General features: G+C 41.9%; 120 protein-coding genes, 3 pseudogenes and 4 riboswitches (2 of these 127 running past the window's edge). Of the genes and pseudogenes, 80 read left to right on the top strand and 43 right to left on the bottom strand.

All coding sequences use genetic code 11. The features are described from left to right. Together MKY17_RS26235 and MKY17_RS26230 are read left to right on the top strand one after the other, a co-directional pair. Window positions 1–456: the 3' portion of a PepSY domain-containing protein gene (locus MKY17_RS26235; RefSeq protein ID WP_098371517.1), read on the top strand. The gene continues 93 nt to the left of window position 1, outside the view; 456 of the gene's 549 nt are visible here — the last part of the coding sequence; the start codon falls outside the window, past its left edge; the stop codon is at window positions 454–456. Window positions 457–722: 266 nt separating this feature from the next. Continuing rightward, entirely contained in the window at window positions 723–1,205 is a 483-nt protein-coding gene (locus tag MKY17_RS26230; RefSeq protein WP_098371516.1) for a tetratricopeptide repeat protein, read from the top strand. A gap of 226 nt (window positions 1,206–1,431) precedes the next feature. On the opposite strand, the gene shc is transcribed toward MKY17_RS26230, so the two are convergent. From shc to MKY17_RS26215, 3 genes are all read right to left on the bottom strand, one after another. Then, entirely contained in the window at window positions 1,432–3,327 is a 1,896-nt protein-coding gene (gene shc, locus MKY17_RS26225; protein ID WP_286177035.1) for a squalene--hopene cyclase, read from the bottom strand. 167 nt (window positions 3,328–3,494) lie between these two features. Then, a complete protein-coding gene (locus MKY17_RS26220; protein ID WP_098371514.1) occupies window positions 3,495–5,144 on the bottom strand; it encodes a M14 family metallocarboxypeptidase in 1,650 nt (549 codons plus the stop codon). Window positions 5,145–5,363: 219 nt separating this feature from the next. Then, on the bottom strand, window positions 5,364–5,705 hold the full coding sequence (locus tag MKY17_RS26215; protein WP_098371513.1) for a DUF1450 domain-containing protein: 342 nt from the start codon (window positions 5,703–5,705) through the stop codon (window positions 5,364–5,366). A 264-nt stretch (window positions 5,706–5,969) separates the two neighbouring features. On the opposite strand from MKY17_RS26215, the gene MKY17_RS26210 reads away from it, so the two are divergent. From MKY17_RS26210 to MKY17_RS26190, 5 genes are all read left to right on the top strand, one after another. Then, window positions 5,970–6,920, top strand: a complete 951-nt coding sequence (locus tag MKY17_RS26210) for an ABC transporter permease (protein ID WP_098371512.1) — start codon at window positions 5,970–5,972, stop codon at window positions 6,918–6,920. After that, window positions 6,913–7,860, top strand: coding sequence for an iron chelate uptake ABC transporter family permease subunit (locus MKY17_RS26205; protein ID WP_098371511.1), 948 nt, complete (start codon window positions 6,913–6,915; stop codon window positions 7,858–7,860). The genes MKY17_RS26210 and MKY17_RS26205 overlap by 8 nt, the downstream gene beginning before the upstream one ends. After that, window positions 7,854–8,612: an ABC transporter ATP-binding protein gene (locus MKY17_RS26200; protein WP_098371510.1), complete on the top strand. Its 759-nt coding sequence runs from the start codon at window positions 7,854–7,856 to the stop codon at window positions 8,610–8,612. The genes MKY17_RS26205 and MKY17_RS26200 overlap by 7 nt, the downstream gene beginning before the upstream one ends. A gap of 207 nt (window positions 8,613–8,819) precedes the next feature. Next, window positions 8,820–9,767, top strand: coding sequence for a siderophore ABC transporter substrate-binding protein (locus MKY17_RS26195; protein ID WP_098371509.1), 948 nt, complete (start codon window positions 8,820–8,822; stop codon window positions 9,765–9,767). Between the two features lie 1,068 nt (window positions 9,768–10,835). After that, a complete protein-coding gene (locus tag MKY17_RS26190) occupies window positions 10,836–12,803 on the top strand; it encodes an LTA synthase family protein (RefSeq protein ID WP_098371508.1) in 1,968 nt (655 codons plus the stop codon). Window positions 12,804–12,863: 60 nt separating this feature from the next. Here MKY17_RS26190 and MKY17_RS26185 read toward each other — a convergent pair whose 3' ends face one another. Next, window positions 12,864–13,484: an RraA family protein gene (locus MKY17_RS26185; protein ID WP_098371507.1), complete on the bottom strand. Its 621-nt coding sequence runs from the start codon at window positions 13,482–13,484 to the stop codon at window positions 12,864–12,866. Between the two features lie 486 nt (window positions 13,485–13,970). Further along, window positions 13,971–14,150 carry a hypothetical protein gene (locus MKY17_RS26180; protein WP_034310080.1) on the bottom strand — a complete coding sequence of 60 codons (180 nt, stop codon included), beginning with the start codon at window positions 14,148–14,150 and terminating at the stop codon, window positions 13,971–13,973. Between the two features lie 118 nt (window positions 14,151–14,268). On the opposite strand from MKY17_RS26180, the gene MKY17_RS26175 reads away from it, so the two are divergent. The 7 genes from MKY17_RS26175 to MKY17_RS26145 all read left to right on the top strand — a co-directional run bounded on the left by MKY17_RS26175 (window position 14,269) and on the right by MKY17_RS26145 (window position 21,367). Then, complete coding sequence (locus tag MKY17_RS26175) at window positions 14,269–14,598, top strand: DUF948 domain-containing protein (RefSeq protein ID WP_098371506.1); 330 nt, start codon at window positions 14,269–14,271, stop codon at window positions 14,596–14,598. Window positions 14,599–14,637: 39 nt separating this feature from the next. Further along, window positions 14,638–14,736, top strand: a riboswitch (guanidine-I (ykkC/yxkD leader). Between the two features lie 47 nt (window positions 14,737–14,783). Beyond that, a complete protein-coding gene (gene sugE / locus MKY17_RS26170; RefSeq protein ID WP_098371657.1) occupies window positions 14,784–15,104 on the top strand; it encodes a quaternary ammonium compound efflux SMR transporter SugE in 321 nt (106 codons plus the stop codon). Between the two features lie 54 nt (window positions 15,105–15,158). Then, window positions 15,159–15,731 carry a YhcN/YlaJ family sporulation lipoprotein gene (locus MKY17_RS26165; protein ID WP_098371505.1) on the top strand — a complete coding sequence of 191 codons (573 nt, stop codon included), beginning with the start codon at window positions 15,159–15,161 and terminating at the stop codon, window positions 15,729–15,731. A 162-nt stretch (window positions 15,732–15,893) separates the two neighbouring features. Next, complete coding sequence (locus MKY17_RS26160) at window positions 15,894–17,402, top strand: spore germination protein (RefSeq protein WP_339201090.1); 1,509 nt, start codon at window positions 15,894–15,896, stop codon at window positions 17,400–17,402. Between the two features lie 23 nt (window positions 17,403–17,425). Further along, entirely contained in the window at window positions 17,426–18,526 is a 1,101-nt protein-coding gene (locus tag MKY17_RS26155; protein ID WP_339201089.1) for a GerAB/ArcD/ProY family transporter, read from the top strand. Then, a complete protein-coding gene (locus MKY17_RS26150) occupies window positions 18,523–19,602 on the top strand; it encodes a Ger(x)C family spore germination protein (RefSeq protein ID WP_098371502.1) in 1,080 nt (359 codons plus the stop codon). Before MKY17_RS26155 ends, MKY17_RS26150 begins: the two co-directional genes overlap by 4 nt. An 85-nt stretch (window positions 19,603–19,687) precedes the next feature. Next, window positions 19,688–21,367, top strand: coding sequence for an alpha-glucosidase (locus tag MKY17_RS26145; RefSeq protein ID WP_098371501.1), 1,680 nt, complete (start codon window positions 19,688–19,690; stop codon window positions 21,365–21,367). Between the two features lie 39 nt (window positions 21,368–21,406). Here the strand turns inward: MKY17_RS26145 and MKY17_RS26140 are convergent, their stop codons facing one another. Beyond that, window positions 21,407–22,858 (bottom strand): amino acid permease, encoded by a 1,452-nt coding sequence (locus MKY17_RS26140; protein WP_260397948.1) that lies wholly within the window; start codon window positions 22,856–22,858, stop codon window positions 21,407–21,409. A 96-nt stretch (window positions 22,859–22,954) separates the two neighbouring features. Next, a riboswitch (Lysine riboswitch) is annotated at window positions 22,955–23,140 on the bottom strand. Window positions 23,141–23,392: 252 nt separating this feature from the next. After that, on the bottom strand, window positions 23,393–24,355 hold the full coding sequence (locus MKY17_RS26135) for a LacI family DNA-binding transcriptional regulator (RefSeq protein WP_098371500.1): 963 nt from the start codon (window positions 24,353–24,355) through the stop codon (window positions 23,393–23,395). Between the two features lie 709 nt (window positions 24,356–25,064). Between MKY17_RS26135 and MKY17_RS26130 the strand changes: the two genes are divergently transcribed. From MKY17_RS26130 to MKY17_RS26110, 5 genes are all read left to right on the top strand, one after another. Further along, window positions 25,065–25,988 carry a zinc ABC transporter substrate-binding protein gene (locus MKY17_RS26130; RefSeq protein WP_098371499.1) on the top strand — a complete coding sequence of 308 codons (924 nt, stop codon included), beginning with the start codon at window positions 25,065–25,067 and terminating at the stop codon, window positions 25,986–25,988. A gap of 12 nt (window positions 25,989–26,000) precedes the next feature. Continuing rightward, window positions 26,001–26,756, top strand: coding sequence for a metal ABC transporter ATP-binding protein (locus MKY17_RS26125; RefSeq protein ID WP_076368189.1), 756 nt, complete (start codon window positions 26,001–26,003; stop codon window positions 26,754–26,756). Between the two features lie 7 nt (window positions 26,757–26,763). Continuing rightward, window positions 26,764–27,690, top strand: coding sequence for a metal ABC transporter permease (locus MKY17_RS26120; protein WP_098371498.1), 927 nt, complete (start codon window positions 26,764–26,766; stop codon window positions 27,688–27,690). Further along, on the top strand, window positions 27,687–28,568 hold the full coding sequence (locus MKY17_RS26115) for a metal ABC transporter permease (RefSeq protein ID WP_098371497.1): 882 nt from the start codon (window positions 27,687–27,689) through the stop codon (window positions 28,566–28,568). The genes MKY17_RS26120 and MKY17_RS26115 overlap by 4 nt, the downstream gene beginning before the upstream one ends. 147 nt (window positions 28,569–28,715) lie before the next feature. After that, window positions 28,716–29,888 carry an FtsW/RodA/SpoVE family cell cycle protein gene (locus MKY17_RS26110; protein ID WP_098371496.1) on the top strand — a complete coding sequence of 391 codons (1,173 nt, stop codon included), beginning with the start codon at window positions 28,716–28,718 and terminating at the stop codon, window positions 29,886–29,888. Window positions 29,889–29,970: 82 nt separating this feature from the next. Here the strand turns inward: MKY17_RS26110 and MKY17_RS26105 are convergent, their stop codons facing one another. Next, the gene (locus tag MKY17_RS26105; RefSeq protein ID WP_095394034.1) at window positions 29,971–30,306 is read right to left on the bottom strand and encodes a spore coat protein; all 336 of its coding nucleotides are present in this window, start codon (window positions 30,304–30,306) and stop codon (window positions 29,971–29,973) included. A 13-nt stretch (window positions 30,307–30,319) separates the two neighbouring features. Beyond that, window positions 30,320–30,598 (bottom strand): hypothetical protein, encoded by a 279-nt coding sequence (locus tag MKY17_RS26100; RefSeq protein WP_098371495.1) that lies wholly within the window; start codon window positions 30,596–30,598, stop codon window positions 30,320–30,322. Between the two features lie 149 nt (window positions 30,599–30,747). Here MKY17_RS26100 and MKY17_RS26095 point away from each other — a divergent pair, with 149 nt between their 5' ends. Beyond that, entirely contained in the window at window positions 30,748–31,665 is a 918-nt protein-coding gene (locus MKY17_RS26095; protein WP_098371494.1) for a proline dehydrogenase, read from the top strand. 49 nt (window positions 31,666–31,714) lie between these two features. Here MKY17_RS26095 and MKY17_RS26090 read toward each other — a convergent pair whose 3' ends face one another. Further along, window positions 31,715–31,849: a YuzL family protein gene (locus MKY17_RS26090; RefSeq protein WP_072273724.1), complete on the bottom strand. Its 135-nt coding sequence runs from the start codon at window positions 31,847–31,849 to the stop codon at window positions 31,715–31,717. Window positions 31,850–32,057: 208 nt separating this feature from the next. Between MKY17_RS26090 and MKY17_RS26085 the strand changes: the two genes are divergently transcribed. The 11 genes from MKY17_RS26085 to MKY17_RS26035 all read left to right on the top strand — a co-directional run bounded on the left by MKY17_RS26085 (window position 32,058) and on the right by MKY17_RS26035 (window position 43,892). Then, window positions 32,058–34,442 (top strand): 3-hydroxyacyl-CoA dehydrogenase/enoyl-CoA hydratase family protein, encoded by a 2,385-nt coding sequence (locus MKY17_RS26085; RefSeq protein WP_098371493.1) that lies wholly within the window; start codon window positions 32,058–32,060, stop codon window positions 34,440–34,442. A gap of 73 nt (window positions 34,443–34,515) precedes the next feature. Continuing rightward, complete coding sequence (locus tag MKY17_RS26080; RefSeq protein WP_098371492.1) at window positions 34,516–35,694, top strand: acetyl-CoA C-acetyltransferase; 1,179 nt, start codon at window positions 34,516–34,518, stop codon at window positions 35,692–35,694. A 69-nt stretch (window positions 35,695–35,763) separates the two neighbouring features. Beyond that, complete coding sequence (locus MKY17_RS26075; RefSeq protein WP_098371491.1) at window positions 35,764–37,551, top strand: acyl-CoA dehydrogenase family protein; 1,788 nt, start codon at window positions 35,764–35,766, stop codon at window positions 37,549–37,551. Between the two features lie 142 nt (window positions 37,552–37,693). Beyond that, window positions 37,694–38,050, top strand: a complete 357-nt coding sequence (locus tag MKY17_RS26070) for an arsenate reductase family protein (RefSeq protein ID WP_098371490.1) — start codon at window positions 37,694–37,696, stop codon at window positions 38,048–38,050. A 95-nt stretch (window positions 38,051–38,145) separates the two neighbouring features. Further along, window positions 38,146–38,529: a glycine cleavage system protein GcvH gene (gcvH, locus tag MKY17_RS26065; protein WP_034310122.1), complete on the top strand. Its 384-nt coding sequence runs from the start codon at window positions 38,146–38,148 to the stop codon at window positions 38,527–38,529. A gap of 92 nt (window positions 38,530–38,621) precedes the next feature. After that, complete coding sequence (locus MKY17_RS26060) at window positions 38,622–38,987, top strand: toprim domain-containing protein (protein WP_048688210.1); 366 nt, start codon at window positions 38,622–38,624, stop codon at window positions 38,985–38,987. A gap of 3 nt (window positions 38,988–38,990) precedes the next feature. Further along, complete coding sequence (locus MKY17_RS26055; protein ID WP_098371655.1) at window positions 38,991–39,299, top strand: thioredoxin family protein; 309 nt, start codon at window positions 38,991–38,993, stop codon at window positions 39,297–39,299. Between the two features lie 145 nt (window positions 39,300–39,444). Then, window positions 39,445–39,551: riboswitch (SAM riboswitch) on the top strand. A gap of 99 nt (window positions 39,552–39,650) precedes the next feature. Beyond that, window positions 39,651–40,961, top strand: a complete 1,311-nt coding sequence (locus MKY17_RS26050; RefSeq protein ID WP_339201086.1) for an O-acetylhomoserine aminocarboxypropyltransferase/cysteine synthase family protein — start codon at window positions 39,651–39,653, stop codon at window positions 40,959–40,961. A 117-nt stretch (window positions 40,962–41,078) separates the two neighbouring features. After that, window positions 41,079–41,191, top strand: a riboswitch (SAM riboswitch). A gap of 153 nt (window positions 41,192–41,344) precedes the next feature. Then, window positions 41,345–42,379 (top strand): methionine ABC transporter ATP-binding protein, encoded by a 1,035-nt coding sequence (locus tag MKY17_RS26045; protein WP_076368177.1) that lies wholly within the window; start codon window positions 41,345–41,347, stop codon window positions 42,377–42,379. Beyond that, the gene (locus MKY17_RS26040; RefSeq protein WP_076368176.1) at window positions 42,372–43,040 is read left to right on the top strand and encodes a methionine ABC transporter permease; all 669 of its coding nucleotides are present in this window, start codon (window positions 42,372–42,374) and stop codon (window positions 43,038–43,040) included. Before MKY17_RS26045 ends, MKY17_RS26040 begins: the two co-directional genes overlap by 8 nt. 15 nt (window positions 43,041–43,055) lie before the next feature. Continuing rightward, window positions 43,056–43,892 (top strand): MetQ/NlpA family ABC transporter substrate-binding protein, encoded by an 837-nt coding sequence (locus tag MKY17_RS26035; RefSeq protein WP_144549460.1) that lies wholly within the window; start codon window positions 43,056–43,058, stop codon window positions 43,890–43,892. A gap of 109 nt (window positions 43,893–44,001) precedes the next feature. On the opposite strand, the pseudogene MKY17_RS26030 reads toward MKY17_RS26035, so the two are convergent. Further along, window positions 44,002–44,351 (bottom strand): annotated as a pseudogene (locus tag MKY17_RS26030) (IS5/IS1182 family transposase); the annotation flags it as partial. A gap of 1,035 nt (window positions 44,352–45,386) precedes the next feature. Between MKY17_RS26030 and sufC the strand changes: the two are divergent. The 10 genes from sufC (at window position 45,387) to MKY17_RS25980 (ending at window position 55,582) form a co-directional block, all read left to right on the top strand. Further along, window positions 45,387–46,172 carry a Fe-S cluster assembly ATPase SufC gene (gene sufC, locus MKY17_RS26025; RefSeq protein ID WP_034310141.1) on the top strand — a complete coding sequence of 262 codons (786 nt, stop codon included), beginning with the start codon at window positions 45,387–45,389 and terminating at the stop codon, window positions 46,170–46,172. A 15-nt stretch (window positions 46,173–46,187) separates the two neighbouring features. Beyond that, on the top strand, window positions 46,188–47,489 hold the full coding sequence (gene sufD / locus MKY17_RS26020; RefSeq protein WP_098371487.1) for a Fe-S cluster assembly protein SufD: 1,302 nt from the start codon (window positions 46,188–46,190) through the stop codon (window positions 47,487–47,489). Then, the gene (locus MKY17_RS26015) at window positions 47,489–48,718 is read left to right on the top strand and encodes a cysteine desulfurase (RefSeq protein ID WP_098371486.1); all 1,230 of its coding nucleotides are present in this window, start codon (window positions 47,489–47,491) and stop codon (window positions 48,716–48,718) included. Before sufD ends, MKY17_RS26015 begins: the two co-directional genes overlap by 1 nt. Beyond that, entirely contained in the window at window positions 48,708–49,136 is a 429-nt protein-coding gene (sufU, locus tag MKY17_RS26010) for a Fe-S cluster assembly sulfur transfer protein SufU (RefSeq protein ID WP_098371485.1), read from the top strand. Before MKY17_RS26015 ends, sufU begins: the two co-directional genes overlap by 11 nt. 55 nt (window positions 49,137–49,191) lie before the next feature. Then, window positions 49,192–50,589 (top strand): Fe-S cluster assembly protein SufB, encoded by a 1,398-nt coding sequence (gene sufB, locus MKY17_RS26005; RefSeq protein WP_098371484.1) that lies wholly within the window; start codon window positions 49,192–49,194, stop codon window positions 50,587–50,589. A gap of 191 nt (window positions 50,590–50,780) precedes the next feature. Further along, window positions 50,781–51,629: a DUF72 domain-containing protein gene (locus tag MKY17_RS26000; RefSeq protein WP_098371483.1), complete on the top strand. Its 849-nt coding sequence runs from the start codon at window positions 50,781–50,783 to the stop codon at window positions 51,627–51,629. A gap of 83 nt (window positions 51,630–51,712) precedes the next feature. Further along, window positions 51,713–52,540: a sulfite exporter TauE/SafE family protein gene (locus tag MKY17_RS25995; protein WP_098371482.1), complete on the top strand. Its 828-nt coding sequence runs from the start codon at window positions 51,713–51,715 to the stop codon at window positions 52,538–52,540. A gap of 16 nt (window positions 52,541–52,556) precedes the next feature. Further along, window positions 52,557–53,948, top strand: a complete 1,392-nt coding sequence (locus MKY17_RS25990) for a bifunctional UDP-sugar hydrolase/5'-nucleotidase (protein ID WP_144549462.1) — start codon at window positions 52,557–52,559, stop codon at window positions 53,946–53,948. Window positions 53,949–54,003: 55 nt separating this feature from the next. Next, window positions 54,004–54,306 (top strand): DUF1805 domain-containing protein, encoded by a 303-nt coding sequence (locus MKY17_RS25985; protein WP_098371480.1) that lies wholly within the window; start codon window positions 54,004–54,006, stop codon window positions 54,304–54,306. 178 nt (window positions 54,307–54,484) lie between these two features. Further along, window positions 54,485–55,582 carry an HD-GYP domain-containing protein gene (locus tag MKY17_RS25980; protein ID WP_098371479.1) on the top strand — a complete coding sequence of 366 codons (1,098 nt, stop codon included), beginning with the start codon at window positions 54,485–54,487 and terminating at the stop codon, window positions 55,580–55,582. A gap of 22 nt (window positions 55,583–55,604) precedes the next feature. Here the strand turns inward: MKY17_RS25980 and yunB are convergent, their stop codons facing one another. Both yunB and MKY17_RS25970 read right to left on the bottom strand, forming a co-directional pair. Then, window positions 55,605–56,354, bottom strand: a complete 750-nt coding sequence (gene yunB / locus MKY17_RS25975; RefSeq protein WP_098371478.1) for a sporulation protein YunB — start codon at window positions 56,352–56,354, stop codon at window positions 55,605–55,607. 86 nt (window positions 56,355–56,440) lie between these two features. After that, on the bottom strand, window positions 56,441–57,391 hold the full coding sequence (locus MKY17_RS25970; protein ID WP_339202461.1) for a M23 family metallopeptidase: 951 nt from the start codon (window positions 57,389–57,391) through the stop codon (window positions 56,441–56,443). 226 nt (window positions 57,392–57,617) lie between these two features. On the opposite strand from MKY17_RS25970, the gene lipA reads away from it, so the two are divergent. Further along, window positions 57,618–58,532, top strand: a complete 915-nt coding sequence (gene lipA / locus MKY17_RS25965) for a lipoyl synthase (protein WP_063234033.1) — start codon at window positions 57,618–57,620, stop codon at window positions 58,530–58,532. Window positions 58,533–58,570: 38 nt separating this feature from the next. Here lipA and MKY17_RS25960 read toward each other — a convergent pair whose 3' ends face one another. Then, entirely contained in the window at window positions 58,571–59,233 is a 663-nt protein-coding gene (locus MKY17_RS25960) for a YhcN/YlaJ family sporulation lipoprotein (RefSeq protein ID WP_098371477.1), read from the bottom strand. Window positions 59,234–59,346: 113 nt separating this feature from the next. Here MKY17_RS25960 and MKY17_RS25955 point away from each other — a divergent pair, with 113 nt between their 5' ends. Continuing rightward, a complete protein-coding gene (locus MKY17_RS25955) occupies window positions 59,347–59,622 on the top strand; it encodes a YutD family protein (protein WP_076368161.1) in 276 nt (91 codons plus the stop codon). A gap of 30 nt (window positions 59,623–59,652) precedes the next feature. On the opposite strand, the gene MKY17_RS25950 is transcribed toward MKY17_RS25955, so the two are convergent. Together MKY17_RS25950 and MKY17_RS25945 are read right to left on the bottom strand one after the other, a co-directional pair. After that, on the bottom strand, window positions 59,653–59,943 hold the full coding sequence (locus MKY17_RS25950) for a cytosolic protein (RefSeq protein ID WP_098371476.1): 291 nt from the start codon (window positions 59,941–59,943) through the stop codon (window positions 59,653–59,655). Between the two features lie 67 nt (window positions 59,944–60,010). Then, complete coding sequence (locus tag MKY17_RS25945; protein WP_098371475.1) at window positions 60,011–60,277, bottom strand: DUF3055 domain-containing protein; 267 nt, start codon at window positions 60,275–60,277, stop codon at window positions 60,011–60,013. A gap of 247 nt (window positions 60,278–60,524) precedes the next feature. On the opposite strand from MKY17_RS25945, the gene MKY17_RS25940 reads away from it, so the two are divergent. Continuing rightward, window positions 60,525–61,109, top strand: a complete 585-nt coding sequence (locus MKY17_RS25940; RefSeq protein WP_339201082.1) for a HepT-like ribonuclease domain-containing protein — start codon at window positions 60,525–60,527, stop codon at window positions 61,107–61,109. Window positions 61,110–61,132: 23 nt separating this feature from the next. Further along, window positions 61,133–61,900 carry a TIGR01457 family HAD-type hydrolase gene (locus MKY17_RS25935; protein ID WP_098371474.1) on the top strand — a complete coding sequence of 256 codons (768 nt, stop codon included), beginning with the start codon at window positions 61,133–61,135 and terminating at the stop codon, window positions 61,898–61,900. A 61-nt stretch (window positions 61,901–61,961) separates the two neighbouring features. On the opposite strand, the gene MKY17_RS25930 is transcribed toward MKY17_RS25935, so the two are convergent. Next, window positions 61,962–62,459 (bottom strand): phosphatidylglycerophosphatase A, encoded by a 498-nt coding sequence (locus tag MKY17_RS25930; protein ID WP_098371473.1) that lies wholly within the window; start codon window positions 62,457–62,459, stop codon window positions 61,962–61,964. Window positions 62,460–62,656: 197 nt separating this feature from the next. Between MKY17_RS25930 and yutH the strand changes: the two genes are divergently transcribed. The 5 genes from yutH (at window position 62,657) to thrB (ending at window position 68,166) form a co-directional block, all read left to right on the top strand. Further along, window positions 62,657–63,658: a spore coat putative kinase YutH gene (yutH, locus tag MKY17_RS25925; RefSeq protein ID WP_098371472.1), complete on the top strand. Its 1,002-nt coding sequence runs from the start codon at window positions 62,657–62,659 to the stop codon at window positions 63,656–63,658. Between the two features lie 105 nt (window positions 63,659–63,763). Next, window positions 63,764–64,678, top strand: coding sequence for a L,D-transpeptidase family protein (locus tag MKY17_RS25920; RefSeq protein WP_286177033.1), 915 nt, complete (start codon window positions 63,764–63,766; stop codon window positions 64,676–64,678). 190 nt (window positions 64,679–64,868) lie between these two features. Beyond that, the gene (locus MKY17_RS25915; RefSeq protein ID WP_098371471.1) at window positions 64,869–66,167 is read left to right on the top strand and encodes a homoserine dehydrogenase; all 1,299 of its coding nucleotides are present in this window, start codon (window positions 64,869–64,871) and stop codon (window positions 66,165–66,167) included. Further along, entirely contained in the window at window positions 66,164–67,225 is a 1,062-nt protein-coding gene (gene thrC / locus MKY17_RS25910) for a threonine synthase (protein ID WP_098371470.1), read from the top strand. Before MKY17_RS25915 ends, thrC begins: the two co-directional genes overlap by 4 nt. Continuing rightward, the gene (gene thrB, locus MKY17_RS25905; protein WP_098371469.1) at window positions 67,222–68,166 is read left to right on the top strand and encodes a homoserine kinase; all 945 of its coding nucleotides are present in this window, start codon (window positions 67,222–67,224) and stop codon (window positions 68,164–68,166) included. Before thrC ends, thrB begins: the two co-directional genes overlap by 4 nt. A 192-nt stretch (window positions 68,167–68,358) precedes the next feature. Here thrB and MKY17_RS25900 read toward each other — a convergent pair whose 3' ends face one another. Next, on the bottom strand, window positions 68,359–68,595 hold the full coding sequence (locus MKY17_RS25900) for a NifU family protein (protein ID WP_034310199.1): 237 nt from the start codon (window positions 68,593–68,595) through the stop codon (window positions 68,359–68,361). Between the two features lie 166 nt (window positions 68,596–68,761). Here MKY17_RS25900 and MKY17_RS25895 point away from each other — a divergent pair, with 166 nt between their 5' ends. Next, window positions 68,762–69,091 (top strand): YuzD family protein, encoded by a 330-nt coding sequence (locus tag MKY17_RS25895; protein WP_098371468.1) that lies wholly within the window; start codon window positions 68,762–68,764, stop codon window positions 69,089–69,091. Window positions 69,092–69,175: 84 nt separating this feature from the next. Here MKY17_RS25895 and MKY17_RS25890 read toward each other — a convergent pair whose 3' ends face one another. Beyond that, window positions 69,176–70,243, bottom strand: coding sequence for an NAD(P)/FAD-dependent oxidoreductase (locus tag MKY17_RS25890; RefSeq protein WP_098371650.1), 1,068 nt, complete (start codon window positions 70,241–70,243; stop codon window positions 69,176–69,178). A 286-nt stretch (window positions 70,244–70,529) separates the two neighbouring features. Between MKY17_RS25890 and MKY17_RS25885 the strand changes: the two genes are divergently transcribed. The 3 genes from MKY17_RS25885 (at window position 70,530) to MKY17_RS25875 (ending at window position 71,653) form a co-directional block, all read left to right on the top strand. Further along, on the top strand, window positions 70,530–70,766 hold the full coding sequence (locus tag MKY17_RS25885; protein WP_098371467.1) for a YuzB family protein: 237 nt from the start codon (window positions 70,530–70,532) through the stop codon (window positions 70,764–70,766). Window positions 70,767–70,974: 208 nt separating this feature from the next. Continuing rightward, window positions 70,975–71,337 carry an iron-sulfur cluster assembly accessory protein gene (locus tag MKY17_RS25880; protein WP_098371466.1) on the top strand — a complete coding sequence of 121 codons (363 nt, stop codon included), beginning with the start codon at window positions 70,975–70,977 and terminating at the stop codon, window positions 71,335–71,337. Window positions 71,338–71,494: 157 nt separating this feature from the next. Beyond that, a complete protein-coding gene (locus MKY17_RS25875) occupies window positions 71,495–71,653 on the top strand; it encodes a hypothetical protein (protein ID WP_179891058.1) in 159 nt (52 codons plus the stop codon). 110 nt (window positions 71,654–71,763) lie between these two features. Here MKY17_RS25875 and MKY17_RS25870 read toward each other — a convergent pair. After that, a pseudogene (locus tag MKY17_RS25870) lies at window positions 71,764–71,916 on the bottom strand (hydrolase); the annotation flags it as partial. A gap of 67 nt (window positions 71,917–71,983) precedes the next feature. Here MKY17_RS25870 and MKY17_RS25865 point away from each other — a divergent pair. Beyond that, a complete protein-coding gene (locus tag MKY17_RS25865) occupies window positions 71,984–72,367 on the top strand; it encodes a YkvA family protein (RefSeq protein WP_098371465.1) in 384 nt (127 codons plus the stop codon). Between the two features lie 303 nt (window positions 72,368–72,670). Here MKY17_RS25865 and MKY17_RS25860 read toward each other — a convergent pair whose 3' ends face one another. Both MKY17_RS25860 and MKY17_RS25855 read right to left on the bottom strand, forming a co-directional pair. Next, window positions 72,671–73,315 carry an SDR family oxidoreductase gene (locus MKY17_RS25860; RefSeq protein WP_098371464.1) on the bottom strand — a complete coding sequence of 215 codons (645 nt, stop codon included), beginning with the start codon at window positions 73,313–73,315 and terminating at the stop codon, window positions 72,671–72,673. A gap of 154 nt (window positions 73,316–73,469) precedes the next feature. After that, window positions 73,470–74,462 (bottom strand): NAD(P)/FAD-dependent oxidoreductase, encoded by a 993-nt coding sequence (locus tag MKY17_RS25855; protein WP_098371463.1) that lies wholly within the window; start codon window positions 74,460–74,462, stop codon window positions 73,470–73,472. Between the two features lie 475 nt (window positions 74,463–74,937). On the opposite strand from MKY17_RS25855, the gene MKY17_RS25850 reads away from it, so the two are divergent. The 4 genes from MKY17_RS25850 to MKY17_RS25835 all read left to right on the top strand — a co-directional run bounded on the left by MKY17_RS25850 (window position 74,938) and on the right by MKY17_RS25835 (window position 78,096). Beyond that, a complete protein-coding gene (locus tag MKY17_RS25850; protein ID WP_098371462.1) occupies window positions 74,938–76,152 on the top strand; it encodes an NAD(P)/FAD-dependent oxidoreductase in 1,215 nt (404 codons plus the stop codon). A gap of 216 nt (window positions 76,153–76,368) precedes the next feature. Then, window positions 76,369–76,848, top strand: coding sequence for an NUDIX hydrolase (locus MKY17_RS25845; protein WP_076368524.1), 480 nt, complete (start codon window positions 76,369–76,371; stop codon window positions 76,846–76,848). A 107-nt stretch (window positions 76,849–76,955) separates the two neighbouring features. Next, window positions 76,956–77,273 (top strand): YuiB family protein, encoded by a 318-nt coding sequence (locus MKY17_RS25840; RefSeq protein ID WP_098371461.1) that lies wholly within the window; start codon window positions 76,956–76,958, stop codon window positions 77,271–77,273. A 130-nt stretch (window positions 77,274–77,403) separates the two neighbouring features. Then, on the top strand, window positions 77,404–78,096 hold the full coding sequence (locus MKY17_RS25835) for a 3D domain-containing protein (protein ID WP_098371460.1): 693 nt from the start codon (window positions 77,404–77,406) through the stop codon (window positions 78,094–78,096). 88 nt (window positions 78,097–78,184) lie between these two features. On the opposite strand, the gene MKY17_RS25830 is transcribed toward MKY17_RS25835, so the two are convergent. Then, window positions 78,185–78,973, bottom strand: a complete 789-nt coding sequence (locus MKY17_RS25830) for a cobalamin-binding protein (RefSeq protein WP_098371459.1) — start codon at window positions 78,971–78,973, stop codon at window positions 78,185–78,187. Window positions 78,974–78,982: 9 nt separating this feature from the next. Continuing rightward, window positions 78,983–79,465: a divergent PAP2 family protein gene (locus MKY17_RS25825; protein ID WP_098371458.1), complete on the bottom strand. Its 483-nt coding sequence runs from the start codon at window positions 79,463–79,465 to the stop codon at window positions 78,983–78,985. 269 nt (window positions 79,466–79,734) lie between these two features. On the opposite strand from MKY17_RS25825, the gene MKY17_RS25820 reads away from it, so the two are divergent. After that, on the top strand, window positions 79,735–81,240 hold the full coding sequence (locus tag MKY17_RS25820; protein ID WP_098371457.1) for a leucyl aminopeptidase: 1,506 nt from the start codon (window positions 79,735–79,737) through the stop codon (window positions 81,238–81,240). Window positions 81,241–81,301: 61 nt separating this feature from the next. Here MKY17_RS25820 and MKY17_RS25815 read toward each other — a convergent pair whose 3' ends face one another. Continuing rightward, entirely contained in the window at window positions 81,302–81,631 is a 330-nt protein-coding gene (locus MKY17_RS25815; protein ID WP_141992975.1) for a hypothetical protein, read from the bottom strand. A gap of 322 nt (window positions 81,632–81,953) precedes the next feature. Here MKY17_RS25815 and MKY17_RS25810 point away from each other — a divergent pair, with 322 nt between their 5' ends. The 6 genes from MKY17_RS25810 to MKY17_RS25785 all read left to right on the top strand — a co-directional run bounded on the left by MKY17_RS25810 (window position 81,954) and on the right by MKY17_RS25785 (window position 86,857). Continuing rightward, complete coding sequence (locus MKY17_RS25810) at window positions 81,954–82,703, top strand: GTP cyclohydrolase II (RefSeq protein WP_098371455.1); 750 nt, start codon at window positions 81,954–81,956, stop codon at window positions 82,701–82,703. A 13-nt stretch (window positions 82,704–82,716) separates the two neighbouring features. Continuing rightward, on the top strand, window positions 82,717–83,811 hold the full coding sequence (ribD, locus tag MKY17_RS25805; protein WP_098371454.1) for a bifunctional diaminohydroxyphosphoribosylaminopyrimidine deaminase/5-amino-6-(5-phosphoribosylamino)uracil reductase RibD: 1,095 nt from the start codon (window positions 82,717–82,719) through the stop codon (window positions 83,809–83,811). Window positions 83,812–83,834: 23 nt separating this feature from the next. Then, window positions 83,835–84,932: an FAD-dependent monooxygenase gene (locus tag MKY17_RS25800; protein WP_098371453.1), complete on the top strand. Its 1,098-nt coding sequence runs from the start codon at window positions 83,835–83,837 to the stop codon at window positions 84,930–84,932. 15 nt (window positions 84,933–84,947) lie between these two features. Continuing rightward, the gene (locus MKY17_RS25795; protein WP_098371452.1) at window positions 84,948–85,511 is read left to right on the top strand and encodes an HAD family acid phosphatase; all 564 of its coding nucleotides are present in this window, start codon (window positions 84,948–84,950) and stop codon (window positions 85,509–85,511) included. A gap of 129 nt (window positions 85,512–85,640) precedes the next feature. Then, window positions 85,641–86,039, top strand: coding sequence for a hotdog fold thioesterase (locus MKY17_RS25790; protein WP_098371451.1), 399 nt, complete (start codon window positions 85,641–85,643; stop codon window positions 86,037–86,039). Window positions 86,040–86,137: 98 nt separating this feature from the next. Beyond that, a complete protein-coding gene (locus tag MKY17_RS25785; RefSeq protein ID WP_098371450.1) occupies window positions 86,138–86,857 on the top strand; it encodes an MOSC N-terminal beta barrel domain-containing protein in 720 nt (239 codons plus the stop codon). Between the two features lie 53 nt (window positions 86,858–86,910). Here the strand turns inward: MKY17_RS25785 and mnhG are convergent, their stop codons facing one another. The 7 genes from mnhG to MKY17_RS25750 are packed head-to-tail and all read right to left on the bottom strand — an operon-like array spanning window position 86,911 to window position 92,639. Further along, a complete protein-coding gene (mnhG, locus tag MKY17_RS25780) occupies window positions 86,911–87,249 on the bottom strand; it encodes a monovalent cation/H(+) antiporter subunit G (protein ID WP_098371449.1) in 339 nt (112 codons plus the stop codon). Beyond that, window positions 87,233–87,517, bottom strand: coding sequence for a Na(+)/H(+) antiporter subunit F1 (locus MKY17_RS25775; RefSeq protein ID WP_098371448.1), 285 nt, complete (start codon window positions 87,515–87,517; stop codon window positions 87,233–87,235). The genes mnhG and MKY17_RS25775 overlap by 17 nt, the downstream gene beginning before the upstream one ends. Continuing rightward, the gene (locus tag MKY17_RS25770; protein ID WP_098371447.1) at window positions 87,517–87,993 is read right to left on the bottom strand and encodes a Na+/H+ antiporter subunit E; all 477 of its coding nucleotides are present in this window, start codon (window positions 87,991–87,993) and stop codon (window positions 87,517–87,519) included. The genes MKY17_RS25775 and MKY17_RS25770 overlap by 1 nt, the downstream gene beginning before the upstream one ends. Window positions 87,994–87,999: 6 nt before the next feature. After that, window positions 88,000–89,481: a Na+/H+ antiporter subunit D gene (locus MKY17_RS25765; protein ID WP_098371446.1), complete on the bottom strand. Its 1,482-nt coding sequence runs from the start codon at window positions 89,479–89,481 to the stop codon at window positions 88,000–88,002. Beyond that, window positions 89,474–89,815: a Na(+)/H(+) antiporter subunit C gene (locus MKY17_RS25760; RefSeq protein ID WP_076368129.1), complete on the bottom strand. Its 342-nt coding sequence runs from the start codon at window positions 89,813–89,815 to the stop codon at window positions 89,474–89,476. The genes MKY17_RS25765 and MKY17_RS25760 overlap by 8 nt, the downstream gene beginning before the upstream one ends. Continuing rightward, complete coding sequence (locus tag MKY17_RS25755) at window positions 89,815–90,237, bottom strand: Na(+)/H(+) antiporter subunit B (RefSeq protein WP_098371445.1); 423 nt, start codon at window positions 90,235–90,237, stop codon at window positions 89,815–89,817. The genes MKY17_RS25760 and MKY17_RS25755 overlap by 1 nt, the downstream gene beginning before the upstream one ends. Further along, window positions 90,234–92,639: a Na+/H+ antiporter subunit A gene (locus MKY17_RS25750; RefSeq protein ID WP_339201074.1), complete on the bottom strand. Its 2,406-nt coding sequence runs from the start codon at window positions 92,637–92,639 to the stop codon at window positions 90,234–90,236. Before MKY17_RS25750 ends, MKY17_RS25755 begins: the two co-directional genes overlap by 4 nt. A gap of 332 nt (window positions 92,640–92,971) precedes the next feature. On the opposite strand from MKY17_RS25750, the gene MKY17_RS25745 reads away from it, so the two are divergent. After that, complete coding sequence (locus MKY17_RS25745) at window positions 92,972–93,529, top strand: DUF5366 family protein (protein WP_098371649.1); 558 nt, start codon at window positions 92,972–92,974, stop codon at window positions 93,527–93,529. A gap of 54 nt (window positions 93,530–93,583) precedes the next feature. Here the strand turns inward: MKY17_RS25745 and MKY17_RS25740 are convergent, their stop codons facing one another. Both MKY17_RS25740 and MKY17_RS25735 read right to left on the bottom strand, forming a co-directional pair. Next, the gene (locus MKY17_RS25740; RefSeq protein ID WP_098371443.1) at window positions 93,584–93,814 is read right to left on the bottom strand and encodes a hypothetical protein; all 231 of its coding nucleotides are present in this window, start codon (window positions 93,812–93,814) and stop codon (window positions 93,584–93,586) included. A gap of 75 nt (window positions 93,815–93,889) precedes the next feature. Next, a complete protein-coding gene (locus MKY17_RS25735) occupies window positions 93,890–95,749 on the bottom strand; it encodes a transglycosylase domain-containing protein (protein WP_098371442.1) in 1,860 nt (619 codons plus the stop codon). A 261-nt stretch (window positions 95,750–96,010) separates the two neighbouring features. On the opposite strand from MKY17_RS25735, the gene kapD reads away from it, so the two are divergent. Next, entirely contained in the window at window positions 96,011–96,634 is a 624-nt protein-coding gene (kapD, locus tag MKY17_RS25730; RefSeq protein WP_098371441.1) for a 3'-5' exonuclease KapD, read from the top strand. Window positions 96,635–96,674: 40 nt separating this feature from the next. Here the strand turns inward: kapD and MKY17_RS25725 are convergent, their stop codons facing one another. Then, a complete protein-coding gene (locus MKY17_RS25725; RefSeq protein ID WP_098371440.1) occupies window positions 96,675–97,061 on the bottom strand; it encodes a kinase-associated lipoprotein B in 387 nt (128 codons plus the stop codon). 177 nt (window positions 97,062–97,238) lie between these two features. On the opposite strand from MKY17_RS25725, the gene MKY17_RS25720 reads away from it, so the two are divergent. The 4 genes from MKY17_RS25720 to MKY17_RS25705 all read left to right on the top strand — a co-directional run bounded on the left by MKY17_RS25720 (window position 97,239) and on the right by MKY17_RS25705 (window position 99,488). Beyond that, window positions 97,239–97,829, top strand: a complete 591-nt coding sequence (locus MKY17_RS25720; RefSeq protein ID WP_098371439.1) for a peptidylprolyl isomerase — start codon at window positions 97,239–97,241, stop codon at window positions 97,827–97,829. Between the two features lie 134 nt (window positions 97,830–97,963). After that, window positions 97,964–98,188, top strand: a complete 225-nt coding sequence (locus MKY17_RS25715) for a hypothetical protein (protein ID WP_063234074.1) — start codon at window positions 97,964–97,966, stop codon at window positions 98,186–98,188. 168 nt (window positions 98,189–98,356) lie between these two features. Further along, complete coding sequence (locus tag MKY17_RS25710; protein WP_098371438.1) at window positions 98,357–98,833, top strand: GNAT family N-acetyltransferase; 477 nt, start codon at window positions 98,357–98,359, stop codon at window positions 98,831–98,833. Window positions 98,834–98,873: 40 nt separating this feature from the next. After that, entirely contained in the window at window positions 98,874–99,488 is a 615-nt protein-coding gene (locus MKY17_RS25705) for a PH domain-containing protein (protein ID WP_098371437.1), read from the top strand. Between the two features lie 40 nt (window positions 99,489–99,528). Here MKY17_RS25705 and MKY17_RS25700 read toward each other — a convergent pair. Then, a pseudogene (locus MKY17_RS25700) lies at window positions 99,529–100,366 on the bottom strand (manganese catalase family protein). Between the two features lie 141 nt (window positions 100,367–100,507). On the opposite strand from MKY17_RS25700, the gene MKY17_RS25695 reads away from it, so the two are divergent. Next, window positions 100,508–101,263 (top strand): TraR/DksA C4-type zinc finger protein, encoded by a 756-nt coding sequence (locus MKY17_RS25695; RefSeq protein ID WP_098371436.1) that lies wholly within the window; start codon window positions 100,508–100,510, stop codon window positions 101,261–101,263. A gap of 41 nt (window positions 101,264–101,304) precedes the next feature. Here the strand turns inward: MKY17_RS25695 and MKY17_RS25690 are convergent, their stop codons facing one another. Next, window positions 101,305–102,489 carry a PatB family C-S lyase gene (locus tag MKY17_RS25690; protein WP_339202460.1) on the bottom strand — a complete coding sequence of 395 codons (1,185 nt, stop codon included), beginning with the start codon at window positions 102,487–102,489 and terminating at the stop codon, window positions 101,305–101,307. Window positions 102,490–102,580: 91 nt separating this feature from the next. On the opposite strand from MKY17_RS25690, the gene MKY17_RS25685 reads away from it, so the two are divergent. Next, window positions 102,581–102,841 carry a DUF1871 family protein gene (locus tag MKY17_RS25685; protein WP_098371434.1) on the top strand — a complete coding sequence of 87 codons (261 nt, stop codon included), beginning with the start codon at window positions 102,581–102,583 and terminating at the stop codon, window positions 102,839–102,841. A 523-nt stretch (window positions 102,842–103,364) separates the two neighbouring features. Here MKY17_RS25685 and MKY17_RS25680 read toward each other — a convergent pair. Continuing rightward, a complete protein-coding gene (locus MKY17_RS25680) occupies window positions 103,365–104,207 on the bottom strand; it encodes an alpha/beta hydrolase (protein WP_339201070.1) in 843 nt (280 codons plus the stop codon). Window positions 104,208–104,511: 304 nt separating this feature from the next. Here MKY17_RS25680 and MKY17_RS25675 point away from each other — a divergent pair, with 304 nt between their 5' ends. Together MKY17_RS25675 and MKY17_RS25670 are read left to right on the top strand one after the other, a co-directional pair. After that, window positions 104,512–105,012 (top strand): Lrp/AsnC family transcriptional regulator, encoded by a 501-nt coding sequence (locus tag MKY17_RS25675; RefSeq protein WP_098371432.1) that lies wholly within the window; start codon window positions 104,512–104,514, stop codon window positions 105,010–105,012. Continuing rightward, window positions 105,009–106,178, top strand: a complete 1,170-nt coding sequence (locus tag MKY17_RS25670) for an aminotransferase (RefSeq protein ID WP_098371431.1) — start codon at window positions 105,009–105,011, stop codon at window positions 106,176–106,178. The genes MKY17_RS25675 and MKY17_RS25670 overlap by 4 nt, the downstream gene beginning before the upstream one ends. 160 nt (window positions 106,179–106,338) lie before the next feature. Here MKY17_RS25670 and MKY17_RS25665 read toward each other — a convergent pair whose 3' ends face one another. Together MKY17_RS25665 and MKY17_RS25660 are read right to left on the bottom strand one after the other, a co-directional pair. Next, a complete protein-coding gene (locus MKY17_RS25665; protein WP_098371430.1) occupies window positions 106,339–106,692 on the bottom strand; it encodes a helix-turn-helix transcriptional regulator in 354 nt (117 codons plus the stop codon). Window positions 106,693–106,826: 134 nt separating this feature from the next. Continuing rightward, the gene (locus tag MKY17_RS25660) at window positions 106,827–108,170 is read right to left on the bottom strand and encodes a sodium-dependent transporter (protein WP_098371429.1); all 1,344 of its coding nucleotides are present in this window, start codon (window positions 108,168–108,170) and stop codon (window positions 106,827–106,829) included. Window positions 108,171–108,515: 345 nt separating this feature from the next. Here MKY17_RS25660 and yugI point away from each other — a divergent pair, with 345 nt between their 5' ends. Continuing rightward, window positions 108,516–108,920, top strand: coding sequence for a S1 domain-containing post-transcriptional regulator GSP13 (yugI, locus tag MKY17_RS25655; RefSeq protein ID WP_063234086.1), 405 nt, complete (start codon window positions 108,516–108,518; stop codon window positions 108,918–108,920). Window positions 108,921–109,066: 146 nt separating this feature from the next. On the opposite strand, the gene MKY17_RS25650 is transcribed toward yugI, so the two are convergent. Further along, window positions 109,067–109,300 (bottom strand): DUF378 domain-containing protein, encoded by a 234-nt coding sequence (locus tag MKY17_RS25650; protein ID WP_063234087.1) that lies wholly within the window; start codon window positions 109,298–109,300, stop codon window positions 109,067–109,069. A gap of 204 nt (window positions 109,301–109,504) precedes the next feature. On the opposite strand from MKY17_RS25650, the gene MKY17_RS25645 reads away from it, so the two are divergent. The 3 genes from MKY17_RS25645 (at window position 109,505) to MKY17_RS25635 (ending at window position 112,788) form a co-directional block, all read left to right on the top strand. Continuing rightward, the gene (locus tag MKY17_RS25645) at window positions 109,505–110,668 is read left to right on the top strand and encodes an iron-containing alcohol dehydrogenase (protein WP_098371428.1); all 1,164 of its coding nucleotides are present in this window, start codon (window positions 109,505–109,507) and stop codon (window positions 110,666–110,668) included. Window positions 110,669–110,815: 147 nt separating this feature from the next. Next, a complete protein-coding gene (locus MKY17_RS25640) occupies window positions 110,816–112,162 on the top strand; it encodes a glucose-6-phosphate isomerase (RefSeq protein WP_098371427.1) in 1,347 nt (448 codons plus the stop codon). 221 nt (window positions 112,163–112,383) lie between these two features. Then, window positions 112,384–112,788, top strand: a complete 405-nt coding sequence (locus MKY17_RS25635) for a YugN-like family protein (RefSeq protein ID WP_098371426.1) — start codon at window positions 112,384–112,386, stop codon at window positions 112,786–112,788. Here the strand turns inward: MKY17_RS25635 and MKY17_RS25630 are convergent. Both MKY17_RS25630 and MKY17_RS25625 read right to left on the bottom strand, forming a co-directional pair. After that, window positions 112,785–113,777 (bottom strand): potassium channel family protein, encoded by a 993-nt coding sequence (locus MKY17_RS25630; protein ID WP_179891056.1) that lies wholly within the window; start codon window positions 113,775–113,777, stop codon window positions 112,785–112,787. The genes MKY17_RS25635 and MKY17_RS25630 overlap by 4 nt on opposite strands. Window positions 113,778–114,021: 244 nt before the next feature. Continuing rightward, window positions 114,022–114,150, bottom strand: partial view of a glycoside hydrolase family 18 protein gene (locus MKY17_RS25625; protein WP_098371424.1) — the final stretch only. 1,158 nt of this gene lie beyond the right edge of the window; the window shows 129 of its 1,287 coding nt (coding positions 1,159–1,287); the start codon falls outside the window, past its right edge; it ends in the stop codon at window positions 114,022–114,024.

Here is a 114,150-nt window from a genome sequence, read left to right as displayed (position 1 = left end):
GGTGCTGCTGGAACGGCGGTATATGCAGTCAATAAGGGGAACCTATCCGAGGATGAGGCTGTCAAAATGATTTCAGAAAAACTAGGCGGGGAAGTTACTCAATTTGAAAAGGATTGGGACCAGCCGATGACCTATGAGATGACCGTTAAAACGAAAGAAGGCTATCAAGAAGTTGACGTTGATGCTGAAAAAGGAGAGATACTTTCTCAGGAAATGGAAGACGGAGACGATGACGATATGAGCACACAACAAGCGGCGGAAACTGCAAAAATCAGCAGTGATCAAGCCGAAAAGATTGCCTTGAAAGCGGTGGATGGTCAAGTAACGGACATGGAGCTTGATTCGGAGAATGGCACCCTTGTGTACGAGCTGGAATTAAAACAAGGACAAAAGGAATATGATGTAGTGGTAGATGCCACCACGGGAAAAGTATTGAAAAACCAATTGGATGATTAATCGATGGTAATCTGTGATCTAAGAATGATCATGAACTGAAGTGCATGAAAGGATTTGCCGAATGGCAGATCCTTTTTTTATGCCATTATGGTTCTCAAGCGAAATTAGGGGAAAAGAAGAAACTTCCCTTAGATGAAGAGGCGGATGGGTGGAAGAAACCACCATGTAGCTGATGACACTTTAAAAATATTTGCGGTTATAAAGGAATTAAAAAAAGGAATCGCGAATAGGGGCAATAAGGAATCTTATACAATGGAGGAATAGTAATGGGAGATTTGGAAATCGCACTGTCATTAAGAGGAAAAAAAGAATTCAAAAAATCCAATCGATTATTGATGGATTTGGCAAATCAAAATCCCGGTGATGCAGTCATACAGTATCAGTGTGCCTGGAGTTTGGATATTCTCGGACATGAGGTAAAGGCGGTGCCCTATTATGAAGCGGCTCTCAAATTAGGTTTGCCGGAGGAGGAGGCAAAAGGGGCATGCATAGGATTGGGGAGCACATATCGCACCATAGGGGAATATGAAAAATCAAGACAGACATTGGAATCGGGGCTGGCGAAGTTTCCTGAGGATAAGGCTTTATTGGTATTCAGGGCCATGGCTTTTTATAATTTGGGCCAACACGATCTTGCAATGGAGTCTTTATTGAAGATAATTGCCGAAACCTCTAAGGATCGAGACATACAATCTTATGCTAAGGCGATAGAATTTTATAGTGATAAACTGGATAAAGTTTTCACATAATAGTGATCATCCCCAAACTATCCACAAAGCCTGGATAAAACAAGTTATTATTACATGTCCGAAATGAATTAATCAACAAATATGACGGGAAATTTCTTGCTTTTAGCACATTTACGGATAAATGAATGTGGATAACCTCGGATTGTGGATAACTTTCCGGTGTTATTCACTACTTTTCCACAGGTAATCCACATATTCACCCTTATATGATAAAAAAAACTGGCAATTAAGTCTTCAGGAATTTTTTATTGTAATGACTTAAGGCTAAAAGGGGATAAATATAGCGATAGCTATGATAATGTATATACAAAAAATCGGCCATTCCCTGGCCTGCAGGATAATCATTGGTCCAACTGTCCTGCTGACCTGCACGGATGAGATAGGCAATGCCTTTTTCGATTTCGGCTGTCGGCTTTTCGGATGCCGATATTAACGCATCCACAGCCCAAGCTGTATGTGTCAGTGTACTTTCTCCGAGGGGGATATATCGTTGCTTAATATCACTGTAACAAGATTCACCCCAGCCACCATCTGCATTTTGAATTTTCTTCAACCAAGTTAAGGCTTTTTGGATGGATGGATGTCCAGTGGCTTGCCCTGCTGCCTTCATGCCGGTCAGTGCAGACCATGTGCCGTATAGATAGCAGATGCCCCAGCGCCCATACCAGGAGCCGTCACGCTTCTGGTCTTTCAATAGCCAATCCACCGCCCTTTTACTGACTTCTTCCGGCTTCTTCATATTTGTATAGTTCCCGAGGAATTCCAGCGTTCTTCCTGTCAAATCAGCGGTAGAAGGGTCAGTCAGGAGATATTTCGAACCCTCTATAGGAAGAAGCTGCAGCCATTTATTGTCGTTATTCCGTTCGAAGGCTGGAAATCCGCCATCATCATTTTGCATGGATATCGTGAAGGAGACACCGCGCTGCCAGCTGTCCCGATTATCCGGTTTTGCTTGCAGTTGCTTAGCCAGCGCCCGCAGTGAGGCGGTCGTATCATCGACATCCGGATTCATGGTATTGAAATCCGAGAACCCCCAGCCGCCTGGAATCGTGTTGGGATTATGGATCAGCCAATCTCCATACATATAATGCTGGCGTGACAGTAAGTACTGATTGGCGGCCTTGACCGTTGGGTCTTTGGGAGGTATGCCAGCTTCTTGAAGGGCGTAGCTTATTAAGGAGGTATTCCAAACATGGGGCGTCGTGAACTGGATTTGTGTGTGTCCCTCAATGGAGCAGGCCATCCCCTTCAGACCGGCAATGGCCTTTAGTATCACTGGATCCTTTTTCGAATATCCAATTGAAAGGAGGGCAAAGATCATGAAAAAGGTAGAACCGAAATAATTGTACAGTGTCCCGTCTGGTTCCAGCCTGTCGAGCATGAACCTTTTCGTTGAATCCAAGGCTAAGGAATGTAAATAATCGGGATAACCAATCAGAGTTTTGACGCCTGTTTGAAGTTTGGAAAAGAAGGAACGATATTCCTCGGTACGATACTCTTCCCATGCATGCTCTTCGGAAAGGTCCTCCCTTGTTTGAAATAATTCTTTTAAACTTGGCGTGTCCGGGGTTTTGATCTGAAACTTTTTATGGCCAAGCAATAGCAATGGAATCATGTTGACCCGCCAATATACGGAAAGATCATAAATGCTGACGAAAAAGGTCGGAGGAAGTAAGACCACTTCGAGAGGAATGGGGAATAGGCGCGGCCAGTGATATTGTCCGGTAACAGTAAGCATCATTTTCGTTAACATTTTGGCCTGTTTGATGCCACCCTTGGAAAGAATGAATTGTTTGGCTTTCCTCATATGGGGATCGTTCTTATTGCGGAGTCCGCTAAAAAGAAGGCCATAATAAGCCTCGATCGTAACCGTAACATTGCCGTCCTTCTCGTCTTGGAAAAGTTTCCATGAACCGTTTTCCGTTTGCTTGCTTTCGATTCTTTTTACTAAAGCCTCTATAAGAGGAGCATCTTCCATATCTAAAATTTTCAATAATATGATCATATAGGCATCTGCCGTTATCCCGGTGTCAAAGGGATAATTCCACGAACCATCAGCGGATTGGTCTTGTTTCAAGCGATGAACAAGGCGATTTATTTCCAATTGTACATGTTGGTTCAATGACTTTCCTCCTCTAAAAACACATTTTCCGTTTATATGTATATTCAAAACTTGTCGTCGCATTCAAGAAATCATGTCAGGCGCCTCGTCCCGCATGAATAAAGGAGGTGGAAACTAAAAACGCTTTGGCAATGAAAGCTGCCGAAGCGTCATTTAGATACTATGCATCATTTAACTGGTAAGGAAGATGGTTGCATATAGCGGTAAATCGGCAGTTCTTTTCCTTTATCAGCCGGGATGAAATTGAATGTCACATAGCTGTCAATGCCTTCAGGTTCGAGGGCAAGGGGGATGAAGTTGGCATCAGGCTGGGCCATGTCGAAAACATAGCTTCCTTTTGGGAAATCCCGAGTTGTTGAAGTAACGGTTGTCGTGACTTCCCTTGTGGAATGTCCGCTTTCCAGTTCAGCGGAAACTTTTAAATCCTTGACCCTATAGCTTTCAACAGCTATTTTCATAGGTTTTTTTAATTTTTTAACTTCTACTCCCAATAACTGAAGTTTCTTGGCGATATTTTTATATTCCGGTGGAAGGATATAGGCTGTCGGACGATCTCTAACAAGGGTAGGGTAGGCATCGGTAGAATCCAGCCAATCGATGGAGGCATCGGCCATTTTAGCTTTCGCTAAATCGACTACTGTCAATTTTTGATCCTTAACCATTTTATTTTCACTGGTGATGACAATTTTATCGTTATCATTTGCTTTTCGCCCTTTTTGCACGACTTCAGTTTCTGCCTGTTTAACGGCCTTTTTAACTTTAGTGGCCTGTTCAGCTGCCGTTTTGATGAAGGCTGCCTGGGCTGTAGCTTGTGCAAAAACACGTCGTTTAAAATCCGTACGGCCGATATTGATTCCCCTCGTTTCAATTAAATAGGTCATTGTATTTTTCAAACCGAGGGCGTTTCGGCCAATCCGGGCTTCTGTACTTCCTTCTGTGGCAGTAAGGACTCCATCATCAGAAGTAGCCAGTGTATAGTAATCGTGGTAGGAAAGCTTTTCTTTTTCCAATGCTTTAAAAACATTCGGTAAAAGCAGTTCATCGGAAGCTTTTCTAAGCTGTTTGGGAATATTTAAATTCTTGGCTGAGGAGATGAGTAAATCATAGGAAGCGATCGATCCATTTGCTCCCACTTTTTTCAGTGGGGCGGGATTCACTGTATATTCATGTACATCCAGAATGACTTCCGGTTCATAATCATCGATTGACTGATGAATCGCCTGCACTTCAGGATACTCCACTTTTAAGTAGTCCCTATTCGCATCCATGTCATTTGCGGTAAATCGTTTGAAATAATAAGAGCCATCAGGATTGACGCGTGGGACGATGGCAATATTCACTTTATCAAGGACATTACCAAGCTTGCCTTCAGCCAGCCATTGTGCAAGGACTAATGTTGATTCACCCGAAGCGGGTTCATTGCCATGAATCTGACCTTGAATCCAAATCAATGGTTTATGGGAATCCTTATTCAGTCTTTTTGAATCCTTGCTGAAAAGAAGCATTGGAATGTCGCGTCCTTCTGTGGATTTACCTATCGTCTTGACCTGGATGTTCTTGTTTTTTTGGGAGAGGGACTTGATATGATCCAACATTTCTTCCTGGCTCGTAAAGGCGATCTTGTTTTGTTTAAAGGCAGGGGTGTTGAAAGATACATTAGGGTCAGGGAAAAGGTGGGAGAGGTTATCTGGTTGAATGTAGCTTGGACCATTTCCATAATAAGGGGTGAATTCTTCTGCTTTGGCTATGGGGCCAGGCAATCCAGTGACAAGACTTAGTGTTACGGCTGATACGATGGTAGGAATGATTTTTTTCATGGACGTCCTCCTGTCTATCTTTTTCCATAAATTATCATAGATTAAGCTATTTATACAGTGAAAACGTAGGGGATAGTAAAAAACAGGAAGTAATGACTAGATTAATAATTCCATAGCATAATTCCCAATTCCTTTTAATATATGTTCATCACCTGTATTCTGTATAATTACAGGTGGAAAGTCAAAATGATACGGATCAAGCAATTTGCTTGGCCCGTATCATTTCAATTCATCATGTAACTTATTTAAAAGGTCCTGTGAATCTTCGCCACTCATTATCTGGCCGTTCACTTTCGCATAGGGGGTTTTCTTACAAAGTTTACACTCACTCAAACATTCATATTCCTTATATTGAATCCTTGGATTCGCTAAGAACTTACCATAATCAGCAACTGTTTGTTCATTAAGGAAGCGGTCAAGATTATTTTGGCAAAATTCAATCTGGATTTTCGCCTTTTTTAAGAACACTTTGGATAGCAAGTTTTTCATCATATCGCTTCTTTCATTGGAAGAGTAAATATTTGTTATTTTGATTTTATCATTTCCTGTAACGAAATGCATGATTGTTCACCCAAATTCATGACAATATGACTATTCGGAGAATATCAAAGTAATTCCCTTGTATATATTGACACATGTCTGAGAAATGATAGAATAAGAATTAATGATAATGAATCTCATTATCACGAATGGAAGAACTTTGTAACTATTGCAACTTCATGATTTCCGCTTCAATAGGTGACTTTGCGATAGTCTGTATTCAAATATCTTTAATTAAAAATATTATCGCTGTATTAACTGAGATAGGAAGAGTAGGAAATGTAGATGAAGATAAGATATTTAGTCATGGCATTAATTGTTTTATCATTTACGTCATTATTCATTGGTGTAAAGGATATTACCCCCCTGGATTTATTGGATCTAAGTGATGATAAAGTGCAAATCATGCTGCAAAGCCGTTTCCCCAGAATGGTGACCATAGTCATTTCCGGTATTGTGATGAGTATAAGCGGTCTGATCATGCAGCAATTGAGCCGCAATAAATTTGTATCCCCGACGACTGCCGGAACCATGGATTCTGCAAGGCTTGGACTTCTTCTTGCCATTATCATTTTTCCATCGGCAGCACTTATTGAGAAAATGGCATTCGCTTTCATATTCGCTTTGGCAGGTACATTCTTGTTCATGAAAATTCTTGATCGAGTGAAATATAAGGATACGATTTTCATTCCATTGGTTGGTTTGATGTTTGGTAATATCGTCGGATCCATCTCGACTTTCTTTGCCTATAAATATGATTTGATTCAAAGCCTCAACACTTGGATGAATGGGGATTTCTCGATGATCATGTCGGGAAGGTACGAACTTATATATGTAAGTATCCCTCTGGTCATTCTCGCATACTTCTTTGCCAATAAATTCACTGTGGCAGGGATGGGTGAGGAGTTTGCTATCAATCTAGGACTCAATTATAAGCTTATAGTCAATTTTGGGTTGATCATCGTGGCATTATCCTCCACTGTCGTTTTGTTAACGGTGGGAACGATTCCTTTCATAGGATTGATCGTACCAAATATTGTATCCCTTTACCTTGGTGACAATTTGAAAAAGAGTCTTTCTCATACAGCATTACTAGGGGCAGTATTCCTATTGATCTGCGATATTCTGGGCAGGATCCTCATATATCCATTTGAAATCCCGATCGGACTCGTGGTTGGTGTGATAGGAAGCGCCGTATTTATCTATCTGATACTGAGGAGAAAGGCATATGAATAATAAAAGTAGAATCATTATATTGGCTGTTCTTGCAGCAGCTTTAACGGCAGGTTATATCTTTTGGGACCTTGGCCCGAATTGGGATTATGCACTGCCGAGAAGGGTTATAAAAATCATCGCCATCATCGTGGTTGGTTGTGCAATAGCTTTTTCAACAGTGATTTTCCAGACGGTCACGAATAATAAAATCCTGACACCAAGCATTTTAGGGTTGGACTCCATGTATATGCTGATCCAAACGGGAGTGATTTTCCTCTTCGGTTCAACGCATATCATGATCGTGAATAAAAATCTCAATTTCCTGATTACACTTGCGGCCATGCTTATTTTTTCCAGCCTGCTGTTCAAGTTCATGTTCAAAAAAAACCGCAATATTTACTTCCTATTGCTGATCGGTATCATCTTCGGAACCTTATTCGGCAGCATGTCTTCATTCATGCAGGTATTGATTGACCCGAATGAATTTCAAATCATTCAAAATAAAATGTTCGCCAGCTTCAATAATGTCAACACGGACCTGTTAACTTTAGCTATTATCCTCATGATAGCGGCAATCATATATTTCATGAGATTTTTGAAGTATTTAGATGTCATGTCCCTAGGGAGGGACCAAGCCATAAACTTGGGTGTGGATTATGATTTTGTCACGAAGCGGGTTTTAATCGTCGTTACGGTTTTAATCTCCATTTCGACTGCCCTGATCGGTCCGATCACGTTCCTCGGATTGCTTGTTGCAAATGTGGCTTATCAATTCATTAAGTCCTATCAGCATAAACATATCATCCCGGGTGCAATGCTGATCAGTGTGATTGCCCTGGTCGGCGGCCAATTCATTGTGGAGAGGATCTTTACGTTCACTACCACATTGAGTGTCATCATCAACTTTGTCGGCGGTGTCTATTTCATCTATCTTCTATTAAAGGAGAATAAATCATGGTAGAAGTGAAAAATTTATTCAAAAAATATAATAGTAAAACGGTTGTCGAGGATGTTTCCATTGAAATAATGAAAGGCAAAATCACATCCTTCATCGGTCCCAATGGAGCGGGGAAAAGTACCGTCCTTTCGATGATCAGCCGTCTCATTACCCGGGATTCGGGAGAAGTCCTGATCGATGGTAAGGATATGGGGAAATTCAATAGCAATGAACTTGCGAAGAAGATTGCCATCTTAAAGCAGGCTAACCACATCAATATCCGTTTAACGATTCGTGAACTCGTCGCCTTTGGCCGTTTTCCTTATTCACAAGGAAAGCTGACCAAAGAGGATTGGAAATACGTCGATGAAGCGATTGAATATATGGAACTTGCCGACATGCAGGATAAGTTTCTTGACCAGCTTAGCGGCGGGCAGCAACAGAGGGCCTTCATTGCCATGGTTATTGCTCAGAACACGGAGTATGTACTACTTGATGAACCCCTGAACAATCTTGATATGAAGCATTCCGTCCAAATCATGAAGGTATTGAGGAGGTTGGCCGATGAATTAGGGAAAACGGTCATCATCGTCATTCATGACATTAATTTTGCATCCTGTTATTCCGACTATATTGTCGCATTGAAGGATGGCAAGGTTGTTCATAATGGACCTACCGAGCAAGTCATCAATTCCAATGTATTAAAGGAAATCTATGATATGGATATTGAAATCCAAAATATCAATGACAATAAGATCTGTGTGTACTTCACTTAAGACAATTCCATTTGGTTTTAAATTACTTCAGTATTCGTAGCCGTCCCAGAATATCTCAAACGCTCATTAGGCTGTTAAGAGTTGGCGGGCGCCCAAGACTTTAGCCGCCTCCTGTTCATATGGCAGGGAAAGTGATGAAGGTGAACTCTGTGAAGGTGAGGATTCAATATGTAATTTTAAATAAAAAAATTTTTCGAGGTGACCATAATGATTAAGAAATTATCTTTACTGCTTTTGGTTGCAATGCTGGCTGTAGTGGCTGTAGCTTGTGGATCAGATAAGGAAAAAGAAGAATCAAGCGCGAAAAAAGAAAATGCTAAAAGCGAAGAAATTACAGTTAAGCACCAACTAGGAGAAACGAAAGTAAAAACAAACCCTGAAAAAGTCGTTGTATTCGATATGGGTGCACTTGATACTCTTGATAAATTGGGTGTGGAAGTGGCAGCTGTTCCTCATGATGGCCTTCCAAAATACCTTTCTAAATATAAAGGTACAACTGAAAATGCAGGCGGATTAAAAGAGCCTGACTTCGAAAAAATCAACGAAATTGCTCCTGACTTAATCCTTATTTCTGGCCGTCAATCTGAAGCATATGAAGAATTAAGCAAAATTGCTCCTACTGTTTTTGTGGGTGTAGATACAACAAAGTATATGGAATCCTTTGAAGAAAACGTAACACTTTTGGGTAAAATCTTCGATAAAAAAGACGAAGCAGCTAAAGAATTGGCAAGTGTTGAAGAAAACATTAATGCTTTGAAAGAAAAAGCCCCAACTGACAAAACTGGTTTAATCGTTCTTTCAAGCGGTGGAAAAGTAAGTGCTTACGGACCGGATTCAAGATTTGGAATCATCCATGATGTATTCGGAGTACCTGCAGTAGATGATAAATTGGAAGTATCGACACATGGTCAAAGTATTTCTTTCGAATACATCGCTGAAAAGAATCCTGACTACCTATTCGTTGTAGATAGAGATGCGGTTGCCGGTGATGGAGTTGCAGCAAAAGATACTATTGAAAATGACATTGTAAAAAATACAAAAGCATTTAAAGAAGGTAACATCATTTATCTAGACCCTAACTACTGGTACTTATCAGGCGGCGGTTTAGAATCTGTTGACGCTATGGTTAAAGAAATTTCAGAAGGCATTAAGTAATATAAATAAGGAATCCTGTCCTCGATCGAGGGCAGGATTTTTATTTTTTATAATAAAGCTGGATGAAACAAATATACTAACAAAGGGGACGAAAAGATGACTTGCAAAACACAGGTAAGCTTATAAGGCGCCACAACCCCCATTAAGGCGAATGGAAAAGACAAGACCTAGGTTCAAACCTGTTACCGCTGCTATGATCATATGGGCTGCTATCGTAAGAAAATAACCCATCAGCCAATATGGAAAAATTCAGTTTCTTCCTATTATAATGTCATTTGCTCCTTTCCGGTTCAAGAAGGGGTTTTAAAATTGTAATTTAAGTGAACTTTGGTAAATTGAATCTTTTATGGATGATAAAAATAATCCTGGAAAGTAAAAATATAAATACAATATAATCATCACTTACAGGAAAATTATTTGAAAAAAGCTAATTAAATATGCCGGAGGGGAATGATGTCGATATTACGCGAAATCCATTTGTTAGTTTATGGGATTTTAGGGTGGCAGGACGCAATGATAAACGGGTCAAACTTTTGCAGGCACGGATTTTGGATGGGGTATCAAAAGTGAGGAGGAGAGATGCATCCATGTAACCGGCTATCCATTTTTAACTGTCGAATTATCGGGAAAGAAATCCTGGATATATCTATAGCTTTAAATAATTGAAGATTTATATCTTTACATATTTTGTAATGTACTGGTTTTTTTATAAAGCTTCGTTTATAATGGTAAAAGCCTGAAGGACGTGAAACTAATTAGTGACTGTCACCCGCAGTCACCCCAAAAAGTTACGGTGATATTTATTGGATTAAGACATGGAGTTCCTATATATTTGTTATAGGTGCGCTGAACATTCAAGACGGGCGAAACTCTGTTATTTTTTCAAAGGCTTGTTCATAAGCTAAAGAAGTGTTCTGGATATAAGAGTTATGGATGTGACAAAAGGTGGTTTTCACAATCTTGACTATCCAAGTGAAAGAATGCTATTATAGGGTTTCCGATTTTCCGTCTTTTGTAAGTTTGTAAAAATTTATATAAATAAACCACTAGATTAATAGAGGTGAAAGCATGAATAATTTTCTTAAAAAAAGCCGGCATTTATTTGCAGATAACATACTAGGCTTTTTCTTTATTGCGGTAGTCTTGTTTACGATAAAAACTTATATTGGATATCGAGTTGAATTTAACTTAGGTATTGAAAATGGCCTGCAACAGTTCTTACTGTTCATAAACCCGATTAGTTCAGCCATTTTATTCTTTGGCTTGGCACTATTGGCTAGAGGAAAAAAATCGTTTAAATGGATCATCAGGTTGAACCTATTGATGTCCTTATGGTTATTCTTCAATATTGTATACTATCGGTCATTTACCGATTTCATTACATTGCCAACCTTGACGCAAGTGCAAAATGCCGGGGATTTGGGGCCGAGTATTTTAGAATTATTTAAAGGCCATGATGTATTTTATTTCCTTGATACGGTTCTTTTGATCGTGTTGTACAGATTCAAAGGCTTTAAAGTGGAAGACTTCAAAGTCAAACGCCGTACAGTTGGAATGGTTTACCTAGCGGGACTTGCAATTTTCGCAATCAATTTGGGACTTGCTGAAAAGGATCGCCCGCAATTATTATCAAGAACATTCGACCGGAACTATATCGTCAAATATTTGGGCATGTTCAACTATACGGTTTATGATGCCGTTCAGAATACTAAAACATACGCTCAGCGTGCGACTGCAAACAGCACCGATATCGCTGAAGTCGTCAACTATACGAAGGCAACAAGCGCTGAACCGAACCCTGAATATTTTGGTGCAGCCAAAGGTAAGAATGTCATCTACCTGCATTTGGAATCCATGCAGAATTTCTTGATCGATTATAAATTGAATGGGGAAGAAGTAACTCCATTTCTAAACTCACTTGCACATGATAAATCAGATTTCATGCACTTTGATAATTTCTTCCATCAAGTAGGCCAAGGTAAAACGGCTGATGCAGAATTCATGCTTGAAAATTCCCTGTTCGGTTTACCACAGGGGGCAGCATTCACAAACAGATCCCAAAATACGTATCAAGCAGCACCAGCGATTTTAGGACAACAAGGATACACATCTGCTGTGTTCCATGGTAATTACAAATCTTTCTGGAACCGGGACAATATGTATAAGTCTCTTGGTTTTAATCAGTTCTTCGATGCAAACCATTATAATATGGAAAATAAAGAGGAAGTACTAAGTTATGGATTAATGGATAAGCCTTTCTTTAAAGAATCGATTCCTATGTTAGAAACGCTTAAACAGCCTTTCTATACAAAATTCATAACAGTATCTCATCATTTCCCATATGCGATGGACCAGGAAAAAGCAACAATCGGTAAACAAACGACAGGCGATGCTTCGGTTGATAATTACTTCCAGACTGCACGCTATGCCGATGAGGCGCTTAAAGAGTTTTTCGATTATCTGAAGGAATCTGGTCTATATGATAACTCGGTAATCGTTATGTATGGTGATCACTATGGTATTTCCGAAAACCATAAAGAAGCCATGTCAAAAGTGCTTGGCAAGGATGTTGGAGCATTTGAGAATGCCCAATTGCAACGTGTACCATTATTGATCCATGTTCCAGGTGTTGAAGGCGGGGAAATGCACCAATACGGAGGACAAATCGACCTTCTCCCGACTTTATTGCATCTGTTAGGAATCGAATCTAAAGATTATGTACAATTCGGTTCCGATTTATTGTCAAAAGATCATAATGAAGTAGTACCTTTCAGGAATGGTGATTTTGTCACACCAGATGTCACTTCCATTAAAGGTAAATACTACGATACTAAAACAGGGGAATTGGTCGAGGAAAATGATGACATCCTCAATTTTAAAAAGAGAGCTGAAACGATGCTCAATTTATCCGACCAAGTAGTGAACGGTGACTTACTCCGTTTCTATACTCCAAATGGTTTTAAACCGATAGACCCTACTGATTATGATTACACATATGATGAAGAAGGTTCAAAGGAAGACAAGACCGATAAATAAGGCTAATGAAAAGAACAGGCAGGAAGCCATCGCTTCCTGCCTGTTTTTTTATGCGTTAGATCATGCTTTATTGGTCATCATGGCAATATACTTTCTTATTTCATCAGGCTTCCCTGCATATTTTTCAGCACGCTGTTCATCTTTCATGATTTTATCCTTTGCTTTGGTAAGGATTTCTTCACCCATGGCTTGTGGCACGACCACGACTCCATCTATGTCCCCTATGATAATGTCCCCTGGAAAAACTGTGACGCCCCCACAGGAAATGGGGATATTGGTTTCTCCTACACCTGCCTTGCCGCTTGAGGCAACCGTCGTCCCTTTGCTGAAGACAGGGAAATTCATCTCTTTAATGGCTTCAAGATCGCGAATGACTCCATCTACTACGAGGCCGCCAATTTCCATGGTCTGCATCATGCCGACAACGAAGTCTCCTGCTATAGCCCGGTATGTATCACCTTTGCTGTCAACGACTATTATATCCCCAGGCCTTGCTTGTCCGATTGCTTTTAACACGGCTGAATTATCACCAACGGGCATCTGTACAGTCAAAGCTCGTCCAGCCATATGAAATTCTTCCTTTAAGGGTTTAATCGCTGATGCCAGATTGCTCAACCCTTCCATTGCATCAGAAATCGCCGTGGTGGGCAAATTCCTGAACTGTTGAATGAGAGTATCCATGATTATGATTCCTCCTTAAGAGTTAATGAATATAGCCTAATTATACACAAATTTTGTAATTTTCTAATAGTTTTCCGTTTGATAAAATGGTAAATGTAGTGTAATCAATATATGAAGGGGAGGGAAGTTCTGCTGTCACAAGGGGGTTCAAGTCAAATTCCTTTTTAATCAATCGATTGATTAAACTTTAATAGTTCATCATTATGAAGAGTTTGAGATCCCAGTGTACACATTTTTAATTCAATGCCATAATTTCAGAAGAGTGGATATAAGGTGTTAATGGAAATAGTGATTTCCACCGTATGTACTTCATATGATAGTAAGCATAGAAGGGGTCATATTAATGTTCGAGTCTCCATGGCAGTTTGATCCGTGCATGAACATTCTTCTAAGATCAAGAGAAGAATGTTGTTGCATATCCTCGGTGTTTTCCTGATTTGGATGAGGGTGTTAGTGAACCAGTGTGCGGGAGGTCACTAATAATCTTCAAAGCAGGAGCAGAATCAAGACGGAGGTTGCCAATGTAAGCCAAAGGGGGCTGAAAACTTCTGGATGAATGATTAAAAAAATGATTCCTGCAATAGTTGCAGCCTGCTGTATGGTCATATGTCTAATGAAGTGTATTCCAGCTTTAAAACAGGCTTTAAGCAGAGGCATTTGATTCATTTTCATTCCTCCTTTTTCTATCAATAATATGACCAGGCATAAAAGAAAATACATGGGGATTCGTTTTCTGCCCAATTATTACGGGTATAGTAAAGGTAAAATAAAAGGAGGAATCTAGGTGATCATTGTATATATTAGTCTTGCCCTCTTTATCGGATCGATTATCTATTTAGCGTTTTTTGCTTTTAAAACATTTAAGGATTCCAAACCGACAATTGAAAATGTGACTGAAACCGTTACACGCATCCAGGCCAAAACGGACCAGATTAAATCGGAGACGGACCAACTCGCCATGACACAGCAAGAAATCACTGAAGATGTTCAATATAAAAAAGAGGCCGTACAATATACGGTTGATGCGGCTAAAGAAATACCTGAACCCTTTAAAAATATTTGGTTTTCAATAAAAGGTGACAAGTGGAAGCTTAGAAACAGAAGCGATGCATAAGTGTTTGACCGATTTAAAATGTACATGATATAGTATGGAAATAATAGTTTCTAGGGTTCCTCGGTTGGATTTTACCGGAATGGTCCAAGAGAAACGCGCAGGAATCTGCGTACACGGAGGGAAAAAAGCCCGGGAGGTTATGATTTATGACCTTTCGGGCTTTTTCTGTAATTGGAGGGAAAAAGATGGCTTGGATTCAATTGGTGATTGCCGGATTATTTGAAGTGGTATGGGCGACAAGTTTAAAGTATACTGAGGGTTTTACGAAATTATTGCCTTCTATCATAACGATTGCCGGTATGGTCATTAGTTTTTATTTTTTATCATCGGCGATAAAAACCCTGCCTATGGGAACAGCGTATGCAATTTGGACTGGAATAGGGGCTCTGGGGGCAGTTCTGGTTGGCATCATCGTATTTAACGAGCCTAAGGATGCGATGCGTTTGGTATTCGTCGGTTTAATTTTGGTGGGGATTATCGGCTTGAAGGTCACTTCTTCTGAATAATCTATTCACTCCTCGTAAATAGTAATGTTAAACGATTTTAGAGGAGTGAAGAACATGAATTATAAAGCGATAGTATCAAGTGCGATGATGGCATTAGTGATTACAGGTTGTTCTCCTAATGATAAAGAAGGTGCCAGTGAAAATCTTGGCCTGAATCGTACTCATCAAGATAATTTAGATAATCCGATGAAAGTAAGCGACACAAGGCAAAATGTTAATGATATTAATAACAATAATGATATTAATAACAATAATGATATTAATAACAATAATGATAACGGTAATGGAATAAATGATATGAGGGTCTCCAAGGATATCTCAAATCGAGTCGAAGCCTTGAAGGAAGTAAGTAACGCAAGTGTCATCGTTACTGAAAATAATGCCTATGTAGCGGCAGTATTGAAAGACGGCGGAGATAAGGATATCTCCAATGACCTTAAAGAAAGGATTGCTGATGCAGTAAGGGGAGCCGATCCATCGGTAGACCAAGTTTATGTGTCGACAAACCCGGACTTTGTTCAAAGAATGAAAGGGTATGCGAATGATATTCAGAATGGAAAACCCGTTGCAGGATTTGCTAAAGAGTTCCGTGAACTAGTAACACGCATTTTCCCAAGTCCAAGGTAATTGGTAATCATTAAAGAATTAAGACGTAAAGGCTTATCCGGTGGATTCCGGATAGGTCTTTTCCAATTTTGAAGATATCGGTGGATCATGACTAACTTTAAATAGGGTGGTTACAATAATCGAATGAACTAAAAACTTTAAGAAGGAAATGGGGGTGGGATGGTGAGGTTTTTTAAGGGCAGGAGGGAAATGGATGCAGCATCCTTTCAGGTTACTTCCAGGGATTTTCAGGAACTCCTTAAAAAGTTTAAAGCATCTAATGATTTTCTTACCTTCCAATTCCCGAGTGATGATGGCTATACTATTTCCTACTTCAATTCACTGGTTAGTGTACAACAGCTTCATGAACAAGTATTGGCTGTCATGTCGAATCAACCAAAGAAGGATCTTAAGCAATTAAAAGGCGATATTCCGATGGAAGATATGAAATTGACGGCTGATCTAAAAGACATTCAAAGGTTGGTTTTGGCAGGATCAATCATGGTTCAATACAAGCAAGATGATGAAATGTGTTTGCTGATTCCATGTGTTCACAGTGTGAAAAGGCAAATTTCCACACCTGAGTCGGAGTATACGGTCGTTGGGTCCAAGGAGGCCTTTGTTGAATCGCTTGATTCGAATTTGAATCTGATCCGTAACCGGTTGCCCACTCCTGAATTGCAGTCCAAGGAATTCAGGGTCGGTAGCATTTCACAAACAAGGTTAGCGGTACTCTACATAGATGGGGTAGTAAATCAACAGAACGTTAATACAGTCATGCAGAGGATAGATGATATAGAGTATGATACGATCGTCGATATTTCGTTTGTAAGCCAGATGATCACGGATAATCGGAATTCGATGTTTCCGCAACTGATTGATACGGAGCGGCCTGATCATCTGGCCAGTGTATTATCGGAAGGGAAAATTGGGATCTTGCTGGATGGATCTCCACATGCATTAGTTGGTCCCAATACCATCATTTCGTTCTTTTCGTCATTTGAGGATTATTTTCAAATTTGGAATCTTGGCACCTCATTCCGTTTGATTCGGCTTTTCGCAGTGCTGTTTTCCGTTTTATCTTCACCTCTGTATGTTGCCGTTTTAACCTATCATTATCAAGTGATTCCAACGGATTTGCTGCCAATCTTAATTTCATCCAGGGGAGTGATCCCCTTTCCGCCGATCTTGGAAGCTATCTTGCTGGAAGGGACGATTGAATTGCTGAGGGAAGCAGCGGTCAGGCTGCCTGCTAAGGTGGGCTCCACCATTGGCATTGTTGGCGGTATAGTCATTGGTACAGCCGCCGTGGAAGCTGGATTTGTCAGTAATGTCTTATTGATGCTTGTCGCTTTGGCTGCCTTGGCTTCATTTACGGTGCCGATTTACCAAATCAGTAATACCATCCGCCTTATCCGCTTCCCTTTTCTAATTGCAGCCCAGTTATACGGTCTGTTTGGAATAGCATTATGCAGTGCATTCATTTTAAGTCATTTATTGAAATTGACTTCGCTTGGCAGTCCTTATTTAGACCCGCTTTATCCGTTAAGAATTCATGACTTTAAAGATAGTCTCATTCGCCTCCCTTTTTCAAAGCAGAAAAATCGCCCGCAATTTCTGCGGACAGAAAATCCAGTAAGGATAAGGAAGGAGGCGGAAAAGCGAAACTCCCATAGTGATATAGATGAATAAGGTATAGAAAGCGGTGAGAAGGTATGGAAGTCAAACCAAATGAAACTAAACTAATATCTCCATTTTTTGTTTTTTTCCTTATGCCCGGCATGCAGATTGGGGTAGGGATATTGGGGTTTGAACGGGTCATAGCGAAAGAGGCTGGTCAAGACGCATGGTTATCTGTCCTCATATCAGGGTTGATCATAAATGTTCTGCTTTGGATGTGTTTCAAGCTTTTAGGCAGGGGTCCCCAAACACTTGATTTGGTCGCCATCCACAAGGATTTGTTCGGTAAATGGGTCGGAAATGTTTTCAATATTTTATTCATCCTCTACTTAATAATGATCTCCATCATTCTTATCAGGACTTATTTAGAAGTCATTCAGGTTTGGATGTTCCCTGGTGTCAATGTCCTGATGCTAATAACCGTCATTCTTATTCTCGTGTATAGTTTTGTGGAGGGAGGGTTCAGAGTCATCACCGGTTTATGCATAATCGGGCTTATTATCGGATCGCCATTATTCCTTTTGAATTATTTCCCATTGAAGTACGCCCACTTTGAAAATTTGGGTCCTTTTCTTGATCATTCCTTTATGGAAATCATGAAGGCCTGTAAGAAAATGACCTTGAATTACCTTGGTTTTGAATTACTCCTCATTTATTACCCTTTCATTAAAAACCGTGAAAAATCTCAAAAGTGGGCCCATTTAGGGGCGGTGTTTACTATGGCGATATATTTAGTATCCATCATTGTTTCATTAGCCTACTATCATCAAGATCAACTGAAAGATGTAATATGGGCCACTTTAACTTTATGGAAAATTGTAGACCTTCCATTCATTGAAAGGTTCGAATACATAGGGATTTCCGTTTGGCTGTTCATGGTGCTGCCGAATGTTTGCATAGGGGTTTGGGCAGCGAGCAGGACAGCAAAAAGAGTATTTGGACTAAGGCAGAAAAAGATGTTGGTCTTCATTCTGCTAATCATTTTAGTTTCCTGCATTTTTTTGGATAACCGCTATAGAATCGATAAGTTTAACACGATAAGTTCGGAAATTGGGTTTTATATCGTTTATTTGTATCTTCCTCTCTTATTCATATGGCAGTCGATTGTCTATAAAGTCAGGGGGCATAAATCATGAAAATCCGACTTCTCCTAATAACATTGGCAGGTTTCTTGATGACGGCTTGCGGCGTGGAAAAGCAAATATTAGAAGATATTTTAATTGCTGAAGTCGTAGGTTATGATGCCGAAGACAAAAAAACCAAAGGTACGGTCGTTGTCAGCGTTCCTCAGCCTGGGGAGGAAGCAAATCTAGGTAAAGAAGTATATGAAGCGGTCTCCAATGATATAAAGGCAGCCCGCCAGCAGGAAAATGCAAAAACACCGTTCCCGATTGCCGGTGGGAGACTGACGGTCATTCTCTATGGTGAAGAATTGGCAGGCAAGGGGTTGAATGATTATGTCGATACATATAGGCGTGACCCAATGGTGGGAAGGGATTTGTATTTAGCGGTCGTTCATGGCAAGGCGGAGGATGTAGTTAAAATGGAGCCGAAGTTGATTAAAACTCCAGGGGTTCAAGTGAAAGAGCTGATCGAACAGAATATAAGGACTAATTTGCCTGATGTGGATCTTCACAGGTATTTATATGCGTGTCATGGTAAAGGTATCGACCCGGTCTTGCCCTTATTGGAAACGGCAGGGGATCAAATACGGGTAAAAGGGATCGCCTTGTTTAAAAAGGATCGTTATATTGGTAAATATATTCCTTATGAGGACGGATTTTTATTTAAAGTCCTTACTGAAAACTTTAAGATGGGGAGTTATGAAATTAAATGGAAGGAAAATGACTTTACAGATATTAATAACGTGGAGTCACGTGTCCATTATCATATTTCGGATGCAAACCAAGACCCCAAGGTCAGGATTGAAGTGAAATTAAAAGCGAGTCTGCTGGAGGTCCAAGGCTATGACTTGGGCAAAGCGGTCGACCTGAATAAAATAGAGGCCAGGGCCGAGCATGTCATTGGGGAAAAATTAAATGAGATGGTGACCATGTTTCAGGAGAACAATATCGATCCGATTGCAATCGGTGATTACGCTAAAAGTAAAACAAGAAATTTCGATCAGAGGCATTGGGAGAAGGCATATCCCTATATTCCAATCGAGGTGGATCTTGATATTGAAATGATTCAAACGGGAATAGCTGAATAAAAGTAGAATATTCTGAAGTTTCCCCTTTTATAATAGGGGTATTGGTGTAATGATTATATCAATGCGGCTAAAGAGGGGGAAAGACATGGACAAAGCATGGTGGAAAGAGGCAGTTGTGTATCAAGTGTATCCAAGGAGTTTTATGGATAGTGATGGAGATGGGATAGGGGATATAAACGGGATCTTGATGAAACTCGATTATTTACAAGAGCTGGGTGTGAACGTGATATGGCTATCCCCTGTTTATCAATCTCCCAATGATGACAATGGGTACGATATCAGTGATTATAAATCAATCATGACTGAATTCGGGACCATGTCCGATTTCGATAGGTTGTTGAAGGCGGTTCATGAACGTGGAATGAAGGTCATGATGGACCTGGTGGTCAACCATTCTTCAGATGAACACCCTTGGTTCAAGGAATCACGATCTTCAAAAGATAATCCGAAACGTGATTATTATATTTGGAAACCTGGCAGGAATGGAAAAGAACCGAATAATTGGGAGTCCATTTTTAAAGGTTCAGCATGGGAATATGATGAGGGAACCGATGAATATTATTTACATTTATTCAGCAGGAAACAACCGGATTTAAACTGGGAGAACCCTAAGCTCCGTGAAGAGATCTACAGCATCATGACTTGGTGGCTGGATAAGGGTGTCGATGGCTTCCGGATGGATGTCATCAACTTCCTTTCGAAAGATCAAAGCTATTCAGATGGAGCCGTTCATCATGAGAAACAGCATGGCGATGGAAGCCCCTTTTTCCTGAATGGCCCGCGCATACATGAGTTTTTGCAGGAAATCAATCAACGGACACTTTCTGGACATGACGTGATTACGGTTGGGGAGATGCCAGGCGTCACACCGGAGGAGGCGCAATTGTTCACAGGTAAAGATCGTGGTGAGCTACATATGGTCTTTCAATTCGAACATATGGATTTGGGGAGCGGACCAGCAGGGAAATGGAGTAATGATAAGTGGAAGCTTACCGATTTAAAGCGAATTCTTTCCAAGTGGCAGACTGGTTTGGAGGGGGATGGCTGGAACAGTTTATACTGGAACAATCATGATCAGCCCCGGATTGTCTCAAGGTTTGGTAATGATGGAAAGTATCGTATTGAAAGCGCAAAGATGCTTGCAGCTTGTCTTCATATGCTTCAAGGGACACCTTATATATATCAAGGGGAAGAGCTGGGCATGACCAATGTTGCATTTGAAAGCATCGATGATTACCGGGATATCGAAACATTGAATTCATATGACGAACTCGTCAATTCACATGGCTGGTCAAAAGAGCGGATGATGTCAGCCATCCACGCCCGCAGCAGGGATAATGCGAGGACACCGATTCAGTGGAATGACTCCCGGAACGCGGGATTCACGAAAGGGACGCCTTGGATTAAGGTTAATCCCAATTTCCCCGTGATTAATGCAGAAAAAGCCTATAATGATCCGAATTCCATTTTTCATTTTTATAAAAAGCTTATCCAATTACGCAAGAAACATGAAGTCGTCGTTTATGGCCGTTTTGAACTGCTATGGCCGGATGATGAACGAATATTTGCCTACACGAGATCGTTTGAAGATGAAAGGCTTTTGGTTCTATGCAACTTTAGAGAAGAGCAGGCCTCCTATACTTTGCCTGAAGAACTGCATGCATATTCAGCCACAAGGCTGATCGGCAATTATGGGCAGGAGGAAGAAGGAATCTCCAGCAAACCTCTGCGTCCATATGAATGCCGTGTTTATCATTTGAAATGAAAAAAGGACCTGTTCTCCTTAGAACAGGTCCTTTGTGTATTATTTTGATTTAAGGTCACATTCCTCTAGGGGAATGATTTTCGTTTTATGCTTGATTTTATAGCCGAACCAAAGGACGAAAAATAAAATTAAGCCAATGTAGGAAACAAACATTGAATTCCAGTCGATCCCATCGCTGCTGAAAGCTTGATAGCCTTGTCCGATGATAATGATAATACAAAGGACAAGTGCGAATATAGGCCCGAATGGGAAGCCTTTTGCCCGGAATGGTAAATCATTCATATCAAGGCCTTGAGCTACGTAAGCTTTGCGGAACCGATAATGGGCAATCGCAATCCCGACCCAGGTGACGAATCCCGCCATGCCTGAAGCGTTCAATAACCAGATATAAACGACGCCATCACCGAAAAATGAAGCTAAGAATGCAACGCAGCCTACTAAAGAAGTCACGATAAGTGCATTCACGGGTACCCCTCTTTTATCTAACTTGCCTAGGAATTTCGGTGCTTTCCCATCACGTGCCAAGTCCCATAGCATACGGGTTGAAGCGTACATGCCAGAGTTACCGGCAGAGAGTACGGATGATAGAATGATCGCGTTCATGATGGATGCAGCAAATGCAAGGCCGGCCCGTTCAAATACAAGCGTGAATGGACTTACGGCAACATCTTCACTCAATAAACGTGAATCGGTAAACGGAATGATCATTCCAATTACAAAAATGGCAAGGATATAGAATAAGATGATGCGCCAGAAAACGGATCTGATCGCTTTTGGGATATTTTTTTCTGGATCCTCACTTTCACCAGCAGTCACTCCAAGCAATTCCGTTCCTTGGAATGAAAAGCCGGCAGCCATGAATACGCCCAGGATCGTGAAGAACCCTCCGTTAAAGGGACCTTCGCCCATTGTGAAATTGGAAAAACCAATTGGGTCTTTCCCACCCATGATTCCGAGAATGATCAGAACACCCGTGATCAAGAAAATGATGACTGTCACGACTTTGATCATGGCAAACCAGAACTCTGTTTCCCCGAAACCTTTAACTGACATGTAATTGATAAGAAACATAGTGATTAACGCAATGGCACTCCAGATAAATGAAGGGCTATCCGGGAACCAGAACTTCATAATTAAGACAACGGCAGCCAATTCAGCGGCAATGGTGATTGCCCAGTTATACCAGTAGTTCCAACCAATCGCAAAACCGAAAGACGGATCGACGAATTTGGATGCATAGACACGGAACGAACCGGCCACTGGCATGAACGCTGCCATTTCTGCAAGACTTGTCATTAAGTAATAAACCATGATGCCGATGACCGCGTATGCCACCAAAGCACCGCCGGGACCGGCTGAATGAATGGCCCCGCCACTTGCTAAAAATAAACCTGTTCCAATCGTTCCACCTAATGAAATCATCATTAAATGACGCGCTTTCAGGCTCCTTTTCAGTTCAGTAGGGCTTGATGGTGATTGTGAATTTGACAATTGATGTTACACTCCTTTTTATTGGAAGGGAACGAAAAATAAAAAAACAGCAGTCGAAAAAGATCGACGGCTGTTTATAATAAACCCGTTTATCCTTCCGAAGATAGCTCCCCACGCTTTTTTGAAAAAACGTGACAGTGGTGTTCCTGTTCGGTAACACCGCCAGCGAGAATATACATGGAATATACCCTAACTTCGGCAACTTATCCTTTCAAACGGAGTCTTGAATTTTCCAGAATCTCGTCCGTTTTACTTTTATAAGCTGCAGCCTCTAACTCATCGGTAAATGAGGAAGTATTCAATTTTCTAAAATCGTTGCGTCAGCTTGTAAGTGACGTCGGACGATAGTGCTCATGAAATTCATTCAATCGCAATAGATTGCTAGTAATTGAGTAAACTTTACTATATCAAAATTATAAAATAATCTCATGAATATCGCAATGATTATTTTATGTGGTTATTTTTTCCTAGTTAATGAATGATGGGCAAGGAAGATTTTAATTGACGATATACCAAAATAAAGCAATGTGATAACTAAACGGTCCTCCTTTTTATAAGGGCGTAGTCCAGTTTTACATGTTTGACCACTTCAGGATTCTCAAATAGGTCCACTGCCATTTTCCCAATCCATTCCAGCGGTAAGGAAATGGTCGTGATGTCGAGCATTTCACTCAGGCTATCATTATTGAAACCGAGAATGGCCACATCTTCCGGGACCCTTATACCCGATTTCTTAGCGGTAAGAATGAAGCCTGCCGCCGTGTCATCATTCGTGATGATGATGGCTTCAGGTTTATCTATCATCGAATTCCATTCCTGAAACAATTGTTCACCGTCTTTGATGTGATAACTGCCTTCAAACAGCCATTCTTTATTGTTTATCAGTTGATGTTTACTCATGATATCGTTAAAGGCCTTTGTACGATGGGAACTATTTCTGCTCTTTTTACGGCCGAGGCTGTATCCGATTTTCTTATATCCTTTAGCAATCACGTACTCAAGGGCACAGGAGAAAGCTGCATAATGATCAATGCTGATGGATGAGAATTCAGCCTGGGCTGTATCCTCACATAAAATAATCGGTCCGTATTTTTGATAATCCAAAAGGATTTTCATTTCCGAAATCCTTGAACAAACGATAATGCCATCGAGCTGCTTCATTTGCAGCATATTAAAAGCCTCGATTTCTTTCTCTCTGTCATAGTTTGTTTGAAAGATGACGATATGACAGCCAATTGCATTTGCCTGTTTAGTGATTCCGTTAACGATTGCCCCGTAATATGGGTGATTGTTGAAGGGGATGATTATGCCGATAAGATTTGTTTTACCTTTAGAAAGATGAATGGCATTTATGTTTCTCGTATAATTCAAACGATCGATGGCTTCTAAGACGCTCTTTCTTTTATCGGGGCTTACATATGGATGATCATTCAATACACGGGACACTGTTGAGACAGATACACCGGCACATTGAGCTATTTCTTTAATATTTGTCATGGTATCACCGTTTTTTCTTTTTTTATATTGTACAGTATGAAACCCATTTCAGGGCAAGAGAACAGTGCGGGGCTGCTGAAGATTTCTTCAAATAAGGTCTTGTTCTGGTATGGGTTTCATCCTTTAAGATTGTTTTAAGTCTTAGAGGAGGAGGAGATCATGATGTTCCAAACTTTAATCACCCTTTTTGTGCTTTGCGGAATCGAATTGGGATTTGCTTACTTGGCAATTTCCTTGAAAAAATGAGTGGCAATGCACATGGAATGCGTGAAATCCGCGTTTACTCGTGAATTTTGGCACTTTACTCGTGAAATTCACACATTTACTCGTGAATTTTGGCACTTTACTCGTAAAATCCGCGCATTTACTCGTGAATTTCACACCGTCCCGAAATAGCCCCCATAGTTTATATTCACCATTAAGACCCCACAATATAATATAACTTCAGCGTTAGTTTCATGTACGGAATGACTGACTGTCAGGAAGCTCCCTAGTGGAGCTTCCTGACAGTTTTTTGCTGTGTGTAAAAGTCATTGTCCTTTTTTGAAATGTTTGAAAAAATAGTTTCACTTTTTTTGTATATTTGTGTATAGTATAAAATAAGTTGTGCGCGGGAAACTTTTTAGCCTTTACGACAATGTAAAAAATTTACACTTAATTTTGCGTATGGCAAACTATTTTAGAAAGATGAAAAAGGGAGGGAATATGGATGGGTTTTCTGAAATCTATTGGGAGCGTGCTTGCTGCATTGCTGATTTTAACGGGGTGCGGCAATGATACGGTCGAAAGTGATAAAGGCAATGGTAAGTTGAATGTCGTTGCAACAACGGGAATGATTGGAGATTTGGTTGAGAATATCGGCGGTAAACATGTCGAGGTCACCAGTTTAATGGGTCCGGGAGTCGACCCCCATCTATATAAAGCGACGCAGGGTGATGTTAAGAAACTGGATTCGGCTGATATGATTTTTTATAACGGTGTGCACCTTGAAGGGAAAATGACGGATATATTTGAAATGATGAGCAAGGATAAACCGACGATTGCCGTAACGGAGGACTTCAAGGAGAACCAACTTCGCAAAGTGAGTGCAACGGAACATGATCCCCACGTATGGTTCGATGTAAAGCTTTGGATCGTTGCGGCGGAGGCAGTTAAGAAAGAATTGATTGCCAATGATCCGGACCATGAAGCAGAGTTTCGTGAAAATTATGAAGAGTACGTCCTGCAATTGGAGGAACTTGATAAATATGTTCAAGACGAAATTAATAAAATACCAAAAGATCAACGGGTGCTCGTTACGGCACATGATGCTTTTGGGTACTACGGTCAGTCTTACGGACTTGACGTAAGAGGTCTCCAAGGGATCAATACATTATCGGAATATGGATCAAAAGATGTGACGGACATGCGGAATTATCTTGTGGAGAACAAAATTAAAGCGATTTTCATTGAGTCAAGTGTACCAAGGAAGGCCATCGAGGCTGTCATTCAAGGAGCAGGTAAGCAGGGGCACAAGGTGGAAATCGGCGGTGAATTGTTCTCGGATGCCATGGGTGAAAAAGGGACGGAAGAAGGAACGTATATCGGAATGGTCCGTCATAATACCGACACAATCGTCCGTGCTTTGAAATAAGGGGGAGAAACTATGAATCTAGCAGCTTTGAAGGTCGAGAATTTAACGATTGCTTATCATAAGAAGCCGGTTGTCGAAGATGTCTCATTTGAGGTGCCGGAAGGGAATTTAATCGGTATCATTGGTCCCAATGGAGCAGGGAAGTCCACATTGATAAAGGGGATACTCGAATTGATCCCCAAAATATCGGGGCAAATCACAATAAAGGGTTCTACTTATAAATCGATGAGGAAGAGTATCGGCTATGTACCACAACGGGAGTCAGTGGATTGGGATTTTCCGACCAACGCACTCGATGTCGTGATGATGGGCAGATATGGTCATCTCGGATGGCTGAAGCGACCAGGTAAGTCCGAAAGGCAGAAGGGGATGGAGTGCCTGGAAAAGGTGGGGATGGCTGAATACGCTAACCGTCAGATCAGCCAGCTATCAGGTGGACAGCAGCAACGGATATTCCTGGCCCGTGCATTGGCACAGGAAGCGGATATTTATTTTATGGATGAACCGTTCGTAGGGGTGGATGCCGCAACAGAGAAAGCAATCATACAATTGCTGATGGAATTGAAGGAAAAAGGCAAAACCGTTCTGGTTGTGCACCATGATCTATCCACTGTGAAGGAATATTTCGACTGGACGATGTTATTGAATAAAAAGGTGATGAAAATAGGTCCGACGGAGGAAGTATTCATTCCCGAACACTTACAGGCAACATATGGAGGCCGCCTAGCGATACTATCAGACACGAAGTCCGGCCTTTTATTAAAATGAGGTGTACATGATGAACATACTGGATATTATTACTGATCCAAATACAAGGTGGATATTGCTTGGCACGATGTTCCTCGGATTAAGCAGCGGGGTCATCGGCAGCTTTGCCTACCTCAGAAAGCAGTCTTTGCTTGGCGACACGCTCGCACATGCAGCGTTACCCGGTATCTGTGTCGCCTTTATGTTAACTGGAGTGAAATCCACTTCCTACTTTCTAATAGGTGCTGCCCTGGCTGGCTTAGTGGCTGTCTTCTTGATCAGTGTGCTAACGAGATACAGTAAGATCAAGCAGGATGCGGCCTTGGGAATCGTCTTATCTTCCTTCTTTGGCTTCGGAATTGTCATGCTTACACAGATTCAGCAGAGTGAGTATGGAAACCAGAGTGGATTGGATACTTTTTTATTTGGGCAGACGGCGTCAATGGTCATGTCAGATGTATATATGATGATGACGGTTTCCTTTATTCTCATTTTCACTTGTACCGTATTTTTTAAAGAGTTCAAATTACTTTCCTTTGACCCTGGGTTTGCTAAGGGGATGGGATTGCCGGTTGTTTTTCTGGATTATTTCATCATGATGCTGATCGTGGCAGCTGTGGTGATCGGTATCCAGGCTGTAGGCGTCGTATTGATGGCATCTTTACTGATCACGCCTGCGGTTTCTGCGAGGTATTGGACTGAGCGGCTGCATATCATGGTCATCCTGTCTGGTATATTCGGAATGTTGAGCGGTGTGTCTGGAACGTTGATCAGTACATCGGTCAATGATTTGCCAACAGGACCGTTAATTGTCTTATCCGCGACGGTATGGTTTTTCTTTTCCATGCTTTTTGCACCTAAACGCGGACTGCTTTCATCTATATGGAGAAGGGTATCGACGAAAAAGAAATATTCTCTAGAACAGAATAGAAGGAAAGGGAGCCACTCATCATGAATGATTTTTGGATTATTTTAGTCGGAGCATTGGTGGCGAGTGCTTGCAGTGTATTAGGATGCTTTTTGATAGTCAGGAAAATGACGTTGATTGGGGATGCCATCAGTCATTCCGTTTTGCCGGGAATCGTATTGGCATTTTTAATAACCGGGACTCGTGACTCTGTTCCAATGCTGATAGGGGCAGCTGCGCTCGGTTTGCTCACCGTATTCTTGATCCAGCTTTTCCAATCGTCGGGCGTTCAATCTGACGCAGCGATCGGGATTGTATTCACTTCACTTTTTGCAACGGGGATCGTACTCGTGAGCTTGTATACGCAACAAATAGATTTTGACCTGGAACATGTCCTTTATGGAGAAATAGCCTATACTCCCTGGAACACGATGACAATCGCGGGAATCGAAGCTGGACCAAAAGCTGTTTGGATTGTCGGCAGCTGCTTTATCCTGAACCTCATACTGATCTTCCTTTTCTTCAAACAGTTTAAACTCGTGTCATTTGATCCATCACTTGCGGCTGCAATGGGAATTCCTGTACTGTTCTTTCATTACTTATTGATGAGCCTCATTTCACTGACAACTGTAGCTTCTTTTGATAGTGTAGGTTCCATTTTAGTAGTTGGAATGCTCATCATACCTGCGGCGACGGCCTATCTGCTCTCAGACCGTTTAAGCCGCATGATATTGGTCAGTATCGGGGTCGGGTTGCTAAGTTCCGTCATCGGCTACTATTCAGCCACCATTTTGGATGCCTCGATATCAGGTTGCATGGTGGGATCGGCCGCCATATTATTCGGATTGGCCTTTCTCTTTTCCCCAAGCCATGGATTGGTCAGCAGATTGCTGAAACGGAGAAAATCAAAGGAATCACATGCATAGTTCCCCCTGCCTACAGGCTTCTTGGAAATAACTCCATGAAGCCTGTAAACAATTCTTCGATATAGTTGTGATTTTATTTGTTTAAAGTATAATGAATAAGTGTATTTATAGATGTATCGCAGGAGCCTTTTTAAGGGAGAGTTAAGTATGGAAGAACAAAATAAATTTTCATCTCGAATAGATTTTTCTTTGGTCACAATATTGCTGTTATTATGCGTTGGAAGTTGCCTAGCAATCTATAGTGCCCAAACGACTGGACAGTACGCTGAAAACTTCTTAATTAAACAAATTTTTTGGTATATAGTGGGGATTGGAATCGTATTAGGGTTCATCACACTGGATTCGGACCAACTGAAAAAAATCTCTTGGTATGCCTATGGCTTCGGATTATTTTTGCTATTTTTGCTGATCATTATGCCAAGTAGCATCGTACCTAATATTAATGGTGCAAGAAGCTGGTTCGTCATTCCGGGAATCGGTTCGATTCAGCCATCGGAATTCATGAAGGTTTTCCTGATTTTGGCTCTAGCCAATGTCATATCGAACCATCATCTCAAAAACACGCTGAAAACGATTCAAACGGATATCTGGCTGCTTATTAAAATCGGTCTTGTGACCGGTGCGCCCTTATTGTTAATCATGCAACAGCCGGATTTGGGTACCTCGCTTGTTATCATGTCAATCATGCTCGGAATGATTTTCATATCAGGGGTAACATGGAAGATCCTGCTGCCGATCGTTTCGGGAGGAATTGTCGTCGCTTCCACTGTCCTGTACTTTGTACTTTGGAAGCCGGAAATCCTGGAAAAATACCTAGGGGTAAAATCCTATCAATTCGGCCGTATCTATTCCTGGCTGGATCCATATAATTATGCCAGCTCCGAAGGATATCACTTAACCAGATCCTTACTGGCCATCGGCTCCGGTCAGACAACGGGCAAGGGAATCGGTTCGAGGGAAGTGTATTTGCCTGAGAGTCATTCGGATTTCATTTTCAGCATCATCGGTGAAGAATTCGGCTTCATCGGATCAAGCATCATTATTTCCTTGTTTTTCCTATTGATTTACCATATAACAAAAACGGGAATGGACACGAAAAATAACTTCTATACATATATCTGTGTTGGCGTTATAAGCATGTTGACGTTCCACGTTTTTCAAAATATCGGCATGACTGTAGGCCTTTTGCCGATTACGGGGATTCCGCTTCCATTTGTCAGTTATGGAGGAAGCTCGCTAATGGGGAACATGATGGCCATGGGCTTAATATTCAGCATTCGGTATCACTATAAGAAGTATATGTTTTCAACGGATATCTAAAAATAAAGCCGGCCCCCCATGGGCCGGCTTTACTTGTAGCACAAAAACAAAAGGAGCAGAATCCACCCCCCTGAATGTTTGCTTATTGAATGTTCGTTCCAGATGGAAATTGATTTTTATAACCGGAAAATTGTTGATACGATTGGCCTAAGCTGGTTGCTTGCGCCTTTTCTAAACTATACCAGCCTTTTTCGAACATAAGGTTATAGAGTTCTCGCTGCATTTCCTGATTTTCTTTGGAAACGGAGAAAATGTCTTGGAATAATGCTTGGTTACTCATTTCATGCAGGGCAACGGAAAGGGAGTTACAAAAGTACTTTTCAGTTGTGAGCATATCATTTATAAAATCCCTGTCATTCATTTGCGGTGTCTTTGCCACGGGAGATTCAGGGTTTTGGACTTTGTTTTCATTGGGCATCAAGAACCCTCCTTTACTGGTATTGTTGTTGAACCTGGTTTTGATCCGGGTTCAAATGTTTCAAAATGGTATCGTAATGGCGTTGATGCATGAGTCCGCACCGATTTAACGCATCAATGATTTGCGGGTCCTTGCATTGAGTGGCAAAAAAATGTGCTTTTTTAACCGCATTAAGATTCCATGCAAGCATATCCGTTAAGTATAAGCTATCTTTCACCGAAACCATTTCCGGCGGCTGTTTCATAAAGCCGGTGGACTGCTGTAGGCTGTTAAACGAATTTTGCTGTTCCATCATTCTACCTCCTTAAGTGTTCTTTAAACGAGCTTAATTTTCCCTTCATGAATTTTTTTTATTCTTGATTCTAAATATCTGAAAAATGAATTAAATGGTAAAATAATCTTGTGCATCTATTTTCCAAAATGATTTGGAGGGGAATGCAGATGGAAAGAGTTTTGAAAAATCTATTCCTTTTTTTATCAAAGAATAAAGGCATGACAAAGGCAGCGAAAAAATACGGGCTGCGGTTTGGGGCATCTCGTTTCGTGGCAGGGGAATCCTTGGATATGGCATGTGAAGTAATTGTAGATCTTAACCGGAAAGGGCTTGCTGTCACCATTGATTATTTAGGTGAATTCATTGAAGATGAACAAGAAGCAAGGAAGATGGCAGATGAGTGCATCGAAGCGATCCGCATGATCGGCACAAATGAACTGGATTCACAGTTATCCCTGAAGCTGACCTCAATGGGCCTGGATGTGTCCGAACGAGCCGTAATGAATAACATGCGGAGGATCTTAGATGAAGCTAAGGCCCATCGTGTTTTCGTGACGCTTGATATGGAAGATTTTCCTCGCTGTCAGCCGACTTTGGATGTATTCAAAAACCTTATGTCTGAATATAATGAATTGGGGACTGTCATCCAAGCTTATCTGTATCGGACTGAGAAGGATATTGAGGAACTGGATGCATACCAGCCGAATCTAAGACTTGTTAAAGGAGCTTATAAAGAACCGAGGGAAGTGGCCTTTCCCGAGAAAAAAGATGTGGATGAGAATTTCAAGAAAATCATCAAGAAGCATATGCAAAATGGCCATTACACAGCCGTTGCCACACATGATGATAAAATCATTGATTATACGAGGGACTTGGTCAAAGATCAGGGAATTCCCCTGGATCGTTTTGAATTTCAAATGTTATATGGCATCCGCACTGAAAAGCAGCTTGAACTTGCTAAAGAAGGATATAAGGTAAGGGTGTATGTTCCATATGGTACGGATTGGTATGGATATTTCATGCGCCGCCTTGCGGAGAGACCTGCCAATATTGCTTTCGTTTTAAAAGGCCTATTCAAGAAATAGGAAGCGAGAGCCGCCCCGGAGAAGGGACGGCTGCTCAAATTAAGAAGGATTATCTTTTGAACTGATTGTTCTGGCTGTTCACTTTATTGATTCCATGTTGACGTTCGGCGCCAGGTCCGGCATTGCCTTTAACGCTTGCTGCGCTTACGGCTGCTTTAGAAGGATTATCTTTACGCTTCATTATATAGGTCACCTCCTGCCCAGTTATTTTTTACTGAACGGAGGAGAAATAACCTAAAGAACCCGGAGAAAAAAATATTTTTTTTCCTGTTTAATCATTGCGGAATTTCCAAATATATTCTATATTAGTAATAAGAAAAAATATTCAAAATTTTTTTAAATTAAAAATGAATGAGCATTCATTCAATAAATTGCGTAAGGGGGATATAAACTTGGTTCGACAAATACGAAAGGCTGCTGTTCTAGGGTCAGGAGTTATGGGATCAGGGATTGCTGCACACCTTGCTAACATCGGCATTCCGACTTTATTATTGGATATTGTACCTCGTGAACTCACTGAGGATGAAAAGAAAAAGGGACTTACATTAGATAATAAACAAGTGCGTAACCGCATCAGCCAAACTGCGATTACGAAACTTTTAAAACAGAAACCAGCTCCGCTTTCGGCTAAGGGAAACATTGCGTTGATCGAGGCGGGAAACCTGGAAGATGATATAAGTCGTTTAAAGGATGTCGATTGGATCATCGAAGTGGTCGTTGAGAAGCTTGAGGTTAAGCAAAGTGTGTTTGCCCAGGTTGATCAGCATCGTAAACCGGGAAGCATCGTTTCATCGAATACATCCGGAATCTCAATCGAAGCGATGGCAGAAGGCCGTTCGGAGGATTTTCAAAAGCACTTCCTGGGAACCCACTTCTTCAATCCGCCGCGTTATCTTAAATTGTTGGAAATCATCCCTACTAAAGCAACTTCACCAGAAGTGCTCGAATTCATGAAACGATTCGGCGAAGATGTACTGGGAAAAGGTGTCGTCGAAGCAAAGGATACCCCTAACTTCATCGCAAACCGCATTGGAACTTATGGTTTATTGGTCACTTTGCGGGAAATGCAAAAAGGCGGATACAGTGTTGGTGAGGTCGATTCGGTTACAGGTCCGTTGATTGGAAGAGCAACTAGTGCTACTTTCCGGACACTTGATGTAGTTGGATTGGATACCTTTGCACATGTTGCCAGAAACGTATATGACCAGGTGGATGGAGAAGAAAAAGAAGTTTTCAAAATACCTTATTTCATGAATGAAATGCTTAAGAATGGGTGGCTTGGAAGCAAGTCAGGCCAAGGTTTTTTCTTGAAAAAAGGCAAGGAAATCCTTGAACTGAATCCCGAAACCCTTGAATATGATGCACGAAAAAGATTAAAAACGCCTTCCATCGAAATGGCTAAACAGGCCAAGGGCTTGGAAAATAAAATGAAAGCGCTTGTTTATAGCGAAGACCGTGCCGGCCAATTACTTTGGAATGTTCTGAATCCGGCGCTTGTGTATTCTGCCCAGCTGCTTGGGGACATCGCGGATGACATCGTGGCGATCGATCAAGCGATGAAATGGGGCTTCGGATGGTCCACAGGTCCCTTTGAAACCTGGGATGCGATAGGGATAGAAAAATCGGTAGCCCGAATGGAAGCGGAAGGCATCACCGTTCCGCAATGGGTGAAGGATATGCTCGCTAAAGGAATCACTTCTTTCTATAAAGAAGAAAATGGCATTGTTCACTATTATGATGATGGTGAATATAAAGAACTTGTCGAAAATCCTAAAGTGATCAATCTTAAAGCGATCAAGAAGCAAAAAGGCGTAATCAAGAAAAACAGTGGTGCAAGCTTGATGGATATCGGCGATGGAGTGGCTCTTCTTGAATTCACTTCACCGAATAATGCAATCGGTCTGGATATCATACAAATGATCAATGCGGCGGTCGACGAAGCGGAAGCGAATTTTAAAGGCCTGGTCATCGGAAACCAAGGAAAGAATTTCTGTGTAGGCGCTAATATTGCAATGATGCTGATGGAAGCGCAGGATGACAATATTTTTGAACTCGATATGGTCATCAGCCAATTCCAAAAGGCGATGCTTAAAATTAAGTACAGTGCAGTTCCCGTAGTGGTTGCCCCGTTTAATATGACACTTGGCGGGGGTGCTGAAGTGTCACTTCCGGCAGCCCGCATCCAGGCAACGACTGAAACGTATATGGGATTAGTGGAAGCTGGCGTAGGTTTAATCCCAGGCGGCGGCGGGACTAAAGAACTTTATGTGAAGACGTTGAAGAATATGCCGAAGGGCGTTGACTTCGACTTACAGAAAGTGGTTAACCAAGTATTTGAAATGGTCGCCATGGCAAAAGTTTCGACCTCAGCCGAGGAAGCGAGAGAGAATAATTTCCTTAATTCAGCTGATGGAATAAGCGTGAATGCGGATCATCAGCTATATGATGCGAAACAGGCGGTACTTTCCATGCATGAACAAGGTTATACCGCTCCAGCCCGCACAAAGATCCCTGTCGTAGGTGAAACTGGCTATGCCACACTTCTATTAGGGGCGGAATCCATGCGCCTTTCAGGATTCTTATCAGATCATGACCTTGTCATAGCCAAAGAGCTTGCATACGTCCTGGCAGGAGGAAAACTCCCATTTGGCACGGAAGTAGATGAACAGTATATCTTGAACCTAGAAAAACAGGCATTCCTAAAACTGATTTCGACTCCGAAATCCCAGGCAAGGATGCAGCACATGCTTGTTAAAGGTAAACCGCTCCGTAATTGATGAATAGATGAAGATATGGCAAAAAACGAAGATTAATAGATCGATAGCTTAAAAATGAGTAAGGGGGATCCTCATGAAAGAAGCGGTAATAGTAGCTGGAGCAAGGACTCCGGTAGGAAGATCGAAAAAAGGTTCTCTTGCTAGTGTACGTCCTGATGATTTAGGGGCTCTTGTTGTAAAGGAAACGTTAAAGCGGGCAGGTAAATATGAAGGCACCATAGATGACCTGATTATCGGTTGTGCAATGCCTGAAGCGGAGCAAGGATTGAACATGGCGCGTAACATTGGAGCATTGGCAGGATTGCCTTATACAGTACCGGCCATAACGATTAATCGTTACTGTTCAAGCGGGCTGCAAAGTATCGCTTATGGAGCGGAAAGAATCATGCTCGGCCAAAGTGATACAGTCATTGCAGGCGGAGCGGAATCCATGAGCCTTTTGCCAATGATGGGCCATGTAACACGTCCGAACGCGAGACTTGCGGAAACGGCACCGGAATATTATATGGGCATGGGTCACACTGCTGAAGCCGTTGCAAAAAAATACGGCATTTCCCGTGAAGATCAAGATGCATTTTCTGTTAGAAGTCATCAAAAGGCGGCTAAGGCCATTGCAGAAGGAAAGTTTTCCGATGAGATCGTACCGGTTGAAGTGACCCTCCGTTCAGTGGGACCAGATCTTAAATTAAATGAAAAATCATTTACTTTTACACAGGATGAGGGTGTTCGTCCAGGCACGACCGCTGAAGTGCTAAAAAAACTAAGACCTGCATTCTCTGTTACAGGATCCGTAACAGCTGGGAATTCATCACAAACGAGTGATGGTGCAGCCGCGGTCATGGTCATGGATAGGGAAAAGGCCTCTTCATTTGGGATGAAACCGATGGGTAAGTTCCGTTCCTTTGCTGTAGCAGGAGTACCGCCTGAAATTATGGGCATCGGACCAATTGCAGCCATTCCTAAAGCTTTGAAGCTAGCGGGTCTTGAGTTATCGGATATTGGTTTATTTGAATTGAATGAAGCCTTTGCTTCCCAATCCATTCAAATTATCCGTGAGCTCGGATTGAATGAAGAGATTGTCAATGTAAATGGCGGAGCCATCGCCTTAGGCCATCCACTGGGATGTTCGGGAGCAAAATTGACATTAAGCCTGCTTCATGAAATGAAGCGCAGAAACCAACAGTTCGGAGTCGTGACAATGTGCATCGGCGGCGGAATGGGTGCTGCTGGAGTATTTGAATTATTGGCGTAATCCCACGCCTCCCGGAAGCTGTCATGCTTCCGGCGGGCTTACCATCTTAAATACTTAGGAGGAAATGACATGTCAAATCAAACTACAGGTAGCCTCATTAAAGGCGGAGCCTTTTTAGTGGAAGATATTACGTATGATCAAGTGTTTACACCGGAAGATTATTCTGATGAGCATAAAATGATCGCCAAAACTGCCGAGGATTTCGTAGTGAATGAAATTCTGCCGCAGGTTGAACATTTAGAAAACCATGAATTTGACCGTTCCGTTAAATTACTGAAGCATGCAGGAGAAATCGGTTTACTTGGTGCTGATGTTCCCGAGGAATACAGCGGATTGGGTCTTGATAAAATCAGTTCGGCATTGATTACGGAAAAAATGGCGCTTGCAGGCGGGTTCGGAATTACACATGGTGCACATGTAGGTATCGGGTCATTGCCGATCGTATTATTCGGGAATGAAGAACAAAAGAAAAAATACCTCCCTTTACTGGCAACGGGTGAGAAGATTGCTGCGTATGCCTTAACGGAACCAAGCTCAGGTTCAGATGCCTTGGGAGCAAAAACGACGGCGAAATTGAATCCAGAAGGAACACACTATATTTTAAATGGTGAAAAACAATGGATTACAAATGCAGGTTTTGCAGATGTCTTCTGCGTATACGCCAAAATCGATGGCGAACAATTCTCCGCTTTCATTGTTGAGCGTGATTATAAAGGCGTATCAACTGGTGCTGAAGAGAAGAAAATGGGGATCAAAAGCTCATCCACACGTACATTAATACTTGAAGACGTACATGTACCAGTCGAAAACCTTTTGGGTGTAGCCGGAAAAGGGCATGTCATCGCTTTCAATATCCTGAATATCGGCCGCTATAAATTAGGCGTCGGTGCGGTCGGCGGATCTAAACGTGCCCTTGAAATTACAGCTGCTTATACGAATCAACGTCAACAGTTCAAAACGAAAATTTCCGATTTTAACTTGACGAAAGAAAAACTTGCAACAATGGCAGCTAAAATTTATGCAGCAGAAAGCTCTGTATATCGCACCGTTGGCCTTTATGATCAAAGACAAAGCAAATTGACGGATGAGCAAGTGAAAGATGGAAAATCAATGGCGGCTGCAGTTGCTGAATATGCCATTGAGTGTTCATTGAATAAATTCTTCGCTTCCGAAGTATTGGATTATGTTACGGACGAAGGTGTACAGCTTCATGGCGGCTATGGTTTCATGCAGGAGTATGAAATTGAAAAAGCATATCGCGATTCACGTATTAACCGGATCTTTGAAGGTACAAATGAAATCAACCGATTGCTTGTCCCGGGAACTTTCCTGAAGAAAGCACTTAAAGGGGAATTGCCGCTTCTTCAAAAAGCTCAAGGCCTGCAAGAGGAATTAATGATGATGATGCCGGAAGAACCTGGCGATGAGCCACTGGCACAAGAAAAAATGCTTGTTAGGAACGCTAAGAAAATCGGTATTTTGGCAGCTGGCCTAGCGGCACAAAAATACGGCAAAACTCTTGATCAAGAACAAGAAATCCTCTCTAACATTGCTGATATCGCATCCCTTGCCTATGCAGCTGAATCCGTGGTATTGCGTACGGAGAAAGCCATTGCATCTACAGGCCTGGAGAAGAACAAACAAAAAGTGCTTTACACTGAAATCTTCGTTCAGGAAGCTTTCAATGAAATAGAACAGCATGCAAAAGAAACGTTAATTGCTGTGGAAACAGGCGATACTCTTCGCATCATGCTTTCGTCGCTCCGCAAGCTGACAAGACACAATCCGATCAATGTCATTGCGAAAAAACGTGAAGCTTCCGTCAAGGTAATCGAAGCGGAAAAATATGCTCTGTAAGCAATGAATCAGAATCTGTAAAGGGAATGCCTGTTAAGGCATTCCCTTTTATTTACTTTGATGAAATCGCATTGGAAATTCAAAAGATATTTCGTTGTATTGCTTGCTGAAAACGGGTATTCTATTGATAGGTGGTGAAATGATGGGCTTAACATTATATTGGTACCCAAAATGCGGCACATGCCGTAACGCGAAGAAGTGGCTGGATAATCATGAACTGCAATATGAAGCGATCCATATAGCGGAAAATCCGCCTTCGCGAACAGAAATTGAACAACTATATAAAATCAGCAATTTGGAATTGAAGAAGTTTTTCAATACTAGCGGTCAAAAATATCGGGAGCTGGGCTTAAAGGATAAGCTGAAAGAAGCTTCTGAAGCAGAAATGCTTGATATATTGTCCACGGATGGCATGCTTCTGAAAAGGCCGATTGTTACAGATGGCAACAAAGTGACGGTAGGTTTCAAAGAAGAGCAATTCGAACAGGTTTGGAACTGAAATTTCACAAAATATTTGGTTAATTCCTTACTTAAACGAACAATCTACCTTATAATGTAATAGATAAAATAAGATGTACATATGGAGGGTTAATAATGACAACAACACCAAAAGAACTTCGTTACACTAAAGAACATGAATGGGTCAAAACGGAAGATGGAACAGTGCGCATTGGGATTACAGCTTTCGCACAGTCCGAGCTTGGGGACATCGTATTCGTTGAGCTTCCGGAAATCGGCGATGAATTGAAAGCGAACGAACCATTTGGAAGTGTTGAATCCGTTAAGACCGTTTCTGAGCTTTATGCACCTATCAGTGGCAAGGTTGTTGAAGTAAACGAAGATTTAAGTGACAACCCTGAATATGTAAATGAGTCTCCTTATGAAAAGGCATGGATGGTCGTGCTTGAACCATCTAATAGCAGTGATATTGAAAACTTGATGAGCGCTGAAGAGTATGAGAGTTTAATCAACGGTTAAATAGAAGGAGAGGGGGGACTGAAAAGGCCTGCTCTCTTTTTCATTTTGTACAGTGGCAGTTGCGCACATAATTCGTGAGATGGAGTGATGACATGGAGTGGGGCGAATTCGATAAAGTGATCATTGTAGAAGGCAGTTCCGATAGAAGAAAAGTTGCCTCCGTTTTAAATGAAGATGTGGAAATAAGATGTACGAATGGGACCATATCATTAACTAAGCTGGATGAATTAGTGGATGAATTGATGGATCGTGATGTTTATCTCCTTTTTGACGCAGATGAATCAGGAGAAAAGCTGCGGAAGCAGTTCCGAAGGGAAATGCCGGAAGCGAACCACCTGTATATTAATAAAATGTACAAAGAAGTGGAAAGCTCACCCGAACATCATATCGCAACTGTGCTACTATCTGCCAATATGAATGTGAAAATGAAATTTTTAAGTCAAAGGGTGAACGACTAATTGATGCAGGAATGGAAAGAAGAAGAGTGTAAGCTTGCTGTTGAAAATGGGGAAACCTTTTGCTTATATTTATATACGCCTTTATGCGGCACTTGTCAGGTTGCATCCAAGATGCTGACGATATCCTTGGAGCTGTTTCCGGAATTGAAGGCAGGCAAAATGAATATGAACTATGTCCATGCAATTGCCGAATCATATGAAATCGAAAGTGTGCCTTGTTTATTGCTTTTCAAAAAAGGAAAGCTGCACAAAAAAATATATGCCTTTCAATCCGTTCCTTATTTGTACGGATTGCTTAAGGAAATCAGCTAAGAAACCAATCAGAACCGTGGTTGGTTTCTTTGTTGCGGACATTCGAATGCGAGATCGGAATTAAATAAAGAATATTCTAATAATTTATTGACTGATTTATTCTAAAATGCTATATTTTGAATTAAGTAATGGCAGAATTTAATAGTTCTTATCAAGAGTGGCGGAGGGACTGGCCCGACGAAGCCCGGCAACCGGTATAAATTTTATATACGGTGCTAATTCCAGCAGAGTGTTGGCTCTGGTAGATGAGGTGTGTTCTTGAGACCTCTTCTTGTTGAAGTGGTTTTTTTGTTTATAAAAGGCCAGATATCATATAATTCCAACTAAATCCATAGAAAAAGGTGAAATCATATGTCAGGGAAAAAGTTGCGTTTCGAAACATTGAGTGTTCATGGCGGTCTGCAAGCTGATGAAACAGGTGCACGTGCAGTTCCTATTTACCAAAGCAATGCATACTTGTTCAAAGACACCGACCATGCAGCGAATTTATTTGGCCTAAAGGAGAATGGCTATATATATACACGGCTTCATAATCCCACGGTCAGCGTTTTTGAGGAAAGAATGGCCTTATTGGAAGGCGGTATCGGCGGGTTGGCAACAGCAAGCGGAATGGCTGCCATCTCACTTTCAATCCTGAACATTGCCGCTGCAGGTGACGAGATTGTTTCAGCCTCTACATTATATGGCGGTACGTATAACCTTTTTGAAAATACTCTTCCCAAGTATGGGATCAAAGTGAAGTTCGTTTCTCCCGATGACCCTGAAAATTTCAAAAGGGCGATTACGCCAAGAACTAAAGCCATTTTTGCCGAAACGATCGGTAATCCAAGTTTGAGGGTGCTTGACATTGAAGCGGTAGCGAAAATCGCCCATGAAGCCGGCATACCTTTAATCATTGATAATACCTTTGCGACACCGTATCTTTGCAGACCAATTGATTTTGGCGCGGACATCGTCATCCATTCCGCTACAAAATGGCTTCTGGGAAATGGAACGACACTAGGCGGTGTCATCGTGGATGGAGGGAAGTTCGATTGGAACTCGCCAAACTACCCTGGCTTCACGGAGCCTGACCCAAGCTACGACGGTCTTGTATACGCCGAGGCAGTAGGACCTGCCGCATTCATAACGAAAGCCCGAGTTCAGTTACTTCGAGACTTAGGCCCTGCGCTAAGTGCCCAAAGTGCATTCCAGTTTACGCTTGGACTTGAAACGCTGCATGTAAGGATGAAAGAGCATCTATCAAACACCAAGTCTGTCATTAAATATTTAAAAAACCATCCTGCCGTGACTTGGGTTTCGCATCCTGGTGATGAGGATCATCCCGATAAAGCCCTTGCAGATAAATATTTACCTAAGGGAGCCGGATCTGTCGTGACGTTTGGAATACAAGGTAATCGCGAAGCTGGGGCAAAACTTATCAATTCGGTGGAATTATGGTCCCATGTGGCGAATGTAGGGGATGCGAAGAGCTTGATCATCCACCCAGCCAGTACGACCCATCAACAATTGAATGAGGCGGGTCTTGCGAAAGCGGGTGTGCGCGCCGATCAAGTCCGTTTATCCATCGGGATTGAAAATGTAGACGACTTAATAGAAGATTTGGAGCAGGCAATTGAAAATGCGACGAATATCGTTTCCTTGACTTCCAAAACGCTTTAACCAAAGTTCCTGTTCATTCTTGAACTAGAAATAATATACATTGCGCTCCTTTTTTATCTATGATAAAATTTCTCCATACTAAAGAACTTAATGATGTACAAATATTCTATATATTAGCTCTTATCAAGAGAGGTGGAGGGATGTGCCCGATGAAACCCGGCAACCGACAAGGAGATTTCCTTGGAAAGGTGCCAATTCACACAAAGTTTAATTACTTTGGAAGATGAGAGAAAGGCCTGTTTCTTCACCTGCCTTTCTGCTCATGCAGAAAGGTTTTTTCTGTTTTAATGGGGAAAACATGTGCATGATATGAGAAACAGACTAATAATGTAGAGAAATCAACTAAGTTCATAGGTTTTATTGGATAAAAGAGGTGAGGATTAATGATTACATTGACGAAAGTCAGTAAGCTGTTCCGAACAGGAAAAGGAAACAGTGAGACGATCAAGGCTGTAAATAATGTGAATGTTGAAATAAATAAAGGTGAGATTTTCGGTATCATCGGATACAGTGGAGCGGGGAAAAGTACTTTGATCAGAATGCTCAATGGATTGGAAACTCCTACAGAGGGATCCGTTGTGGTGGCTGAGAAGGAAATTTCAAAAATTAAAGGGGCTCAGCTCCGTAAGGCCCGTCAAGAAATCAGCATGATTTTCCAACATTTCAATCTATTATGGTCAAGGACCGTTCAGGAAAATATTTCTTTCCCATTGGAAATTGCAGGAGTTTCTAAAACTGAACGGACCAAGCGTGTGAACGAATTGATCAAGTTAGTCGGACTGGAAGGCAGGGAAAAGGCCTATCCTTCACAATTAAGCGGAGGGCAAAAGCAAAGGGTGGGAATAGCCAGGGCTCTGGCAAATAACCCTAAAGTGCTGCTGTGTGATGAAGCGACATCTGCCTTGGATCCGCAGACTACCGACTCCATACTCGAATTGCTTGTTGACATCAATCAGCGCCTAGGATTGACGATCGTCTTGATAACACATGAAATGCATGTAATACGTAAAATCTGTCATCGCGTCGCCGTGATGGAAAACGGGCAAGTTGTTGAACAGGGTCCTGTCCTGGATGTTTTCAAGAATCCTAAAGAACAAATGACGAAGCGTTTCGTGCAGCAGGTAACGGAACCAGAAGAAACGAAAGAAACGATGGACCATTTGCTCGAACGTTATCCTGCAGGCAAAGTGATTCAATTGACCTTTGTAGGTGATCATGCAGAAAGCCCGTTGATCACCAAACTTGTACGAAACTTCGAGTTGGATGTCAATATCGTTCAAGGTAAGATATCCCAAACAAGAAGCGGTTCATATGGAACATTGTTTATCCATCTTGATGGCACAGAGGATGAAATGCTCCGCGCAATCGAATTCATTAAAGCACAGCAGGTAGGCGTGGAGGTGATTACTCATGCTTGAAGAATTATTGCCGAATATTGATTGGGAAGACATTATTGAAGCAACGAAAGAAACGCTCTACATGACAAGCGTCTCTGTAGTGGCAACCTTTTTTATAGGCATAATATTAGGATTGATCCTGTTCCTGACAGGGAAGGGTAATATGTGGGAAAACCGGGTAATCAACGGGGTCATGAGTGCTATCGTTAATATATTCCGTTCCATTCCATTTCTTATTTTGATCGTGCTGCTCATTCCTTTCACTAAGGCACTTGTCGGTTCAATGATCGGAGAGAACGCTGCATTGCCGGCACTTATTATCGGTGCGGCCCCATTCTATGCGCGTATGGTTGAAATCGGCCTGCGTGAAATCGATAAAGGTGTAATTGAAGCCGCTAAATCTATGGGGGCAAAAACGAGCACGATCATTTGGAAGGTCCTTCTTCCAGAGTCGATGCCTGCCCTTATTTCCGGAATTACGGTAACATCGATTGCATTGGTTGGATATACCGCAATGGCCGGGGTCATCGGCGCAGGCGGACTTGGTAATCTAGCCTATTTGGACGGCTATCAAAGAAATCAAAATGACGTTACGCTTGTAGCGACGATCGTTATTCTAATTATCGTCTTCATAATTCAAATTATTGGAGATGTGATTACATCTAAATTGGACAAAAGATAAAAGGAGATGAATAGGGTGAAAAAGTTTTTAGGATTTGCATTAATTTTAGTGTTATCTATCGCTTTGGCTGCTTGTGGAAGTGAAAAGGATAAAAGCGGCAGTGATACAGAAAAAGAATCGAAGAAATTAGTTGTAGGGGCATCCAATGTTCCGCATGCTGAAATCCTTGAGGAAGCTAAGCCGCTTCTTAAAGAAAAAGGAATCGAATTGGAAATCGAAACATTCCAGGACTATGTTTTACCGAATAAGGCGTTGAATGATAAGGAATTGGATGCTAACTACTTCCAACACATTCCTTATTTGGAAGGGCAAATTAAAGAAAATGGATATGACTTCGTCAATGCTGGCGGAATTCATATCGAGCCGATTGCTCTATATTCACAAAAATATAAAAGCATTGATAAACTTCCGGAAGGCGCAACAATTATTATGAGCAGCTCTGTTGCTGACCACGGACGTGCGTTATCTCTATTAGAAAAAAATGGCCTGATTACATTAAAAGAAGGCATCGATAAAACGACAGCTACAACGAAAGACATCGTTGAAAATAAGAAAAACCTTAAATTCGATGCTGATTATGAAGCGGCCCTGCTTCCTAAAATATATGAGAGCGGCGAAGGCGATGCCGTCCTGATCAACTCCAATTATGCGATTGACGCTGGATTGAATCCGCTTGAAGATTCAATTGCGATTGAAGACTCTGAATCACCATATGTTAACGTTATTGCTGTTAACAAAGGTGATGAAAATAAAGAAGAAATCAAAACGCTAGTAGAAGTATTACATTCTAAAGAAATTCAAGATTTTATTCTAAAGGAATACAAAGGTGCAGTTGTACCGGTGGATAAATAATTCAAGAATGGCGGCCTGATTTAATTAAGGCCGCAGTTTGTAAACAAAAAGGTTCCGGAATGTTCTCATTCCGGAACCTTTTGATTTTTTATTGGATTTGAAGCAGTTAAAGCGATTTGTACTCACGATAGCCCTCTTTATTTGTTGTTGAGTGCCGATGGGCAGAGATAACAACCAAAACGCTCATATTACAAATAGCCATGGTTGCGGAGGAATCTTTCTTTTGTTCGAGGACGTGTACAGAGTAAAGCTGGTGTTTTGTTAGTTGCATCTGCGTCAATCAGCTTCAGGTTTTCCAACTTTCTTAATCACTTGTTCAACCAGATGCTCTTAAGAAACGACTATCATGAGTATTTCCGGGTGTTACTATCGTCCTCAACACAAATCCGTTACGGTCTGTCGCCGCATAAATGAATAGGCAAACTGTTTTGTTCGTTCAGCTTTTACATAATGCGTCGCTCATAATTTTTTCCGAACTTAGAAAAGTGAGGCACTTTATCATGGAAACCTTAACCGGCATGGAACGAATAAAGACTGTAGGTGAAAGTGATTCTATCTGATTGTTTAGTCTTAGTGGATTGGAACGGAAGGTACGAGACTCCTGCGGGAGACCCCGCAGGCGCAAAAGCGCCGAGGAGGCTTCTGGACCGCCCGCGGAAAGCGAGTGCCTGAAGTGGAAAGTAACGTTCAAATTTTGAAAACCTAAAAACTAAAAAACTGTAGATAAACTCATTGATCATCCAGTTTGTTTACAGTCTGCGGCCTAATTTAATTCATTTCATGTTTAATCAGAAAAGTAAAGGGTAAGAGATAATGTAAGCATTAAAATGATACACAAATTTGAAAGGATGGTTCACTATCAATACTCTAGATTTAAATGTAACAAGCGAAATGGAAAAGGCGATGCAGTCTTCACATGGGGTTGGCTACAGTGAGTACAGTAGAAACTTAGACCTCCGTATCGAGGTCGAGAAAGAACGGGATAGGGAACATGTAAAGTGCAATAAAATGGTCCAGGACCTACAACGCAAAATTCACGGATAAGCATATAAAAGAGTTCTTTAAAAGATCGGTCTGTAGAGGTAAAATGGAAAGTGGTCCATAAATAAGGGGTGCCTTATTGGATAAACTTACATAATGCCTGACAGTCCGATTTTTTTCTTTTTAAAGTGGAACGTTCATACCTTGCAATCGAATTCTTTGAACATATATTAATAAGGACGAAGATTTGCTGAATAATAAGATAATTTTAACAAAAGCTAAAATAAGTATGAATATGCAGGAAACGGGCTATATCTGTTAGTATTGTAAGAATAGGACGGGTTTTAAACATGGCAGAAGTGAAAACCCTTATCTATTTAGTTGATTCCAAATTGGATTTGTTATAAAATTGGAATGAGAATAAAGTGAGAATGCTTTTACGTAAATTACAGTAAAGAAAGTAATCATTACTTTCTGGTAATAAAATTGGAATTAGTTCACGGAGGTATTATTATGTCAGCTTCTACATTAACGGTTAAAGATCTTCACGTATCAATTGAAGGTAAAGAGATTTTAAAAGGGGTAAACCTTGAAGTCAAAGGTGGAGAAATCCATGCGATCATGGGACCAAATGGAACTGGTAAATCCACTTTATCATCAGCAATCATGGGTCACCCTAAATATGAGGTGACTAGCGGAAGCATCACATTCGATGGCGAAGATGTATTGGAAATGGAAGTAGACGAGCGCGCTCGTGTCGGTCTATTCCTAGCTATGCAATATCCAAGTGAAATCAGCGGTGTTACAAATGCTGACTTCTTGCGTTCTTCCATTAATGCACGCCGTGAAGAAGGCGATGAGATTTCATTGATGAAATTCATCCGTCAAATGGACCAAAAAATGGAGTTCCTTGAAATGGATGAAGATATGGCGCAACGCTATTTGAATGAAGGATTCTCTGGCGGAGAGAAAAAACGTAACGAGATTCTTCAATTAATGATGATCCAACCTAAAATTGCAATCTTGGATGAGATTGATTCAGGTCTAGATATCGATGCACTTAAAGTCGTTTCAAAAGGAATCAACGAAATGCGCGGAGAAGACTTTGGATGCTTGATCATCACTCACTACCAACGTCTATTAAATTACATCACTCCTGATTTTGTACATGTTATGATGCAAGGACGTGTCGTTAAATCAGGCGGTCCTGAACTTGCTGCCCGCTTGGAAGCGGAAGGTTATGACTGGATTAAACAAGAATTGGGCATTGAAGACGAAACTGTTGGCGAAGAAGCGTAAGTAGGAGGATTTGCAATGACTACAGAAACGAAATTACCGTTTGAACAAGAGGATATAAGCTCCTATTCAACTAAAAATAATGATCCAGCTTGGTTATCCGAGCTTCGGATTCAAGCGTTTTCTGAATTAGAAAAGCTCCCGATGCCAAAGCCGGATAAAACGAAAATCGATAAATGGAATTTCACTTCTTTCCAGACCCATACGGTTGATAGTGAAGCTTTTGCCTCTTTAGAGGAGCTTCCGGAAGAAATTAAATCCATCATTGAAGAAAATGAAAACTTATACATTCAACGCAATAATACGCCGGCACATATCAATCTGTCAGCAAATGTGAAAGAACAAGGCGTCATTTTTACGGATATTTTAACAGCGGCTCGTGACCATGCTGAGCTCGTGCAAAAATATTTCATGAAAGACGGCGTTAAGATAGATGAACATCGTTTAACGGCACTTCATGCTGCATTAGTTAATGGAGGAGCATTCCTTTATGTTCCAAAAAATGTAGAAATCAAAGAGCCGATCCAATCGGTATTCCTATTGGATAATCCAGATACTACACTTTTTAACCATGTCTTGATCGTAGCGGAAGATAATAGCTCTGTCACATATGTAGAGAACTACTTCTCAAGTGTTGAGTCTAACGAAGGTGTTGCCAACATCGTAACGGAAGTATTTGCAAATGCGAATGCCAAAGTGGAGTACGGAGCGGTCGATACCCTTTCTAAAGGCTTCACGACATATGTTAACCGCCGGGGAGTGGCAGGACGTGACGCTCGTATTGAGTGGGCACTTGGCCTGATGAACGATGGAAATACGATTTCAGATAATACAACATATCTAATGGGCGATGGCTCTCACGGTGATACTAAATCCGTTGTAGTCGGACGCGGGGAACAAAAACAGAACTTTACGACAGCGATCATTCATTATGGCAAACGCTCTGAGGGCTATATCCTTAAGCACGGTGTCATGAAAGAATCCGCATCCTCCATTTTTAATGGAATTGGGAAAATAGAGCATGGCGCTACAAAGTCTAATGCCGAACAAGAATCACGCGTATTGATGTTAAGTGAAAAAGCACGCGGGGATGCCAATCCAATCCTCTTGATTGATGAAGATGATGTAACGGCTGGCCATGCTGCTTCCGTCGGTCGTGTCGACCCGCTTCAACTGTATTATTTAATGAGCCGTGGTATTACTAAAAAAGAAGCAGAAAGACTTGTCATTCACGGATTCTTGGCCCCTGTTGTTAACCAGCTTCCAATTGAGGGAGTTAAAAAACAATTAGTAGCGGTCATTGAAAGGAAAGTACAGTAATGAACCCATACGAAATTCGTAAGCTTTTTCCGATATTAGATCAAGAAGTCAATGGTCAGCCATTAGTTTATTTAGATAGTGCTGCAACCTCTCAAAAACCGGCTGCAGTGATTGAAGCGATTGAGCAATATTACCGCGGATACAACTCGAATGTTCACCGCGGGGTGCATACACTTGGAACAAAAGCTACGGATGCGTATGAAGGTGCACGTGAAAAGGTACGTAAATTCATTAATGCTTCTTCTACAGAAGAAATCATCTTTACAAGAGGCACAACGACTTCTTTAAATACTGTAGCAAGAAGTTACGGTGGTGCAAATATTAAAGAGGGTGACGAAATCGTCATCTCCTATATGGAGCATCATAGTAATATCATTCCGTGGCAGCAGCTTGCCAAAGAAAAAGGCGCTGTACTGAAGTATATTCCGCTTCAAGAGGACTGCACGATTTCCCTTGAGGATGTTAGGGCAACAATTACGGACGCAACGAAAATCGTTTCCATCATGCAGGTTTCGAATGTACTTGGTGTTATCAATCCTGTGAAGGAAATCGCGAAAATTGCCCATGAACACGGTGCTGTAATGGTAGTCGACGGTGCGCAAAGCACGCCGCACCTAAAAGTGGATGTCCGTGATCTGGATTGTGATTTCTTTGCCTTCTCAGGACATAAAATGGTCGGTCCAACAGGTATCGGCGTATTATATGGCAAAAAAGAACTTCTGGAAAAAATGGAGCCGATTGAATTCGGCGGAGAGATGATCGATTTTGTAGGTTTGCAGGAGTCTACATGGAAAGAACTCCCGTGGAAATTCGAAGGCGGTACCCCAATCATTGCCGGCGCCATCGGCCTTGGTGCTGCAATTGATTTCTTGGAAGAAATCGGCTTGGATAATATTGAACGGCATGAACATAAGCTCGCTGCTTATGCAATGGAAAAAATGTCAGCAGTCGAAGGGCTGACCATATTCGGTCCTAAAGATGCAGAAAAGCGTGCGGGTGTAATAACCTTTAATATTAATGACGTACATCCACATGATGTCGCTACCGTTCTTGATGCAGATGGAATTGCTGTCCGTGCCGGTCATCATTGCGCACAGCCATTAATGAAATGGCTTGACGTATCATCGACGGCAAGAGCAAGTTTCTATCTATATAACACGGAAGAAGATATTGATAAGCTCGTATCCGGGCTTGTTAAAACGAAGGAGTATTTCAGTAATGTCTTTTGATAACCTAGATACACTTTACCGACAAGTCATTATGGATCACTATAAGAAACCGCGTAATAAGGGCATGCTAGAGGATGGCAGCATGACAATCGATATGAATAATCCAACTTGCGGCGATCGGATTCGTTTAACGATGAAGATTGAAGATGGCAAGGTCAGCGATGTTAAATTCGATGGTGATGGTTGTTCGATATCCATGAGCTCGGCTTCCATGATGACTCAAGCCATTAAGGGCAAAGACGTGGATACTGCCCTAGCGTTATCCGAGACTTTTTCCTTAATGATCCAGGGAAAAGAATACGACGATGAGATGGACCTTGGGGATATTGAAGCCCTACAAGGTGTCTCTAAATTCCCAGCCCGAATCAAGTGTGCTACCTTAGCTTGGAAAGCCATGGAAAAGGGATTGAAGGAATAATTAAATTAAAATGAGCTGTTGTAATTCAGCCATTTGAAATGGAGGAATACGAGCTATGGCAAAGAAAATGCCTGAAATCGGCGATTATAAATATGGCTTTGCGGATAAAGATGTTTCCATCTTCCGTTCAAAGCGTGGTCTGACAAAAGAAATCGTGGAAGAAATTTCTCGAATGAAGGATGAACCGCAATGGATGCTTGATTTCCGTTTGAAATCATTGGAGCATTTTTACAACATGCCAATGCCTCAATGGGGCGGCGACATGCAGAGCCTGAATTTTGATGAAATCACATACTATGTTAAGCCATCAGAGAAATCAGAGAAATCTTGGGATGAAGTTCCTGATGAAATCAAACAGACTTTTGATAAATTGGGAATTCCTGAAGCCGAACAAAAATATCTTGCCGGCGTATCGGCTCAATACGAATCAGAAGTGGTTTACCACAGCATGAAAGAAGAATTGGAAGATTTGGGTATCGTATTTAAAGATACGGACTCGGCACTACGTGAAAATGAGGATATCTTCCGTGAGCACTTTGGAAAAACGATCCCGCCCACTGACAATAAATTCTCTGCATTGAACTCGGCAGTTTGGTCAGGCGGATCTTTCATCTATGTACCAAAAGGCGTTAAAGTGGATACTCCGCTTCAAGCTTATTTCCGGATCAACTCTGAAAACATGGGGCAATTCGAACGTACGCTAATCGTTGTTGATGAAGGCGCATCCGTTCACTATGTAGAAGGTTGTACAGCTCCTGTTTATACAACTAACTCCCTTCATAGTGCGGTTGTTGAAATCGTCATTAAGAAAGATGCTTACTGCCGTTACACGACGATCCAAAACTGGGCAAACAACGTGTTTAACCTGGTTACGAAACGTGCGGTTTGTGACGCTAACGCAACAATGGAATGGATCGATGGTAACATCGGTTCCAAATTGACAATGAAATATCCTGCTGTCATCTTAAAAGGTGAAGGTGCTCGTGGTATGACATTATCGATTGCCATTGCCGGCAAAGGCCAACACCAAGATGCTGGAGCAAAAATGATTCACCTAGCTCCAAATACATCTTCAACTATCGTATCTAAATCAATTTCTAAACAGGGCGGTAAAGTAACATACCGTGGTATCGTTCATTTCGGACGTAAAGCGGATGGAGCTCGTTCCAACATTGAATGTGATACATTAATCATGGATAATCAGTCTACATCTGATACGATCCCTTACAATGAAATCTTGAATGATAACATTTCCCTTGAACACGAAGCGAAGGTTTCCAAAGTATCTGAAGAACAATTGTTCTACTTGATGAGCCGCGGAATTTCTGAGCAAGAAGCAACGGAAATGATCGTAATGGGCTTCATCGAACCATTTACAAAAGAACTTCCAATGGAATATGCGGTTGAAATGAACCGTCTGATCAAGTTCGAAATGGAAGGCTCCATCGGATAATAACCGACTGGCCTGCCTGTAAGGCGATTTAGGATAACCATTCATACAAAAGCCTGCCGGGTCTGACTGGCAGGCTTTTTGTTTTGATATTCACACCCTTATACCAAAGATTAGATATGGCTCAAAAAGGGTAAAAAATAATAAAGAAGAAGTCCAGTAATTGGGGCCTTTCCAAAGGAGTGATGATGCAGATGATTTATGTTGGTGTGACCGGTTGGGGTGATCATGATAGTTTGTATCATGGCGGTGTGTCCCAGCGTGATAAACTCAAAGAGTACGGTGCACATTTTCCCGTTGTGGAGGTGGATGCCTCATTCTATGCAGTCCAGCCAAAGAGGAATAGTGAAAAGTGGGTATCCGAGACGCCAGCATCATTCCAGTTTGTCGTTAAAGCCTATCAAGGGATGACAGGACATCAGCGTGGGGAAATCCCATTTGAAAGTAAGAAGGAAATGTTCAAGGCATTTTGCGACTCTCTGGAAGCTTATCAGAAGTCCGGCAAGCTTGCGATGGTCTTATTTCAGTTTCCGCCATGGTTTGATTGTAAACGGGAAAATGTGAATTACCTGCGATGGTGCAAAGCTGAAATGGGCGATATTCCAGCTGCCATTGAATTTCGGAATCAAAGCTGGTACAGGCCCAATGTATTACAGCAAACTTTGGACTTTATCGAAAAGGAAGGCTGGATCCATACTGTATGCGATGAGCCGCAGGCTGGAGAGGGATCCATTCCTGTCGTTCTGCATGCCGCCGGTAAAGATAAAACCCTGATACGCTTTCATGGCCGTAACCTGCATGGTTGGCAAAGGCCTTCCTCAGGTGATAATTGGCGTGAAGTCAGGTACTTATATAGATATAATCATCAGGAATTGACAGAATGGGTGGAGAAAATCAGGAAATTGGAAAAGGAATCCAAGGAGATATATGTCCTGTTCAATAATAACTCAGGAGGAGATGCCGCTGATAATGCCAAACAAATGATTGAGTTGCTTGGTATAGAATATGAAGGGTTGGCTCCTAAGCAGCTTGGTTTGTTTTAAGGGGAATTATATAATTAATAAAGAGATGATGTGACAAGCTAGAGAGGTAATATCCTCACAAACAGGTAAAGGCGGATTTCTTCATGGTATGGTTAGTATTAGTTGGTATTGGATTATTAGCGGGAGCAATCGGCGCTCTTGTCGGTCTGGGCGGCGGCATCATCATTGTGCCTTCTCTTTTATATTTAGGTACATCTACGAATATTATCGATGAGCTGACTCCTCAGGTCGCCGTAGGTGTTTCAACCGTAATCATGATTTTTACCGGCTTATCTTCTACTTTATCTTATTTAAAACATAAAGTGGTGGATTATAAGGCCGGCTTAATCTTTTTTATTGGCAGTGCACCTGGTGGAATAATAGGGGCTAATGTGAATAAAAACCTTAACGCCGAAGCTTTTTCATTGTACTTTGGAATTTTCATGGTTTTCATGGCTATCGTGTTATTAGTGAAAAATCGTTTGAAGCCAATGCTTTTCAAGCCTGGAAAAGGGAAAATAGTGAAGACGTATAAAACAGAAAATGGACATTCATTTTCCTATGGTTACCACCCCCTGTTGGCTGTATTGATTTCTTTTGTCGTGGGATTCAGCTCCGGGTTATTTGGAATTGGCGGTGGGGCCTTAATGGTTCCCGTCATGATGCTTCTATTCTTCTTCCCTCCGCATATGGCTGTTGCGACTTCGATGTTTATGGTATTTCTATCTTCCATCACTAATTCGATTACGCATATTTCTCTTGGGAATGTAAATTGGCCATATGCTTTTGCCCTGATTCCGGGTGCTTGGTTCGGTGCTAAATTTGGCGCATTCATCAATACGCGCCTAAAGAGTGCATCGCTGGAAAATATGTTGAAAATAGTGCTGATAATCATTGGTTTACGTCTTATATATCAAGGTATTACAGGATAAACGAGGAGGAGAAATGATGTCAGAAATCATTCATTTGTATCACACCAATGATCTCCATAGTCATTTTGAGAATTGGCCTCGTATTGATAAGTTTCTTAAAGAAAGAAGACAACTTCATCAAGAAACGGGAGAAGAAGCGATCATACTGGATATAGGCGATCATGTGGACCGCTGGCATCCATATACGGAAGGTACTTTGGGTAAAGGAAATATTGAACTGCTTAATGAAGCGGGCTACCAATATGTGACCATCGGCAATAATGAAGGGATCACTTTACCTCATGATGCGTTAGACTCCTTATATGATCGTGCAAAGTTCAAGGTCTTGGCAGCCAATGTTTATTACGGTGATTATGAAAGGCCGGAATGGGCGCTGCCATATTGGATACATACGACGGTAAAAGGCACCAAAATTGCCATGATAGGTTTGACAGCCTTTTTTCAAAAGTTTTATTCTGCGATGGGCTGGGAAATATCAGAACCATTCGTGGAGTTAAAGGCACAGCTCGAAAAGGTCAAAACAGAGGCGGATGTAATCATCATCCTTTCCCACCTGGGCATCCATGATGATGAGAGGATGGCAGAGGATTTTCCGGAGATTGACATCATACTTGGTGCGCATACCCACCACATCCTCCACCAAGGTAAATTGATCAATGATACACTCCTTTGCGGTGCAGGGAAATATGGTTTCTATGTTGGACAGGTGGAAATGACCGTCAATCAGGAAAAGAAAGTTAGCCATAAGAGTGCCATTCTTTATGATACCAATGACTTTTTGGAATTGGAGAATGAACGGTCATGGATTGAAGAGATATACCAGGCTGGAGGGGAAATGCTAAAACAGGTTGTAGTGGATTTACCCGAAGCACTGGATAATGATTGGTTCAAAGGAAGTCCTTTGACTGAACTCCTTGGGGATGCCCTAAGGGAGTGGACTCAGGCGGATTGTTCCTTTTTGAATGCCGGTCTTCTGCTCGAAGGGCTGCCAAAGGGACCTGTCACAAAAGGGGATATTCACAGAATCTGTCCACATCCCATCAATCCTTGCGTCGTTGAAGTTAATGGGAATGAATTAAAAGAAATCTTAATGCAATCGAGAAATGAGGAGTGGCCTCATATTCAGGTGAAAGGTTTCGGTTTCCGCGGAAGAATCATGGGAGTCATGCATTATGATCAAATTGAATTTAACGAAATGGAGAATGGAATCGTAAAAGGGATACTTATAAAAGGGGAGAAACTGCAAACGGATAAGTCCTATAAACTGGCAATACCTGATATGTTCACGTTTGGGCACTTCTTTCCAAGTATCCAGCGCTCCAATCGCAAGGAATACTTACTACCGGAATTCTTACGGGATATCCTTTTATGGAAGCTGGAAAAAATATACGCAAACACCAAACTCTAAATCACGGTTTCGCCCTTTTTTTCATAAAGTATCGGGAAGAGAGGGGCGAAACCAATTGATTAACATGATACCAATAATTCTTGATAATCATACATTCCTAGCCATTTCTGTCCGACTTCCCAAAACGAATTTACTTGCTATCGCGTCCGAAAAAGGGTATATAATGTGCGGTGCGTTAGATGTTGGACTGCTGAATGATAAATTGAGAGATCGTAAAATCCTTGCAGGAAGGGCCACAGGAGTTAAATCGATTGAAGAACTATTGGAAGCGCCGCTTGAATCAGTTACCTGGGAGGCTGTGGAAAAGGGCATTCATCCAGGAATGATTGGTAAAGAGGCATTAATCAAAATGATTTGAAAAGGGGGGCTTTCTTTTTTCCAGAAGGGGGCCTTATTTTTTTATCAAAGAAAATGCTGATATTTTTTCAATAAATGCGTTCAAACAGATTCATTTATCAAAATATTTTCCGATAATACTAACAAAGGAAAGAAACGGTTCGATTTACAAATATTGAACGGGGAAATGGAGTACAAGTATGAGGCTAGCTATTACAGAGTCCCTAAGCCCTGGAGCAAGGCTCGGTAAACACATCTATAATGAGCGGGGCCATATCCTATTGTGCGAGGGTCTTACTTTAACGCAGAGAATGATCAATCGACTGGTGTCCCTTAATATTCCCTTTGTTTACATTCAAGATTCCAGGACGGATGACATTATTGCAATGCTCCCAGTGTCAGGGAAACTACGAAGAGAAGCCATTAATACGATTGAAACCACTTTCCTGGACATGAAAAACAAAATGAACCTTGCTGGGTCATTCACGATAGAGCAGGCTAACGTCAAGTTCACTCAAATAGTTCGGAACATCATGGGCGAGCTGAAAAGGAATAAAGAGTTAATGACTTTATTGGCTGACGTTTATACATACGATGACTATATCTTTACTCATTCCTTCAATGTGACCTTATATACCCTGGCAATCGGGATGGAATTGAATATCAATGATAGGAATCTCGAAATTCTTGGGCTGGGAGCGATTTTACATGATGTCGGCAAAATGCTCGTGCCTTTGGAGATCCTCCATAAACCCGGTAAGCTGACGGAGAGTGAGTTTGAACAAATCCAAAAACATGCCGATTACGGATTCCATCTAATCAAAAATGTTCATACCGTTTCCCTTTTAGTTGCGAATTGTGCCTATCAGCACCATGAACGGTTAGATGGTTCTGGATATCCCCGTGGGATAAAAGGGGATGAAATCCATTATTTCGGCAAGATCATTGCCGTTGCCGATGTGTTTGATGCCGTGACTTCCAACCGGGTTTACCGTAAGGCCATGCTGCCGCATCAGGGATTGGAAGTCCTTTATGCCGGAGTCGGGAAAAAGTTCGACAATATGATCATCGAGGCTTTCCGCCGGGCGGTTGCCATTTATCCTAATGGTCTATCCGTTGAATTGAATGATGGAAGGAAAGGGGTAGTATCCGCTCAGAACGAGGGGATAGGAGACCGCCCCATGATAAGGATACTTGAAGAAGATGGGGAGCAAATCAAGGAGCCATATGAAGTGGACCTGAATAAAAACCTGCATTTGCTTATCATGAAATGTCTCAATATACAAGAACCAGCCTAACCTCAAGGATAAGCTGGTTTTTTCATTCCTTGTTTTCCTTCATGATGGGAGGTGCCACCGAACTGTTTCCGTTACTAAAATAACTTGGAACATCACCTTCGATCAGCAGGCTTCCGACTGTCACTTCCTGACTCACCTTGGTCTCCTTTGTGAAAGAGGGGATGACGATTTGAATATTGACATCAAAATCCACAATCAATTCATAATAAACATTATTGATGCCTGCGTTTGTCAGTTTTGTCCTCAAATCCGATTCAACATTCCCGATGACCGACATTTTCACTGGGATTTCAGGTCCGTAATTGGAAAGAAGGTTATTCCCGGTTACGACACCAAATGGTATATAATAGACCACACTTTTATATTGTTCATCATTTATTTTGGCTGAACCTGTTTTAAAAGGGTTTCCCTGTTTGATGCCAAGCTTTTTTTGAATATCATTCGTAATGTTAGCCCGCAATTCACTGTATATGACCGGATTGAAGCTATAGGAAGAACTGGAGCCCTTACCACCCTTGTTATTGGTGATGATTTTGTTCATATCAATCTTCGCTATATTCTCATCAACCGATTCATGAATCGTTTCCGTTGCAATCCGTTTGATTTCATATTCGGCTACACTCATGATCACGGGTTCGATTGATTTGTCCACGTACCAAAGAGTCATGATGCTTGATATGATAAACAGGATAAATGAATAGAGAAATACTTTTCGGGTGGGAAGAGGCCCCTTTTTTCGGAATTTCTTCGTTCGAAATCTTTTTCGGAACACGCTTTAGCCCCCTTTACTAATAACTATGCATTAAGTTCAGGGGTTTATGTTCGAATCAAAAAAAAGCAGCGTAAAATTCACGCCGCTCACTTTTGCTTTTTAGACAGATCTTTCCTTTCCCACAATCTTAAATAGGGGTAAGGGTCAAAGCTCCATTCTGTAATTCCATTGTCTTTGTACATTCCGTAATGAAGATGGGGAGGGAATTTTCCGGAAGTTCCTGGAGGGCCGTAACCTGTACTGCCGACACCTCCGATGACTTGTCCGGGCTCGACGATTTGTCCGACTTTCAACCCTTTGGCAAAGCCGCTTAAATGGGCAAAGTAATGATAGGTATTATTTAAATCCCTTATCCCAATCCGCCATCCGCCAAATTTATTCCAGCCTTTCATTTCGATGATTCCATAGCTCGTGGAACGAACAGGGAGGCTATAGTCCGCAAAAATATCAGTGCCCTCATGGATTCTCCTTCCGCCCCATCCACGAGCGCTTCCCCATGTATTTAAGTACGTATAATGAGTTCGTACTGGAACCGGGAAGGCCTTTTCATGTAGATCCAACCGGCCATATTTTTTATAAATCTCGGCATTGCCGATAATGATGCTGACGGCTTTATCTCGTTTATAATAATCCCACAAGCCGATCCGGATATTATCTTCATCAGCACCATAAGATTGGAGATGCTTCGAAAAAGCATACAATCGATCTGTATCAGTAGTGATATCAGCTTTGCCATCACCATTTCCATCCTGGCCAAACCCATCAAAAAATGTGATCGTGAGCGGGTTCACATCGTTTAAGTCAGGATTGAGGGCCCCGCTCCACTTTGAAGGCTCGGTGTGGATGCCTATTAAACCCTTTGCCGGCTCCAAATCCCTCCGTGCAGCCCTGAGGCTGTGCTCATATTGATCAGCTCCAGCAAGGTAATACCACGGGATTTGGAGGGTGGCCTCCATATTTTTATATAGCTCCATTCTCCCGGCATAAACATCTGGGGTATCGGCAGCATTAGCCGCTTGGCCTGGTGCATTCAAAATAAACAAACAAGTTATGGTAAGAAGGAATAATTTTTTCAACGGGGCAGGCTCCTTTCATGACATTTTCCGTATTTAAAAGACATCAGTCCATCCATCTTTTATAGTTTTGCTGATTTAGCTATAAACATGAAAAATAAATAATGGGAAACCAACTATAACTTGTATAAATGCTTTTTTATTGTTAAAGTAGGGTGTGTTAATTTCTATAGAATGGAGTGGCATTTTCATGTCTTCTACAAATAAAGAAATTCTTCGTAAACCAGATTGGTTGAAAATAAAGCTTAATACTAACGAAAATTACCTCGGTTTAAAAAATATGATGCGCGAGAAAAACCTTCATACTGTTTGTGAAGAGGCAAAATGTCCGAATATTCACGAATGCTGGGCAGTGAGAAGGACGGCTACCTTCATGATCTTAGGTGAAATCTGTACAAGGGCTTGCCGTTTTTGTGCTGTTACAACAGGACGTCCGAATGAATTGGACTGGGCTGAACCGGAGCGTGTTGCCGATTCCGTCGTTTTGATGAATTTAAAGCATGTCGTCATTACAGCTGTTGCCCGTGATGATTTAAAGGATGGAGGCGCTGAAGTTTTCGCTGAAACGGTCCGTGCCATCCGACGCAAAAATCCATTTACATCAATTGAAGTATTACCGTCTGATATGGGCGGGGTGTTTGAAAATATCAAGACTTTGATGGATGCTAAACCAGATATCCTGAACCATAATATAGAGACTGTCAGAAGTTTATCCGACCGTGTACGGGCTCAAGCCAAGTACGAACGTTCATTGGAACTTTTAAGAAGAGCCAAGGAACTGTATCCGGAAATCCCGACAAAGTCCAGTTTAATGGTAGGTTTGGGTGAAACTCGGGAGGAAATCCTTGAGACCATGGATGACCTAAGGGCTAATAATGTGGATATCATGACGATCGGCCAGTATTTGCAGCCGACTAAAAAGCATTTAAAGGTGCTGAAATACTACACGCCTGAGGAGTTTGCCGAGCTGAAGGAACGTGCATTGGAAAAAGGCTTCAGCCATTGTGAATCCGGCCCGCTTGTCCGTTCATCCTACCATGCGGATGAACAGGTTAATGCTGCGGCAAAACATAAGCAAAACAAAGGTGAAGAATTATTGAAATAGAGTGAAATAAAGGACCGAAAAAATTCGGTCCTTTTTTATTAACGGTTATCCATTTTTTGATGGATGTTATCGTGATGATCTCTTTTATCGTTAACCATTTCCCCGTTTTCATTTTCTTCGTCACTCATTTTGTACCCTTGAGGCGACTTTAGCATTCTTTTGATGGTTTGTTCGATCGTATAGTCGATCCCTTTGCTGCCGGATTTCAATGTAGAGAAGTTTTCGACATCTTGGGCAAGGGTTTGATAATCATCACTGACGTAGACATGATAGTAGCGAGGCACGATGGACATGGCAGTGCGTTTGACTTGGTCTGCGGTTTCCGTCCGATCCTTGGCATTGGTATCATATACGACAAGCACTTCCTCATCAGTAACGAGGGTAGCGGCATCATTGACATTTGGAATCTGAACACTCAGTTTAGAAATGACATCAGAAAGTTGTTCACGGTCAATGGAAGCAGCTTTGTTGGAAATGTTACGGCCATCAATGGTTGCACTATTAGTGCGGGTAAAACCGAAATCATCACTCTTATTGTCATTATTACGATAATCCTCATCATAATATTGAGTTGGATTATTTACGTTTGTTGGGTTACCGGCATGGTTTTTTGCACCGAGCCCCTGATCTTTTTCTTTATCAGCACATCCGGTTAGTGCAATAATCGAGCTTAAACCTATCGTTATTATTGTTTTTTTCATCAATAACACCCCCGTAACTTTAGGATGAACATATTTCTCTATTTTTCGCTTAGTAATTGATGGGGAATCAGTTATAATTTAAAGAAGGAATGTATAAATGAGAGGTGAAAACAATGATTAACATCAATAACATGACCTATGAAATAATTGAGAATGAAAGGGAAGGCTATAACGAAGAAGCGTTTAAGGCCAGATACAGTGAGATTTTAACGAAATATGATTATATAGTAGGGGATTGGGGTTACGGGCAATTGAGGCTGCGTGGATTTTTTGATGATAATAATCAGAAAGCGACCTTTGATACGAAAATAAGCACGCTTAGTGAATATTTATATGAATACTGCAATTTTGGCTGTCCTTATTTCGTCGTGAAGAAAATAAAGAAATAAAAAGGCCAGAATTCACTCTGGCCTTTTATGTTAAGAGCTACCATATCCTTCATATGGAGGCTGTTCATCTTTTTCTGAATCATCATGTGTCGGATGAGCACCAGGATATTGTCGAGGTAAACCTTCGTGCAACGATTTATTTTCATAATTAAAGGCACTTTGATATCGTTGCCCTTCCTGCCACGGGGTGTTTTTATTCTGAACTGGTGCATCTTTAGCTATGGCTGATCCAAAAGGTCCTTCGGGAAATTCTTCAGGAATTAAATAATCCCTCTGTTTTTCGACATTGGAAAAATCGTGGTATTCTTCTTTGTCCAAGATAATCCCCCCTCATGTAATCGATCTTACATTCAGTAGGTTTCCCGTTTCAGGTAAAAAACTTCAGCACTCAGACGATTTCCATTAAAAAGTGACGCAGTTCTTCGGCTTCGGCTTCTGATAACTGAAAGGCATGCTCAAGATAGCCTTCCTCTTCTAAATCATCAGGCCCAATAATCGCGAAACGGTTACTCTGCATATTTAAAACAAGTTTCTTTCCATAAAAACGATCGGTAGTCGTAATGGCCAGGTCGAATCTTGATTCCTCTCCCATGAAGCTTATGAACCGGGTTTTTGAATCAACGACGTCATTGTATAAATAAAAACGATCTTCCATAGTATCATTCCCTTCTTAACTTCACATTTGTAGTTCCATCATAACAAAGTGACTTCAATAGGGGAACAGACATTTTACGGGGCTTCTGCATGAGAACCTCGTCGCTCCTCATGATGCTCCGGCAATCATTAAGCGTTCATCGATTAAATGAAAATGGTAAGAATATAAATGGGATCGTGAATTGGATTTCTTGGAGTTACTGTCGGGAAATGCAACACCCCGCTTCTGTTAGTTATTGGATGGTACAATGGTTGTGGTTGAAGGAATTGAGAGTAAGGGAGAAGCTATGGTATTATCAAGGAATAAGGTTGGTTCGGCACAGGGTTTTTACTATGCCGCTCATTCAACCAATGATTCCCTATATCATCTTAGATCAGAAAGGATCTGGAAAAAAATGTACTTTGTAGACCGCCAAAAGATTGAACAAATATTAGGTTTTCTTGAAAAGCAGCTTGGACTTTTTGAAGGGCATGATAATTGGGATGGAGATCTTTCGGAACTTATCGCTGAAAGGCTCATACAAACTTCCATCGATTCCGTGTTGGACGTAGGCAATGCGGTAATTGATGGTTTTATTATGCGTGATCCAGGAAGTTATGAAGATATTATCGATATCCTTCAAGATGAAAAAGTCATTTCTGAAGAAAAAGCGATACAATTCAAAAAGGTCTTGCCGCTAAGGAAAATGCTGGTTCAAGACTTCATTGAAGTGAATCACACAGAACTGCATGCCGTATTTTCGGAAAATATCGAGGCATTCAAGCAATTCCCGGATTTGGTGAGGAACTATTTAACAAATGAATTGGGACCTGTATCAGCTTTTAAAAACTAGCAGCGTTAGGAAGGCGAATTCAAATGAAGTCGTATAAAGGATATTTAATTGACTTGGATGGCACCATGTATCGCGGAACCGAACAAATTGCGGAAGCGGCAGGGTTTATTAATGACCTAAGGAAAAGGGATATCCCTTATTTATTCGTCACCAATAATTCATCCCGGACTCCGGCACAGGTGGCGGATAAATTGAGAAGCATCGGCATATCGACGGAAGATGACCAGGTTTTCACGACAAGCATGGCCACTGCCAATTACATAGCTGAACAAAAGAAAGATGCATCGGTTTATGTGGTAGGTGAAGAAGGCATCATAGAGGCTCTTAAGGAAAAAGGAATGAAGCTTGTGGAAGAGCATCCAGACTTTCTGGTAATGGGCATCGACCGCGGGGTCAATTATGAAAAGTTGTCAAAAGCCTGTCTTGCTGTAAGAAACGGCGCTGTTTTCATTTCGACCAATGGTGATATTGCCATTCCCACTGAGCAAGGCCTTTTACCGGGGAATGGTGCCTTGACCTCCGTAGTTTCCGTTTCGACCCAGGTACAGCCGATTTTCATTGGAAAACCTGAATCCGTCATAGTGGAGCAAGCTCTAAGAGTATTAGGGGTACCTAAAGAAGAGACAATCATGGTTGGAGATAACTATGATACGGATATCCTTGCCGGCATCAATGCAGGGATCGATACACTGCTTGTACATACTGGCGTAACGACAAAAGAACGCTTAAAGCAATATAAGGAGCAGCCGACGCATGTGGTGGACACCCTCGACTTATGGCGCTTTGAATGAAAAAAAACCAGGCCTGCGAATGCAGCCCTGGTTTTTTTATGTCGTGAATATCATATGTTTACTATTCCCCATTTTCGGTTCTATGGGCAAGACGGCTTGAAGCGGCAGCTGCAATTGCCCCAACGATATCATCTAAAAAGGTGTTCACCTTACCCGTGCTTTTATCGTTTAAATATTTTAAGATACCCGGCTTTTGTTTATCGATGAAACCATAGTTGGTAAAACCGATGGATCCATAAACATTCACAATTGAAAAAGCCAATATTTCATCGACCCCATATAGGCCTTCATCTATTTCAATGATGCTCTGCAAAGGCTCCTCGAGCAGTTTTTTCTCAGCTAGAATATCCAACTGAATGCCGGTAAGGATGGCATTTTGGACCTCGCGTTTTGAAAGGACCCGTTCGACATTGTGAAGGCAATCGGACATTTGGAGATTTTCATGGTAGCCAGATTGCAAATACATGACAAGCTCAGCGATATCCTCCAATTTCACTCCTCGTTCAATTAGCCATTTTCGAGCCGTTTTCTCAGACATTGATTGTTCAATATTAGCCATGTCATCACCCATTTCTCTATATTAAGTTCTAATGCAGGTAGTTTGATTTGATTAAACTGAAAACCCACGGAAGATGTTTTGATTGGAATTTCTAATAAGGTTTCGATAATCATTCAGAAAACGGGTTATTCCACATATATATAAGTTTATGATGTCCAATATTTCTATTATATCCATTTGATGAAGGGGGCCATTCCATGATAGAAGAAATCATTTTTAATAATTATGGTATACAGGTGGAGCTTGAAGAAGCCAATGTCAGGTTTCCAAGCTTCCGTTCAGGGAATATGGTGTACAGTATCGTTCCCATTGAAAATATGGAGCAGGAGGAATTAGTGGAACGTTATAAAATGTCTCAACATCTGATTTCACAAGGTGATCGTCACGTATCCGCCTTTGTCCTTGCCAATCATGGAAGCTATGTTTCGGAAGCGGATGAACAATTATTCATCCTTCTTGCCAATCAGGCATTGGAAGGTCCGAAAAATTTCAACCCAGGAAGACGTCTGGCAAGATTCCATCAGCGTGGGAGAACTATTAATGATACGATTCGAACATGTTCAAGGATTGGTAAATGGAAAGAACTCTGGGAACAAAGGATCGATCAGTTAGAAAAGATTTGGCGGGATAAGCTCAACGCCCATCCTGATAACCAGTTTGAAAAATTATTTATTGAAACCTTTCCCTATTATATGGTCCTAGGTGAAAATGCGATTCAATATTTAGTCGACACGGAAATCGATGATACCCCGCAAATTGTCGATAGTGGAACGGTATGTTATGAACGTTTTTTACATGATACCTGGAAAAGCAATAAGTGGATGAAAAATCCGTTCGATTGGGTATTTGACCACGGAACAAGGGATGTCGCGGAATGGGTGAGGGAACATTATTTTCAAAATGTGCATACCCATCAGCGGGGAATTGCCCATTTCTTTCACGAATATCAGTCCATAGAACCGTTCTCCAGCTTTTCGGCCCGGTTATTATATTCGAGGATGCTATTTCCCATTCATTACTTTGAAACTGTGGAAGAGTATTTTTCAAAAACGACGGAATCAAGGTCGAACCAATTGGAGGATAAAATATCTTCGATCACGAAATCCTCCCAACAATATGAGTCCTTCCTCAAACATTTTTATGAATTGGCAGAGGTCCCTGCCAAGCAATATGATTTGCCTAAAATTGACTGGATTTAGATAAAAACAGGAAAGAAATATGATTCATCCTTACTTACTATGTTATGATGATAACAAGATTTTTTAGAATAATTAGATATTTGATCACTACGGAAGGATGGGACCATGAAAAGATTGATGATGGCCGCCCTTATAGCCCTTTTAATCTTCCAAACGGCAAATCTTGCGAAGGCTGAAACGAAAACAGGCTGCGAAGCAACTCAATTCAAGATTGTCATGAAGTCTGAAGCGGATGTGAAAGAAAAGGCGTCGGCTGCAAGTAAAACGTTAAAAACCTATAAGAAAAATAAAGAATTATCGGCAAGCGGAAGAACTGGAAGCTGGTATAAGGTCTGTCACTCAAATAAGACCGCATATATCAATATGGCAGATGCAAAAGAGGTTTTCAGTTCCGGTGAAAAAGCCATTTTGAAGAAATTCGATGGGGGAAAGGGCGTTAACCAAGTTGTATCTGTGACAGGTAAAGCGATGAGTGATACGAAGGTCACGATCCAAACTTATGAGAAGAAACAAGGGGAATGGCGCCGGGCATTGAAGAAGATGGAGGGTGTCATTGGGAAGAACGGCTTCACGAAGAGCAAAAAAGAGGGTGATGGGAAATCCCCGGTCGGGATTTATTCATTTGGTACGGCCTTTGGAAGCGAAACGAAGCCGGCAGGAGTGAAAATGAGTTATAAGAAAACGACCAAATATGACTACTGGATTGATGATCAGACATCCACGGATTATAACAAGTGGAAAACCTATAAAGGAAATCCTGCAGGTAAATGGAAGTCTTTCGAAAGGATGAATCATGAACTCTATAAGTATGGGGCAGCCGTCAATTATAATACGAATCCCATCGTAAAAGGAAAAGGAAGTGCAATCTTTCTTCATATATGGAGAGGGAGTACAAAACCGACGGCTGGATGTACAGCCACGGCCGAAAAGAATGTCGTCAGTTTACTGAAATGGATGGATCCCGTGCAAAAGCCACATATTGTAATGGGTACAAATGATTCATTGAAGAGCGTTAAGTAATAAGGACCAAAATGGTTTCCCATAAAAAATTTAGCTTTACCCGTTCTTACTCGTTCAAGGGATGGACGAAAAAAGTTCGTGCATCCATCTTTTCTAACTATTGATAATTATATGAATTAAACTTATAATGTCTACTATACAAATACAAACGTCTTCTTCAGGCAAACAGTTTTTAAGGGGGAACCAAAATATGAAAGCCATCTCGATCGGTTTATTGGGGTTAGGTACAGTTGGATCAGGAGTCGTACAAATCATTGAAAGCCATCAGGACAAGCTCATGCACCAAGTGGGCTGTTCCATATCCGTTAAGAAGATACTAGTCAAGGACACGACGAAGGAGAGGCTTGTCGAGATCGATAAAGGTATGTTAACTGACAATCCTGAGGATATCCTTTCGAATCCCGAGATTGATGTTGTAATAGAAGTGATGGGTGGAATCGAAGAAACACGCGGTTATCTGATAGAGGCAATAAAGAATAAAAAGCATATCGTTACGGCCAATAAAGACCTAATGGCTTTATATGGACCGGAATTGCTGGAATTGGCCACCGAGAATCAATGTGATTTGTTCTATGAAGCAAGTGTTGCAGGGGGAATTCCGATTTTACGCGGACTTGTGGATGGACTATCTTCTGACCGCATCACGAAAATGATGGGAATCGTCAATGGAACGACAAACTTCATACTAACGAAAATGAGCAAGGAAGGCAGAGCTTATGATGACGTATTGAAGGAAGCTCAGGAGCTGGGATTTGCTGAAGCCGATCCGACTGCCGATGTAGGAGGTTTGGATGCGGCCCGTAAAATGGCGATTCTTTCCACACTCGGATTCTCCATGAACATTGGCTTGAATGATGTTGAGGTACAGGGCATTACCGAGATATCCGAAGAGGATTTGAGATATAGTAAGAAGCTTGGTTATACAATGAAATTGATCGGCGTCGCTTCGAGGGCAGGGGATAGGGTCGAAGTAAGTGTCCAGCCTGCACTTCTTCCTGAAGAACATCCGTTAGCATCAGTAAATAATGAGTATAATGCGGTATACGTTTATGGGGAAGCCGTAGGGGAAACGATGTTTTACGGACCGGGGGCTGGCAGTCTTCCTACTGCGACTGCAGTCGTTTCGGATATGGTGACCGTCATCAAGAATATGAGGCTGGGCGTAAATGGCCGCAGTGCCGTTTCACCTCAGTTCCCGAAACAATTAAAAGATGCGACTGAGATTTTCGCTAAGTTCTTCATTCGATTACATGTTCAAGATGAAGTTGGCGTTTTAGCCAAAATCACGAATTTATTTGCCGAGCATGGCGTAGGATTCGATAAAATCCTTCAATTGCCTCTGGATGAAAAGGAATCTTCCGAAATCGTATTGGTTACGCATACTGCCACAAAGGCTGCATTTGAGCAAATAATACAGAAATTAAATGATTACAATATGGTAAGAGAAGTGAAAAGCACATACAGAGTTGAAGGAGAGGACATCAAATGAGCTGGCAAGGACTTATAAGCACGTATAAAGATTTTTTACCCGTTAATGAAAACACACCTGCACTAACCCTTTTGGAAGGGAATACACCTTTAATCAGACTGAATCGATTATCCGAAGAGTGGGGAATCGACTTACATGTAAAATACGAAGGGGCAAATCCAACTGGGTCGTTTAAAGATCGCGGAATGGTCATGGCCGTCGCCAAAGCGATAGAAGAGGGCAGCGACACGATCATCTGTGCTTCCACCGGGAATACATCAGCAGCTGCAGCAGCTTATGCGGCCCGTGCCAACCTGCGCTGTATCGTTGTCATCCCGGAAGGTAAAATTGCTATGGGCAAGCTTGCCCAAGCCGTTATGTATGGAGCGGAAATCATCTCGATCGAAGGGAACTTCGACCAGGCTTTAAAAATCGTCCGTTCGCTTAGTGAGAGCTCACCGATAACTCTTGTGAATTCGGTCAACCCATACCGGATTGAAGGGCAGAAGACAGCGGCTTTCGAAATTTGTGATGCACTCGGCTCGGCACCGGATATTTTGGCTCTTCCTGTCGGGAATGCAGGTAATATAACTGCTTACTGGAAAGGGTTTAAAGAATATAACGAATCGAAACAAACGGGCCTTCCTGAAATGAGAGGGTTCGAAGCTGAAGGTGCGGCTGCGATTGTCCGGGATAGCATCATTGAAAATCCAGAAACGATTGCAACAGCCATCCGGATTGGAAATCCTGCAAGTTGGAACTTTGCTGTTGAAGCAGCAAATGAATCCAAAGGCAAAATCGATGAGGTGACAGACGAAGAAATTCTGGAAGCTTATCATTTCCTTGCTAAAAAAGAAGGGGTATTTGCAGAGCCGGCATCTTGTGCTTCCATTGCAGGTATCTATAAACAACTAAAAAGCGGTGAAATCAAAAAAGGAAGTAAGGTTGTTGCTGTATTGACTGGAAATGGATTGAAAGATCCGAATGTGGCAGTCGATACAAGCACGATTCAACCGACATTGCTGCCAATGGATGAAGAAGTCATTTTAGAACATCTGCAGGGTGTGAAGCAGGCATGAGTGCAGAATCGGAGATGTTCTTGATCCGTGTACCAGCAAGTACGGCCAACTTAGGCCCAGGATTCGATTCCATCGGCTTGGCGTTAGGTCTTTACTTGGAAATACATGGATCTTCATCAGATCATTGGGAAGTCGTTCCACTTTCAGAGGAAATGTCTGTTTTTCCAAGGGATGATCGTAATTATATCGTCCAGATTGCCAAGGAAACGGCGGCTTCCTATGGAAAGGAACTATCCCCATGCCGGCTTTTCGTCTCAAGCGAAATTCCGCTGGCTCGGGGTCTTGGAAGCAGTGCCTCTGCCATTGTGGCGGGGATTGAATTGGCGAACATCGTTGGTGAACTTCATTTATCCGATGATGAAAAGAATAGGCATGCTTCCCTTTTTGAAGGGCATCCGGATAATGCGGGGGCATCTGTGTATGGTGGATTGGTCGTGGGCCTTCATACGGATGAAAGAACGGATGTCGTGTCGTTTCCGATCGAGGGAGTTAAGGTGATAGCTGTCATTCCCAATTTTGAATTGCTTACTGAGGATTCAAGAAATGTCCTTCCGAATTCGCTTTCCTATAAAGATGCGATAAGCGGAAGTGCAGCCGCAAATGTTTTGCTGGCGGGAGTTCTATCAAAAGATTGGAAGCTTGTTGGTGAAATGATGCAAAGTGATCGCTTCCATCAACCATATAGGGCGGAGTTGGTCCCTCATTTAGCGCTTATAGAAGAAGTTGTCCTTAATGAAGGCGGATTTGGTGCAGCACTAAGCGGAGCAGGACCAACTGTTTTATGCTTGGCATCGGCAGAAAAAAGTGAAAGTTTGCTCACTGGATTGAAGGAAAGGTTTCCGGAATTTCTTGTGAAAGAATTGGAAATCGATAATGATGGCAGTTATACGGCAATCCTTTCAGAACAGGAAAAAAAGGAATTGAAATTTTTGGAATCGTAAGCCATGTTCATATACCGTCCAATAAAAAAGCTGACTCGCGTCAAGCCGTATCAATTCATTTGATAGGGCAAAAGCCGAGTCAGCTTTATTTTTATTACAGACCAGGAAAAGTTCCGGCCTGCATGAAAAAGGTTGAACGTGTATAGATGAAGTAATCCTTCATCTATACGCTGCATGTTATTTAAAGGGCTATTAGAAAACTTGTTCAACTTCCACTACACCAGGAACTTCTTCAAGAAGGGCACGCTCAATCCCAGCTTTTAGCGTAATGGTCGAACTAGGACAGCTTCCGCAGGCTCCTAGTAATCGTAATTTTACAATTCCATCTTCTACGTCAACTAGTTCACAGTCACCGCCATCACGAAGAAGAAACGGACGAAGCTTATCTAGGACTTCTTGAACTTGAACTTCCATTGTTTGTTCAGACATTGCAATCGACTCCTTTCCTAATCATATTATAAAGCGAAGGTAGTAAAAAATCCAACTGTAACTTTGCGGAAATATAATCTATATTATTCTGGTATGATGGAAACAGGTGAAGTTTTTAAACATTATTCAAAATGAAGCAAATATACTAAAATGAAGGAGGAAGAGTATGGTAATTAAAGAAATTGAGATAGAAGTGTATGGAGCGGAGCAAATTTGCGCGAGTTGTGTGAATCTCCCTTCTTCGAAAGATACCTGTGAGTGGCTTGAAGCCGCTTTAACGAGAAAGTTTCCTGAGCAGAAATTCAAAATATCCTATATAGATATGTATAATCCCCCAGAAACGCTGAAGCAAAAGAACTTTGCCGCGAAGATGATCGAAGAAGATTTGTTTTATCCACTGGTCCTCATCGAAGGTGAAATCATTGCAGAAGGAAATGTGCGTCTCAAAAAAGTGGTGGAAACAATGGAAAAATACGGATATACGATGCAAGTGTGATATATAATGGAAGAAATAAGAAAAACTGACCTAATGAGCTGCATGCAGCTCATTGGGTCAGTTTAACTGTATCATGGGTTGGAATCAACCGTTATGGTATTTATACATCCAGAGGATGCCTGATTTCATTAGGCGTGCCACTCTGCCTGTGATTGGGCGATTTGCAACAAGACCAAAACCTTGTTTCTTCCCAAGGGAACCTAATGTTCCTTTTAATTTCATTGTAGGGAAGCTTTCCGGAAGTGGTTCATTTGCCCATTTCTTCACAAGAACTTGGACGATTTGCTCTGCTTGGGACTCCGCTAATTGAGCACTAGGCGCATGAGGCAGGCTCGCACAGTCACCGACGACAAAGATGCTGTCATCATTAGGTAGGAAATGCTGAGGAGTCAGAACAGCTCTTCCTTGACGGTCCTTTTCAATATCCATATCGCGGATGATCTTACTTGGCTGAATTCCAGCTGTCCATACGATGACGTCGCTTTGAACGGCTTCGTCGCCATTATAAAGAAGGTTTGGCTCAACTTTCGTTATATTTGAATGATGGACGATCTCGATTGTATGTTTATCGAACCATGATTCAACAAAAGTACTTAATCTTTCTGGGAATGCAGATAGAATATGCGGTCCACGGTCGAATAGCTTAACGTTTAAATCTGAACGGCTTTCAATCAATTCACTTGCAAGCTCAACACCACTCAGTCCGCCACCAACGATAGAAACGGTTGCACCAGCACCTAAATTATTCAAAGCTGAATATGTGCTTCGTGATTTATCGATTGTTTGGATACTGTAAGTATGTGTGTCTGCACCAGGAATATCGTGGTATTTATCTTCGCAGCCAAGGCCAATGACTAAATCATCATAAACGACAGGATCTTGATTTTCTATAATGACCTGTTTATTTTCCATATCGATGGAAAGTACTTCTCCGTATACGTTCTTCAAGCGAGGATGTTCAGGAAATGCAACACGGATGTGCTGATCTGGAATGGTACCTGCTGCTAAAGCATAATATTCCGTTTTTAAGCAGTGATAAGGATTACGGTCGATAAGCGTGATGCTCACATTTTCAGGAAGCTGATTAGGCAGCAATCTTTGCAACATGCGCATACCACCATACCCGCCACCAAGTATGACTAGATTCTTCATATGATTTTTCCCCTTTATTTGATCTCTTGAAAATTTGATAAGCATTTAACTATAGGATTCCCCCAAATGGTCCCCTTTAAAGTTTAAATAAATATATATACCCCAATTAGTAACAAGAATAAAAAATTAGATAATTTTCTTTTTTTACGTACCCCGACAAAAGTATAACGAATATAAAAGGAAATCACAACCGATATCTTGAAATCGGCTGATTTTTTATGCGTAAATATTGACTGTATACGGGAAAAGTAATAAGATGGTTTGTTAGTAACTGTGAGGTGAAACAATGTACCCGATTATTGAATTTTGTGTAAGCAATCTGGCCAGTGGCGCTCAGGAGGCTCTGGAAAGATTGGAGCGGGATCCGAATTTAGATATCATAGAATATGGTTGTCTGGGATATTGCGGCAGATGCTCCAGTAACTTATATGCTCTTGTAAACGGTGAAGTGGTTTTTGGTGACACAACGGATGAATTGGTGGATAAAATATATAAGTACATTGATGAATATGAAATGTTCTAATCATCAATGGCGAAGTAAAAAGGCTGTTCCTCGATGGAACAGCCTTTTTACTTAGTTTTGCAGCATTAGTATAAACTAATTTTTTGGTAAAATAGGTGGGGGAATATGAATATTTTCAAGCTGGAAAATTGAGCGTGGGAATTTCTTTGGTATATACTATAAAGAGAAATAGTTCTATCTCACATATCAGAAGAAGGAGGGATTTATTGTGAGTGAAGTTGTTCAAATAACGGAAGCTGCCGCTTTTCAGATAAAAGAAATGATGAAACATAATGGCGAAGAAGGTTCATTTTTAAGAGTGGCCGTTAAAGGCGGAGGCTGCAGCGGATTATCCTACGGAATGGGTTTTGAACAAGAGCCTGGGGATAAAGATAGCCAGCTGGAACAGTTTGAAATTAAGATCCTTGTTAATGCCGAGGATGCAGATATATTGAATGGAACGGTAATTGATTATAAACAAACGATGATGGGCGGAGGCTTTACGATCGAAAACCCAAATGCTATCGCTTCATGCGGTTGCGGGTCTTCCTTCAAAACGGCAAAAAATGCCGGTACGCCGGAGAATTGCTAACGGTTGGCTGACGGTCAGTGATCGGTAAGTTAAACGATGGGGATTACGTATTTACTCTTCGGAGGGTTACGTTCTAAACCCCTAGCTAATTCGATATCAACTCATATATTTGACGCTTCTTGACGTATTTAACGATACGTTGGGAGGCGTCTTTTTTATGTCCGAAGAAAGGGAAATCAAGCAGCGAAGGGCTAAGGTTGCCAAGCGTGCGAACGTCACATCCGATATCCAGCCGATGGCGCTAGAGCCTGCGTGGAACTACTTTATTACTGCAAAGATCGGTGAAGGTATCCGGGATAGGATACGTGATGATTAACCGAACACATGGCGTTAATTTACCGGATGGCTTGACGAGGAAAATTACTTCAATACGGTGTCTTTAATAAATGAAGATCCTTCAAAAATGAAGGATCCCCCTAAATGTTATTACTCGATGCGAAGGGCTTGGATGTAAATGACAGTACCAGGTTCGTTCTCTTCGTCTCCGAATCGGGCACAACAAGTATTGTTGTCAAAGGCACGGAAGATAACATCTTCAAGAACTGTGCCTCCAGATAAAAAAACGTCTACTTCTGTACCAGGACTCCTTAGTAAATTTTATTTTGTTATAATGAAAATAAAATCTTAACGATTATTAGGAGATAAAATGTTCAAAAAAATTAAAACTTGGGCGAGGGATCTAAAACGACAGATTTTTATCCTTTACTTTGCTTGTAAAGATGCAAGAGTGCCTTGGTATGCAAAAGTATTTACGGCTTGTGTTGTAGCTTATGCATTCAGTCCGATTGACCTAATACCTGATTTTATACCCATTCTTGGCTACTTAGACGATGTAATTCTCGTTCCGATAGGGATAATGATTGCATTAAAGCTGATACCAAAGAATGTATTAACCGACTGTGAAGTTAAGGCAGAGGAAATGATGAAAAACGGTAAGCCGAAGAATTGGATAGTGGGCTCTATAATAGTATTGATTTGGGGCTTGATTATAATATGGGCTATTATAAATATTTATCGCTTAATGAACTAACGGATGCTTTACTTCAATAAGTGAGGTTGCTGCGGCAACGTTTTTTCTTACGGAACTAAAGGAGCAGGTTACTTCAAGAAGGAAAATTACAGACAGATATAGAAACTAGCATTTACTACTTAGGTGGGAGGATCTACAGACGCTTGCTCGAGGAGGCTTGGCAGACAGTCGGCGGAAAGGGAGCTGATTTCTGAAATCAACTAACACGTTTTTATAGAAAAAACTGTAGGAAAACTCGCTTTTCTTTGAATTTGTCTACAGTCTAGTCCAGGGGCACTTTAACAAGTGTCCCCTTTTTAATGTTTAGTTGATATTGTACAGGGCCTCTTTGATTGGGAGGGTGCCGCTGAAAATCTCGAAAGTTTTATTGAATGTTTTTTCCTCTGTGACTGATTGGGCAAGAACGGCGGCGACATCGGCCCTTGGAATGGATTTATTAGTATGATCCACTTTCTCATCCGCAAAGATTTTTCCGATGGCTTGTTCATTTGTCAAAGCAACCGCCCGGACAATCGTGTATGTCAGCCCGCTTGCTTTTAAATGTTCATCGGCATCATGCTTTACTTCGAGATAATGTCGCATTCCTGCTTGGGCTTGTTCCGGATTATCAGAACCGACAGAGCTTAACATGACAAAACGTTTGATACCCTTCTTCTTGGCGGCATCAACTAGTTTAATGGCTCCATTCTTATCCACAGCTGTCGTTTTATCCGGCCCTGTTTTTGGTCCAGATCCGGCGGCAAAAATGATGGCTTCCATGTTATCCACTGCTTTATCCACATTTCCCTCTAAATCTGCAAGGATTGGATGCCCGCCGAGTTCTTTTATCGTTTGAGCCTGTTCCTCTTTCCGGATCATCCCGTATACAATCATATGCGGATTTTTTGATAATTCCCCAATGATCTGTTTTCCGGTCGTTCCGTTGGCTCCTGCAATTAAAATATTCATATATGTGCATTCCCCTTTCATGGCTTATCCTACTCTTTACCCTTAGAATGACAAGGATAAGCACTGTGGATAACTAATGGAAATAAGTTATCCACAATCATCGAATTGGGGACAACAAAAAACCCGGCTGTGAAAGCCGGGTTTTTGCGTGATTTTAAAACATGGAAGAGCTGTGCATCGGCTGAACTTTGGCTTTTGGGTCAATATATTGTTTGGCGTGATTGACGGCAGTGGGTGCCTCACCAAAACCACTTGCAATCAATTTTACTTTGCCATCATATGTTGCAATATCACCTGCTGCATAAATTCCCGGGATATTCGTTTCCATTCTGGAATTCACCAAAATACTGTTCTTCTGGATATCGAGTCCCCATTCCTTAATGGGACCAAGGGAAGAAACGAAGCCGTAGTTGACGATGACTGCATCTACCTCCATCGTCTCTGTATCTTCACCATTTGTATCCTTGATGACAATTGTATGGATCCGTCCGCCTGTACCAATCAACTCTGAAGGTATGTATGGAGTCTTTATTTCAACTTTTGAATCTTTAAGTGTTTCTACACTATGTTCGTGGGCACGGAATTTATCCCTTCTGTGTATGATGCTCACTTTCTCGGCGATAGGCTCCAGCATCAGGGCCCAGTCCACTGCTGAATCTCCACCTCCGAAGACCACCACTTTTTTGCCGGCAAAATGATTGAGGTCATCGATGAAATAGTGAAGGTTACTGCTTTCATATTTTTTTGCATCATCAATTTCGATGCGGCGGGGTTGGAAAGCCCCATTCCCAGCTGTGATGATAATCGTTTTGGAGTAATGGATTTCTTTATCAGTCGTTAACTTGAAAACTCCATCGGCTTGCTTTTCCACTTCTTGAACGGCCTGCTCCAGGACAACATCCTGCTCGAACTTTGCCATTTGTTCTTTCAAATTATTCACTAGCTCCTGAGCGCGCACTTTGGGGAAACCAGCGATATCATAGATGTATTTCTCAGGATAAAGGGCCGACAATTGTCCGCCTAATTGTGGTAGGCTCTCGATGATTTTTACGGATGCCTGTCTCATTCCCCCATAAAATGCAGTGAATAATCCAACTGGGCCTCCGCCAATGATGGTAATATCATAAACTTTTTCATTAACTTCCAACGTTATCCCTCCGATATACTAGGTTTGCTGAAATTTATTCTCTTATTTTAACATAGATGATCTTTTAAAAAACGGGTAAAGTTAGAAAAGTGAGAAAGTTTTGACTATATATAGGCGGTTTTATGATGAATGTTCTTTATTCTCTTTCAAAAGTGGGTAAAATTACTCTTTACCAATGTTAAGCATATCGTTTAAATATGGTTCGGAACTGGGTGAAAAGTAACGCTTTTTGGCTTTATTTTAACCCGAAAAAGTTCGGTTTGTTACTTGAAAAAGGTATGGAAAAAGACTAATATTTACTTATACATCATTTGGTAAAATTTTTATGAATTTTTTATGACATTTATGAAGTGTTACGTGAAATACGTCACAAATGTATAAGAGTGCTTTTTATAATGGAAATTAATAAGATAGACAATATATTTTAGTTATGGAAAGCATCACAAGAAAATATCGTAAAGGTGGACGAATACTTTTGAAAAAGCCAACTATCGTTGTTTTGGGAGCAGGTTATGGTGGATTGATGACTGTTACTCGCTTACAGAAGGCATTAGGTCAAAATGAAGCAGAAATCGTATTAGTTAACAAAAATGATTACCACTATGAAACAACATGGCTGCATGAAGCATCCGCTGGAACTCTACATCATGATCGTGTGCGCTATCCAATCAAAAGTGTCATTAACAGCAAAGTTAAATTCATCCAGGACTCTGTTTTGGAAGTGAAAACAGAGAACAAAAAAGTCATCCTTGAAAACGACGAAATTTCTTATGATTACTTAGTGATTGGACTTGGACCAGAATCGGAAACATTTGGAATCCAAGGGCTAAAAGAATATGCTTTCTCTATCTCTAACGTGAACACTGCACGAAAAATCCGTGACCATATCCAATTGCAATTCGCCACGTACAGTACTGAGGTCGAGAAGAATGAAGACCGCTTGACGATCGTTGTTGGAGGAGCAGGATTTACGGGTATCGAATTCCTTGGCGAATTGGCTAACCGTGTCCCTCAACTTTGTAAAGAATACGACATCGATTTCCAAAAGGTCCGTATGTACTGTGTGGAGGCAGCACCAGCCGTCCTCCCTGGCTTCGATCCGGAATTGGTGGATTATGCAGTATCTTACCTTGAGAAAAAAGGTGTGGAATTCAAGATCGGTACACCGATCAAGGGGGCGACTCCCGAAGGCATCATCGTGGCAAAAGGCGAAGATGAAGTGGAAGAAATCAAAGCGGGGACCGTTGTATGGGCAGCTGGCGTACGTGGAAACTCCGTGATAGAGGCTTCCGGTTTTGAAGCTATGCGCGGACGTATCAAAGTGAACCTTGACATGCGGGCACCGGGTCATGACGATATTTTCATTGTGGGGGATTGCGCTTTGATCATCAACGAGGAAATTAATCGTCCATATCCACCTACTGCCCAAATCGCTATGCAGCAAGGTGAGGTCATTGCGAAGAACCTGACTAAATTGGTTCGTAATGAAAGCGACCTTGAAACGTTCACTTTCGAAAACAAAGGAACGGTATGTTCACTTGGTGAAGACAACGCGATTGGTGTTGTTTTCGGCAAGAAAGTTACAGGTAAGACTGCATCATTCATGAAGAAAATGGTTGATAACAGAGCATTGTTATTGATTGGCGGAGCTTCCCTTGTTGCAAAAAAAGGTAAATTCAACGTCCTTTAATTTTTTCGGTATATAAAATAATGGCCATTTGGGGATTGTCCCTGAATGGCTTTTTCATTCGAATCTCATCCATCGATGAGTGTGTCATAGTGGAGAATGCACTTTTCTTAAGTGGAATATAATGGGGATAAGAATGATGAAGCTGCATCAAGAAAGTCCTTACCTTTGGCACTGTTTGGAGTTTACACTAATTATAAAGAATGTGGGGGAAGGATTTTGGAACGATGCAAAAATGTTTGGCTGGCAGTGTCCGGCCTTGTGATATCTGATAAAGGTGAGTGGCTGGTCGTGAATAAAAGGTATGGCGGATTGAAAGGGCAATGGTCGCTTCCGGCAGGTTTTGTCAAAAATGATGAAACCGTTGATGAAGCTGTCGTACGGGAAGTGTTGGAGGAGACGGGTATTCAAACAGAAATCGAAGGCATTGTAGGAGTGAGAAGCGGAGTCATCAAAGGGGATATAAGTGATAATATGTTGATATTTTTACTTAAACCGGTCAGTTTTGAAGTAACCGCTCAATTGGATGAATTATATGAAGCTAAATTTTATGACCCTGATTTACTCATGCAGGAGGGGAAGCAATCTTTACTATTAGAACAGCTTTTAGCTTTTAAAAAGGAAAGAATGCAGACGATGCTTGACGGGTTGAACCCGGGAGATCAATTTGGATATACATCATATAAATTATTCATGTAATTTGGGTAATTATCTTTTCTTCGGCATTATTTGGTATAAGTCGTTGACGCAGCAATTATTTTTTCAGTAAACTAAAGGTGTCGCTTTTAAGGAGGGTCAAGAATAACATGCCATTGCCTGTTTTAATTATCTCAATACTCTTATTTTTCATATTGTTTTTCGGAATTGGCTTTTTGCTGAATATGCTCTTTCGCTCTTCTTGGATCATGGTCATCTTATTTCCAATCGTCTTCATCATCATTGTCAATGAAACAAAGCTAATAGAATATTTTAGAAATCCGGGAATCTCTTTTTCCAATCTTGGAACAAGCCTTACATCCCTTCATACGGCAGACATCATTATTTTATCAAGCGGGCTGCTTGGCGCGGTTTTAGCGGGTGTGGTCATCAGGATTCTAAGGAAAAAAGGATATCAAATGTTTTGATAATGGAAAGGGCCGTCATTTATGGACGGTTCTTTTTTTGTAAGAAAAATTGGATCTTTCCATGCTTTATGAATACTTTCACTCTGGAAAGGGAACAAATATCCTTGTGAGAGGAGTGGAATTAATACATATGAAGATTGTAAAGGCATTATTTTTGAGGGTTGCTATTATCATATTATTTATCTTGGCCATCGAATCAACCTTAAATCATGTTTTTGGGGCTGTGCCTGAAGATCATCCTTTTGACGAGGCAATGAGACAACATCGAATGCTTGGTCTCGAATATAAAGCGATCCATAGTGGAGGTCAAGTGGCAACGCTAATGGCATCGGCATCCACGAGCAATGGTCCCACGACGATAGCGGAGGCAATCGAGCTCTCGAAATACCCGAAGCATGAAGTTTTGGCTACAGGATATACAGCAGGGTATGAATCGACAGGAAAGTACCCGGAAAGCCCATCCTATGGAATCACTTATTCAGGGGTGAAGGTGAAACGGGATCTGTTTTCCACCATTGCCGCCGATCTTGCCGTATTCCCTCTCGGAACCATACTTTGGATTCCGGGCTATGGTTATGGGGTTGTAGCGGACAAGGGCGGTGCGATCAAAGGAAACCACCTGGACCTATACTACGAAACGGTACAAGATGTATACGAGAACTGGGGCAAGAAAACCCTTGAAGTATATGTTGTGCAAAAAGGGAATGGCGAGTTATCTGAAGAGCAGTTAAGCAAGTTGAATGAAACCAAGATCAAGCAGGTATTCAAGCCGAAAATTGCTGAGAAAACATTGAACGAGAATGTAGCTTCCTTTGCTTTTTAATGATTGATGGACAATCGGAGAAAGTGAAGGTGAAAGGCTGCCTCGATTGAGGCAGCCTTTTTGATTGTCTGTTTCAGTTGGGACGCCCTTAGGCCATGCTTTTGTAGGCTTCAGGATGCAGGGTCTTTGCCAATTTGTAAAGACCATCCAGCAAACGCGGAGAAGGCCGGCAGAATAATGGTTCTTCCATGATGTGAATATTGTTATTCCGGACGGCCTTCATATCAGACCACCCTTTCCGTTTCTTGACCAGCTCTGGGTTTACTTTTCGTAAAGGGACACCGACCCAAGCTAAGCAAATATGGTCGGGATCCTTTTTTTGGACATCTTCGGAAGTGACTTGAATGCTTGCCATGTCTACATCTTCGAAAAGGTTATATCCTCCCGCAAGCGTGCTGATCTCGGATAACCAATTAACTCCCCCTGGGCTGAATAAGGGATTAGGCCACCATTCCCAATACAGGGACGGCTTTGTTTCGATTTTGTCGGCGACGTTTTTATATTGAAGGATGGCATCACGGAATTTGGCAGCCTGTTCCTCTGCTTTTTCCTTAAGATCCATGGCCTCGCCCAAGGTCAGTAAATCTTTTGCGATATCTTCAAGTGATTGCGGGTTGAAGATGATATGGGGGATGTTCCGTTCTTTTAACCCCTCAATATTTTTTTCCATGCCCGGTACACTCAGTGAAGCCAGCACCAAATCGGGTTTTAGTGATTCAACATGATCGATGTCGATCGATAAATCGGGCCCAACCTTAGGAAGGTGCTGTATGGTTTCAGGCCAATCAGAGTAGTCATCGATGGCGATCAGCTGATCTTCAATCCCTAGATATGTGCATAGTTCCGTATTGCTGGGGCAAAGAGAGATTATTTTCAAATTGAACACCTACCCTTGAAAGATGAAAAAGTGAAGTGCCAGTGCAATGAATACTCCGGTCAAGGCTCCGAAAAATACCTCGATTGGCTTATGGCCCAACAGTTCCTTTAATTGTTGCTGTTTCTGTTTATCTTCTTTTTTCTGCCAGTTCTTTGCTTGCTCGACAAATGTATTGAAGTCGGTAACGAGCTGGTTCAAGACGGCTGCCTGTTCTCCTGCCTGCCGTCTCACTCCTGTCGCATCGAACATCGTGATGACTGCAAAGATCGTGGCAACCGCAAATACAGGGGAATCCATTCCGGTTTCGATCCCTACCGCTACGGTTAGGGCTGACACGGCCGCAGAGTGGGAGCTTGGCATACCGCCTGTGGAGTTAATGAGTGACCAGTTCACTTTACGAAATGCTATGAAGTGGATGGGCACTTTAATGAATTGAGCAAAGAAAATGGCAATCAATGCTGCGATTAAAGGGAAGTTGAGTAATAATTCCAAGAGTATCAGCCTTCTTTCTAGTTATAAGTAAAGATGAAATCCATATCTGGGTAAATACATCCTGCTCGGAATAAGGCCCTTATTATTAGTTCCATTCAGTCCTGTCGATTCCCTGCTGGTAATAGCAAAATATGATCTTTCTTATACTATTACTCTAAAGTCACCCATTCTAAACAATATCCCTTTTTATTATTATTTACGTGGGCCTTATTCGAAAATTTTTGAAGATTTCGTTATAATGAATGTAATTGAATGGAGGAGGTAGCAGAATGTTCACAGTAAAAGGTTCCCTGAATATAGATTTGATTGACGAATGCCTGATTCTAGGCGTATTTGACAGACCCGTAAAATTTACAGGCATAGGAAAAGAAGCGGATGAACGATTGGACGGCCAGCTAACAGAGTTAGTGAAAGCCGGAGAAATCTCTTCCAAGAAAAAATCGGTGGTCAAAATACATACATTAGGTAAATTAAGCGTAAAGAGATTGATTTTTGTAGGGTTGGGCAAGGAAAAGGAGCTATCCTTTGAAACCCTCCGCGAAGCGTTTGGGAAGGCGCGTAAGACGATTAATGAATCCAAGATTACGACTCTTTCGATCGCTTTGGATACATTCACGACTGAAAATCTGGATGCATTGGACGCAGCGCATGCTTGTTCCGAGGCTTTCGAACTTGCTTCCTATAAATTTGACGGATATAAGCAAAAATCGAACCAGGTCGAAAAAAGCCTCGAATCGATTACGGTTTACAGTGAATATGATCAAGAAGAGGTCGGTGCCGCGCTTCATGTAGGGAGAATCTTCGGAAGGGCGACGAACTCAGCCAGAACATTGGTCAACACACCAGGCAATTTGTTGACTTCCACGGATTTGGCGGATTATTCATCCGCATTGGGCGAACGTTATGGTTTTGAAGTGGAGATACTCGAGAAGGGAGATATGCTCAAGTTGGGAATGGGCGCACTCCTTGCTGTCAATAAAGGTTCGGTCGAGCCTCCGAAAATGATCGTCCTGAAGTATCAAGGTAAGGATGAATGGAAGGATGTTATCGGGCTGGTCGGTAAGGGCATCACATTCGATACGGGTGGATACTCATTGAAAACGAAGGCTGGAATCGTTGGGATGAAGACGGATATGGGCGGTGCGGCGGCAGTTTTAGGTGCAATGGAAATTATCGGCGAATTAGGACCGGATCAAAATGTCGTGGCTGTCATTCCATCCACTGATAACATGATCAGCGGTGATGCATTCAAGCCGGATGATGTGATCACTGCCATGAGCGGCAAGACGATAGAGGTATTGAATACGGATGCGGAAGGCCGGCTGGTTTTGGCGGATGCCATGACTTACGCTAAACATCATGGTGCTGACTATCTTATTGACGTTGCCACTTTAACGGGCGGTGTAATAACGGCGCTGGGCATGGATATGACGGGTGCAATGACAAATGATACGGAATTCTATGAGCAAGTGGTCAAAGCCTCAGAGGAGGCCGGGGAGCCCATTTGGAGATTGCCGATTACAGAAAAGGATAAAGAACGGGTACGCAATAGTAAAATGGCGGATTTGAATAATTCACCTGGAGGGGCAGGACATGCGATCATGGGCGGGGCCTTCATCGGCGAATTTGCTGAAGACACTCCGTGGGTTCATCTGGATATCGCCGGAACTTCCACAACCTCGAGCAGCTCCGAATTGTGCAGGGCGGGGGCTACCGGTGTCATGGCACGAACGCTTGCACTATTGGTTGAAACCTTTGAAACGAAAACAAGATGAACCCAAATATCCGAAGCCGAAAATAGGCTTCGGTTTTTTTACCAAAAGAGTGTGGTGAACGTTATACATCACTCCATTTCAAGCTGACGATGATATGACAATTTTCTTCTCCCGCTTTAGGATAGAAATCAAAACGGATCCCATCGGGGTTATACGTGATATCAGGTTCGTTCTTAATTCCTATCTTTCGGATCATATCGATCACGACACTCTTTTCCGATGCTTGGGCAGCAGTCATCAACCGGTTCGAGAAAGGCTTCGATGTGGCTAAAGTATCCATGACTTTTTTTACATCAAGCATTAAAGATTGCGAGGTCTTTGCCGATTTAACCAGCAGATCTGGGTTGGGTGCCGAGTAGGGACGCAATGTTCCTTCCCGCTCCCGATTCATATTCATTGCCCCGACGTGAGGCGGAAATAGAATAGGGTCATAAAAAAAATAAGGGAAATCCTCCAAAAGGTTTCCGTCCTTTCTTTAAGTCTATCTATAGACACGTTTTCGTTATACGTTAAAATATGTATAAAGGCCAGCCGATATGATAGCGGTTTGTGAATGACCTTTCTTCTGCAAAAAAAACTTCTTGTAAATTATGACCAAAGACACACTATTATTTGTAAACTGCTTCATTGACAGGTATAGTGTATAGTAATATACTTACTTACCTAAAGTAAGGAGAAGGCACACTATAAATTATAAAATAGGTGATGTTAACATGAAAATAACCGAGGAAACAAAAAACCTTTTAATAGATAAAATGAATATCATCAAAACTCCGGGAAAAGCTGATATATGCCTTGTGGGGCCTGTGAACCTGCCTGTTGAACAAGGAGATTTCTCAACGGTTTTCCAATGGTATACATGGCTTCAGCTTGACGGCGCGGATAATGACAAGGAAGCGGTGCTTGATTCGCTTTCGGAAGCCAATCTCGCTTTTGGACAGCAATCCTCCGTATTGGTGTATGGAGATTTTAAAAATTCCGAGGATGCACTTGTCCGGATGCATAGCATCTGTCACACGGGTGATATCTTCGGCAGTAAACGCTGTGATTGCGGCTACCAGCTCCACCAATCGATGAAGATGATAGCCGAGCATGGGTGCGGGGCCATCTTTTACCTTGCGGACCATGAAGGAAGAGGGATCGGCCTGTTTTCCAAGTCTCTTGCCTATTTGCTTCAGCAGGAGGGTTATGACACGGTCGAGGCGAATGAGGCTTTAGGATTCGAAGATGATACGCGATCTTACGAGGGAGCCATTCGAGTGCTGAGCGAACTGCGCGAGGATCCGGTGACTTTAATCACGAACAACCCGAAAAAGCTGGACGCCCTCATGAAGCATGGACTTGCGGCAAAGGACCATATTCCGCTTTGGGGCGGTTTGACGGAAGATAATAGTTTCTATCTGGATACAAAAGTTAAGAAGTCTGGACATATCCCCCAAAAGAAGCCAACTTTGATTGTATAAGGAGAGCTATAGTATGAATGATGATCAATATTACATGAAGCTGGCACTGGATTTGGCGGCCAGTGCAAAAGGAAAGACGAATCCGAATCCAGTGGTCGGTGCAGTCATAGTCAAAGACGGTGTGATAGCCGGGACAGGGATCCACCGTAAAGCCGGTGAACCGCATGCGGAAGTACATGCATTCAAAATGGCGGGTGAGTATGCAGAAGGTGCAACGCTATATGTGACTCTTGAGCCTTGTTCGCATTATGGAAAGACACCCCCTTGTGCAAATTTGGTGAAAGAATCAGGTGTGCGGCGAGTTGTGGTGGCTACTCAAGATCCGAATCCGGAAGTAGCCGGCAGAGGGATATCGATCATCAAGGATGCGGGCATTGAAGTGGAAGTTGGCATCCTGGAAAAGGAAGCTCAAAGGCTGAATGAGCGTTTCATTCACAATATGCTGACGAATCGGCCCTTTGTCATATCGAAGTATGCGATGACGCTCGATGGAAAACTTGCAACCCACACAGGCCATTCAAAATGGATAACAGGGGAACAATCACGTCATTCTGTTCATTTGCTGCGTGATGAGGTGGATGCCATTCTTGTTGGTATCGGGACTGTATTGGCCGATGATCCATCACTGACGACCAGACTTCCGGAAGGCGGAGGGAAAAATCCGATCCGGATCATTTTAGACAGTGAATTACGTGTTCCCTTGGATGCCAATGTTGTACAAGTATCAGATGCGAAAACCTTGATCGTAACGCATGAAAATGCATCCGCGGATAAAATGGACATTTTACGTGAAAAAGGGATCGAATTCATTTTCGTCCCTAAAAACGAGACTGGACTGAATCTAAGGGTTTTGATGGAAGAACTATATAAAAAAGGGATTACGGATGTCTTGCTGGAAGGCGGAAGCGAAGTGAATGCCTCTTTCCTTAGGGAAGGGCTCATCGATAAGTACTTGATTTATATAGCTCCTAAACTATTGGGCGGAAGAAACTCACTAACACCGTATACTGGAATGAATGTTGATACGATGGATGAAGCGATGGATGTTTTCTTCTCTGGCGTGGAAACATTTGGTGAGGACATACGCATCACGGCTTATCCTAAATAAAAATAGACAACAGGTGAAGAGGCATGTTGGTTAAATCAGATGTATGCATAGTAGGTTCAGGACCTGGAGGAGCCCTGCTGGCCTACCTATTGGCCAAGCAGGACATTTCAGTCGTATTGCTTGAGAGGCATTCTGAAGTTTCAAGGGAGTTCAGGGGCGAGTTCTTGAACGATGAAGGAGAGGGCATTCTTAAAAAGCACGGTTTATTCGAGAGTGTGGAAAGACTAGGCTTGCTTAGGATGGAACAAATTGAATATTGGAATGACGGCCAATTATTCAAAAGGATTTTCCCTGATTGGCCTGTCGATCATGTTGGGATACATGTCCCTCAAAATCATCTGCTTACAGCTATATTGAATGAAGCTGAAAAGCTGGACTCTTTTCAATTGATGATGAATACGAGGGTTACGGACTTGATACAAAATGAAATGGGCCGTTTTACGGGTGTCAAGGCTCGAAATGGCGGAAATGACCTGGAAGTGCAAAGTTCATTGATAATCGGAGCGGACGGCAGATTTTCCATCGTTCGAAAAAAAGCGGGAATTCCAGTGGAGATTAAAAATCATGGTTATGATTTACTGTGGGCAAAAATTCCAGCTCCAGAGGGATGGAAGCCTTCGATCAAGATGGCATTGGTCAATGGCTCACAGGTTGCCCTCTTCACTCAGGCTGGAGGTTTCATCCAAATTGGCTGGAATATAGAACATGGTTCGTTTCCCCATTTGCGAAAACAGCATTTTGATCCGTTCATTGAAGATTTGCTTTTATCCTTTCCTGAATTAAAAAAGGTTGTGAGTGAAAATATCCGCTCTTGGCATGACTTCATTTTATTGGATGTTTACAGCAGCTATTGTGAAACATGGACAAAGGATGGCGTTGCTTTATTAGGTGATGCAGCCCATACGATGACACCTACAGGTGCGTTCGGACTCAATTGTGCCATGAAGGATGCCGATATATTAGCCGAGCTTATTTCTGGATGCATCCTGCAGGGGGATACTGGTTTCCTGGGGCTAAAAATGGCTGAGCCAAAAAGAAAAGCCGAAATTGAAAGATTACAGGCCATTCAGGTGGACAAGGAAGTTTCCTTCGCATCACAGTTTGCCGCCGCTTATGTTTAAATGGGAGTGAAGGATATGAAATTCGGTTTTGATATTGACGATACCCTTATTAACTTGAGGGAGTTCGCGTTTCATCTTTATAATGAAAAGCTTAATACGAACATAGAGATAACGAAATTCAGAGCTTTAAAGACGTTGGAGATCCATGAAGCTTTCGGGCTTGATAAAGAGGCTGGGGGCAAGATGTGGAACAGCCTTGCCGAGGAAGTGTATTATTCATCCTGTCCAGCCTTCGAGGGCGCAGTGGAAACGCTGCAGGAGCTTGAACGCGATGGTCATGAAATCTATTACATCACCGCCAGAAAAGCGGAGCATGGTGAACGGACGAAAAAATGGCTGATTGAAAACGGCTTTCCGGTTAAGGATGACCATTTTTACTGCGGTATGAAGGATCATGAAAAAATTGATACGATCCGCAAATTGGAATTGGATTATTATTTTGATGATAAACCGGCAGTGCTGGAAACTTTATTGGATATTCCAACGAAAGTGTATGCAATTGATAACTCCTATAACAGGGAATTGGATATTCCAAGGCTGACAAGCTGGCTTGAATTAAAAGAAATCCTCTCCAAATAATACAATTCATATTATTGACGGATGACTTAATAGACTTGGGTCATCCTTTTTTTGTATACTGATATGAATAGTGATTCATTTTTTTAATGTACATGGTAAGAAAAAAACATGAGAGTTAGGGGTAATGGGATGGAGAGAAATATTGAAAAGTCATTGATAGGCACGCTTGGGATAGAAATGAAAGAAGTCGGTGATGGGAAAGTCATTGCGACGATGCCTGTGGATGAACGAACTAGGCAGCCGTATGGTTTATTGCATGGGGGAGCTTCTGTTGCCCTTGCGGAATCTGTTGCAAGTTTTGGCGGCATGCAGCTGGTGGATAGTACAAAACAAGCTGTCGTCGGCCTTGAAATCAATGCCAATCATGTAAGGGGCGTCCGTTCCGGTTTTGTTACCGCAGAAGGGAACATCATCCATCGCGGGAGGACGACGATGGTATGGGATGTGAAAATCCATGATGAAGAGGATCATCTTATCTGCGTTTCACGCTGTACATTGGCCGTTATCGACTTACCAAAGCCAAAGTGAATCAAAAGAACAATCGTAATAAAGTGGTGTAATGATTCTACAATGTCCGGTTTAAGTATAATATGGCAAAAGATTATTGTATGAAAAGAGGTATTTTTATGCTGGTTGGACATATACAAGAAATCACTCGTCATCCTGTAAAATCATTCACTGGTGAACAGGTACAGAAAACGAGGGTGATGGATTATGGACTATATGGAGATCGCAGTCATGCTTTTAAAGATAAAAATGGGAAATTCCTTACGATAACCCAAGTCCCGGAAATGGTCCGTTATCAAGCTGCTTTTTCTGGTGAGGAAACCCTTGACCAATATCCGGAAATCAAGGTGAAGACCCCAACAGGACAGGTGCTGACATGGGGAGGGGAAGCCTTTCATGAGGAAATGGAGCGGTTATTAAACCAGGAGGCTACCACCATTGTTTATCCGCCTGGACATATCCCATTGGGGGCGATTGAAGAAGAAAACATCCTGCTTGTCAGTGATGCCTCGATTGGCGAATTGACAAAGCTTTGGGGAAAAGAACTCGATGGCAGGAGATTCAGGCAAAATTTGGTGCTATCTTTAGTGAACAAAACACCCTTTTTAGAAGAGCAATGGTTCGGAAAAAGGATTCTAATCGGAAATGAAGTGGAATTGGAGATCAAAAGGTATTGTGAGCGTTGTATGATCATAACGGTCGATCCAAGCGATTCCCAGAGAGATCCAACTCTCCTGAAAACTGTCGTCAAGGAAAGGAATAATCATTTTGGCGTATATGCCTCGGTCATCAAAACAGGTGAAATCAGAGTGGGCGACCAGGTATTTTTAAAGGATTGAGACAGAAAAGAGCTGCTCCTGTAATCAGGGCAGCTCTTTTGCAATGGCAGGAATCAACGGGTTTTCTTTAAATCATCCTGGACACTCCGATCCCACATCTTCACGCCAGAATGATATGCCGAGCGATTGATTAAATGCCCGGCTACAGGGCCGGTCATGAAGATAAAGATGATCGCGAGCACGACCCGGAAATCGAAATGGCTATGTTTATAGTAAAAATATAACAAGGTGCCGATCAGGATGAACATGATCCCAAGTGTCGAGCATTTTGAGGCAGCGTGATTTCTTGTATAGACGTCGGGCAGCCGGATGATACCGAATGCCGAGACTAAAAAGAGAAAGACTCCCATTAAAATGAATAGGGCCGATAGGATTTCAACGATTGCGGTCATCTTCGATAATCTCCCCTCTCTCAAGGAATTTGGCGAAAGCGACCGTTCCGATGAATGATAGGATTCCGAGCAGAAGAATGGCTTCCAGATATGCACTTGTATCCATGACAATGGAGGCAAGTGCAACGATTGCGATAAGATTGATTCCCATCGCATCGAGTGCGACGACCCGATCCGGTACGGAAGGCCCTTTGATTAAACGGTATAAGAATCCAACCATGGAAAGCGAAACACCGAGCAGCGCGATTTTAAGCATTAAATCGAACATTATTTGCTCACCTCCATAATCGCTTTTTCAAATGTATTTTTAATGCTGTCCACAGCCTCATCTTTGTCGGCAATATCCATCGCATGGATATAAAGAATCCGATTATCTTCCGATACTTCAACGACAAGTGTTCCTGGTGTCAACGTAATTAAATTCGATAGTATCGTAATTTCCCAATCCTTGGTCAGCACGGTTTCAAATGCGAATATGCCAGGTCTTATATCCAGGCTCGGTTTAAGCACGGCCTTAAGGACGCTAATGTTAGAAAGTATGAGTTCCCTTGCGAATATGAGCAGCAATAGAACGACGGCATTCACCCTTTTCAAGTAAAAACGTTCATTGAAAAAATGACGGAAGACGAACATGATGCCGAGCCCCAACATATATCCGATGATAAAAGTGCTCCCGTTAAACTCATTTTTCAAAAACATCCAGATAACCGCAAGGAACACATTCAGTAAAATTTGGAATGACATCAGGCACTACTCCTTTAAAACCGCTTTGTTATAGATTTCGGGATTCATTAATGAATCCACTGCTTGTGTAATGAATGGGTAAATCGATTCAGTTCCCACTCCGAATAAAACGGAAATGATAACAAGTAGGACGGCAGGGACCAGCATTTTATTAACCGTTTCATTAGTTAAGGCATAATCAGCTTTCGGAGTTCCCCAAAAGCCATTCATGAATATTTTCATGACGGAATATAGGACCATCAAACTTGAAAGTAAGACAATGGCCATTCCAAAGTAGGCCCCTTTTTCGGCAGCTCCCTGAAGAATCAGGAGCTTGCCGGCAAAACCGCTGAACGGCGGTATACCCGCCAATGATATGGCAGCTATGAAGAAGGTCCATGCAACGGCCGGGTATTGCTTGATCAAGCCGCCCATGTCCCGTAAATCATCCGATCCGCTGATTTTGATCATAATGCCAACAAGCAGGAAGAGTGCAGCCTTGATCAGCATGTCATGAATGATATACAGAATGGAGCCTGATAAGGCCTGTTCATTCATGACGGAGATGCCGAACAGGATAACTCCGACGGCGATGATGATATTGTAAATGATGATTTTTTTTACATCCCAATAGGCTATCGCACCAATGACACCGATGATGATGGTCAAGATGGCAAGTATCGCAAGGAAAGTATGGGTGAAATCCTGGTCATGATAAAACATGAGTGTATAGGTCCTGAAAATAGAGTAGATCCCGACCTTTGTCAGCAATGCACCGAATAGGGCCATCACGGGAATGGGTGGAGCATAATAAGACCCAGGCAGCCATTGGAAGAGCGGGAAAATGGCTCCCTTCAAACCGAATACGATCAAAAAGCCAATTGCTATCACCGAGACGATTCCAGGCTGGTTGACCTCCGCTATCCTCTGGCTGATGTCCGCCATGTTCAATGTTCCTAGAACTGAATAAAGGTACGCCACCATGATGACGAAAAAGGAAGAGGAAAGCACATTGACGATGATATACTTCAATGATTCCCTCAGCTGAATTTTCGTCCCTCCCAGTACAAGCAGCACGTAGGAAGCCATCAGCATGACTTCGAAGAAAACAAATAGATTGAAAAGATCCCCCGTAAGGAAGGCACCGTTTACACCAATCAGCAAAAATTGATAAACAGGATAATAATAATGTCTTTCACGTTCCTCCCCTATGGAGTGAAACGAGTAAAGCAGTATGGCCAATCCTATGATATTTGTGGTCAGTACGAGCAGTGAAGAAAGCATGTCTGCGACGATCACGATCCCGAATGGCGCATCCCAGCTGCCGACACCTAAAGTCAAGATCCCTTGAGTATGGACCGTAAACACCAAATAAAGGGAAATCGCAATTCCCATAAGAGAGGAAAAAAGGGATATCCCTCTTTGCAGCTTGATTTTTTTTGCAAAGAAAATGAGAAAGATGCCTGTGAAAAGCGGCCATAAAACAGGCATGAAAGTAAGATTATTCATTCGCTTCGGTACCTCTCATTTCTTCCATGTCATCCGTACCGAGTTCCTGGTAGGTCCGATATGCAAGTACCAGCAGAAATGATGTGACCCCGAAACTGATGACGATTGCCGTCAAGATAAGCGCTTGCGGAAGCGGATCGACATAGGATGCTGCTTCATCACTCAGCAATGGAACGGAACCGCCTTTCAAACCGCCCATCGTCAAAATCAAAAGGTGGGCGCCGTGACTGAGCAGCCCAGTACCGATTATGATTCTTAAAATGCTTTTGGAAAGCATTAAATATGTCGCACACATAAATAGTATTCCAATGACAATAGCCATTAAAAGTTCCATTATTCACTCTCTCCTATCGTTTGAATAATGGTCATCGTTACACCAACAACCACAAGATAAACACCCAGATCAAAAAGTACCGCGGTATGAAGCGAGATGTGCCCAAGAAGCGGTAAATCAACATAATGATAAACATGTGTCATGAGGGGCACCCCGAACACCAGCCCCCCGGCTACGGTCAGGCTTGATATGAACAAGCCTGAACCGATCATTAACTTATAGTCAATCGGCAAGATGCCGGTAACGGTCTTAATGTCGAAAGCGAGCAACAGCAGGACTATGGCGGCTGAAGTCATTAACCCGCCGACAAACCCGCCTCCTGGCGAATAATGCCCGCCTAAAAAGATGGCAACCGCGAACAGCAGGATAACAAAGGCGGCGACTTTCGTAACCGTTTGTAGAATCAGGTCATTTTGCTTCATGATTTATCTTTTCCCCCCGTCAAACGCAATTTGATCATCGCGAATATTCCGAGCGCAGCGATGGAAAGGACACTGATTTCAAACATCGTATCAAGTCCGCGGAAGTCTACGAGAATGACATTTACGACGTTTTTTCCGCCTGCTTCCTTATAAGCATTTTCAAGATAGTAATTTGATATGGAACCAAATAGTTTATTGCTATGTGCCGATAAGGCAATCAATGTCACGATGACTCCTACACCAATGGATATCAAGGCGTTATTCAACTTGAATGTCATCCGTTCTTCCTTTCTGCTTGCCATTAACGGAAGGTGGAAGAAACAGAGCAAAAACAGGGATACCGAAATCGTTTCGATGACTAGTTGAGTCAGGGCTAAATCCGGTGCCCGCAGCAAAACGAAAAATAAGGAAATCGCATAACCGACCGCTCCTAAGATGATAATGGAAGTTAAACGGGATCTTGCAAACAGAATGGCGATCGAGCCAATCACGATGATCGCTGCTAATACCAATTCATATAGGCCGATCGGGGCAAAATTCCCTGTATCCAATTTAAATGCATCCTTCCAATAGAGCGTAAACCCTAATGAAAGAATGAAGAAAAGGAAGATTGAAAGCAAATATGTACGAATATAACCTGTCATTAAAAATTTCATGATGGAAGATGCTGAGCGTTCGAGCCCTCTAACCCCGTTATCATACAAAGCATTCAGGGAGATACGTTCAGGAATCCACTGAGTAATCTTCTGCCACTTCGGAAGCGTTTTGTATAAAAGGATTCCAAATGCTATGATGCCGACGGTCATCCATACTTCAGTATTCAATCCATGCCAGAAGGCGATATGGACCTGGAAATCGGGACCCGTCAAGCTTGGCTGTATGCTTGCTACCGCAGGTTCAATGATTCGTGAAGATAGCAAGTTTGGAAAAATACCGAAAACGATGACCAACGAAGCAAGGATGATCGGTGATATCAGCATCCCGACCGGTGCCTCGTGGGGCTTCTTGTCCAATAGTTGCAACTGAAGTTTGCCTGTAAAGGGTTTGAGCACGACGATCATGCTATATATAAAAGTGAATACACTGGCTACCCATGCCACCACAGGGAAAAGGACCCCCCATGTCTCCATATTGAAGATATTCAATTCCAATACATTCACCATGCTGGCCAAGAACATTTCCTTGCTCAAAAAACCATTGAAGGGCGGAAGTCCAGCCATTGAAAAAGCACCTATGACAGCGACGGTGAAAGTGATCGGCATCAGCTGCATCAATCCGCCAAGCTTTCTAATATCACGTGTACCGGTTTCATGGTCAATGATGCCTGCAACCATGAAAAGGCTGCCTTTAAAGGTTGCATGATTAATCAAGTGGAATACTGCAGCAACCGTGGCTGCCAAGTATATATTTTCCCCAAAAGATTCATAGTGGAGGGCCGCCGCACCAAGTCCCAAAAGCGACATGATCAATCCGAGCTGACTGATGGTGGAAAAAGCGAGAATCCCCTTTAAATCAGTCTGCCTGATTGCAGAGAATGAGCCCCAGAACAGGGTGATCAATCCGGCGATCGAAACGAGCCAGAACCATAATCCTGATTCGGCAAAAACAGGGCTTAATCGGGCTACCAAATAAATTCCGGCCTTGACCATTGTGGCGGAATGAAGGTAAGCACTGACCGGTGTCGGGGCTTCCATCGCATCAGGAAGCCAGATATGGAACGGGAACTGTGCGGATTTGGTGAACGCGCCAAGCAGCACAAGCAAAAGTGTAGGAATGAAGAGCGAGTGGTCCATAAGTTCCCCGCTTTGGGCAATCAATTCACGAATACTGAATGTGTTCCCCATAATGGAAAGGAGAATGATGCCGCCAAGCAAGCTTAAGCCTCCAAGCACAGTGATCAGCAGGGATTTCTGCGCCCCATAACGTGAACGCTCCCTTTCATTCCAATATCCTATCAATAGAAAAGATGATAAACTCGTGAATTCCCAAAATGAATAAAGGACAATTAGATTATCGGATAGGACGACTCCAAGCATCGCTCCCATGAAAAGAAAAAGGAAGACGTAAAATTGGTTCAGCTTTTCTTTCTCTTTGGATAAATAGAAAATTGAATACAGAACGACGAGTGAACCTATACCTGTAATGAGCAAGGCGAACAAAAGCCCTAGTCCATCTATATAGAAATCAACATGAATTCCGAGAGAAGGAATCCATGTAGCGTTTTCCATAATGATATCCCCTTGTTTGGTCAAGGAAATGAACCTTGAAAAATAGGTGAAAAGGAGAATCGGTAAAATCAATACAAACCATCCTGTATGTATTTGTCGAAATAGTTTGTATAATATTGGTACAATAATTGCTAATAGAAACGGTGATAGCACCGCCCAATGAAGTAAAGACATAAACTCCCCCCTTTTTAAAAACGAAGTCAGTCGTCTTATTATGCTTTTTTTGAGCAATCCTAGACGTTAGGAAATCTTCGCTGAATATGTATTTTTTTATCGAATACTTGCCTCGCTTAAAAGTATAACGCAATTTATGTGGGTTTGCATGGCTTTGAAAACGGTGAAGGCCAACTTGAATGAAGTTTTATATATAGGTAGAAAAGGAGGGGGAAACGACCTGAAAAATTTATTAAAAAAATTTTTAAAAGGGTGAATTAGTAGAGTATCCATTGTGAAATGGTGGATTATCTAGCATTATATAGGATAAAAGACGCATGGATGGAGAAGTCATGAAAAACACATATTTACTTAGCTATTTACCAATCATTTCAATCTTATTATTCAGCCTCTCCTTTGCCGTTTATGGGGAAATGCAAATGCTCAAGTTATTTGGGAATTTGGGAATCTACCAAGGGATGCTAGATTTCTTTTCTGAAACCGGCATCAAGCTGGCGCTGCTGATCGTATTGCTCCTATTATTCTTCATGGTTTTTGCTGCATTGAAGCTGGTCTCCGATACGATATTGGAGCTGTCTTTATTATTCTTTTCCAAGGATTCGGAAGGTAAAGCCCTGAACAGTGTAAGAAAGGGATCTGTCATATATGTGATTGGCGGTGCCTGTTCATTGTTCAGTGTTCAATTCATCATCGGGCTTGGGTCGATCTTTATCGCAACGAATATCGTGGCTTTAATTTATTTTGTCAATAAGTTAAGCCCGAGCCTGAATTTATCGAGGCTGGTGGGATTGGTCTTCTTTCCAATCTTCGCTTGGACGGCACTGATTTCAATAGTCGCTTATGCGGGATTGAAGCTTTATAACAGCGTTATTGCAAGTCTTCCCATATAGCAAAAAAGAAGGTGCCATCATCGGCACCTTACAGACTGTAGATAAACTCGATAATCATTGAGTTTGCCTACAGTTTTTTTTCTGAAAAAAGTTCCAGTTGTTTTCAGAAATCAGCTCCCTTTCCGCCGACTGTCTGCCAAGCCTCATCAAAGCAAGTGTCTGTGGGGTCTCGGCTAGATAGTTATTCGGCAGGAGTGTCGCAAATTTCTTCAAACTAGTAAGGGTTTCATCCATATAAAAAAGTAAAAAAACATGGAGTATAACCATGCCTTGTTTTAAAATCATAGTAATAATTCCCTTGATAAAATCGTTCAGGGATATCGACAAACTAAGAAGGTGACATCTCGGCACCTTCTTTTTTCACTCGGCAGTCTGGCTGATATCTTTCCAAATCAATACATGGGGTGATTGTGAATAAATGGATTGTAGATTGGATGGTTTGTCCCTTCCAACCCAAACCCCCGTTGTATAGTTTGCTGTCAGACCGACAAACCACATGTCTTTCACATCATTGGTCGTACCGGTTTTACCGCCGACATAATCCGTAGGAAAGTAGGCTTTGCGGGCTGTCCCGGAAAGGGTTGTTTCGTGGAGCAGCTGCCGCATCTTGGCTACGGTGCTTTTATTCCATATCTCCTTGGAACGGTCTTTCCATTTATAAAGGACTTTACCTTCTTGATCGGTGACTTTAGTAATGGCGCGCGCTGGCTGATAGTTTCCGTCATTGAAGGAAGTATAGGCATTCTTCAGTTCAAGGGGACTCATGCCATATTCGAATCCGCCTATGGCCGAACTTGTATGGTGGTCTTTTTCGCTCACCTTTTTAAAGTCGAAAGCATCCAGGTACTTGAAACTCGTTTCCACCCCCGTCTTTTCAAAAAGCCTTATGGCGGGTGTGTTATAGGATTGAGCGAAGGCAGTTCTTAGTGTGACCATCCCGTAGCTGTCGCCGCTATAATTCTTTGGGCAATAGCTATTGCTGCAATAGCTTGCTCCGCTAACGAGCTGATTGATGTCAGCATCCGTTTCTTCTAAATAGGGAGCATAATCGAGAAGTGGCTTAATGGCTGACCCTGGCTGCCTATAGCTTTGGTATGCCCGATTGAAAGAATTTTTTTTATAATCCTTTCCCCCAATCAAAGAGACAAGCTCGTGCGTATGATGCTGTATAACCACTAAAGATCCCTCGATATCATTGACACCGAGTTTTGATTGAACAGCAGTCTTTGACTGTGTTTGCAGTTTAGTATCGAGGGCGGTATGGATGGTTACACCGGAATTCAAAAGCTTTTTTACCCTTTTATCCAGCTCGGCTTCCGCCTGCTTACGTATAGCGACATCGGGACTTTGCAGGGAATTGTCGAGACCCTCGGAGGATGCCACCAGGTTTTTCAATTCCTGATGAACATACGTCACGTAATCGGGATATAAGTCGACCGGGGTGGACAAGTCTAATTTAATCGTACTTTTGATAAGCTTTTCGTACTCGTCCTGTTCTAAATCACCTTCGGCCACCATTTGTTTCAGTAATCTCTCCTGACGCTTTTTCGTCGCATCGAAATGTTTAAGAGGATTATAGTTTTCCGGATTATTGGGGATTGCGGCCAGGAAGGCAAGTTCCGCCTTGGATAACTCTCCAGTAGGTTTACTGAAATAATATTGGGAAGCAGCTTCGATTCCATAAGCTCCATTACTGAAATATATGGCATTCAAATACAGCTTCATGATTTCCGGTTTTGATTTTTTTCTCTCTATCTGATGGGCATAAATGAGTTCACTGAGTTTTCGGTTATACGTCCTATCATGTGAGAGATAAACATTCCTGGCCAGTTGCTGGGTAATGGTACTGCCGCCTTGTTCGATTGTTTTATTTTGTGAATTGATAAGAAGCGCCCTGCTTATGCCGGATATGTCAACGCCTGCATGATCATAAAATTTCTGATCCTCTGTAACGATGAACAGATTTTCCAGGAAAAGGGGGATGTCTTCAAGTTTTAGGTAAGTCCGTTTCTCACCAGTGGAAATTTCACTGATGACCTTTCCATTTGCGGCCTTCATGTAACTATTCTGAGCCAGTTTTATCGATTCAATGAGAATTTGCTCGTCGAGTACATGATAGGGAGATTGTGCTGAGGACCACTCCTGATAAGAAAGGAAAATGAAAAGGATCAATATGGGAACTAAGAGGAAAATCGTGATATAACCAAGATACGTGCGCATAGTTCAACTTCCTAACAAATATATTTTTAGTATGTCCTTGGATTGAAGAGATGAAAATGGTACTTTTGGTTCGTTCATCCATCATAATCCAAATAAGGTAGACAAAAAAGAGTTTTGGGTAAATTAGGTATGACGTCAGATCCGTATCCGAATGGTGTGTTACGATCCTAAGAAAAAAACTTTCTAAATCTTCTGTTATAATGAGAAAAAACCATTTTTTGTTTATATGTTGATGTCAGGAATATGAAGGGGGTCATAAAAATGGAGGAACAACAGCAATATGTATTCATTGATTTTGAATTTACGATGCCGGAAGGAAAAGCCAATCCAGTAGGGTTTTATCCGGAAATCATTGAGGTTGGTTTAGTCACCGTCATTAATGAGACCATTCAGGAACAATTCTCATCTTTTGTTAACCCGATGAAATTTCCAGTTTTGACGGGAAGATGCAAGAAGTTCTTGAACATTGCACAGGATCAGGTGGACCGGGGGATTTCATTTGAAGAGCTGGTCACTTTATTGAAGAAAATAGATGAGCAGCACCCGACGACGATTGTTACCTGGGGAAATATGGACATGAAGGTGCTTCGCCAGAACTGTCAGAAAGCAGGGTTGGATTTCCCTTTTTCAGGGAAACAAATTGATCTTTGCCTGGAGTATAAACGCTTTTTCGGGGATCAAAACCAAACCGGACTTTGGAAAGCTGTACAGGCCTATGGCAAAGAAGGGACAGGCAAACATCACAGGGCGCTGGATGATGCCATTACGACATATAATATCTTTAAGTTAGTAGAGAAAGATAAAAGTTATATGAAAAATCATGAACCGACGACAATTGGCGATCGCATTGATTTATCAAAGGTATTGAATCATTTAGCGTTATAAAAGCCAAATCATATACTACTGATTTGGCTTTTATCATGCTTTATTTGAAATAATCAGCCGCTAGATCTTCAAGCAAGTGTAAGCTTTTTTCATTCCACTCCGTTTGGGCTTCGCTTAAAGTGCTTTTCATTTTCTCAACTGCTTCTCTTAAGGATTCCTTATACTCAGGAATCTCCTCATCAAAGTTCCTTACCATATTCTTTGGTACATTGGTTTGCTCCCGGAATGCAAGAGCACGCCGCTGATGGAACATGGACACTTCCGTTTGCTTCGGGTTATGAAGATCTCCCTGCATGGGATGCTTCAAGACAGCCAACACTTTAACAAGATATGCAGCAGGTCTGATATCGGTGACTTCCCCGATGTATTTTCCAGTTTTATATATGGCGGTAACCTTATCGCCGATCTTAAAATCCTGTTCTGACATTTCCCTACCACCTTTCTTTTAACTTCCTTCATGATACATAAGAACAACGATTTTTCACAGCGAATTCGTTCAATTTCGTAAAGATGCTTTTTTTATGAAAATCGTGTAAAGTGTACAAATGAAGATGGAAAATGGTGTTTCATGCCATTTATTTTAAAAAGAAAGAGGTTATATACAATGACAAACTTTCCACAATTAACAAGTGAAGTTTTGGAAAATGAAAAAGCGGTCATCATGCAAACGACGATGGGCGATATTAAAATTAAACTATTCCCTGAACTGGCTCCAAAGACAGTGGAGAATTTCTTGACACATGCTGAAAACGGTTATTACGAAGGAATCATCTTCCACCGTGTCATCAAGGATTTCATGCTTCAAGGCGGAGATCCGACAGGGACTGGAATGGGTGGAGAAAGTATCTGGGGAACTCCATTTGAGGACGAGTTCTCCATGCAGTTATTCAATTTGCGCGGAGCTCTTTCCATGGCTAATGCAGGCCCAGGAACAAACGGAAGCCAATTCTTCGTCGTACAAGCCCAGCATGTGGACAGCAGGATGGGTGAGCAAATGAAGCAAGCCGGTTATCCGGAGGAAATCATCAGTGCTTATATGGAACAAGGTGGCACACCATGGCTGGATCATAAACACTCTGTTTTTGGACAAGTGGTCGAAGGCATGGACGTTGTTGATACGATTGCTAACGTGGAGACAGTTGCGGGAGACAAGCCAGCAGTGGACGTGGTCATTAAAGGGATCACCATTTTATAAATGAAAGAGAAGCGGGGGGCTTACTGCCTCTCGTTTTTTTAGGTTTTAGTGGATTAGGCCCACTAGTGGATTGTTCTGGTAATTGATATAATGGGATAATGCAGTTTAATTCCCTATCAGGAAGGATGTATCGGATGGACTTTCTCAATCATGCTTTACTGGGTTTGTTTCTTTACTTTCCAGAAGACAAGACTGAATATATCTCGGCTGGTATAACTTGCTTCATTTTTTTAGTGGCAGCCGTTTTTACGATGAGGGCAATTATAAGATATTCAAAGAAGGAAGAAATGAAAACCAAGCAATTCGAAGATGAGGTCACAAAAAGGAACCAGCGAATCAAGGATGATACCATTTCTTGATCCCGGAAGATGCCAGCAATCGCGAGCCCCGTTTTTTGATATTGATTATCTGAATATGAATGGTATTATGTTTTGTTAGAAGGTCGTGAAGAATTAAATGTTCCCTTATCAGCATAAGCATTTTATACTATAAACATAGAGATAGAAATTTTGGGGGCGTAATTGGTTATGCAAATCATAGCGAAAAGAATGATTACGGCAGATACGGTTAAGGATTTTTTCATTCAGCATTGGGAGACGACTCAAGTCGTTTTTTCAAGAGGCTTGTTTCATTATGCGGAACTTGAGGGTTTTGGGGTGATGGACGAGAATGAAAAAATCATGGGGTTGGGAACATACAAATTATCCGACCATGTTTGTCAGATCATCTCTTTGAATAGTGAGCATGAGAATCAAGGTGTGGGCTCATCGTTGCTTTATGTGATGGAAAATATCGCTAAAGAAAAAAATTGCCATACTATTAAAGCGATTACAACGAACGATAATCTACAGGCATTGAAGTTTTTTCAAAAGCGTGGTTATGTCATTTCGGAAATCGTTAAAAATGCCGTTGAAGAATCACGGAAAATCAAGCCCGAAATACCATTTTACAGTTTTGATGGAATTCCGATCAGAGACGAGATAATACTGGAGAAATACTTATAATAAGGTGAAATTCACCTGGATTTTGATAGGGGGAATAGGGATGTTTAAGAAAATGGCGGCGGATGCCCTTGGTCTTAGTGATATTGGAAGTGTGATTAAGCCTGCCGATTATGACAAGGTGGATGCAGATGACTATATCATGCATGAAGATGGGGAAAAAATTTATTTCCTGATCAAATCAAAAACCGATGAGTATTGTTTTACGAATCAAGCTTTCATACATTTGGACGGCACAAGTGCCATAAGCAAAAAGCGTACACTTACAAGGTATAGCTACAGCCAGCATAATATTTCCAACGCTACGCTTGAAACCGCAGGGACCGTGGATTTGGATGCGGAAATTAAATTTTCGATCGGTGCAAAGACTTTCTCGATTGATGTCCATAAGAAATTCATTGAAGAATTAAAAGACTTATTCAAATCACTCGTGAAAATATCGGAAATTTGCCATGAGAATGAGTATGCCCTTCAATATGCCCAGCAAAGCGTAAACCTTGCTTCTTCCACTTTGAACCAGGTTCGCACTGATGGAAGCCAAATGGCTGCAAGTTTCAAGGAAATTAATTCTGCAGCTTTCGAATGGTTGATGGACAGCCGGAAAAAGTACCATGTTAAAGATTTTGGATTTGTTTTCGAGAAATATATCAATAATTAAAAAAGGAGGCGAACACGGAATGATGTGTCCGCCTTCTTTTTTAATTATTCAAATCACTTAAGCCAGGGCTATGTTCATTAGGCATATCCGGCATTTCAGGGACAGGGAATCCTTTTGGCTGATCGGTAACAGCAAGGTTTCCTCCATTTCGGCTCGGTGTCTCCCCTTTGAAAATCTCGCCGATTTGTGTTTGGTCCAACCGGAAATTGAATTGGGCATTATGGTAGCCTAAATCCACATATTTGCGGCATTCAGGATATTTGTTCAAATCATAATTAGGTACAGGGAAGATTTTCCCCCAGTTCAACCCCAAGAGTCTCTAATGCCTTGGCAAATGCATTTTGGTGGGCATTGTCGCGAACCATTAAAAATGCCAGTGTTTCGCGCATCGATTTATTGGAACTCATTTCATAAATCCTGGACTTTTGCAGGACTCCCGTGGATTCAAGCATGACATTGTTCAAAAGGTTAGCCACAAGATTACCGTGATCATAAACCCATGAACCATTCCATGGAGTGCCGCAGCATCGACGGGCAGGGATGCTTTCGCACCGATGATGAAGTGATGGGGGTTTGCGCCGCCTTTGATGACTTCATCCAATGGGGCGCCATCGATAGCGGAATCTCAGGCATATTCCCGCCAGCACCGCAGCTGGTTGATGGTTGATTGGACAAGTTCAATATGGCTAAGTTCCTCCAAGAAAATCACGATACTGTTTAGCCTTGCCGCGTAAGTTGGCGCTTTGGAAAGAATACTGCATCATCGTCCGCATTTCACCGAATTGTCCTCCAAGCGCTTCCTGAAGTACTTTTGCTGCATTCGGATCAGGTTTATCGGGAACGATCATATTGATTAAGTCTTCTTTATAGAAATACAAATAGAGCCCTCCTTAAATTTATATTTCTAAGTTAGCTTCTGTTATCTGAATTAAATTATCCCTAAGGTAAAAAGTACCTTTATGGAATGGCGGGAAGAGAGAAATACTAGAGGGAAGAACGATTTTGAAAGGATGTTGCACATGCTATCCAATCAGCAGATTAAAGAATTTCAACAGCAATTGCAGCAAACGAAGCAAGAGTTGGAAGACCGATTAAATGATTCAGGCAACCACGATTTAAGAAGAAGCTTGGAGGATTCGACAGGTGAGTTATCGAGTTACGATAATCATCCCGGAGATGAAGGAACTGAGTTATATGAACGGGAAAAGGATTTGGCCCTTTCCGAGCATGATCGGGATGAAATACGGGATATTGAACGAGCGCTTTCCGCCATCGAGGCAGGTGAGTATGGAAAGTGTGTGGTTTGTTCAAAGGAAATACCTCTTGAACGTTTGAATGCCATCCCTACCACTACTTATTGTGTCGAGCATACCCCATCGCAGGAAACTTCGGACAATCGGCCGGTGGAAGAGGAAGTGCTGGGACCCCCATTTGGAAAGTTCGATTATGATGACCGTCACGAATCGGTTGCATACGATGCGGAGGATTCTTGGCAGGATGTTGCCAGTTATGGAACATCTGAATCGCCTTCCGATTTTGTAAATCCGCCAAACGATTACGAAGATATGTATGTCGAGTCCGAAGAAAATATCGGATATGTCGAAAATTATGAAAATTTCGTTGGTGTGGATCTATACGGTAAAGAGATAACGGTTTATCCGAACTCCCAATATGAAGAATTGAAAGAAGAACTTTTTGAAGAAAATATTCAAACCTCGTTTGGGGATTTGCCACGATATGAGCATGATCCTTATGTCGATGAAGAGAAACTTTGAAAAAGAAGAACCAGGATTCTAAGCCTGGTTCTTCTTTTTATTTATGAAAACGCCAATTTCAAACGTTTTAGCCCTTCCATCAGGACGCTGCGTGAACAACCGAGATTCATTCGGACGAAACCTTCTCCGCCAGGTCCATATTTTGAACCAGGTTCCAATGCGAGCTTCCCTTGATGGATCAGTCGATCCTTGATTTCCTTGTCGGTCAATCCAAGATCACGGCAGTCAATCCATAAAAGGTAAGAGGCTTCCGGATGCATGACATGCAGTGAAGGAATTTCAGCAGCAATGAATTCCTCTGCCACTTTTATATTTTCCTCAATGTAGCCAATCATGTCTTCAAGCCATTCCAAGCCCTCTCGATACGCGGCTTCCATTGCTGTTAAGGCAAAGATGTTAAGACCATGGAAGGCCAGTTTCGTTTGCGCCTTTTGCAGTTGCTTCTGCAATTTTTCATTACTGGCAATCAGGAATGAAGCCTGAAGGCCGGCAATATTGAATGTTTTGCTTGGCGCCATCAATGTAACGGTTATGTCGGCCAAATTTTTTGAAAGCGAGCCGATCGGATAATGCCTTGATGTTTTATGGAATAAGTCAGCATGTATCTCATCACTGACGATGACTACATTATATTTTTCACATAACTCCCCGATTCGTAACAGTTCGTCCTTTGTCCAAACGCGTCCGCCAGGGTTATGCGGACTGCAAAAAAGGAATAGTTTCACTCCGCTTTTCAGCTTGTCCTCAAAATCGGTGAAATCAATCTCGAAGCGGTCCTTTTCCGTGATAAGGGGACTATTGACCACTACCCGGTCATTGTTTTTGATCATATCAAAAAATGGGGTATAGACTGGAGATTGTAACAATATTTTATCGCCCGGGTTTGTGAATGCTTGGATTGTTGTACCGATTGCAGAAACGACGCCAGAGCTAAATGAAATCCACTCTTTATCGATTTGCCAGGAGTGCCGGTCTCTAAGCCAGCTTTGAATTTCGGTGAAAACCGTTTCAGAAGGGACCGTATATCCGAAAATTGGATGGTTCAAACGTTCCATCAATGCCTTTTGAATGCCCTCAGGAGATGGGAAGTCCATATCGGCAACCCACATCGGGAGAACATCTTCGCGCCCATACAATGATGTGAGCGAGTTTTTATCCCATTTTGCAGACCCTGAATTTTCCCTGTTTATTTGTTCTTCGAATATTGACTTGTTCAAAATATCCACCACCGAATAAAATTTGTCATTTCGCGAAAAGCCTGTTGTTATGATACTATGAAATCATGTTCTTTGAAAATATTGAGCAGGTGATGATTACATGGATACACAGCAAATGAATTTAGCGTTGGTTGCCGTATTGCAAGAATGGGACCCATTCAAGATAGGATGGGATCTTTATGAGCCGGAAATTGCAGATACGGTCATAGCCATCCGGGATATAGATGACCCAAAGGAACTGGCGGAAAAAATAAAATCCATTTACGAGTTCTCGTTCGATGAATCCGTTCAGATGAAAAAGTGCCTGGAAGTTGCACAAAAGCTGCTCATCATAAAAAATGATGCCAGCTGTTCTATCTAAAGGTGAAAAAGGGTGTACCCAGAAATCAGGGGCACCTTTTTATGTTGTTTTTTTGCTCTATACTCGTAGTTTGTGCAGTATACTCGAGAATTTGCGTGATTTATTCGTGAGCTTCAGTGATTTACTCGTGAATTTCGCCCATTTACTCGTGAGTTTCGGCGGTTTACTCGTGAAATGGGCTTTTACTCGTAAGTTTTGGCGATTTACTCGTGAATTTCGCCCATTTACTCGTGAGTTTCGGCGATTTACTCGTGAAATGGGCTTTTACTCGTAAGTTTTGGCGATTTACTCGTGAATTTCGCCCATTTACTCGTGAGTTTCGGCGATTTACTCGTGAAATGGGCTTTTACTCGTAAGTTTTGGCGATTTACTCGTGAATTTCGCCCATTTACTCGTGAGTTTCGGCGATTTACTCGTGAAATGGGCTTTTACTCGTAAGTTTTGGCGATTTACTCGTGAATTTCGCCCATTACTCATGAGTTTTGGCGATTTACTCGTAAGTTTCGCCCATTTACTCGTGAGTTTACGTTGGGGTGGCCACTCCAATAAACCCTTTAATTAATTGATACACTTCTTCCGGTTTCTCCTCTGGAAGTAGGTGCCCGGAATCCTCAAGCACAACAAGCTTGGAATTAGGCAGGTCTTCATGGAGCCTTTGGCCAATATTCAATGGCACCACTCGATCATGCCTTCCCCAAATAAGCAGGCATGGTGTATGAATATCACTAAGGTCCTCCTTCAACAAATCGACTTCCTTATCCCGAAGCATCCTCCCTAATGCCCGGAAAATATCATGCTTCTTTATGAAGGGCCCTAGATATCCCTGCCGCATTTCATCGTCAATCAAGGCCGGGTCATGGACGACATTTTTCAAATTCTTTTCGATACCTGATTTTTGTAGATACCGTTTTATCCCGAATGAAAAGAAAGGCAGGTAACTGACCATCTTCATTTTCTCCGAATAGCCGGGCTGATAGCCTGAACCGGCAAGAAGAACGGCATGGTCGACAAGTTCGGGATATGATTTGATGAGCTGCAGGGAAATTTGCCCGCCCATGGAATGGCCGATGGTGCTGAATTTCCTGATGTCTTTTCCCTCTAAGAACATAACGACGGATTTAGCGATGTTCCGGAATGAATATGTATATCGATAATCTTTTCCGCTTTGCCCGAATGGCGGGAGGTCTATGGAAATCACATTGTATTCCTTGATTAAATAGGGCACTAATTTACGGAAACTGAAGCTCGACGACAAAAATCCATGAAGCAGGACAAGGGTGGGGAGGGAATCATCGATTCGGTCATATTCAAAATAGATTTCCATATTACCCACCCGTTCGACGCCTTTGATTGTATGACTTTCCATAAAAGCTCCTCCTCCGTTATTGGTCAATGATAAAAATCCACGTTCCCCTTAATATTCCAAAAAAGGTCCTTTAATACTGTTGCATAACAGTAATTGTAATAATAACGATGAAAAAAGACAATTACTATAACAGGTCACCAACCAATTTTGATATAATAGTGTAAGTTTATCCTGACAGAATAGGACTTATTAAATTATATTGTCATATAGGTTTTTAAAAAAGTCTAATAAGGTAATTCGTGAGACTATCTGCCAGCCAAACCATCACATCTAAATTAGTGAATTCCAAAAGGGGGGTTTTCCAATGCACTTGAATGAAGAGGAATTGGAAGTCTTGAGAATCATTGAAAATAATAGCCGGATTGATATGAAGGATTTGGCTAAAATGACCGATCAATCAGATTCGGACATTGAAATTACATTGAAGAAATTAGAAGATATGCGGGTCATTGTCCGTTATTTAACAGTCATTAACTGGGCTAAAGTGGATGAATACCACGGTGTCACAGCGATGATCGATGTAAAAGTCACTCCAAAGCGCGGCGTCGGTTTCGATGAGGTCGCAAAAAGGATTTACAAATTCAAAGAAGTCGAGTCCGTTTATTTAATGTCTGGGGCTTATGATCTTTCGGTCATTGTCGAAGGACGTTCGATGAACGAAGTGGCAAGCTTTGTTTCGGAAAAGCTTTCGACACTGGATTCCGTCATTTCTACGACGACTCACTTCATTATGAAGAAATACAAGCATGATGGCACCATTTTCGAGCAAACTGAAGAAGATAAAAGGATAGTGGTGTCACCATGATTAAAACGAGTTATGTTTCAAAAACGATTGCAGAGCTTAAACCATCAGGCATCCGCCGCTTTTTCGACTTGGCAGCCAATTTGGAAGGGGTCGTCTCCCTTGGTGTGGGTGAACCGGATTTCGTTACATCTTGGGCAGTAAGGGAAGCGGCGATCAACTCCTTGGAGGAAGGGTATACCTCTTATACGGCCAATGCCGGATTATATGAATTAAGGTCGGAAATCAGCGGGTACATGGAGAAGCAGTTCCATGTTTCGTATAGACCGGAGGATCAAATCATTGTCACGGTCGGAGCAAGCCAAGCCCTCGATATTGCCTTGAGGACCATTTTGAATCCGGGTGAAGAAGTCATTGTCGTCGAACCTTGTTTCGTCGCCTATGCACCGCTTGTGACCATGGCAGGGGGAATACCGGTCACGGTCCAAACATCCAGGGAAGATGACTTTAAGTTGACTCCCCAACAACTCGAGGCGGCGATCACGCCTAAAACGAAGGCCGTTTTAATCTGTTCACCGAATAACCCGACGGGAACCCAACTTGGGCAGGAAGAATTAGTGATGCTTGCTGACATCGTTAAAAAGCATGACTTGCTGGTGATTTCCGATGAAATCTATGCAGAACTTGCTTATGATGAGACATTCACTTCATTTGCTGCCATTGACGGCATGCTTGAGCGGACAATTGTCATCAATGGGTTTTCGAAAGGGTTTGCGATGACTGGATGGCGTCTTGGGTTCGTTTGTGCACCTAAGGAAATTTCCGAGGCGATGCTTAAGCTTCATCAATATGCGATGATGTGTGCACCGACCGTTGCACAGCATGCTGCATTGGAAGCTTTAAAGCACGGAATGCAGGATGTGGAGGAAATGCGTCGCAGTTATCGGCGGAGACGAAATTACATCGTGAAATCATTTAACGAGATCGGCCTGGATTGCCATAATCCTGGCGGGGCTTTTTATGCTTTTCCTTCAATCGAAAAAACGGGGATGACTTCGATGGAATTTGCTGAAAAACTTCTGACGGAAGAACTTGTAGCCGTTGTGCCGGGTGATGTGTTTGGGGAAAGCGGTGAAGGTCATATCCGCTGTTCCTATGCATCCTCCATGGAACAGCTTCAAGAAGCGCTTAGAAGGATGGAACGTTTCATGAAGAATCATTGCAAATAAAAGCAAAAAAATAGGGATCCGGCCGTTCCAAACAGCCGGATCCCTTTCCATAGGGGGAATTAGAAAAAAGAGTTAATCTAATGGATTAACATAGAAAGTGTTAATCATAGTATATCCAGTACCCTGAAAAAAAATACACATGCTACGACCTTTTTTTGAATTAGGCTTGTGTTTTATATAAAGTATGCATAACATTCAGAATTTGTTCTTCGCTAAAGTCCTTGGCTGTTCTTAGAATGAGCTCCGCTTTTTTTGTTCCGATTTCTTCAATCAGCTTTTTTATGTCCTCGTCGATCCCATCATCGTTCCCAGTTTGGGCATCCTTCAGGAATTCTGAAGCTGGAATGTCAAGAACGGTGGAAAGCCGTAGAATGGTTTGTGTATCTGGAACCGATTCACCCGATTCATACTTTTCGATCTTCTTCGTGCCGATTCGTAATTTCAAAGCCAGTTCCTGTTGAGTGAGGTTGTGTTCTTCTCGGTATTGCCGAATGTTCTTCGCGATATTTGACATAGACAGACACTCCTTAGGAAATATATTTTTTTATGTAATTATTTTACCATATTATTACTTAAGGAAAGAAAATGAATATGTAGGTTTTGTGAAAAAAATGCCGCTTCGAGAAATATCGAAACGACATGTGAATGTTAAATGAGATTAGTGGACTTAAGGAATACGAGTATGATCATGATCGGCACGATGTAGCGAATCAGGAAATACCAAAGTTTAAAAAGTGATCGGCCGGAATCAGCGCCAGACTCAAACTCCTTTTGTACCTCGATCCTTTTCATTTGATAGCCGATGAAAAGGGATATGAACAAGGCACCGACTGGCAGCGCGATATTGCTTGTCAGATAATCGGCGAAATCGAATATGGATAAATTGAAAATCTTCAGATCCGAAAGCACGCCAAATGATAATGCGCTAGGAATCCCAATCAGGAAAACGGTGATACCAGCTATCCAGGAAGCCTTCTTCCGCTTTGCAGCATCACCCTTGATCATGGCTGCAACGACGATTTCGAGAATGGAGAATGCCGTCGTAAGGGTGGCAAATAATAATAATATGAAGAAAATAAACATGAAGATCCCGCCAAGCGCCATTTCATTGAATACAGCCGGCAACACAACAAAAACCAGTCCAGGCCCGCTTGAAGGGCTGAAACCCAGTGCGAAAACAGCCGGGAAGATGACCAAACCTGCCAGCAAGGAAATGAAGATATTCAGTCCAACTACTGAAAAGGCCGATTTTGTAATATCTTCTTTTTTACTTAAATAGGAAGCGTAGGTTACCATCACGGAAACACCGACACTTAGTGCAAAGAAGGATTGGCCAAGTGCCAATAGGATCGTTTCCCCTGTTAATGCGGAAAAGTCCGGCTTCAAGAAGAATTTAACACCTTCCATCGCTCCATCCAGAGTCAAGGAACGGATAAGAAGAATGATGAAAAGTATGAACAAGGAAGGCATCATATATTTATTAGCCTTTTCAATTCCCTTGGAAACGCCGCCTTGCACGACCCAAATGGTAAAGACCATGAATAATAACTGAGCGATAACCGTTTCATATGGATTACTGATTATCGTATTGAAGAAGTTCCCATATTCTTCTTGCGTCAAGTTTGTGAGAGAACCTGTAAAGCTTCTTGCCAAATATGAGATGATCCAGCCTCCAACAACACTGAAGAAGGAAAGCAGAATGATTGAAGCGACGACACCGCCATATCCAATCAACGCCCAAGGCTTTCCAGGGGCGATATGTTTATATGCGCTAATGGCATCTTTCTGTGCATTGCGGCCAATCGTGAATTCCGCTATTAATATCGGTGCACCGATAAGTATGGTGAATAAAATGAAGAGCAGGAAAAAGACCCCTCCACCATTTGCCCCAGTCATATATGGGAGCTTCCAGATGGCGCCCAATCCAATAGCGGATCCCGCGGCTGCCAGGATGAACCCAAGTTTTGAAGTCCATTGATCTTGTTTTGACATGATGGAAAAACTCCTTTAGATGTAAAGAATATCTAGCTGTATATTACTTTTTTTAAACATTTTCTCATCTTACTATGATTATGGGGAATTGGATAGTGTTCCACTATTGCAATCTTTAGAAAAATAAGCAAATATTTTAAGGGGAATAGAGGTTATTTGCAAATTTTTAGGATAAGTTATACATAAAGAACTTATAATATTTATTATTTCCAAAAAACAAACATTTTTAATGAGTAAAATCTCAAAAAGTATGGTATACTTAACTTTGATTATTTTCCAATTATGTGATATAATTTTTTATTGCGTGAAAAGACGAAAAAATATATATAAAATAGGAGTGTTACCATGTCTGAAAAATTCGAAATTGGTGCGGTAGTTGCTGGTAAAGTAACTGGTATTCAACCATACGGTGCATTTGTTGCTCTAGATGATTCAACTCAAGGTTTAGTTCATATTTCTGAAATTACTCACGGCTTCGTTAAAGATATCAACGAACATTTAAAAGTGGGCGATGAAGTGAAAGTTAAAGTGCTTTCCATCGATTCAGCTGCTGGAAAAATCGGCTTATCGATCCGCGCTACAGAAGAAGCTCCTGAGCGTACTGAAGCTCCGAAAAAAGCTCCGAAAAAACGCCAAGCTTCTGTTAAAGCGACATCTCACATTGAATCTACTGAAGGTTTCAACACATTGAAAGACAAACTTCAAGAGTGGATTGAACAATCTCAACGCGAAGACTTAATCAAAAAATAATTTTGGGAACCGGCAGATCCTTCGATCAGCCGGTTTTTTTTGTCCATTTCATGGCCGGTAGTGGGCACATGAATGAAATAAAGCCGGGTCATGTGTTTATCCATGGTCCGGCTTTATTTTATAAAACATAAACAATGTCGATGACATCAACGAGTCGGTTTAGTTTCAGGCTCTCTGGAAATTTCAGGGCTTGGTTTAAAGAGAAGACCAAGATTAATGAGACCGGCAATTCCAACCAATCCATAAACGATACGAGCTAATCCAGCATCTTGCCCTCCGAAAATCGAAGCGACCAAGTCAAATTGGAAAAAACCTATTAATCCCCAGTTGATTGCCCCTATTATTGTAAGAACAAGTGCAGTTCTTTGTATTCCACTCATTGTACTGCCTCCTTTTTTTTGAAAAAATCAGTTCTTTATTTATCATGCTTTTTCATCATGTAAATATGCATCACTACAAAAGTTCCGGGCGGATATTTTGTATTTAAATGGAACATTGGTCATAATGAATAAAAGAAAAGCTAGCACTTGCACTTTGGACAATTCAAAAACGGAGTCAATATGGCATTTAAGGAGAGATATCCATTGGAGAATTACACTTATAAAAATCCTACTAAAGTCATTTTCGGGAAAGGTCAACTTGAAAGCTTAAAAACTGAAATTCCTGCGTATGGCGATAAAGTTTTACTTGTATACGGTGGAGGAAGCATAAAGAAAAATGGCTTATATGAAAAAGTGGTCAATACCTTGAAAGTGATCGATGCAGAGGTGCACGAGCTTTCCGGAGTTGAACCGAATCCACGCATCTCGACAGTCCGAAAAGGTGTTGATCTTTGTAAAGAACATGGTATCGACTTTGTCCTTGCTGTTGGGGGAGGAAGCGTCATCGACGCTACAAAGGCCATCGTTGCGGGTGCTAAATATGAGGGGGATCCATGGGATCTTGTCATTAAGAAGGCACCAGTCGAAGAGGCGCTTCCATTCGGGACGGTGCTGACTTTAGCTGCAACCGGCTCTGAGGCGAATTCCGGATCTGTCATAACAAACTGGGAAACGAAAGAGAAATATGGATGGGGAAGTCCATTGGTATTTCCGCAGTTCTCCATTTTGGATCCTGAAAATACTTTTTCAGTACCAAAAGACCAAACGGTATATGGAATGGTCGATATGATGTCACATGTGTTCGAAACGTACTACCATCCGGAAACGCATGCGCCGCTTCAAGACCGTTTTTGTGAATCGTTGTTATCGACGGTGATTGAAACGGCACCTAAACTATTGGAAGACCTGGAGAATTATGAGCACCGGGCTACTATCCTGTATGCCGGAAACCTGGCCTTGAATGGGTCGCTTGGGGTCGGTTACAGCGGTGATTGGGCAACGCATAACATTGAACATGCCGTTTCAGCTGTTTATGACATCCCGCATGCAGGAGGATTGGCCATCTTATTCCCAAATTGGATGAAGCATGTGCTACATGAAAATGTCGCACGCTTTAAACAAGTGGCAGTCCGTGTATTCCATGTAGATCCTGAAGGTAAGACAGATGAGGAAGCGGCCCTTGAAGGCATTGAAAGACTTAGGTCATTTTGGAGCAGCTTAGGGGCGCCGACCAATCTTTCGGATTATGGCATCGATGACTCACAATTGGAAGTCATGGCTGATAAAGCGATGAGCAGAGGGGAATTTGGAAGATTCAAAGTCCTGAACCGTGAAGATGTCCTTGCCATTTTACGGGCTTCATTATAAACGAGTGATATGATCCTTTCTCCCGCTTTGTCAGGTGGGAGATTACTTTATATGCATAATTCCTTATTTACTTGATCGATTTCTTGATTATGAGAATTACATCAGATAAAGTGAAAGGGAAACTAAAGAATTCAAGGAGGAATTTGAATGGCCCATATTCGTTTCGATTATTCAAAAGCCCTGCCGTTTTTCGGGGAGCATGAAATTACCTATTTACAGGATGCTGTAAAAGTGGCACACCATTCCCTGCATGAGCAGACAGGGGCAGGCAATGAATATCTTGGCTGGCTTGATTTACCTGCCAATTATGATAAAGAAGAGTTCTCAAGAATCAAAAAAGCGGCCGCGAAAATAAAAGAAGATTCAGAAGTGCTGCTGGTTATCGGAATCGGTGGATCATATCTGGGAGCACGGGCAGCAGTTGAGATGCTTCAACATAGTTTTTATAACATTTTACCGTCGGATAAAAGAAATGCACCGCAAATTTTATTTGTGGGTAATAATATAAGCTCTACATATATGCAGGACGTAATGGACCTATTGGAAAATAGGGATTTCTCGATCAATGTCATCTCTAAATCCGGTACGACCACGGAGCCTGCACTGGCCTTCAGGATTTTCCGGAAACTGCTGGAACAAAAATACGGCGTTGAAGAAGCTAAGGGCCGCATTTATGCTACCACTGATAAAGAGAAGGGTGCATTAAAAACGGTAGCGACGGAGGAAGGTTTCCAAACTTTCGTCATTCCTGATGATGTTGGCGGACGTTACTCGGTCTTAACGGCTGTAGGGCTGCTTCCGATTGCGGTCAGCGGGGCGGATATCGATCAAATAATGGAGGGAGCCGAGCGCGCTAGGGTGGACTTCAGTTCTTCCGAGTTAGGTGAGAATCAGGCATACCAATATGCGGCGGTTCGGAATATCCTTTACAATAAAGGGAAAACGATTGAAATGCTGATAAACTATGAGCCTGGACTTCAATACTTCTCTGAGTGGTGGAAACAATTATTTGGGGAAAGTGAAGGAAAGGATCAAAAAGGAATATTCCCTTCATCGGCTAACTTCTCGACTGACCTGCATTCATTAGGGCAGTATGTTCAGGAAGGACGGCGTGATCTTTTTGAAACAGTCATCAAAGTGGAAAAGGCACGTCATGAAATCTTGATTGAAGAAGCGGCCAATGACTTGGATGGCCTGAATTACCTATCAGGTGAAACGGTGCAATTCGTGAATAATAAAGCATTTGAGGGTACGCTGTTAGCCCATACGGACGGTGGCGTTCCAAACCTGATCGTAACGGTTCCGCAACTCGATGCTTATACTTTTGGCTACCTTGTATATTTCTTCGAGAAAGCTTGTGCAATGAGCGGATACTTACTGGGTGTAAATCCATTTGATCAGCCTGGAGTGGAAGCCTATAAGGTGAACATGTTTGCTCTTTTAGGAAAGCCGGGTTATGAAAAGAAAAAAGCGGAGCTCGAACAGCGCTTATAATATAAAAGGCATCAAGCGGGAATAACATCCTGCTTGATGCCTTTTTTGTTGAAAGTTAAAGCAGTGCCATCAAGGAAGCGATGAAGAGAGAGAAACTTCACAAAAGCATAAGGGTGGCTTGGAAGCCAAATTCCTTTCGCCAATCGAGGGAACAATAGGCCCGGTTTTTTTAAGGCATTTTGGTTAAGCTAATAGAAAATTAGCGAAAGAGGTTTTATACAATGATTAAAATTTCTTCTCAGTTGGAAGGGAAAACATTCGGTTTGTTCGATCTGGAGACGAAGTTAAAACCGGAAGGATATGTGATAGGCGGGGGATGGGATTATGACCACGGGTCTTTTGATTATAAGATTGATGGCAGTGATGGCTACCAATTCTTGCGAGTCCCTTTCAAGGCTGTTGATGGTTCACTCGATAAGGATGGGGTAATGGTCGAACTATTACAACCGTTTTTGTTATCTCATAAGTACGAGGACGGGATGGATGATGAAGGAAATATCGGAAATCTCTCCGCTTCCTTCAATCAGTTTGCTGAGCCTGAAGATCCGGATGCCGAATTTCCGGAAAACTATATCTCATTAGGAAAAGCGCTTGTCCGTGATTTGGAAAAGCTTTTATTACATTAATCTTCAATGATGAGCAAGGTGTCATCACGATGTATGATTACATCTCCAGGGGGCTTGATCAATGTCTTGCCTCCTGAAATGATGCCGACCAATAAAATGTCTTGATCGAATAGCTTAACGTTCAACTGTTTAAACGTCAATTCATGCCAGTCATCCTGCACGGGCAGCTGCTTGATGTTCAAACCATCCCGCTCTTTTTGCTCTTCGGCTTCCGCAAGGATCCCCTTCGATAAGCAATCCTGCATATATTCACTCGCGAATTTATTCGTTTCCACGATACCGTCCGCCCCTGCCCGTAAAGCATTTTCCTTTTGTTCATGCGTTAATATTTCCACAAGACAATATACATGAGGATTCAGCCCTTTGACGGCCAGCAATGTTAATATCGAGAACATATCCGTTTGCAGCTCGTCTTGCTTAAGGTCAGCCGTGATCAGGACGCGTATGGCTTGTTTTACATTTGCTTTCTGCAAAACGGAATCCAATGTAGCTTTTCCTTGGATAAAGTGGATATTCGTTCTTGGAAGCGGGTGCTTTTGCAGCGTATCATCTATAAGGACAATGGATTGATGATGTTTACGATCATGAATGTTTTGGATGATTCTCTGGGAACGGCCATTCCAGCCCACAATGATAATATGACCGCCGCCGCCGAATACTTTCTTTCCTGTTAGAAATTGCTGCTCATTGGAAATGGAAATCTTTGCAATGTACGCAAAATAAGAGGTAATCAGGCCGGCGCCTGACAAAATGAGGACCATTCCAATAACTTTTCCAAGATTTGTAACGGGAGTGAAATCCCCGTAACCAACCGTTGACATAGTCACGATTGCCCACCAGATGCCATCAAGTAAAGTAGGGAATCTCTTCGGCTCCACAAAGTGTATCAAGACTCCGAATGAAAGTAAAAATAATGCGATGGTGGATAGCAATCTGATGAAACGCGGAAATCTGGGAACGGTGCTGATGAATGAACCGATTCGAATCATGTTTTTCACACCCCTTAAGCTGTTCCTTTTAGTATGTTCAAAAAAGGCTTGGCTCATAAGGTTGCGGACAGACAAACTTTGAATGATGAATATTGGAAAGTTGCCATTCGGTTTCGGGTAAATGATAAAAGCCCTCCGGTGATGTCGGAAGGCTTTTATGGTTGAGTCACGTATCCTGAACTGGACTTCATGCTCGATGATTGATTATATGCCAGTTTGCGTTTCGGTATTCCTTTATCTTTTCTTAGACCCTTCTCCGGACGTTAAAGTTATCACTGATGAGCAGCCAGTTTTGAGGGAAGGCTAAGCCGAGCTTCCAATAACTCATTCCCCTTAGGTTCAGTTCTTTGATTAAATCGAATTTTGCCTGAAT

Origin of the sequence: Peribacillus sp. FSL P2-0133 (assembly GCF_037975445.1) — a bacterium.
Lineage (GTDB): Bacteria > Bacillota > Bacilli > Bacillales > DSM-1321 > Peribacillus > Peribacillus simplex_E.
The sequence above is the reverse complement of the archived record's forward strand: the minus strand, read 5'-3'. Positions and strand labels throughout refer to the sequence as shown.

Bases quoted from the DNA above. Each gene is read 5' to 3' on its own strand.
- MKY17_RS26230 (WP_098371516.1), top strand. From the start codon at position 723: ATGGGAGATTTGGAAATCGCACTGTCATTAAGAGGAAAAAAAGAATTC.
- MKY17_RS26220 (WP_098371514.1), bottom strand. From the start codon at position 5,144: ATGAAAAAAATCATTCCTACCATCGTATCAGCCGTAACACTAAGTCTT.
- MKY17_RS26215 (WP_098371513.1), bottom strand. From the start codon at position 5,705: ATGCATTTCGTTACAGGAAATGATAAAATCAAAATAACAAATATTTAC.
- MKY17_RS26210 (WP_098371512.1), top strand. From the start codon at position 5,970: ATGAAGATAAGATATTTAGTCATGGCATTAATTGTTTTATCATTTACG.
- MKY17_RS26205 (WP_098371511.1), top strand. From the start codon at position 6,913: ATGAATAATAAAAGTAGAATCATTATATTGGCTGTTCTTGCAGCAGCT.
- MKY17_RS26200 (WP_098371510.1), top strand. From the start codon at position 7,854: ATGGTAGAAGTGAAAAATTTATTCAAAAAATATAATAGTAAAACGGTT.
- MKY17_RS26195 (WP_098371509.1), top strand. From the start codon at position 8,820: ATGATTAAGAAATTATCTTTACTGCTTTTGGTTGCAATGCTGGCTGTA.
- MKY17_RS26190 (WP_098371508.1), top strand. From the start codon at position 10,836: ATGAATAATTTTCTTAAAAAAAGCCGGCATTTATTTGCAGATAACATA.
- MKY17_RS26185 (WP_098371507.1), bottom strand. From the start codon at position 13,484: ATGGATACTCTCATTCAACAGTTCAGGAATTTGCCCACCACGGCGATT.
- MKY17_RS26180 (WP_034310080.1), bottom strand. From the start codon at position 14,150: ATGAATCAAATGCCTCTGCTTAAAGCCTGTTTTAAAGCTGGAATACAC.
- sugE (WP_098371657.1), top strand. From the start codon at position 14,784: ATGGCTTGGATTCAATTGGTGATTGCCGGATTATTTGAAGTGGTATGG.
- MKY17_RS26165 (WP_098371505.1), top strand. From the start codon at position 15,159: ATGAATTATAAAGCGATAGTATCAAGTGCGATGATGGCATTAGTGATT.
- MKY17_RS26155 (WP_339201089.1), top strand. From the start codon at position 17,426: ATGGAAGTCAAACCAAATGAAACTAAACTAATATCTCCATTTTTTGTT.
- MKY17_RS26150 (WP_098371502.1), top strand. From the start codon at position 18,523: ATGAAAATCCGACTTCTCCTAATAACATTGGCAGGTTTCTTGATGACG.
- MKY17_RS26145 (WP_098371501.1), top strand. From the start codon at position 19,688: ATGGACAAAGCATGGTGGAAAGAGGCAGTTGTGTATCAAGTGTATCCA.
- MKY17_RS26135 (WP_098371500.1), bottom strand. From the start codon at position 24,355: ATGACAAATATTAAAGAAATAGCTCAATGTGCCGGTGTATCTGTCTCA.
- MKY17_RS26130 (WP_098371499.1), top strand. From the start codon at position 25,065: ATGGGTTTTCTGAAATCTATTGGGAGCGTGCTTGCTGCATTGCTGATT.
- MKY17_RS26125 (WP_076368189.1), top strand. From the start codon at position 26,001: ATGAATCTAGCAGCTTTGAAGGTCGAGAATTTAACGATTGCTTATCAT.
- MKY17_RS26120 (WP_098371498.1), top strand. From the start codon at position 26,764: ATGATGAACATACTGGATATTATTACTGATCCAAATACAAGGTGGATA.
- MKY17_RS26115 (WP_098371497.1), top strand. From the start codon at position 27,687: ATGAATGATTTTTGGATTATTTTAGTCGGAGCATTGGTGGCGAGTGCT.
- MKY17_RS26110 (WP_098371496.1), top strand. From the start codon at position 28,716: ATGGAAGAACAAAATAAATTTTCATCTCGAATAGATTTTTCTTTGGTC.
- MKY17_RS26105 (WP_095394034.1), bottom strand. From the start codon at position 30,306: ATGCCCAATGAAAACAAAGTCCAAAACCCTGAATCTCCCGTGGCAAAG.
- MKY17_RS26100 (WP_098371495.1), bottom strand. From the start codon at position 30,598: ATGGAACAGCAAAATTCGTTTAACAGCCTACAGCAGTCCACCGGCTTT.
- MKY17_RS26095 (WP_098371494.1), top strand. From the start codon at position 30,748: ATGGAAAGAGTTTTGAAAAATCTATTCCTTTTTTTATCAAAGAATAAA.
- MKY17_RS26080 (WP_098371492.1), top strand. From the start codon at position 34,516: ATGAAAGAAGCGGTAATAGTAGCTGGAGCAAGGACTCCGGTAGGAAGA.
- MKY17_RS26075 (WP_098371491.1), top strand. From the start codon at position 35,764: ATGTCAAATCAAACTACAGGTAGCCTCATTAAAGGCGGAGCCTTTTTA.
- MKY17_RS26070 (WP_098371490.1), top strand. From the start codon at position 37,694: ATGGGCTTAACATTATATTGGTACCCAAAATGCGGCACATGCCGTAAC.
- gcvH (WP_034310122.1), top strand. From the start codon at position 38,146: ATGACAACAACACCAAAAGAACTTCGTTACACTAAAGAACATGAATGG.
- MKY17_RS26060 (WP_048688210.1), top strand. From the start codon at position 38,622: ATGGAGTGGGGCGAATTCGATAAAGTGATCATTGTAGAAGGCAGTTCC.
- MKY17_RS26055 (WP_098371655.1), top strand. From the start codon at position 38,991: ATGCAGGAATGGAAAGAAGAAGAGTGTAAGCTTGCTGTTGAAAATGGG.
- MKY17_RS26050 (WP_339201086.1), top strand. From the start codon at position 39,651: ATGTCAGGGAAAAAGTTGCGTTTCGAAACATTGAGTGTTCATGGCGGT.
- MKY17_RS26045 (WP_076368177.1), top strand. From the start codon at position 41,345: ATGATTACATTGACGAAAGTCAGTAAGCTGTTCCGAACAGGAAAAGGA.
- MKY17_RS26040 (WP_076368176.1), top strand. From the start codon at position 42,372: ATGCTTGAAGAATTATTGCCGAATATTGATTGGGAAGACATTATTGAA.
- sufC (WP_034310141.1), top strand. From the start codon at position 45,387: ATGTCAGCTTCTACATTAACGGTTAAAGATCTTCACGTATCAATTGAA.
- sufD (WP_098371487.1), top strand. From the start codon at position 46,188: ATGACTACAGAAACGAAATTACCGTTTGAACAAGAGGATATAAGCTCC.
- MKY17_RS26015 (WP_098371486.1), top strand. From the start codon at position 47,489: ATGAACCCATACGAAATTCGTAAGCTTTTTCCGATATTAGATCAAGAA.
- sufU (WP_098371485.1), top strand. From the start codon at position 48,708: ATGTCTTTTGATAACCTAGATACACTTTACCGACAAGTCATTATGGAT.
- sufB (WP_098371484.1), top strand. From the start codon at position 49,192: ATGGCAAAGAAAATGCCTGAAATCGGCGATTATAAATATGGCTTTGCG.
- MKY17_RS26000 (WP_098371483.1), top strand. From the start codon at position 50,781: ATGATTTATGTTGGTGTGACCGGTTGGGGTGATCATGATAGTTTGTAT.
- MKY17_RS25995 (WP_098371482.1), top strand. From the start codon at position 51,713: ATGGTATGGTTAGTATTAGTTGGTATTGGATTATTAGCGGGAGCAATC.
- MKY17_RS25990 (WP_144549462.1), top strand. From the start codon at position 52,557: ATGTCAGAAATCATTCATTTGTATCACACCAATGATCTCCATAGTCAT.
- MKY17_RS25980 (WP_098371479.1), top strand. From the start codon at position 54,485: ATGAGGCTAGCTATTACAGAGTCCCTAAGCCCTGGAGCAAGGCTCGGT.
- lipA (WP_063234033.1), top strand. From the start codon at position 57,618: ATGTCTTCTACAAATAAAGAAATTCTTCGTAAACCAGATTGGTTGAAA.
- MKY17_RS25960 (WP_098371477.1), bottom strand. From the start codon at position 59,233: ATGAAAAAAACAATAATAACGATAGGTTTAAGCTCGATTATTGCACTA.
- MKY17_RS25955 (WP_076368161.1), top strand. From the start codon at position 59,347: ATGATTAACATCAATAACATGACCTATGAAATAATTGAGAATGAAAGG.
- MKY17_RS25945 (WP_098371475.1), bottom strand. From the start codon at position 60,277: ATGGAAGATCGTTTTTATTTATACAATGACGTCGTTGATTCAAAAACC.
- MKY17_RS25940 (WP_339201082.1), top strand. From the start codon at position 60,525: ATGGTTGTGGTTGAAGGAATTGAGAGTAAGGGAGAAGCTATGGTATTA.
- MKY17_RS25935 (WP_098371474.1), top strand. From the start codon at position 61,133: ATGAAGTCGTATAAAGGATATTTAATTGACTTGGATGGCACCATGTAT.
- MKY17_RS25930 (WP_098371473.1), bottom strand. From the start codon at position 62,459: ATGGCTAATATTGAACAATCAATGTCTGAGAAAACGGCTCGAAAATGG.
- yutH (WP_098371472.1), top strand. From the start codon at position 62,657: ATGATAGAAGAAATCATTTTTAATAATTATGGTATACAGGTGGAGCTT.
- MKY17_RS25920 (WP_286177033.1), top strand. From the start codon at position 63,764: ATGAAAAGATTGATGATGGCCGCCCTTATAGCCCTTTTAATCTTCCAA.
- MKY17_RS25915 (WP_098371471.1), top strand. From the start codon at position 64,869: ATGAAAGCCATCTCGATCGGTTTATTGGGGTTAGGTACAGTTGGATCA.
- thrC (WP_098371470.1), top strand. From the start codon at position 66,164: ATGAGCTGGCAAGGACTTATAAGCACGTATAAAGATTTTTTACCCGTT.
- thrB (WP_098371469.1), top strand. From the start codon at position 67,222: ATGAGTGCAGAATCGGAGATGTTCTTGATCCGTGTACCAGCAAGTACG.
- MKY17_RS25900 (WP_034310199.1), bottom strand. From the start codon at position 68,595: ATGTCTGAACAAACAATGGAAGTTCAAGTTCAAGAAGTCCTAGATAAG.
- MKY17_RS25895 (WP_098371468.1), top strand. From the start codon at position 68,762: ATGGTAATTAAAGAAATTGAGATAGAAGTGTATGGAGCGGAGCAAATT.
- MKY17_RS25890 (WP_098371650.1), bottom strand. From the start codon at position 70,243: ATGAAGAATCTAGTCATACTTGGTGGCGGGTATGGTGGTATGCGCATG.
- MKY17_RS25885 (WP_098371467.1), top strand. From the start codon at position 70,530: ATGTACCCGATTATTGAATTTTGTGTAAGCAATCTGGCCAGTGGCGCT.
- MKY17_RS25875 (WP_179891058.1), top strand. From the start codon at position 71,495: ATGTCCGAAGAAAGGGAAATCAAGCAGCGAAGGGCTAAGGTTGCCAAG.
- MKY17_RS25865 (WP_098371465.1), top strand. From the start codon at position 71,984: ATGTTCAAAAAAATTAAAACTTGGGCGAGGGATCTAAAACGACAGATT.
- MKY17_RS25860 (WP_098371464.1), bottom strand. From the start codon at position 73,315: ATGAATATTTTAATTGCAGGAGCCAACGGAACGACCGGAAAACAGATC.
- MKY17_RS25840 (WP_098371461.1), top strand. From the start codon at position 76,956: ATGCCATTGCCTGTTTTAATTATCTCAATACTCTTATTTTTCATATTG.
- MKY17_RS25835 (WP_098371460.1), top strand. From the start codon at position 77,404: ATGAAGATTGTAAAGGCATTATTTTTGAGGGTTGCTATTATCATATTA.
- MKY17_RS25820 (WP_098371457.1), top strand. From the start codon at position 79,735: ATGTTCACAGTAAAAGGTTCCCTGAATATAGATTTGATTGACGAATGC.
- MKY17_RS25815 (WP_141992975.1), bottom strand. From the start codon at position 81,631: ATGAATCGGGAGCGGGAAGGAACATTGCGTCCCTACTCGGCACCCAAC.
- MKY17_RS25810 (WP_098371455.1), top strand. From the start codon at position 81,954: ATGAAAATAACCGAGGAAACAAAAAACCTTTTAATAGATAAAATGAAT.
- ribD (WP_098371454.1), top strand. From the start codon at position 82,717: ATGAATGATGATCAATATTACATGAAGCTGGCACTGGATTTGGCGGCC.
- MKY17_RS25800 (WP_098371453.1), top strand. From the start codon at position 83,835: ATGTTGGTTAAATCAGATGTATGCATAGTAGGTTCAGGACCTGGAGGA.
- MKY17_RS25795 (WP_098371452.1), top strand. From the start codon at position 84,948: ATGAAATTCGGTTTTGATATTGACGATACCCTTATTAACTTGAGGGAG.
- MKY17_RS25790 (WP_098371451.1), top strand. From the start codon at position 85,641: ATGGAGAGAAATATTGAAAAGTCATTGATAGGCACGCTTGGGATAGAA.
- MKY17_RS25785 (WP_098371450.1), top strand. From the start codon at position 86,138: ATGCTGGTTGGACATATACAAGAAATCACTCGTCATCCTGTAAAATCA.
- mnhG (WP_098371449.1), bottom strand. From the start codon at position 87,249: ATGACCGCAATCGTTGAAATCCTATCGGCCCTATTCATTTTAATGGGA.
- MKY17_RS25775 (WP_098371448.1), bottom strand. From the start codon at position 87,517: ATGTTCGATTTAATGCTTAAAATCGCGCTGCTCGGTGTTTCGCTTTCC.
- MKY17_RS25770 (WP_098371447.1), bottom strand. From the start codon at position 87,993: ATGTCATTCCAAATTTTACTGAATGTGTTCCTTGCGGTTATCTGGATG.
- MKY17_RS25765 (WP_098371446.1), bottom strand. From the start codon at position 89,481: ATGAATAATCTTACTTTCATGCCTGTTTTATGGCCGCTTTTCACAGGC.
- MKY17_RS25760 (WP_076368129.1), bottom strand. From the start codon at position 89,815: ATGGAACTTTTAATGGCTATTGTCATTGGAATACTATTTATGTGTGCG.
- MKY17_RS25755 (WP_098371445.1), bottom strand. From the start codon at position 90,237: ATGAAGCAAAATGACCTGATTCTACAAACGGTTACGAAAGTCGCCGCC.
- MKY17_RS25750 (WP_339201074.1), bottom strand. From the start codon at position 92,639: ATGTCTTTACTTCATTGGGCGGTGCTATCACCGTTTCTATTAGCAATT.
- MKY17_RS25745 (WP_098371649.1), top strand. From the start codon at position 92,972: ATGAAAAACACATATTTACTTAGCTATTTACCAATCATTTCAATCTTA.
- MKY17_RS25740 (WP_098371443.1), bottom strand. From the start codon at position 93,814: ATGATTTTAAAACAAGGCATGGTTATACTCCATGTTTTTTTACTTTTT.
- MKY17_RS25735 (WP_098371442.1), bottom strand. From the start codon at position 95,749: ATGCGCACGTATCTTGGTTATATCACGATTTTCCTCTTAGTTCCCATA.
- kapD (WP_098371441.1), top strand. From the start codon at position 96,011: ATGGAGGAACAACAGCAATATGTATTCATTGATTTTGAATTTACGATG.
- MKY17_RS25725 (WP_098371440.1), bottom strand. From the start codon at position 97,061: ATGTCAGAACAGGATTTTAAGATCGGCGATAAGGTTACCGCCATATAT.
- MKY17_RS25720 (WP_098371439.1), top strand. From the start codon at position 97,239: ATGACAAACTTTCCACAATTAACAAGTGAAGTTTTGGAAAATGAAAAA.
- MKY17_RS25715 (WP_063234074.1), top strand. From the start codon at position 97,964: ATGGACTTTCTCAATCATGCTTTACTGGGTTTGTTTCTTTACTTTCCA.
- MKY17_RS25710 (WP_098371438.1), top strand. From the start codon at position 98,357: ATGCAAATCATAGCGAAAAGAATGATTACGGCAGATACGGTTAAGGAT.
- MKY17_RS25705 (WP_098371437.1), top strand. From the start codon at position 98,874: ATGTTTAAGAAAATGGCGGCGGATGCCCTTGGTCTTAGTGATATTGGA.
- MKY17_RS25695 (WP_098371436.1), top strand. From the start codon at position 100,508: ATGCTATCCAATCAGCAGATTAAAGAATTTCAACAGCAATTGCAGCAA.
- MKY17_RS25685 (WP_098371434.1), top strand. From the start codon at position 102,581: ATGGATACACAGCAAATGAATTTAGCGTTGGTTGCCGTATTGCAAGAA.
- MKY17_RS25680 (WP_339201070.1), bottom strand. From the start codon at position 104,207: ATGGAAAGTCATACAATCAAAGGCGTCGAACGGGTGGGTAATATGGAA.
- MKY17_RS25675 (WP_098371432.1), top strand. From the start codon at position 104,512: ATGCACTTGAATGAAGAGGAATTGGAAGTCTTGAGAATCATTGAAAAT.
- MKY17_RS25670 (WP_098371431.1), top strand. From the start codon at position 105,009: ATGATTAAAACGAGTTATGTTTCAAAAACGATTGCAGAGCTTAAACCA.
- MKY17_RS25665 (WP_098371430.1), bottom strand. From the start codon at position 106,692: ATGTCAAATATCGCGAAGAACATTCGGCAATACCGAGAAGAACACAAC.
- MKY17_RS25660 (WP_098371429.1), bottom strand. From the start codon at position 108,170: ATGTCAAAACAAGATCAATGGACTTCAAAACTTGGGTTCATCCTGGCA.
- yugI (WP_063234086.1), top strand. From the start codon at position 108,516: ATGTCTGAAAAATTCGAAATTGGTGCGGTAGTTGCTGGTAAAGTAACT.
- MKY17_RS25650 (WP_063234087.1), bottom strand. From the start codon at position 109,300: ATGAGTGGAATACAAAGAACTGCACTTGTTCTTACAATAATAGGGGCA.
- MKY17_RS25640 (WP_098371427.1), top strand. From the start codon at position 110,816: ATGGCCCATATTCGTTTCGATTATTCAAAAGCCCTGCCGTTTTTCGGG.
- MKY17_RS25635 (WP_098371426.1), top strand. From the start codon at position 112,384: ATGATTAAAATTTCTTCTCAGTTGGAAGGGAAAACATTCGGTTTGTTC.
- MKY17_RS25630 (WP_179891056.1), bottom strand. From the start codon at position 113,777: ATGATTCGAATCGGTTCATTCATCAGCACCGTTCCCAGATTTCCGCGT.